General features: G+C 53.0%; 107 protein-coding genes, 1 pseudogene and 2 riboswitches (2 of these 110 cut by a window edge). Of the genes and pseudogenes, 23 read left to right on the forward strand and 85 right to left on the reverse strand.

Translation table 11 applies throughout. The features are described from left to right. The 10 genes from NST43_RS15605 to NST43_RS15650 form a co-directional block, all read right to left on the reverse strand. On the reverse strand, nt 1-1,180 hold the 5' portion of the coding sequence (locus NST43_RS15605) for a DEAD/DEAH box helicase (RefSeq protein WP_339225231.1). Its footprint begins 1,022 nt before the window's first position; only the first 1,180 of its 2,202 coding nucleotides appear in the window; it begins with the start codon at nt 1,178-1,180; its stop codon lies beyond the left edge, outside the window. Next, the gene (locus NST43_RS15610) at nt 1,177-2,496 is read right to left on the reverse strand and encodes an ATP-binding protein (protein ID WP_339225232.1); all 1,320 of its coding nucleotides are present in this window, start codon (nt 2,494-2,496) and stop codon (nt 1,177-1,179) included. The genes NST43_RS15605 and NST43_RS15610 overlap by 4 nt, the downstream gene beginning before the upstream one ends. A gap of 9 nt (nt 2,497-2,505) precedes the next feature. Further along, a complete protein-coding gene (locus tag NST43_RS15615; RefSeq protein ID WP_339225233.1) occupies nt 2,506-4,221 on the reverse strand; it encodes a TerB N-terminal domain-containing protein in 1,716 nt (571 codons plus the stop codon). A 356-nt stretch (nt 4,222-4,577) separates the two neighbouring features. Beyond that, nucleotides 4,578-6,197 carry a response regulator gene (locus NST43_RS15620; RefSeq protein WP_209990036.1) on the reverse strand — a complete coding sequence of 540 codons (1,620 nt, stop codon included), beginning with the start codon at nt 6,195-6,197 and terminating at the stop codon, nt 4,578-4,580. Beyond that, entirely contained in the window at nt 6,194-8,008 is a 1,815-nt protein-coding gene (locus NST43_RS15625) for a histidine kinase (protein WP_209990033.1), read from the reverse strand. The genes NST43_RS15620 and NST43_RS15625 overlap by 4 nt, the downstream gene beginning before the upstream one ends. A 30-nt stretch (nt 8,009-8,038) precedes the next feature. Next, a complete protein-coding gene (locus tag NST43_RS15630) occupies nt 8,039-8,854 on the reverse strand; it encodes a carbohydrate ABC transporter permease (RefSeq protein ID WP_339225431.1) in 816 nt (271 codons plus the stop codon). A gap of 36 nt (nt 8,855-8,890) precedes the next feature. Next, nucleotides 8,891-9,799 (reverse strand): sugar ABC transporter permease, encoded by a 909-nt coding sequence (locus NST43_RS15635; protein WP_339225432.1) that lies wholly within the window; start codon nt 9,797-9,799, stop codon nt 8,891-8,893. Between the two features lie 62 nt (nt 9,800-9,861). Beyond that, complete coding sequence (locus NST43_RS15640; protein WP_209990027.1) at nt 9,862-11,205, reverse strand: sugar ABC transporter substrate-binding protein; 1,344 nt, start codon at nt 11,203-11,205, stop codon at nt 9,862-9,864. Nucleotides 11,206-11,392: 187 nt separating this feature from the next. Continuing rightward, nucleotides 11,393-12,610 carry an MFS transporter gene (locus NST43_RS15645; RefSeq protein ID WP_339225234.1) on the reverse strand — a complete coding sequence of 406 codons (1,218 nt, stop codon included), beginning with the start codon at nt 12,608-12,610 and terminating at the stop codon, nt 11,393-11,395. A 79-nt stretch (nt 12,611-12,689) separates the two neighbouring features. Beyond that, complete coding sequence (locus NST43_RS15650; protein WP_209990024.1) at nt 12,690-13,457, reverse strand: DUF1836 domain-containing protein; 768 nt, start codon at nt 13,455-13,457, stop codon at nt 12,690-12,692. Nucleotides 13,458-13,572: 115 nt separating this feature from the next. On the opposite strand from NST43_RS15650, the gene NST43_RS15655 reads away from it, so the two are divergent. After that, nucleotides 13,573-14,895, forward strand: a complete 1,323-nt coding sequence (locus NST43_RS15655; protein ID WP_339225235.1) for a hemolysin family protein — start codon at nt 13,573-13,575, stop codon at nt 14,893-14,895. 117 nt (nt 14,896-15,012) lie between these two features. Here NST43_RS15655 and NST43_RS15660 read toward each other — a convergent pair whose 3' ends face one another. Beyond that, the gene (locus NST43_RS15660; protein ID WP_209990018.1) at nt 15,013-15,372 is read right to left on the reverse strand and encodes a VOC family protein; all 360 of its coding nucleotides are present in this window, start codon (nt 15,370-15,372) and stop codon (nt 15,013-15,015) included. 148 nt (nt 15,373-15,520) lie between these two features. Between NST43_RS15660 and NST43_RS15665 the strand changes: the two genes are divergently transcribed. Beyond that, nucleotides 15,521-16,873 carry a TrkH family potassium uptake protein gene (locus tag NST43_RS15665; RefSeq protein WP_339225236.1) on the forward strand — a complete coding sequence of 451 codons (1,353 nt, stop codon included), beginning with the start codon at nt 15,521-15,523 and terminating at the stop codon, nt 16,871-16,873. 85 nt (nt 16,874-16,958) lie between these two features. Here NST43_RS15665 and NST43_RS15670 read toward each other — a convergent pair whose 3' ends face one another. After that, nucleotides 16,959-17,240, reverse strand: coding sequence for a hypothetical protein (locus NST43_RS15670; RefSeq protein WP_173137010.1), 282 nt, complete (start codon nt 17,238-17,240; stop codon nt 16,959-16,961). A 162-nt stretch (nt 17,241-17,402) separates the two neighbouring features. On the opposite strand from NST43_RS15670, the gene NST43_RS15675 reads away from it, so the two are divergent. From NST43_RS15675 to NST43_RS15685, 3 genes are all read left to right on the forward strand, one after another. Then, on the forward strand, nt 17,403-18,647 hold the full coding sequence (locus NST43_RS15675; RefSeq protein ID WP_209990013.1) for an aminopeptidase: 1,245 nt from the start codon (nt 17,403-17,405) through the stop codon (nt 18,645-18,647). Nucleotides 18,648-18,698: 51 nt separating this feature from the next. After that, on the forward strand, nt 18,699-19,928 hold the full coding sequence (locus NST43_RS15680) for an aminopeptidase (protein WP_339225433.1): 1,230 nt from the start codon (nt 18,699-18,701) through the stop codon (nt 19,926-19,928). Between the two features lie 238 nt (nt 19,929-20,166). Further along, nucleotides 20,167-20,343, forward strand: coding sequence for a hypothetical protein (locus tag NST43_RS15685; protein WP_209990267.1), 177 nt, complete (start codon nt 20,167-20,169; stop codon nt 20,341-20,343). Nucleotides 20,344-20,531: 188 nt separating this feature from the next. Here NST43_RS15685 and NST43_RS15690 read toward each other — a convergent pair whose 3' ends face one another. The 3 genes from NST43_RS15690 to NST43_RS15700 all read right to left on the reverse strand — a co-directional run bounded on the left by NST43_RS15690 (nt 20,532) and on the right by NST43_RS15700 (nt 23,376). Further along, nucleotides 20,532-21,224 (reverse strand): hypothetical protein, encoded by a 693-nt coding sequence (locus tag NST43_RS15690; protein WP_339225237.1) that lies wholly within the window; start codon nt 21,222-21,224, stop codon nt 20,532-20,534. Between the two features lie 82 nt (nt 21,225-21,306). Beyond that, a complete protein-coding gene (locus tag NST43_RS15695) occupies nt 21,307-21,666 on the reverse strand; it encodes an iron-sulfur cluster assembly accessory protein (RefSeq protein WP_209990011.1) in 360 nt (119 codons plus the stop codon). Nucleotides 21,667-21,981: 315 nt separating this feature from the next. After that, entirely contained in the window at nt 21,982-23,376 is a 1,395-nt protein-coding gene (locus NST43_RS15700; RefSeq protein ID WP_339225238.1) for an MFS transporter, read from the reverse strand. Nucleotides 23,377-23,544: 168 nt separating this feature from the next. Here NST43_RS15700 and NST43_RS15705 point away from each other — a divergent pair, with 168 nt between their 5' ends. Continuing rightward, nucleotides 23,545-24,204: an ArsR family transcriptional regulator gene (locus NST43_RS15705; protein ID WP_339225239.1), complete on the forward strand. Its 660-nt coding sequence runs from the start codon at nt 23,545-23,547 to the stop codon at nt 24,202-24,204. 38 nt (nt 24,205-24,242) lie between these two features. Here NST43_RS15705 and NST43_RS15710 read toward each other — a convergent pair whose 3' ends face one another. The 6 genes from NST43_RS15710 to NST43_RS15735 all read right to left on the reverse strand — a co-directional run bounded on the left by NST43_RS15710 (nt 24,243) and on the right by NST43_RS15735 (nt 29,457). After that, a complete protein-coding gene (locus NST43_RS15710) occupies nt 24,243-24,827 on the reverse strand; it encodes a WHG domain-containing protein (protein WP_339225240.1) in 585 nt (194 codons plus the stop codon). Continuing rightward, the gene (locus tag NST43_RS15715; protein WP_339225241.1) at nt 24,820-25,548 is read right to left on the reverse strand and encodes an MBL fold metallo-hydrolase; all 729 of its coding nucleotides are present in this window, start codon (nt 25,546-25,548) and stop codon (nt 24,820-24,822) included. The genes NST43_RS15710 and NST43_RS15715 overlap by 8 nt, the downstream gene beginning before the upstream one ends. Before the next feature lie 194 nt (nt 25,549-25,742). After that, entirely contained in the window at nt 25,743-26,519 is a 777-nt protein-coding gene (gene pstB / locus NST43_RS15720; protein ID WP_209990000.1) for a phosphate ABC transporter ATP-binding protein PstB, read from the reverse strand. Between the two features lie 97 nt (nt 26,520-26,616). Further along, nucleotides 26,617-27,513 carry a phosphate ABC transporter permease PstA gene (gene pstA, locus NST43_RS15725; protein ID WP_339225242.1) on the reverse strand — a complete coding sequence of 299 codons (897 nt, stop codon included), beginning with the start codon at nt 27,511-27,513 and terminating at the stop codon, nt 26,617-26,619. After that, nucleotides 27,510-28,412: a phosphate ABC transporter permease subunit PstC gene (pstC, locus tag NST43_RS15730; RefSeq protein ID WP_339225243.1), complete on the reverse strand. Its 903-nt coding sequence runs from the start codon at nt 28,410-28,412 to the stop codon at nt 27,510-27,512. Before pstC ends, pstA begins: the two co-directional genes overlap by 4 nt. A gap of 97 nt (nt 28,413-28,509) precedes the next feature. Further along, nucleotides 28,510-29,457, reverse strand: coding sequence for a phosphate ABC transporter substrate-binding protein PstS family protein (locus NST43_RS15735; protein ID WP_209989994.1), 948 nt, complete (start codon nt 29,455-29,457; stop codon nt 28,510-28,512). A gap of 259 nt (nt 29,458-29,716) precedes the next feature. Between NST43_RS15735 and NST43_RS15740 the strand changes: the two genes are divergently transcribed. After that, nucleotides 29,717-30,634 (forward strand): LysR family transcriptional regulator, encoded by a 918-nt coding sequence (locus tag NST43_RS15740; RefSeq protein ID WP_339225244.1) that lies wholly within the window; start codon nt 29,717-29,719, stop codon nt 30,632-30,634. 37 nt (nt 30,635-30,671) lie between these two features. Here NST43_RS15740 and NST43_RS15745 read toward each other — a convergent pair whose 3' ends face one another. The 9 genes from NST43_RS15745 to NST43_RS15785 form a co-directional block, all read right to left on the reverse strand. Further along, complete coding sequence (locus NST43_RS15745) at nt 30,672-31,508, reverse strand: class I SAM-dependent methyltransferase (RefSeq protein ID WP_339225245.1); 837 nt, start codon at nt 31,506-31,508, stop codon at nt 30,672-30,674. Between the two features lie 73 nt (nt 31,509-31,581). Then, nucleotides 31,582-32,457, reverse strand: coding sequence for a DMT family transporter (locus NST43_RS15750; protein ID WP_339225246.1), 876 nt, complete (start codon nt 32,455-32,457; stop codon nt 31,582-31,584). Nucleotides 32,458-32,677: 220 nt separating this feature from the next. Next, nucleotides 32,678-33,814 carry a zinc-dependent alcohol dehydrogenase gene (locus NST43_RS15755; protein WP_339225247.1) on the reverse strand — a complete coding sequence of 379 codons (1,137 nt, stop codon included), beginning with the start codon at nt 33,812-33,814 and terminating at the stop codon, nt 32,678-32,680. A 91-nt stretch (nt 33,815-33,905) separates the two neighbouring features. After that, the gene (locus tag NST43_RS15760; RefSeq protein WP_339225248.1) at nt 33,906-34,724 is read right to left on the reverse strand and encodes a VanW family protein; all 819 of its coding nucleotides are present in this window, start codon (nt 34,722-34,724) and stop codon (nt 33,906-33,908) included. 164 nt (nt 34,725-34,888) lie between these two features. After that, complete coding sequence (gene queE / locus NST43_RS15765) at nt 34,889-35,611, reverse strand: 7-carboxy-7-deazaguanine synthase QueE (RefSeq protein ID WP_339225434.1); 723 nt, start codon at nt 35,609-35,611, stop codon at nt 34,889-34,891. Beyond that, complete coding sequence (locus tag NST43_RS15770) at nt 35,604-36,086, reverse strand: 6-pyruvoyl tetrahydropterin synthase family protein (RefSeq protein WP_209989980.1); 483 nt, start codon at nt 36,084-36,086, stop codon at nt 35,604-35,606. The genes queE and NST43_RS15770 overlap by 8 nt, the downstream gene beginning before the upstream one ends. Continuing rightward, nucleotides 36,071-36,751, reverse strand: coding sequence for a 7-cyano-7-deazaguanine synthase QueC (gene queC, locus NST43_RS15775; protein ID WP_339225249.1), 681 nt, complete (start codon nt 36,749-36,751; stop codon nt 36,071-36,073). Before queC ends, NST43_RS15770 begins: the two co-directional genes overlap by 16 nt. Nucleotides 36,752-36,796: 45 nt before the next feature. After that, nucleotides 36,797-37,297, reverse strand: a complete 501-nt coding sequence (queF, locus tag NST43_RS15780; protein ID WP_209989975.1) for a preQ(1) synthase — start codon at nt 37,295-37,297, stop codon at nt 36,797-36,799. Nucleotides 37,298-37,379: 82 nt separating this feature from the next. Further along, nucleotides 37,380-37,423, reverse strand: a riboswitch (PreQ1 riboswitch). A gap of 72 nt (nt 37,424-37,495) precedes the next feature. Continuing rightward, nucleotides 37,496-38,236 (reverse strand): ZIP family metal transporter, encoded by a 741-nt coding sequence (locus NST43_RS15785; protein ID WP_339225250.1) that lies wholly within the window; start codon nt 38,234-38,236, stop codon nt 37,496-37,498. Between the two features lie 164 nt (nt 38,237-38,400). Between NST43_RS15785 and NST43_RS15790 the strand changes: the two genes are divergently transcribed. Continuing rightward, nucleotides 38,401-38,736 carry a hypothetical protein gene (locus NST43_RS15790; protein ID WP_339225251.1) on the forward strand — a complete coding sequence of 112 codons (336 nt, stop codon included), beginning with the start codon at nt 38,401-38,403 and terminating at the stop codon, nt 38,734-38,736. 197 nt (nt 38,737-38,933) lie between these two features. Here the strand turns inward: NST43_RS15790 and murB are convergent, their stop codons facing one another. From murB to NST43_RS15870, 16 genes are all read right to left on the reverse strand, one after another. After that, the gene (gene murB, locus NST43_RS15795) at nt 38,934-39,848 is read right to left on the reverse strand and encodes a UDP-N-acetylmuramate dehydrogenase (protein ID WP_339225252.1); all 915 of its coding nucleotides are present in this window, start codon (nt 39,846-39,848) and stop codon (nt 38,934-38,936) included. Nucleotides 39,849-40,039: 191 nt separating this feature from the next. Next, complete coding sequence (locus tag NST43_RS15800) at nt 40,040-40,846, reverse strand: ABC transporter ATP-binding protein (RefSeq protein WP_209989963.1); 807 nt, start codon at nt 40,844-40,846, stop codon at nt 40,040-40,042. A gap of 41 nt (nt 40,847-40,887) precedes the next feature. Next, nucleotides 40,888-41,922: an iron ABC transporter permease gene (locus tag NST43_RS15805; RefSeq protein ID WP_209989960.1), complete on the reverse strand. Its 1,035-nt coding sequence runs from the start codon at nt 41,920-41,922 to the stop codon at nt 40,888-40,890. Further along, nucleotides 41,919-42,980, reverse strand: a complete 1,062-nt coding sequence (locus NST43_RS15810; RefSeq protein ID WP_209989957.1) for an iron ABC transporter permease — start codon at nt 42,978-42,980, stop codon at nt 41,919-41,921. The genes NST43_RS15805 and NST43_RS15810 overlap by 4 nt, the downstream gene beginning before the upstream one ends. A 152-nt stretch (nt 42,981-43,132) precedes the next feature. Next, entirely contained in the window at nt 43,133-44,167 is a 1,035-nt protein-coding gene (locus NST43_RS15815) for an ABC transporter substrate-binding protein (protein WP_339225253.1), read from the reverse strand. A gap of 174 nt (nt 44,168-44,341) precedes the next feature. Next, the gene (locus NST43_RS15820) at nt 44,342-46,159 is read right to left on the reverse strand and encodes an APC family permease (RefSeq protein WP_339225254.1); all 1,818 of its coding nucleotides are present in this window, start codon (nt 46,157-46,159) and stop codon (nt 44,342-44,344) included. A gap of 128 nt (nt 46,160-46,287) precedes the next feature. Continuing rightward, a riboswitch (cyclic di-AMP (ydaO/yuaA leader) is annotated at nt 46,288-46,448 on the reverse strand. Nucleotides 46,449-46,674: 226 nt separating this feature from the next. After that, nucleotides 46,675-47,109 carry a disulfide oxidoreductase gene (locus NST43_RS15825; protein ID WP_209989949.1) on the reverse strand — a complete coding sequence of 145 codons (435 nt, stop codon included), beginning with the start codon at nt 47,107-47,109 and terminating at the stop codon, nt 46,675-46,677. Next, complete coding sequence (locus NST43_RS15830) at nt 47,106-47,867, reverse strand: DsbA family protein (RefSeq protein WP_209989946.1); 762 nt, start codon at nt 47,865-47,867, stop codon at nt 47,106-47,108. The genes NST43_RS15825 and NST43_RS15830 overlap by 4 nt, the downstream gene beginning before the upstream one ends. A gap of 93 nt (nt 47,868-47,960) precedes the next feature. After that, the gene (locus tag NST43_RS15835) at nt 47,961-49,880 is read right to left on the reverse strand and encodes an ATP-binding protein (protein ID WP_339225255.1); all 1,920 of its coding nucleotides are present in this window, start codon (nt 49,878-49,880) and stop codon (nt 47,961-47,963) included. A gap of 161 nt (nt 49,881-50,041) precedes the next feature. Beyond that, complete coding sequence (locus NST43_RS15840) at nt 50,042-51,358, reverse strand: hemolysin family protein (protein WP_209989941.1); 1,317 nt, start codon at nt 51,356-51,358, stop codon at nt 50,042-50,044. Nucleotides 51,359-51,674: 316 nt separating this feature from the next. Next, nucleotides 51,675-52,076 (reverse strand): spore coat protein GerQ, encoded by a 402-nt coding sequence (gene gerQ, locus NST43_RS15845; protein WP_339225435.1) that lies wholly within the window; start codon nt 52,074-52,076, stop codon nt 51,675-51,677. A 165-nt stretch (nt 52,077-52,241) separates the two neighbouring features. Continuing rightward, complete coding sequence (locus tag NST43_RS15850; RefSeq protein ID WP_209989938.1) at nt 52,242-52,664, reverse strand: cell wall hydrolase; 423 nt, start codon at nt 52,662-52,664, stop codon at nt 52,242-52,244. A 239-nt stretch (nt 52,665-52,903) separates the two neighbouring features. Then, nucleotides 52,904-53,302, reverse strand: a complete 399-nt coding sequence (locus NST43_RS15855; RefSeq protein WP_209989937.1) for a DUF2500 family protein — start codon at nt 53,300-53,302, stop codon at nt 52,904-52,906. A gap of 174 nt (nt 53,303-53,476) precedes the next feature. Further along, complete coding sequence (locus tag NST43_RS15860; protein WP_209989933.1) at nt 53,477-53,653, reverse strand: hypothetical protein; 177 nt, start codon at nt 53,651-53,653, stop codon at nt 53,477-53,479. Between the two features lie 229 nt (nt 53,654-53,882). Continuing rightward, the gene (locus NST43_RS15865; RefSeq protein ID WP_209989929.1) at nt 53,883-55,175 is read right to left on the reverse strand and encodes a YCF48-related protein; all 1,293 of its coding nucleotides are present in this window, start codon (nt 55,173-55,175) and stop codon (nt 53,883-53,885) included. A gap of 40 nt (nt 55,176-55,215) precedes the next feature. Further along, the gene (locus NST43_RS15870) at nt 55,216-56,601 is read right to left on the reverse strand and encodes an amino acid permease (protein ID WP_209989927.1); all 1,386 of its coding nucleotides are present in this window, start codon (nt 56,599-56,601) and stop codon (nt 55,216-55,218) included. Between the two features lie 200 nt (nt 56,602-56,801). Here NST43_RS15870 and NST43_RS15875 point away from each other — a divergent pair, with 200 nt between their 5' ends. Next, nucleotides 56,802-57,725, forward strand: a complete 924-nt coding sequence (locus NST43_RS15875) for an L-lactate dehydrogenase (protein ID WP_209989924.1) — start codon at nt 56,802-56,804, stop codon at nt 57,723-57,725. Nucleotides 57,726-58,004: 279 nt separating this feature from the next. On the opposite strand, the gene NST43_RS15880 is transcribed toward NST43_RS15875, so the two are convergent. Next, the gene (locus NST43_RS15880) at nt 58,005-58,934 is read right to left on the reverse strand and encodes a tyrosine-type recombinase/integrase (protein WP_209989921.1); all 930 of its coding nucleotides are present in this window, start codon (nt 58,932-58,934) and stop codon (nt 58,005-58,007) included. A 35-nt stretch (nt 58,935-58,969) separates the two neighbouring features. Beyond that, nucleotides 58,970-59,881 carry a LysR family transcriptional regulator gene (locus NST43_RS15885; RefSeq protein ID WP_339225256.1) on the reverse strand — a complete coding sequence of 304 codons (912 nt, stop codon included), beginning with the start codon at nt 59,879-59,881 and terminating at the stop codon, nt 58,970-58,972. Nucleotides 59,882-60,001: 120 nt separating this feature from the next. On the opposite strand from NST43_RS15885, the gene NST43_RS15890 reads away from it, so the two are divergent. Then, entirely contained in the window at nt 60,002-61,276 is a 1,275-nt protein-coding gene (locus NST43_RS15890) for an amino acid permease (RefSeq protein ID WP_339225257.1), read from the forward strand. A gap of 604 nt (nt 61,277-61,880) precedes the next feature. Here the strand turns inward: NST43_RS15890 and NST43_RS15895 are convergent. The 4 genes from NST43_RS15895 to NST43_RS15910 all read right to left on the reverse strand — a co-directional run bounded on the left by NST43_RS15895 (nt 61,881) and on the right by NST43_RS15910 (nt 65,290). Beyond that, complete coding sequence (locus NST43_RS15895; protein ID WP_339225258.1) at nt 61,881-62,273, reverse strand: IS110 family transposase; 393 nt, start codon at nt 62,271-62,273, stop codon at nt 61,881-61,883. Continuing rightward, nucleotides 62,254-62,964 (reverse strand): transposase, encoded by a 711-nt coding sequence (locus NST43_RS15900; RefSeq protein ID WP_339225259.1) that lies wholly within the window; start codon nt 62,962-62,964, stop codon nt 62,254-62,256. Before NST43_RS15900 ends, NST43_RS15895 begins: the two co-directional genes overlap by 20 nt. A gap of 416 nt (nt 62,965-63,380) precedes the next feature. Beyond that, nucleotides 63,381-64,757 carry a DUF4179 domain-containing protein gene (locus tag NST43_RS15905; protein ID WP_339225260.1) on the reverse strand — a complete coding sequence of 459 codons (1,377 nt, stop codon included), beginning with the start codon at nt 64,755-64,757 and terminating at the stop codon, nt 63,381-63,383. Then, nucleotides 64,754-65,290, reverse strand: a complete 537-nt coding sequence (locus NST43_RS15910) for a sigma-70 family RNA polymerase sigma factor (protein ID WP_209989915.1) — start codon at nt 65,288-65,290, stop codon at nt 64,754-64,756. The genes NST43_RS15905 and NST43_RS15910 overlap by 4 nt, the downstream gene beginning before the upstream one ends. A gap of 137 nt (nt 65,291-65,427) precedes the next feature. On the opposite strand from NST43_RS15910, the gene NST43_RS15915 reads away from it, so the two are divergent. Continuing rightward, on the forward strand, nt 65,428-66,378 hold the full coding sequence (locus NST43_RS15915; RefSeq protein ID WP_339225261.1) for an alpha/beta hydrolase: 951 nt from the start codon (nt 65,428-65,430) through the stop codon (nt 66,376-66,378). Nucleotides 66,379-66,460: 82 nt separating this feature from the next. Here the strand turns inward: NST43_RS15915 and NST43_RS15920 are convergent, their stop codons facing one another. The 3 genes from NST43_RS15920 to NST43_RS15930 form a co-directional block, all read right to left on the reverse strand. Then, nucleotides 66,461-66,817, reverse strand: a complete 357-nt coding sequence (locus NST43_RS15920; protein ID WP_339225262.1) for a hypothetical protein — start codon at nt 66,815-66,817, stop codon at nt 66,461-66,463. Nucleotides 66,818-66,929: 112 nt separating this feature from the next. Then, the gene (locus NST43_RS15925; RefSeq protein WP_339225263.1) at nt 66,930-68,150 is read right to left on the reverse strand and encodes an aminotransferase class I/II-fold pyridoxal phosphate-dependent enzyme; all 1,221 of its coding nucleotides are present in this window, start codon (nt 68,148-68,150) and stop codon (nt 66,930-66,932) included. Between the two features lie 209 nt (nt 68,151-68,359). Further along, nucleotides 68,360-68,905: an AAA family ATPase gene (locus NST43_RS15930; protein WP_339225264.1), complete on the reverse strand. Its 546-nt coding sequence runs from the start codon at nt 68,903-68,905 to the stop codon at nt 68,360-68,362. Between the two features lie 75 nt (nt 68,906-68,980). On the opposite strand from NST43_RS15930, the gene NST43_RS15935 reads away from it, so the two are divergent. Further along, nucleotides 68,981-69,154 (forward strand): hypothetical protein, encoded by a 174-nt coding sequence (locus tag NST43_RS15935; protein WP_200869554.1) that lies wholly within the window; start codon nt 68,981-68,983, stop codon nt 69,152-69,154. Between the two features lie 79 nt (nt 69,155-69,233). Here NST43_RS15935 and NST43_RS15940 read toward each other — a convergent pair whose 3' ends face one another. Beyond that, complete coding sequence (locus NST43_RS15940; protein ID WP_339225265.1) at nt 69,234-71,018, reverse strand: ABC transporter substrate-binding protein; 1,785 nt, start codon at nt 71,016-71,018, stop codon at nt 69,234-69,236. A 144-nt stretch (nt 71,019-71,162) separates the two neighbouring features. On the opposite strand from NST43_RS15940, the gene NST43_RS15945 reads away from it, so the two are divergent. Further along, nucleotides 71,163-72,404, forward strand: a complete 1,242-nt coding sequence (locus NST43_RS15945) for an MFS transporter (protein WP_339225266.1) — start codon at nt 71,163-71,165, stop codon at nt 72,402-72,404. A gap of 565 nt (nt 72,405-72,969) precedes the next feature. Here the strand turns inward: NST43_RS15945 and NST43_RS15950 are convergent. From NST43_RS15950 to NST43_RS15985, 8 genes and pseudogenes are all read right to left on the reverse strand, one after another. Continuing rightward, nucleotides 72,970-74,313: pseudogene (locus NST43_RS15950) on the reverse strand (FAD-dependent oxidoreductase); the annotation flags it as partial. A gap of 22 nt (nt 74,314-74,335) precedes the next feature. Next, entirely contained in the window at nt 74,336-75,184 is an 849-nt protein-coding gene (locus tag NST43_RS15955; protein WP_339225267.1) for a carbohydrate ABC transporter permease, read from the reverse strand. Beyond that, nucleotides 75,168-76,082, reverse strand: coding sequence for a sugar ABC transporter permease (locus tag NST43_RS15960; RefSeq protein ID WP_209989895.1), 915 nt, complete (start codon nt 76,080-76,082; stop codon nt 75,168-75,170). Before NST43_RS15960 ends, NST43_RS15955 begins: the two co-directional genes overlap by 17 nt. An 18-nt stretch (nt 76,083-76,100) precedes the next feature. Then, on the reverse strand, nt 76,101-76,793 hold the full coding sequence (locus tag NST43_RS15965; RefSeq protein ID WP_339225268.1) for a hypothetical protein: 693 nt from the start codon (nt 76,791-76,793) through the stop codon (nt 76,101-76,103). Nucleotides 76,794-76,878: 85 nt separating this feature from the next. Continuing rightward, the gene (locus NST43_RS15970; protein WP_209989890.1) at nt 76,879-78,168 is read right to left on the reverse strand and encodes a sugar ABC transporter substrate-binding protein; all 1,290 of its coding nucleotides are present in this window, start codon (nt 78,166-78,168) and stop codon (nt 76,879-76,881) included. Nucleotides 78,169-78,304: 136 nt separating this feature from the next. Continuing rightward, complete coding sequence (locus NST43_RS15975; RefSeq protein WP_339225269.1) at nt 78,305-79,066, reverse strand: response regulator; 762 nt, start codon at nt 79,064-79,066, stop codon at nt 78,305-78,307. Further along, entirely contained in the window at nt 79,059-80,849 is a 1,791-nt protein-coding gene (locus NST43_RS15980) for a sensor histidine kinase (protein WP_339225270.1), read from the reverse strand. Before NST43_RS15980 ends, NST43_RS15975 begins: the two co-directional genes overlap by 8 nt. A gap of 242 nt (nt 80,850-81,091) precedes the next feature. Beyond that, nucleotides 81,092-82,063, reverse strand: a complete 972-nt coding sequence (locus NST43_RS15985) for a YafY family protein (protein ID WP_339225271.1) — start codon at nt 82,061-82,063, stop codon at nt 81,092-81,094. 101 nt (nt 82,064-82,164) lie between these two features. Between NST43_RS15985 and NST43_RS15990 the strand changes: the two genes are divergently transcribed. Then, complete coding sequence (locus tag NST43_RS15990; protein WP_339225272.1) at nt 82,165-83,118, forward strand: Gfo/Idh/MocA family oxidoreductase; 954 nt, start codon at nt 82,165-82,167, stop codon at nt 83,116-83,118. Nucleotides 83,119-83,484: 366 nt separating this feature from the next. On the opposite strand, the gene NST43_RS15995 is transcribed toward NST43_RS15990, so the two are convergent. The 5 genes from NST43_RS15995 to NST43_RS16015 form a co-directional block, all read right to left on the reverse strand. Next, nucleotides 83,485-83,973, reverse strand: coding sequence for a flavodoxin domain-containing protein (locus NST43_RS15995; protein WP_339225273.1), 489 nt, complete (start codon nt 83,971-83,973; stop codon nt 83,485-83,487). Nucleotides 83,974-83,985: 12 nt separating this feature from the next. Then, the gene (locus NST43_RS16000) at nt 83,986-84,885 is read right to left on the reverse strand and encodes a hypothetical protein (protein WP_339225274.1); all 900 of its coding nucleotides are present in this window, start codon (nt 84,883-84,885) and stop codon (nt 83,986-83,988) included. Nucleotide 84,886: 1 nt separating this feature from the next. After that, a complete protein-coding gene (locus NST43_RS16005; RefSeq protein WP_339225275.1) occupies nt 84,887-85,519 on the reverse strand; it encodes a TetR/AcrR family transcriptional regulator in 633 nt (210 codons plus the stop codon). Between the two features lie 184 nt (nt 85,520-85,703). Further along, the gene (locus tag NST43_RS16010; protein ID WP_339225276.1) at nt 85,704-86,726 is read right to left on the reverse strand and encodes a hypothetical protein; all 1,023 of its coding nucleotides are present in this window, start codon (nt 86,724-86,726) and stop codon (nt 85,704-85,706) included. Between the two features lie 72 nt (nt 86,727-86,798). Continuing rightward, nucleotides 86,799-87,308: a GNAT family N-acetyltransferase gene (locus NST43_RS16015; RefSeq protein WP_339225277.1), complete on the reverse strand. Its 510-nt coding sequence runs from the start codon at nt 87,306-87,308 to the stop codon at nt 86,799-86,801. Nucleotides 87,309-87,477: 169 nt separating this feature from the next. Between NST43_RS16015 and xerS the strand changes: the two genes are divergently transcribed. From xerS to map, 4 genes are all read left to right on the forward strand, one after another. After that, a complete protein-coding gene (gene xerS / locus NST43_RS16020) occupies nt 87,478-88,572 on the forward strand; it encodes a tyrosine recombinase XerS (RefSeq protein ID WP_339225436.1) in 1,095 nt (364 codons plus the stop codon). 48 nt (nt 88,573-88,620) lie between these two features. Beyond that, nucleotides 88,621-89,487 carry a pentapeptide repeat-containing protein gene (locus tag NST43_RS16025; RefSeq protein WP_339225278.1) on the forward strand — a complete coding sequence of 289 codons (867 nt, stop codon included), beginning with the start codon at nt 88,621-88,623 and terminating at the stop codon, nt 89,485-89,487. Between the two features lie 141 nt (nt 89,488-89,628). Continuing rightward, entirely contained in the window at nt 89,629-90,255 is a 627-nt protein-coding gene (locus NST43_RS16030) for a helix-turn-helix domain-containing protein (RefSeq protein ID WP_339225279.1), read from the forward strand. Nucleotides 90,256-90,298: 43 nt separating this feature from the next. Then, the gene (gene map, locus NST43_RS16035) at nt 90,299-91,048 is read left to right on the forward strand and encodes a type I methionyl aminopeptidase (protein WP_339225280.1); all 750 of its coding nucleotides are present in this window, start codon (nt 90,299-90,301) and stop codon (nt 91,046-91,048) included. Nucleotides 91,049-91,489: 441 nt separating this feature from the next. Here map and glp read toward each other — a convergent pair whose 3' ends face one another. The 8 genes from glp to NST43_RS16075 all read right to left on the reverse strand — a co-directional run bounded on the left by glp (nt 91,490) and on the right by NST43_RS16075 (nt 97,989). After that, the gene (glp, locus tag NST43_RS16040; protein ID WP_339225281.1) at nt 91,490-92,794 is read right to left on the reverse strand and encodes a gephyrin-like molybdotransferase Glp; all 1,305 of its coding nucleotides are present in this window, start codon (nt 92,792-92,794) and stop codon (nt 91,490-91,492) included. A 177-nt stretch (nt 92,795-92,971) separates the two neighbouring features. Beyond that, on the reverse strand, nt 92,972-93,478 hold the full coding sequence (locus NST43_RS16045; RefSeq protein WP_209989849.1) for a DUF4178 domain-containing protein: 507 nt from the start codon (nt 93,476-93,478) through the stop codon (nt 92,972-92,974). A 41-nt stretch (nt 93,479-93,519) separates the two neighbouring features. Beyond that, on the reverse strand, nt 93,520-93,930 hold the full coding sequence (locus NST43_RS16050) for a DUF350 domain-containing protein (protein WP_036695415.1): 411 nt from the start codon (nt 93,928-93,930) through the stop codon (nt 93,520-93,522). Nucleotides 93,931-94,056: 126 nt separating this feature from the next. Beyond that, nucleotides 94,057-94,725, reverse strand: coding sequence for a PspA/IM30 family protein (locus tag NST43_RS16055; RefSeq protein ID WP_209989847.1), 669 nt, complete (start codon nt 94,723-94,725; stop codon nt 94,057-94,059). Between the two features lie 68 nt (nt 94,726-94,793). After that, entirely contained in the window at nt 94,794-95,138 is a 345-nt protein-coding gene (locus tag NST43_RS16060) for a hypothetical protein (RefSeq protein ID WP_209990232.1), read from the reverse strand. A 94-nt stretch (nt 95,139-95,232) separates the two neighbouring features. After that, nucleotides 95,233-96,165: a dihydroorotate dehydrogenase gene (locus NST43_RS16065; protein WP_339225282.1), complete on the reverse strand. Its 933-nt coding sequence runs from the start codon at nt 96,163-96,165 to the stop codon at nt 95,233-95,235. After that, complete coding sequence (locus tag NST43_RS16070; protein ID WP_209989842.1) at nt 96,158-96,862, reverse strand: dihydroorotate dehydrogenase electron transfer subunit; 705 nt, start codon at nt 96,860-96,862, stop codon at nt 96,158-96,160. The genes NST43_RS16065 and NST43_RS16070 overlap by 8 nt, the downstream gene beginning before the upstream one ends. An 86-nt stretch (nt 96,863-96,948) precedes the next feature. Further along, nucleotides 96,949-97,989, reverse strand: a complete 1,041-nt coding sequence (locus NST43_RS16075) for an NADH:flavin oxidoreductase/NADH oxidase (protein WP_339225283.1) — start codon at nt 97,987-97,989, stop codon at nt 96,949-96,951. Between the two features lie 174 nt (nt 97,990-98,163). On the opposite strand from NST43_RS16075, the gene NST43_RS16080 reads away from it, so the two are divergent. Further along, nucleotides 98,164-99,075 (forward strand): polysaccharide deacetylase family protein, encoded by a 912-nt coding sequence (locus NST43_RS16080; RefSeq protein ID WP_339225284.1) that lies wholly within the window; start codon nt 98,164-98,166, stop codon nt 99,073-99,075. Between the two features lie 122 nt (nt 99,076-99,197). Here the strand turns inward: NST43_RS16080 and NST43_RS16085 are convergent, their stop codons facing one another. Then, nucleotides 99,198-99,881 (reverse strand): 3D domain-containing protein, encoded by a 684-nt coding sequence (locus NST43_RS16085; RefSeq protein WP_209989836.1) that lies wholly within the window; start codon nt 99,879-99,881, stop codon nt 99,198-99,200. A 299-nt stretch (nt 99,882-100,180) separates the two neighbouring features. Between NST43_RS16085 and ppk1 the strand changes: the two genes are divergently transcribed. Then, on the forward strand, nt 100,181-102,301 hold the full coding sequence (gene ppk1 / locus NST43_RS16090; protein WP_209989833.1) for a polyphosphate kinase 1: 2,121 nt from the start codon (nt 100,181-100,183) through the stop codon (nt 102,299-102,301). Here the strand turns inward: ppk1 and NST43_RS16095 are convergent. From NST43_RS16095 to NST43_RS16110, 4 genes are all read right to left on the reverse strand, one after another. After that, a complete protein-coding gene (locus NST43_RS16095) occupies nt 102,249-103,775 on the reverse strand; it encodes a Ppx/GppA phosphatase family protein (protein ID WP_209989830.1) in 1,527 nt (508 codons plus the stop codon). The genes ppk1 and NST43_RS16095 overlap by 53 nt on opposite strands. Before the next feature lie 108 nt (nt 103,776-103,883). Next, on the reverse strand, nt 103,884-104,606 hold the full coding sequence (locus NST43_RS16100) for an amino acid ABC transporter ATP-binding protein (protein ID WP_209989828.1): 723 nt from the start codon (nt 104,604-104,606) through the stop codon (nt 103,884-103,886). Further along, nucleotides 104,593-105,252, reverse strand: coding sequence for an amino acid ABC transporter permease (locus NST43_RS16105; protein WP_339225285.1), 660 nt, complete (start codon nt 105,250-105,252; stop codon nt 104,593-104,595). The genes NST43_RS16100 and NST43_RS16105 overlap by 14 nt, the downstream gene beginning before the upstream one ends. Before the next feature lie 137 nt (nt 105,253-105,389). Continuing rightward, nucleotides 105,390-106,214: a transporter substrate-binding domain-containing protein gene (locus NST43_RS16110; RefSeq protein WP_209989823.1), complete on the reverse strand. Its 825-nt coding sequence runs from the start codon at nt 106,212-106,214 to the stop codon at nt 105,390-105,392. Between the two features lie 234 nt (nt 106,215-106,448). Here NST43_RS16110 and NST43_RS16115 point away from each other — a divergent pair, with 234 nt between their 5' ends. After that, on the forward strand, nt 106,449-108,203 hold the full coding sequence (locus NST43_RS16115) for an alpha-glycosidase (RefSeq protein WP_339225286.1): 1,755 nt from the start codon (nt 106,449-106,451) through the stop codon (nt 108,201-108,203). Between the two features lie 240 nt (nt 108,204-108,443). Beyond that, complete coding sequence (locus tag NST43_RS16120) at nt 108,444-109,706, forward strand: IS110 family transposase (RefSeq protein WP_339220483.1); 1,263 nt, start codon at nt 108,444-108,446, stop codon at nt 109,704-109,706. Between the two features lie 528 nt (nt 109,707-110,234). Here NST43_RS16120 and glgA read toward each other — a convergent pair. Both glgA and glgB read right to left on the reverse strand, forming a co-directional pair. Further along, on the reverse strand, nt 110,235-111,671 hold the full coding sequence (glgA, locus tag NST43_RS16125; protein ID WP_339225287.1) for a glycogen synthase GlgA: 1,437 nt from the start codon (nt 111,669-111,671) through the stop codon (nt 110,235-110,237). Nucleotides 111,672-111,718: 47 nt separating this feature from the next. After that, nucleotides 111,719-113,635: a 1,4-alpha-glucan branching protein GlgB gene (glgB, locus tag NST43_RS16130; RefSeq protein ID WP_339225288.1), complete on the reverse strand. Its 1,917-nt coding sequence runs from the start codon at nt 113,633-113,635 to the stop codon at nt 111,719-111,721. 215 nt (nt 113,636-113,850) lie between these two features. Here glgB and NST43_RS16135 point away from each other — a divergent pair, with 215 nt between their 5' ends. Beyond that, nucleotides 113,851-115,074 (forward strand): glucose-1-phosphate adenylyltransferase, encoded by a 1,224-nt coding sequence (locus tag NST43_RS16135; RefSeq protein ID WP_339225289.1) that lies wholly within the window; start codon nt 113,851-113,853, stop codon nt 115,072-115,074. Nucleotides 115,075-115,263: 189 nt separating this feature from the next. On the opposite strand, the gene NST43_RS16140 is transcribed toward NST43_RS16135, so the two are convergent. Further along, a protein-coding gene (locus NST43_RS16140; protein ID WP_339225437.1) for a HAMP domain-containing sensor histidine kinase crosses the window boundary here: on the reverse strand, nt 115,264-115,343 show its final stretch. The gene runs 1,351 nt beyond the window's last position; the window shows 80 of its 1,431 coding nt (coding positions 1,352-1,431); its start codon lies off the right edge, out of view — the gene reads right to left on this strand; its stop codon occupies nt 115,264-115,266.

Genomic DNA, 115,343 nt, shown 5'->3' on the forward strand with positions numbered 1-115,343 from the left:
GCAGCAGCGTCCACGGCATGCGCGCCGGGAGCTGCGCCTCCTCGTCCTCCTCCTCGGGCGTGACGAAGATCATCTCGGAGGCGGCGTCCCCGCGCCTGCCCGAGCGGCCCAGCCGCTGCACGAAGCTCGCGCAGCTATAAGGCGCGCCGAGCTGCAGCACCCGCTCCAGCTCGCCCAGATCAATTCCCAGCTCCAGCGTCAGCGTCGCTGCAGCAACCGCCGGCCCCGCACCCTCACGGAGCGTGGCCTCCGTCTCTTCGCGCAGCATCGCGGAGATGCTTCCATGATGCACATGGAAGACATCCCGCTCGCCGCGCTTGGCGGCAATGCGCCGCATCTCCAGGATGGCCTCTTCGGCATCGGTGCGGCTGTTCGTGAAGATCAACGCTTTCTTGACATGCGTGTGATCATAGATGAAGCCATAATAAGCCTGGCGCGCCCGCTCCAGGTGTTCGGCCTCCACCTCGTCCCGCGCATCCGGGAACGAATAATGCTCCACGCTCAGCCGCAGCTTGCGCCCGCCCTGCGGCGCACTGACCTCCACGCTCTCGCGCGTGCCCGCTGCCAGCCACTCCGTGACGGAGGCGTAGTCGCTTAAGGTCGCAGAGAGGCCAACCCGCCGCGGATGACAGCCCGCCATCCGCGAGATCCGCGCCAGCTGGCTCAGCACCTGAATGCCGCGGTCCGCACCCATGAAGGCATGAACTTCATCGATGACGATGAAGCGCAGATCATGGAACAGGGCCGGGATCGCATTCGGGCGGTTCATCAGCAGGCCCTCCAGCGATTCGGGGGTAATCTGCAGCACCCCCGAAGGGTTCTGCATCAGCTTGGTCTTGTCCGCCTGCGGCACATCGCCATGCCAGTGCCAGACCGGAATGTTCCCTTCACGCAGCAGATCGTTCAGCCGCGTGAACTGGTCATTAATCAGCGCCTTCAGCGGCGCGATATACAGAATGCCTACAGATGCAGACGGACGCTCATATAGCTCCGTGAGCGCCGGGAAGAAGGCCGCTTCTGTCTTGCCTGAGGCCGTCCCTGAGGCGATCAGCAGATGATGAGGCGTGTCAAACAGCACCCGGCAGGCATCAACCTGCGCCTCGCGCAGCGTATCCCAGCGGTTCTTGTAGATGAATTCCTTGATGAACGGGGCCAGCCGGTAGAACGGGTTATCACTCATAGGTCGAACTCCGCCAGGAAGCCGTCCAACTCATTCTGCTCCGTCTCGGCAGGCCGCGAAGTCCGCTCTCCGACCAGCTTCTCGAATGAAATCTCCGGGTGCTGGTGCAGGGTATGCAGCAGATCCATGAAGTCCCGCACCACCTCACGTGCGGTGAGCAGTTCATCAGCCCCCAGCCGGTTGACCGCCTCTTCCATGAAATGCACCAGCTGCTCCTGCGTCAGTCTTGCTTCATATCCGTAATGCAGCGCATGAATGTCCCGCAGCTTCTGGAGCAGGATCAGAATCTCTTCGTGGGAGAGCATATCCAGTGCAATAATCGGTCCTGTGTAATTGTTCAGCCCGCTGCCTGCATACCGTCCGGCCACCAGCCGGGAGCGCAAGGCCTCATAGCTGAACAGTCCGCGCCGGTGGTCCTCCACGAATTGTGGCGTACCGCCAACGAAGATGCCCAGCCGCTCTGCTTTGCCTTGCATCGTATCATTGAACATGGTCAGCAGCTTCTCGTAATTGCTCTGCCGCGAGATGCTGTTCGTAATCTTGTAGAGGTTCACCCCTTCATCGATGAACAGCAGCAAACCCTTATAACCGATGGCTCCGGTGAATTCCGCCCACAGCTTCATGTAATCATACCAGTTGTCATCATCGATGATGACACCAACGCCGAGCGCCTTCCGCGCTTCCGTACGGGTCGGGAATTCTCCCCGCAACCAGCGCAAGGAATCCTGCTTCAGTCCGTCATCCGCCAGCTTGTGCCCGTTCCAGTAGGAGGCCAGCACCTTGGCGAAGTCGAAGCCATGCACCAGCCCGCGCATCTCGGAAGCTACCGAATAGATACGCTGCCCGACCTCATCGCCCAGCTCCGGCGCGTCAGGGCCGTAGCCCTTCTCCTGCATCACCGCCTGCTGCAGCGTCATGATCCACTTCTGCAGCATGATCTCCAGCGCCCCTCCATCCGGGCGGGTACGGGTCGAGAGATGGCTCATCAGCTCGCGGTAGGTGGCGAGCCCCTGGCCCTTCGTGCCGACCAGCCGCCGCTCCGGCGACAGATCAGCATCGGCAACCACAAAGTCGCGGTCCATCGCATAGTTGCGGATGATCTGGAGCAGGAAGCTTTTACCGCTGCCGAACTTGCCTGTAATCAGCTTGAAGGCGGCTCCGCCATCGGCGATGTTCTCCATATCGCGGAGAATCGCCTCCACCTCCGGCCGGCGGCCGACGGCGATATGTTCAAGACCGATACGCGGTACAACTCCCGCTGTCAGCGAATTGACGAGCGCGGTGGTCATCCGCTTCGGTATTTTGAGTGGGTTCATTTACGAATTTCACCTCTTTATATAGTCCAGCATGGTTAGACATTCTTCGGTCAGCTCTTCCCCGTCAATGATGAGGTCTCCCAGACTGTCCATTGCCAGCTCATTAATCTCATCGTACAGCAGCTCTGCCATCGTTCCTGCTCCCGCAGCCAGCCGCTGCACCTTCGCAGAACCGTCCTCCTCTGCCAGCGCCAGCACGGTCTCCCGTTGCAGCGGAGTCAGCTCCGAAGCAAACAGTGTCCAGCGGTCCGCTTCGCTATCAGAGGTTGGCGGATGGGAAGCGGTAAGCTTCTGTCCGGCGGACAGGGAATCACCGGGAGGCTCTTCGCGGTGCACTACTACGTGCTCACCACCGGTGATCTGGCCCGCTTGCTCTTCAGGTTTTGAAGAGCAAGCGGAAACACTTTCCTCGCCCGCTGATTCAGCTCTCCCAAACGCATCCACAGCATTTCCGATACCAGCCAATCCGGCTTCTCCATGTGCTTCTTCAGACTCAATTCCCCAATCCGCATCATCTTCATGACCCGGCTCCCCTGTGTCTTCCACCGTAAGCAGGGAACGCACCACCTCGGAGTCGCTTGCCAGCTGCTCCAGCTTCTGCTGGTCAATGACCACCGCCGGTCCCTTCTCTTCCTGCTCCGCCTTGCGGAATTCACGCTCCAGAAAACGGGTGACGAGATCATCCATATCGGCATCGACCCGTACATCCTTCAGTCTTCCCCGGTAGCCCATCAGCGCCCGCAGCTTATTCTCGGTCAGCCGGAAGAGGCGGGTAATCAGGCTGCGCAGCGGTGGGGACTTGCTAACACGGATAACAGGCACAAGAACAGAATAACCATACAGGGAGATATCGTATACCGCACTGCGGAACAAATACCGTTCACGGACGATTGGCGGGCTAGGCGGGAACATCGTGATCAGATTCGAGCCGTGCTTCCGCGCGACATAAGCATCAATTAGGGCTACTACCTGGGGGATGTAACGATCCGCAGCGATTTTACCCTCGCCGGTATAAAATTTCGACTTGCTGATATCATAGTCCGACATCACACTAAGCACCTCAATGCTAAGCTGCTCCGGGGCAGCCGACAGGCAGCGGACCAGCTCAAGCTCAGCCAGATCCCCCGCCAGCCCACGCGAACGGGCCACGATCTCCGAGAGCGGAATATCCAGCTTATGGACAAAAGAGAAATCCGCAATCCACCCGCCAAGGTACTGATCCAGACGTTTGTAATTATCGCGGTAGGCCTCCCACAGCAGGCTGAGCTGACGGCAGCCCTCCTGAGGCTCATCCCAGCCCACGCCGTTAATCAGCTCATAGATATGCAGGAAGATATATGAAAGATCGGTCTTCGGGTATCTCCCCTGCCGGACTTCATCCCGCCAGAAAAAATACCATCTGCTCTGTGCGCCGGTCATATGCCCGTAGGTAGGCCAGTAGCTTTTGAACGGGACGAAAAGCGCCGCAGGCTCCTTGTGCTCTACAAGCTCACGGGCACGCTGAACGAACTCACTCTCTGTAGTGGTTACCGGCTCCGCACTCTCTTCCATATCCCATAACTGGAGCTGGACTGTATCGTAACCGGACGTTGTTTTCTTAACCGGCGCTGACTTAGGCTTCCGGCTGCCTTCATCTACAACACCGCGCGGCGGAATCGCCACATTCTGCTCCGTACTCTCCCAGACCAGCTCCGAGAAATGCAGCCCCTGCCTGTCTTTAGCCATGCTTCATCGCCCCACCCGTATGTCTTGGTAATTCTCACATTATATCATATAGCCTATGCAGCAGATGCAGCCGTTCCAGTCATGTATTGGAGTAGTCCGCATCACCGCTAAAATATTCGAGATACCCGTCTATGTAGTCGCACATTCGCACAGCAGGAATACGCCCGCCCTCCAGCATCCCGCCATAAATCAATAAAAAGACCTTGAGAGACTAACTTCTCAAGATCTTGGATGAGAGCGTCTGTCACCGCACCGCAACTTGATGTAACCTGCCGGGCAATGAGAACGTTCGTTTGTGTCTCCATAAGAATATACTATACTCACCCTGCGGGCTGCAATAGCGGAGATCGGGAAAATCACCCCTTCAAATAATCACTAGGGCTGCGCCCGGTAATCATCTTGAACACCTGGCTGAAATAGGCAGGGTTGTTGAAGCCGACCATTTCACTGATCTCATACACCATATGCTGGCCGGATTGCAGGAATTCGATGGCCCGGTCCACCCGGTACTGGTTCAGGTAGCTGACGAAATTCTCACCGCTGATCCGTTTGAACAGCTGGCTTAGATATTTCGGATGCACATGCAGCTCCTGCGCGAGGCCCATGAAGCTGATCTCCTGGGTATAGTGGGCTTCCACATAGCTTTTGACGCTCTCCACCAGCCGGTTCTTCTTGACGTTCATCTCGGTAAAAGCTGCGGTCAGGAAGGCCGGGATCATCTGGCCCATCCACTCCGTCAAGCTTCTCCAGGTATAGTAGCCCGTCACCGCCTGCAGGAATTCGGACATGCTCATAGGAGGAGTGCGGCCTGGGCAGCAGGCATTCCAATAGTACATCAGCGTAGTGAACAGCCCGACACACACAGTCTGAATATCCTGAATGTTATTCTGGTCATCCTGCCGGAGCCTGCCGAAGATGATCTCCCAGGTCTCCCATACTTTTGAGGAATCCCGGCACAGCAGCACCTCATTCCACTCTTGAAGCAGCCGGGAATAGTCCTCCAGCGTCCAGGGGTTGGTGCTTCCGCACGGCTCATAGGCGTAGATGGGACTGGTCTCCTGAAACTCTGCGGAAGCAAGCGCCTCTCTGCTCTCCAGATACGAATCGATCAGTTCATGGATAGCAGATTTGACCGAACCAATGCCGGCATAGGCCTGAAGCTGAATGTAATTCCGGATTTTATCCATCGTCTCCTGAACCACTTCCTTCAGAACGGGAATCGGCTCTCCCGCCTCACGGTCCAGCAGCAGCACCACCAGCAGATCGTCGGAATAGTCGAGCACATGTCCCTGCACAGAGGGATGTCCGGCAAGCTTGTGCTGCAGCGTCTCCCGGCAGATATTACCGGCTCCGAAGCGAAGCAGCTGCCATTCGCGCTCCTTCAGCTTGTGCAGCGGCGAAGGGCGGTTCAGCTGGATACTGGCCGCCGCCAGCCGCTGCGGACGGGTAATCTGCAGATATCCAAGCCGTTCCTCAGAGCATTCCTCCGCGCTGTAGCGGGTAGTCAGCAGTTCCATAAGCAGGCGTTCCCGCAAAAAAGGAAGCGTGCGGCCGAATTCCTGCTGATAACGCTCCTCCAGCCGCTTCTTCTGCTCTCCGGCATTCAGAGCCAGCAGCACAACGCGGAGCACAGCTTCGATCTCATCTACCCGGGCCGGCTTCAGCAGGAAATGGCTGACGCCCCAGCGCATCGCCTGCCGGGCATTCTCGAATTCCTCGTAGCCGCTCAGGATAATAACCGGCAGCTCCGGGGCCAGCTCCCTCAGGGCCTCTGTAAGTTCCAACCCGCCCATGCCCGGCATATAGACATCGGTCATCACCAGATCGGGGGAGAGCCTGCGGAACAGCTCCAGCGCTTCATGGCCGTTGACCGCTGTTCCAGCCAGGGTCAGGCCCAGCTTCTCCCAGTCCACATGTCTCGTAAGGGCTTTCAGAATATGCGGGTCGTCATCCACCAGCAGGATAGAGCGGCTCATAGCTGATCGCGCAGCAGCCGCTCCAGCTGCTCCTCCGTCTCAATGACTGGCAGCGTAATCATAGCCGCAACCCCTTTCTCCGGCCGGTTGGCCAAGTATAGTCCGTACGGTTCCCCGCAATACAGCTGAATCCGGCTCATCACATTCCGGGTGCCGATGCCGCTCACCTGCTCCATCGACCAGCCTTCCGCCAAGCCCCGGCCGTTATCCAGCAGTGTGATTTGCAAGTAAGGCTGGCTTCCCGGCGTTTTGACCTCCCTGACCTCCAGGTGAATTTGCAAAGGGCCGGAGCCAGGCTCCCGGCTGCCATGAATAATTGAATTCTCAATCAGCGGCTGGATTATGACCTTTGGAATGAAATAACTCCTCACCGCCGGGTCCGCAATCGACTCCGTATACTCGATGGCAATCGGCAGCCGTTCCTGCTGGATGCTCACATAACACCGCGCATGCTCCAGCTCGTCGCGCAGACGAATGAGCATTCTGCCGCCGCTGAGGCCGATGCGCAGCATTTTCCCAAGCTGGGTGATCATGTAGCTGATATCCTGGGCGTCGTAATCCATAGCCTTCCAGTGAATCATATCCAGTGTGTTGTACAGGAAATGCGGCTTGATCTGGGCCTCCAGCAGCCCTGCCTGAGCCTCCCGCTTCGCGGCGCTTGCTTCCCGCTCGCTCTGCACCAGCTCCTGCAGCCGGTTCACCATGTGGTTGAAGCCGTAAGACATCTGCGTGTATTCCTCCGTCAGCGACTCACTCATACTGGCCCGGAAATCTCCGCGCTCCAGCTTCCGCATCTCCTGAATCAGCCTGCGCACCGGACGGATCATATTACGGATGAAGAAATACGCCAGCAGCGCCGACAGGAGCAGACAGAGCAGTCCGATCCCGATCACCTGCCTGTCCGCCTTACGAACCTCCTGCAGCAGCTCACGCGTCGGGATCACCTGGACCAGCCGCCAGGAGATGGTGCTCGGTCTGGAGAACAGGACGAGATAGGACTGCCCGTCTTTTTTCAGCAGCTCATAGCCTTCATTGCCTTCATACGTATGCTGGTAGAGCCAGTCTGCCTCCAGTACAGCCTTACCGGCAGAGCCATTCTCCTTGTTCACGAGCAGCAGGAGATTGCCGCTTGTATCCACCAGATGAATCTGGCCGTCCAGCACAGCAGGAATATCCTTGAACTGCTTGAGGATATCGTCTGCGGACAGCCGGATATAGAGGTAGCCAATCGTTTTGCCTTCATTTCCGAACAGATGCTGGATATGGCCGATCAGATAAGGCTCGTCTTCGCCGCCGCTGCCCTCCAGGGGAACCCAGAGCGAATCCGCCTGCTTCAGCTTGGGGTACCAGCTCTCGTTCCTAATTGAAGAGACCGGAAAGACAAGATCCGTCGAGCTTTGCGGCACCCCGCTGAACAAATCGCTGTAAATCTCAATCGAGCTTACCCCTTCGTTCAGCACCAGCGAATGCTGGAGTATCTCCGTAATCTCCCGCCTTCTGGAGATCATCTGATACTTGGAGGCAGGCGTAGTCTCCAGCCCCTCAATAACGTTCTTGTTCGCTGCAATGGAGTAGGCGGTGCCCGACACATTGGTCATGAAGTCGAAGCCACGCTTCGTGCTCTCATTCAGCAGGGCAAGCCTGGTGGTACTGATCTCACTGAAGGTTACGTCCGAGAAAGTCCGGTACGCCAGCAGAACAATGAACCCGAGAAAGATCAGATTGAACGTAATAATACTGGCCGCCATCAGCGTGGAGAGCTTGCTCCGCCTGATCCGCAGCAGCCAGGTGCCGAGCATTCTTTTTTGCATCTGCCCCATCCCTATGCTTTTCCCCAGATTCTATCCTTTCAGGCCGGATGTCGCAATTCCTTCCACGAAATACTTTTGCAGCGTGATGAAGAGAATGAAGCACGGCACCAGCGACAATACCGACATGGCGAACATCGGGCCCCAATCCGACTGTGAGCTGGAGTCCAGGAACAGCCTTAGCCCGAGCGGTACTGTGTATTTCCCGATATCGCTAAGGAAGATGAGCTGGCTGAAGAAATCATCCCAGGTCCACATAAAGGTGAAAATCATCGTCGTGATCAGCGCAGGCAGCGCCAGCGGAATAATAATCCGGCTGAAGATTTGAACCGGCCCGCAGCCGTCGATCGTTGCCGCTTCGTCCAGCTCCTTCGGCAAGCCGCGGATGAACTGTACCGTCAGGAAGATAAAGAAGCCGTCCGTCGCCATCCACTTGGGCAGAATCAGCGGCGCGAAGGTGTTCACCCAGCCCAGGCTGTTAAAAAGGATGTAACGCGGGATAAGGGTCACATGCAGCGGCAGCATAATCGTCATCAGCATCAGTGCAAAGCCCAGTGCCTTGAACCGGAAATTCAGCCGCGCGAACGCATAAGCCGCCATGGAGCAGGTGATCACATTGCCGAGCACGGCCCCCAGAGAGACCAGTGCCGAGTTTTGCAGGAACCGGGCGAAGGAGCTGCCCTGGAAGCCGAACCAGCCGCTGACATAATTATGGAAATTCCACTGCCGGGGCCAGAACCAGATTTCCGAGAAAATCATATTCGCCGGCTTAAACGAGCTGCCCACCAGCCACAGCACCGGGTACAGCATGACAAAGGCGATCAGACAGATGATAAAGTGTTTAAGCATAGCGGCACTTTTCGATGCACTGCCTGTATTCATAGCTTATTTCCCCCCATCTTCATAATGCACCCACAGCTTGCTGCTGCCGAATAGCAGGAGTGTGAATATCCCGATCAGCAGCACCAGCACCCAGGCCATCGCCGAGGCGTAGCCCATCTGGAAGAAGGAGAAGCCCTTCTTGTACAGGTAGAGGGAATACATCAGGGTGGAGTTCACGGGTCCCCCGCTGCCGTTACTGATAATGAACGCTTGGGTGAATGACTGGAAGGCGGTGATCGTCTGCATGATAACATTGAAAAAGATAACCGGAGACAGCACCGGCAGCGTAATATGCAGGAATTGCCCCACCTTGCCTGCACCGTCCACTGAAGAGGCGTCATAATATTCCGGCGGCACCTGCTTCAGCCCGGACAGGAAGATGATCATCGACGAGCCGAATTGCCATACTGACAGCAGGATAAGCGAATACAACGAGTATTTGGGATTCGATACCCAGTCAGGCGCCTGTATCCCCACCATGGCCAATAGCTGATTCACAAGGCCTCCGCCGCCCAGCATCTTGCGCCACAGCATGGCAATAGCGACACTGCCTCCAAGCAGTGTAGGGATGTAGTAGACCGTCCGGTAGATGCCCAGGCCCCGTATTCCTTTGTTAAGGAGCAGGGCGACCGCCAGGGCGAACATCAGCTTCAGCGGCACCGACACGAATACGAAGATAAACGTCACCTTAAGCGATTGGATAAATAACGGATCTGCGGTGAGCATTGTGGTGAAATTATCCAATCCGATCCATCTGGAGCTCTCCAGAATACTGTAATCTGTAAAAGAAAAATAGAGCGAGGCCGCCATCGGCCCCAGGGTCAGGCACACCAGCCCCAGCAGCCAGGGCGACAGGAACAGGAGGGCGATCCCGTTCTGGTTGTAGCGCAGCTTTGGTTTACGCCGCTTCATGCCTGCTGGTCTATCTACTGTAATCAGATCTGCACTCAATGGCTCTCTTCCCTCCTCTATATTTATTTGGCCTTGTCCAGTATGGCGTTAGCACCGGAGATGAACTGTTCGCTTACCTGCGGAATGCCGGCCTGACCGAAGGAGATCTGCTCGCTGGCGCTCTTGAAGTTCTTATCAATCTCCGAGAAGCCCTGCGGGTAAGGCGGGTCAATATCACTGGAATGCTTGGAGACCACATCGATAAAATCAAAGATTAACTGCTCCTCGGCGGTAAGCGACGGCTTCAGCTGCTCCCGCACTGCGGAATTGACCGGCACTCCCCGTTCAGCCCCCAGAATAGCGGTGCCTTCCGGGTCATTGACCATGAAGTCGATCAGCTTCGCCACCTCCTTGGGATGCTTGGTCTTGGCATTCCCGGAGACGAACTGGCCGGGCTTCAGATATTCGCCGATCTTCTGCTCCCCTTCCATATGAGGGATTACCTGCATCTTCAGCTTCTGGCTCTGATCCTTCAGCACATTCTGATAGGTAATCAACTGGTTGGACCAGGCAAAATCAAGGGCGGACTGGCCAACGGACAGCGGCCGGGTCTCCAGAGCATTCGTCATCGCGGCAGTCACCTCTGCCGTTGTAGCGCCGCCGCTGTCCCGCAGGCCCTGCCAGTAATTGAACCATTCATCGATGACCTCCTGGGAGACACCGAGCTTGTTCCCGGCGAACAGGCCGCTCCCGTTCTGGCGCACGAATACCTCGAAGATGTTCGTCGTGCCCGAAATATCCGGCGTCCCATAGTAGCCGTCACCTTTCTTCTTAGCAATCGCATTCGCCATCTCCGCAAAGTCCTTCCAGGTCCACGACTCCTGCGGCTCCGCAATCCCCAGCTCCTGAAGCACGGAAGCATTATAGACCACGCCGGGAGCGTTCACTCCAAGAGTAACGGCGTACAATTTGCCGTCAATACTTCCTGCCGAGAGCATGCTGCTGTCATGGTCCTCCGTCCGCAGCGATCCATCCTGGGTATAAGGCGTCAGGTCAAGCAAGGTGCCGCGCTTGGCATAATCGGACAGGAACGCATAGTCCATCTGAATGATATCTGGAGCATTCGAGCCTGCTACCTGAGTAGACAGCTTATCGAAATAACCGTCCCAGCCGGAATATTCCGGCTTAATCGTGATCCCCGGATTCTTCTCCTCGAAGCGCTTGATCATCTTGGTGGTCAGATCGTGGCGTGTCTGCGAGCCCCACCAGGTCATGCGCAGCTCAATTGCAGGCGCCGAACCCTCTGTCTTGGAAGAAGCCTTGGCTTCGTCCGGTGCATTCGATCCGCCGGATGAGCACGCAGCCGTAGTCATCAGCAATATGGAGCTTAGAAGCAGTACAAGTCCTTTGGTCCCCTTGATTGTCATCTGTTGCCTCCTCAAATTTGTGAAGTAAGCGGTTACATAAATGATTATACGGAACGCCCTGCATAGGGTAAATCCAGAAAAGTAAGGGGTTATATCAAATAAGTAAGACAAAAGCCAGCCGGAATCTTCCGGCTGGCCTGTTAGTCCTGTTAAGTTCTGCTAAGTATGAATCTATTCCACCAGAAGTCTACTCAAGCTCCAGTCCCTTCGTTTCTTTCCCCAGGAACAGCACCGCCAGGGCGCCGATTACAATCGTAACGAAGAAGATCATGAAGATGGAGCCGATCCCGACCGCCTTGCCGACCATCAGGCCAACCAATGTTGGGGCAATAATGCCGCCAATCCGTCCAAAGGAGGTGGCGAGTCCCACACCTGTGGAACGGATCTTAGTCGGATACAACTCAGGCGTGTACGCGTACATCCCGCCCCAGGCCCCCAGGTTGAAGAACGACAGACAGATCCCGGCAGCCATCAGCATGCCCTCGGTCGTTGAGTTCCCGAACCAGGCAGCGCTGACGGCTGTCAGCAGCAGATAGATGACCAGTACGAATTTGCGGCCGTATTTCTCGATGAAATAGGCGGCGGTGAAGTATCCCGGCAACTGGGCGAGTGTCATGATCAGCACATACTCGAAGCTTTTGACCAGACTGAAGCCCTTAAGCACCATCACCGTCGGCAGCCACAGGAACATTCCATAATAAGAGAAGACCACGGTGAACCACAGAATCCACAGCATGATGGTCGAGCGGCGGTACTCTGCCGACCAGACTGCCGCCACACGCTTACGCAGGGGCACTGGAGGAGCTTTCTTGATCTCCGCGAACTTCGGTGAGTCATCGATTGCCCTGCGCAGATAGAGCGCATATAACGCCGGTACCGCCCCGATGGCGAAGGCGATCCGCCAGCCGTAATCCGGAATGACGAAATAAGCGATCAGCGCCGACAGAATCCAGCCTAACGCCCAGAAGCTCTCGAGCAGCACAACAGCACGGCCTCTTTCCTTAACCGGCATGCTCTCGGATACCAGAGTCGAAGCCACCGGCAGCTCTCCGCCCAGCCCGAAGCCGGCAATGAAGCGCAGCACACATAATACTGCATAACCTGCGGCGAAGGCCGACAGTCCGCTTGCAATTGAGAAGATCAGCAGCGTCCAGAGCAGCACCGATTTGCGGCCGAAGCGGTCCGCCAGAATTCCGGCGGCAGCTGCACCGACCGCCATCCCCACCGAGTTAATGCTGGTTAAATAGCCGATCTTTTCCGGTCCCAGCGACCATTCCTTGGCTAGTGCAGCCACGACGAACGAGATCATCCCTACATCCATCGCGTCGAACATCCAGCTTAGACCTGCACTGAAGAGCAGCTTCCGCTGCTTCGGATTTTGCAGCAGCGACATTTGATTCCACATGACTTAAGGCCCCTCTCCCCTGATTCCCGTTACAATAATTCCTGACTAGTATCACTTACACATTCTAGAAGCGGATGATTCAAAAATCAAGGAATAACACCGCATTGAAATATTGCCGGGCCATCGCCTGAAAATAACAGGTCTGCACCGAGATCGCAGCGATCAGCAGCATATTCTGCACCGCATCCCGCTGCCCTCTGCTCAGATGGCTGAGCCGCTTCATCATTCCGTCCATGGCCGACTTGATTCCGCTGTCCGATTTCCACGGATATTCCTTGGGATTACCGGTTAGAGCCTGCCCCCCAGCCGGCACCGGGGAACGGGTCTTAATCTCCTCGAACAGCTCGGCATACCCATGATACAGCTGTGCCGGTTCCACCAGATCATCGTCATCACGTTCAGGCGCCAGGAACAGCATACGAAAGAGCTGCCTGATGCTCTCGAAATCAAGCGCAGCCTTAAGATCATCTATTATAAATAGAATGGCCGCCTGATTAATGGAGTACTTCTTCCCTTCACGCGGGGACCCGAGATATTCCTTGAAATCGCGCTTCACCCAGTTCTGCATAGCAGAGACGGATAACGTGGAATACTCAATCAGACCGCCAAGCGAAGCAATTTCACCCAGGGACAGCCCTTTGACGCCGCCGCCTTTGATCAGCTTTTGCAGAATCGGGGGGATATCCGTAGACAGAAAAGCGGGCAGGCTTGTCCCCTCCCGCACCTCGTCACGGTGGAATTTGGTCCAGGCTTCCTGCAGAATATGGAGCGGCTTCCGCTCCGAGTTAGGCCCTAGAGACAGTAATAGTCCGGACATCTCTATCCGGCTAAGTGTAAAAGCTTCCATAGCTGGCAACCCTCCACCATTTGATATTTCATCGAAAAGTTCGTACAATAGGTTCTTAAGAACTCATAATATGAGTATAACCTATTTTAGGGACGAAAGGGATGGTAAAGATTATATGGGTATAGGACTTAGTTTGACGCTCGTGGCAATTTTGATTATTTTAACCGCATTTTTTGTAGCGACGGAGTTTGCAGTAGTGAGATTACGGGGAAGCCAGGTCAGCCAAATGGTGCTGGACGGCAAGAAGAACGCACTGGCAGTACAGCGGGTAGCCGCTAACCTGGACGGATATTTGTCCGCCTGCCAGCTCGGTATCACGATTACTGCACTCGGGATCGGGGCATTGGCAGAGCCTGCTTTTGAGCAGCTGCTTATTCCACTGTTTGATCTGGCTGGTGTGAGTCACAACGTTAGTAAGCCCATTGCGTTTGCATTGGCCTTCATTATCGCCACCTTCCTCCATGTCGTGGTCGGAGAGCTTGCACCGAAGACCGCCGCTATTAATATTCCGGAGAAAATTGGTCAGATTACCGCACCGCTGATTATTTGGTTCTACAGAATATTGTACCCTTTGATTTGGATCATGAACGGTTCCGCCAACCTGCTCGTCCGTATGTTCGGTATGAAGCCTGCCAGTGAACACGGCGATGCGCACAGTGAAGACGAGATCCGCCTGATCCTGTCCGAGAGCTATGAGAGCGGAAAAATCAACAAAGCGGAATATGGTTATGTTAACCGGATTTTCACCTTTGATGAGATGCTCGCCAAAGAAATTATGGTTCCCCGGACAGATATGGTATGCCTGTTCACCGATCATTCGCTGCAAGAGAACTTTGATATTATCCGCAAGGAGCAGTACACCCGCTTCCCTGTAGCTGACGGCAGCAAAGACAATATCATTGGTATGATCAATACCAAGCAGCTCTACCTGCAATATGACAATAATCCTGATTTCGATTTCAAAAGCCTGATCCTGCCGCTGGTGACCGTATCGGAAGTTACGCCAGTGAAGACTCTGCTGACCCGTATGCAGAAGGAGCGCGTGCATATCGCCCTGCTGCTGGATGAATACGGCGGCACCTCCGGCCTGATTACAATTGAGGACATCCTGGAAGAGATTGTCGGCGAGATCCGTGATGAGTTCGACGGGGATGAACGCAGAAATGTGGAGAAGCTGAGCGAGACCCATTATCTGTTCGACGGCAATGTCTCCCTGCTGGAGGTCAAGGATCTTACCGGACTTGATTTCCACGATGAGGAAGTCACCACCATCGGCGGATGGCTCTACAGTCACCTGGAAGAGCCGGTGGTCGGCAAAAGCCATCAATACGAGCATGTCACCTTGACCGTCCGTGAGATGAACCGCCACCGTATCCGCAGTGTCGAGATCCTGATCGATCTGTCGGTCACCGAGGATTCTGCTCCAGGCAACGAATAAGGCGTATAGATAAGCCGCAACGAATAAGGCGCTCCCCTTGAGTTACTGGGGAGCGCCTTATTTATGTTTTATTCTTGTATAATTAATGTAATTAACAAATATAATTAACCCGATTAACTAACTGACGAATCGGCAGATCATTAACACGTTTCCGTCCGGGTCCTTGAAGTTAAACCAGTGGTCATTCTCAATATCGGTAAGGATCTCAGCTCCGCTGGCTTTGACATAATCATAAGCGGCATCAATATCGTCGGTAAGCAGATGGAAGGACGGCACCTTCAGCACGGCTTCGGCTGTGAATATTTTGCTGTCCAGTACGATCCCCGGCCCCTGCATCGGCACCTCATACAGATGCCCGAATAATACTTCGCCATCAAGCGGCAGTCCGAGCAGACTGCAATACCAGCTCTTGGACCTTTCGATATCACTAACCGGGATGAAGACAGCGCCAATCTGATTGCGTATCGGACTTGTCACAGCAGTATAGCCTCCTCATAGAGTGTAAGTTATTGAATCCTACAGCCTTTAATGATTTCGATAAAATATGTCAATTTCCTGCCTGTTTAGGGATGAGAATATAAGTTATGCTATAATCTTGTCAGATCCTATCCCTATTGTCAGGAGAATGAACTTGGCTAACCTTTTCTTTGGGCATTTGAAGCTAACGCCGCCCAAAATATTATCCCTCGGCTTCGTGATCCTGATCGCTGCCGGAACCCTGCTGTTATCGCTGCCCGCTGCTTCTACCGGCGGAAGAATCTCATTCATTGATGCGCTGTTCATGGCAACCTCGGCGACCTGCGTAACCGGTCTTGCCGTTATCGACACCGGAACAGAGCTATCGACCTTCGGACAAGTTGTACTGCTGGTGCTCTTCCAGTTCGGTGGTCTCGGCTTCGTAACGATGGCTACGCTGATCACCCTGGTGCTGAACAAACGGATCTCGTTGAAGGAGCGCCTCTTGCTGCAGGAATCTATGAACCAGAATTCCATGCAGGGGATCGTGAAGCTGATCCGCCGGGTGCTTATCTATTCACTGGTGATCCAGTTGACCGGGGCCATTCTGCTGGCTGCCAGATTTATAGTAGATATGCCGATAGGCAAAGCAGCCTATTATGGATTATTCCATAGCATCTCGATCTTCAACAATGCGGGCTTCGACTTGTTCGGCGATGTTCACGGGCCCTTCAGCGGATTAACCCGGTACGTGGAAGATCCCGTTGTGAATATTACCTCCATGCTGCTGATCTTCCTTGGCGGTATCGGCTTCATCGTCTTATCCGATTTAATCGATTATCCCAAGCGCAAGCGGCTCATGCTGCACTCGAAGGTCGTGCTGGCGACTTCAGCTGTGCTGATTCTGGTCGGTGCGATTATCTTCTTCTGGCTTGAATGGAACGCTACACTGAAGCCGCTGCATGCCGGAGGCAAGATTATGGCCTCCTTCCTGCAAGCTATTACGCCGCGTTCCGGCGGCGTGACTACTATTGAGATTCCGCTGCTGCGGGAATCCACCCAATTCCTGATGATTCTGCTGATGTTCATCGGGGCGGCTCCCGGCTCCACCGGCGGCGGAATCAAGATTACCACCTTTGCCATTCTGGCCAGCACCGCTTACGCCAAGCTCCGGGGCAAAGAGGATATCGTGATGTTCCGCCACCGGATCTCGAAGGAGAATGTCTACAGGGCCATTACCATGACACTGCTCTCACTGATGCTGGTAGTCATCTCTACCATGCTCTTGTCCATAACAGAACGCGCAGATTTCCTCAGTGTATTATTCGAAGCGGTGTCCGCCTTCGGCACCTCAGGCATCACCATGGGACTGACCACAGAGCTGACCACGATCGGCAAGGTGCTGGTGATCATTCTCATGTTCGTGGGCCGGACCGGACCGCTTACCCTGGCCTATGCGCTCAAGCCGAAGAACAGCAAGGAGCTGTACCGTTACCCGGAAGGCAATATTACTATCGGCTAAGGGCCGGTAACTATTAAAAATGCGACCCTGCTCGTCCAAGGCAATCAGACGGGTCGGGGTCGCATTGTTATATCCGGAATAAGCCTTAAGCTTCCTCTTCCGGGATCTCCTGGGTATCCAGCGCTGCATCCAGCAGCTGATTGTACAGATCATCATCATTCTCCAGCAGCGCATCCACTTCCAGGAACTGCTCCTCACTCCCCGGCTCACCGGCGAAGCTCAGGCTGTAATCCCATTCGGTTCCACGGGAGCTGAAGAATGTAATCTCATACGGGGAATGGTGATTCTCTAATGTAAATACCGTTCTCCCCACAAAACTTCTATCCTCTACGCGTTTCATTTCTGCTTTGGTGATTTCCAGGTTCATTCTCTTTCCTTCCTTTCATCTGATCATACCCACGATATTCAGTATAACATTGATATGTCAGCATTTCTCTTTCCTTTTGCGCTGTAATTGACTTTTTTCATCCGGCGGTTAATAATTTAGTACAATGCTTATACAGAGCTAAAAATTATGGTAATGGAGGAAATGTCAATGACTGAAACAGAGCTTCAGGACAAGCTAAGTAAATATGCTGATTTAGCAGTACAAATCGGTGTGAATGTTCAGCCGGGACAAATCCTGGTCGTGAACGCCCCGATCACTGCGGCCGAGTTCGTCCGCCTGATAACGGCCAAGGCGTATGCCATCGGCGCCAGCCAAGTGAAGGTGAACTGGAGTGACGAGTTCATCACCCGCCAGCAGTTCGAGCATGCGTCGCCCGAAGTATTTACCAAGGCCCCAACCTGGTTTGCCGGTGAAATGACTGAGCTTGCCGAGAACGGTGCCGCCTTCCTGTCGGTCATTGCCGAGAACCCGGATGCCCTCAAAGGCATTGATCCTGAGCGGATTGCGAACTTCCAGAAGACACGGGGCGCAGCGCTTACGAAATACCGTGAATTGCAGATGTCCGACAAGGTTAGCTGGAGCATTGTAGCGATTCCTTCCCAGCCTTGGGCAGACAAAGTCTTCCCTGAGGTCCCTGCTGACCAGCGTGTAGACAAGCTGTGGGAGGCTATCTTCCATACCGTCCGTCTGGACCGTGAGGACCCTGTTGCCGCCTGGCAGGAGCATCTCGACACCCTTGAGTCGAAGGCTAATGTTCTTAACGCAAAAAAGTACGCCAGCCTGCATTACATAGCACCTGGAACTGACCTTAGCATCGAGCTGCCTGAAGGCCATTTATGGGCGCAGGGGGATAGCATCAATGCCAAAGGTCATTCTTTTGTCGCCAACATGCCAACCGAAGAAGTATTCACAGCTCCGCTGAAAACCGGTGTTAACGGTACAGTCCGCAGCACGAAGCCACTCAGCTACGGCGGGAATGTGATTGACGGCTTCTCGATCACTTTTGAACAGGGCCGGATTACCAATGTGAGCGCCGAGCAGGGTCAAGAAGCCCTCGAATATCTGATTAGCCTGGATGAAGGCGCCAAGTATCTGGGTGAAGTCGCACTTGTGCCGCATAAGTCGCCGATCTCGGAATCAGGGATTCTGTACTTCAATACTTTGTTCGACGAGAATGCCTCCAACCATCTGGCGATTGGTACTGCCTATGCCTTCTGTCTGGAAGGCGGCAAAGAAATGAACCAGGATGAACTGACCGCCCGCGGCCTCAACAACAGTGTGACCCACGTTGACTTCATGATCGGCTCCGCCGAGATGGATATCTACGGAATTACCGCTGACGGTACGCGCGAGCCGGTCTTCCAGAAGGGCAACTGGGCCTTCTAAAACCCTTATATGCTATTGCATTTCATTAGATAATGAATGGAGCTGAAGCTATTGCTGGATTTCAACCAAAAGCTGGAGAACTACGCACTGCTCGCTGTAAAGATCGGCGTTAATATTCAACCCGGCCAGACCCTTGTCGTGAATGCGGATATCGTATCGGCTGAGCTGGTCCGCCTGATTGTACGCCAGGCCTATGAAGCAGGTGCGAAGCTCGTCAAAGTTAACTATTCCGATGAATTCGTCACCCGTACCCGTTATGATCTCGCACCGTCCGAGAGCTTCCTGGAGCCGCCGAAGTGGCAGGCCGATGAGCTGGAGGATCTGGCACGGGGCGGCGCGGCGTTCCTGACGATCATCTCCGCGAATCCGGACTTGCTGAACGGTGTAGAGGCAAGCCGGATTGCAGACCATCAGAAGACCGCCGGTCAAGCTATGGCTCCTTACCGCGAGATGCTGATGGCTAACCAGGTCAGCTGGACCGGCCTCGCCTTCCCATCCGCCTCTTGGGCCGCGAAGGTGTTCCCGGACGCTGCACCTGAGCAGCAGATTGACCTGCTCTGGGACGCCATCTTCAAGGCTGTGCGTGCAGACCAGGAGAATCCGGTGCAGGCCTGGAGTGTCCATCTGGCCGGCCTGAAGCAGCGCTGTGAGCTGCTGAACGCGAAGAAATACCGCAAGCTGCACTACACGGCTCCGGGCACTGATCTGACGATCGAATTGCCTGAAGGCCATCTCTGGTGTCAGGCCGGTGCGGTGAACAGCCGCGGAATGTCCTTCCTGGCCAACATTCCGACCGAGGAAGTGTTCACCGCTCCGCTGAAGACCGGTGCGAACGGCATGGTCCGCAGCACGAAGCCGCTCAGCTATGGCGGCAACATCATCGACCGATTCAGTCTGACCCTGGAGAATGGTAAGGTTACTGACTTTACTGCTGAAGTGGGCCAGGAAGCCTTGGCTTCTCTACTGGCCATGGATGAAGGTGCCGCCTACTTCGGTGAAGTGGCGCTTGTGCCTTTCCACTCTCCGATCTCGGAGAGCGGCATTCTCTACTACACCACCCTGTATGACGAGAATGCTTCCTGCCATCTGGCACTTGGCGCTTCCTACGCCTTTACCCTGCAGGACGGCATTAACATGACCAAGGAACAACTGGTGGACAAGGGCATGAACCAAAGTCTCACCCATGTTGACTTCATGATGGGCTCCCCGGAGATGAACATCGACGGAATTGCCGATGACGGCTCCACCGATCCGATTTTCCGTAATGGAGACTGGGCTTAAGCTTAATCTTTGTACTATGAATCAGACCCCGCTATTTCCTCTTGAGGAATGGCGGGGTCTTTGTGTTGAACTGAGGTAAAAGCAAGACAAATAGCCCAAATGTGAACATTCAGTCAAAGAATTTTCACAATATTGTTGAAATTAGTTCACAAATATGTCACAATACAATTATAGATAGTGTTTACAGTGCCAAAAGAGGAATGTTTTAGTCCATGAATAATCTAAGGAGGGAATTCTGATGAAAGAATCTTTCACTCATGACAACACAGATTCTACGGAAACAGAACGTCTGGAAGTCCAGGCTCCCAAAGACTTAAGTATCGTTGCCTCCGACGCCATCAAGTACACCGCCTACATCATGCTGCTGTTCGGATTCCTGTACTTCCTGGTTGCCTACCTTGGCCCTATGCTGTAAGGCTGCTTCAATATACACAAGATACGCAGGACAATCACATATTCGTAAGCGCTTACGGCCGGTCTGCTCCTGCGGGAATGAGATTAGCCGTTTTTATTTGTCCCCCTGGCAAAATGCCAAAAGCGGCAGCCCTCTTCAGCTAGAGGACTACCGTTTTTTAAAAGGACGGCAAAGCCGTTTATGCTTACTTATTTCCAGCCCAGCGCCTTGTTGATCCAGGTAACCGCCTCAGGCGCCCACGCTGCTTCCATACCTGAACGCAGCCAGGCTATCGCCTCATCTCTCGATCCCTCAAAGGGCGGAATGCCCGCTTCCTGCATCCAGTGCTCCGAGGTTTCAAAAGAGGTGCTGTTCCAGCCATTCGGCTCTCCATCTGCATTCACCCGCTGCTTCACACCGGAGATTACGATATCCAGAGACCCTTGCAGCTCTGTTACCGCATTGTCAAAAGCCGTCTTCTTCTCCTTGGCCTTCATATCCGCCATAGAGCGCAGCTGGCGTGTCTCAATTCCCTCGTTCGCCCGGATAATCTCCAGCAGAGTCAGCGCTTCTCTCGTGGCCAAGCCGCTCTGATACCGCTCTTCCAGAGACTGCTGAGGCCCGGCCGCTGCCAAGTAAGCCGGAAGCCACTCGCGGGATACGAGCACGGCTTTTTTCTTGATGAATTTTCCGTAGCCGGCTAAGCCTTCTCCGGGAAATCTGACCCGCCAGCGCCAGGGGTCGTGTTCTGTATCGGTATGCCAATTCTCCGCCAGCGTCAGCCCGTTCACGGACGGATGCTCCGGGATCAGAGGGGCCAGCGGCACAATCCCCAGCCTGGCAACTACCTCAGCCATCTCTTCAAAGGTGGTTACATTCTCTTGCTTACCTGCTTCGCCCACGTCATTCAGCCTCCTAAATCAATCTGGCTTGTACACCAAATTAAGCTTATCACTATAGACGGGAAAATTCACTTCCCGCAGGTTAATCACATTTTTTAACTTCCCCCCGATAGTTAGCCATCCGAAAACTGGCCCCGCATCCACATGAGGCTTTGGCATTAGGGTTATTCATGGTGAATCCGCCTATCATTCCGCTTTGTTCATAGTCAATTTCAAGACCATCAATATATGAAATACTCTTCGTGTGAACTAATATACGGAATTTATCTTTATTGAATACCATATCCTCCTCCGTTTGCTGCTCATCCAAGACAAGGGTATAAGATAATCCGCTGCATCCCCCTTCTTCAACGCCTACTCTAAGAAAAGAGTGCCGGGTATCCGCGTTTAACAAGATTTCGGCGATTTTCTCTGCTGCGATCTCACTGACCTCAATGTTCATCTTCATTCCTCCTATACAAGCTTAATTTAGTTTTGGGTACCCCAGTCCATTAAACAAGGTATGAACGTAGCGAGAGCCGCTCCTTTTGGTGTAAGTTCATACATGGTTTTTGTAGGGCGCTGCGGACTGGTTCTCTTGACCAGATTATGATGTTGAAGCTCCTTTAGACGCTGGGAAAGGATTCTTTGCGTAATGGAAGGGATACTCCGGGTCATTTCACTAAATTTCTTCGGACCGTAAGAAAGAGTGAATAAGATATGGATCGTCCATTTAGACCCGATGATGTCAAAGGCTATAAGAAGTTTCTCCGTATCCTCAGTGGACAATGACCGGTACACCCTCTTTCTTAGGATCAGCATTTCCGATGGATTGCTGCGAGATCCTAGTGCTGGCAATGATACTTATGACGATCAACAAGAGATGGAAGCCCATGGCTACAATTAAGCCGGATTGCAGTGACATTCCAGCAGCCTGACAAACGACAAGGATGGAACCCCCAATCCCGATAACTACACCGGGTGTAAAAGAATCCGCAAATTGCAGATTTGCCGAGGTTTGGCCCGCGCCGCCTTCCCCGGCTTGGGAAAAGGCTACAACACCGCTAACCGGATGCGCCAATCCAATGCCGACCCCGGCGATGATCTGACCCATAACTGCAACGGCAACAGACACAACCGGTATCCAAAAGACGATGGCAAGCAGAAATACCCCCAGAATAATTCTCATATGACGTCCACGGCCCTGATCTGCCGCATCCCAACGTCCTTGCACATACGCAATGATACACCAGCTTAACGCAGCACTCGCTACAATTAAACCAGCCTGAGAAGGTGTAATTCCCTTCACATCAATTAGAGCCAATACCAGGAAATTCTGTGTGCTGGCATAGGCCGCGAAGAACAACCCGCGTGTTGCCAGAATCGCCGGCATCCCTCTTCGCAGCGTAAGCGTTCCCTTCGGCAGCAATTGACGGAGCGGGATTATCATACCTACGAGGCCAATCATGACGAACACAAATCCAATCATACTCGGAAGCATACTTAGACCAACCAGGAAAAGGCCAGTACCCATCGTTAAGAGTAACGCCATCCAAGTGGATGAAGATCCGCTAGCCTCTCCCGTCTGCTGCACTTTCAATTTCCTGAACGCAGGTAAACTAAGCACTGCTGAAACAAACAGCACAGGTAAGATCCCCCAGAAAACAAACCGCCAGGACCACTGATCTGCTATAAGACCTGCCACATATGGACCGAGCATGGACGGAAGAACATAGGCTGTACCAAATGCTCCAAGTATCTTGGCACGTAACTCATCCGGGTAACTTAAGGATATGGCTGTATACACACAAGTCATCATAGCTCCGGCACCCAAACCTTGCAGGGCCCGTGATCCAATCATGATATACATATCGCCTGCGGTTGCGGCAGCGACCAGTCCTGCGATAAACAACAGAAGCGCATATGTGAATGGTGCAGCAGGTCCTCTTTTATCTATAATTCGACCGACGACCAGCGTTCCGATAATCTGTGCAAGCAGATACGTACTGAATATCCAGCCGAACAAGCTAAGACCGTTCAAGTCTCCGGCAATCGAAGGAGCAATGGTGGTTACGGATAGACCTTCGAATCCAACGGCCATCACCGACAAGATAATTCCTATGGATAGTGCAAAATAACGCGGGCTGAAAATACTTTGATGATTAGACGACATGAATGGTGACCTCCAAGAAAGTTTGGTATGTATACATCGTATCCGGATACTTAGTAAACATTTTTGTTTATAATGTCTAAGCTACAGTCCGCCTTTGACTTTGTCAACATTTTTATTTAAAATGTAGGGAGTGATGTAGCTTCAATAGCTGCAAAAAGGAGGTGCACCATGAGCCGGAATGAAATCAAAAAAGATGTATCCACCAGTACCCGAAGAGCGATCATTAATCTGTTAAAGGAACGCGGGGGCATGGATGTTGTGGCACTCTCCTCTCAATTTTCGCTGTCTGGAATGGCTATTCGCCAACATTTGAATGCGCTGAAGGAAGAAGGATTGGTTACAAATGTGGAAGAGGCGCGTCCCATGGGCCGGCCCGCCAAGCTATGGATATTAACGCCCGCGGCTAATCGTTTTTTCCCAACCGGATATTCGGATTTATCCATCAGTCTCATTCAGTCGATGAAGGAAGCTTTTGGTAACGAAGGGCTGGACAAGCTGCTGGATGTTCGAAATAAAAAGATGCAGGCCCAATATCTCGAGCATCTTGGTGCGGCATCGGAGGTTAGAGAGAAATTAGAGAAACTGGCCGAGATTCGAACGAATGAAGGTTATATGGCCGAGGTTAAGGAGCAGGAGGATGGAAGTCTCTTATTCATCGAGAAACATTGCCCGATCTGTGAAGCGGCGGCTGTATGTACCGGGTTATGCAAGAATGAGTTGCATTTATTTAAAACAGTTCTAGGCGATGATGTTCATATTGAACGGGGGGAGTACCTTTTAAAGGGAGGCAGAAACTGCAGCTACACCGTTAGGCCAAATCAGCCGTAACAAAAAGAGCAACCTCACTTGGAGATTGCTCTTTTTTGTCATTTCAGGCTTGCTGCGTCTGATCCCATACAGCCGATTCCGGCAATATAGGTGTTAATCAGCCGGGTAAGAGTGACATTCAGGTCCAGCGGCATTGCAAATCCGCCTTGATGCTCCAGAGTGGACAATCCGTGCAGGATACTTCTTAGTCCACGGACGGCATGAAGATTGCCTTCCTCGTCCAAGCCGAACGCGGATATCATTTGGAGGATGAGCGACAGGATCTTTGCACTCGCCGCCTCCAGAGCTGTGTCCCCCTGCTCGGGTGCTTTTAACGTCGTCTGGTACAGCCCCGGGTGTGTCCTGGTGAATCCGAGGTAGGCCTGACTCATGGCATGTACCGCTGCTTCTCCGCTGAGCCCCTCCGTTGCCTGTGATATGATCTCATACAGCTGCTCCAGGCCATATACCGCCATCAGTGTACGCAGCCCCGCAAGTCCGTTAATGTGATTATAGAGTGACGGGGAACGGACACCCAGCTTCGCGGCAAGTGCAGCCAGCGTCACTTCTTCCACTCCGTATTCATCCGCCAGCTCTGCGGCAGCCAGCACCAGCGTGTGCGTGTCCAGACCTGCTCTAGCCATGTATCCTCTCTCCTCCCTTTACTTGCCCTTCAGCCTCCGCAGCCGCCCGCTTCATCGCCTCTACCGGAGCTATAAGCAGATCACCATGTCCTACCGCCAGTACAGTTGGGGCAAGATCAATCAGCCTGTAGGCACTGACCAGGGCCTGTTCGGGGCTCCAAGTTGCCATGGCCGGAAAAGGAAACCAGGCAACCTTCTTGCCGGACACCGCCATGGCCCGGAAGGTCTGGAACGCATCACCGACGATCAGCGCTCCACTGCGCCGGTCCTGAAAAGACATCGATCCCGGCGTATGCCCGGGAGTGCTGAACGCTGTCAGCGAGCCGATACTATCGCCGTCATGCAGCAGAATGTCGGGCCGGGTGACTATTTTGGCGGGTACACTGCCCTTAATAGGAGTCCGCAGCTCATCGGCTCTGAGCGAGCGGTCACCAGCCAACAATGCAGCATCCCGCTCCGAGATATAGACCTTAGCCTCCGGCACCTGCTTCTTCAAAGCATCAAGTGCCCCGACATGATCCATGTGGCCATGGGTCAGGATGATGCGGGTCAGCGGCTTACCGAGCTTGGCGGCCTGACTCAGAATGCCTTGCAGACTGTAGGACATTCCCGCGTCTATAAGTGTAAGCTCCTGTTCTTCTTCGATCAAATAGCAATTCACTGGAAAAATACGCGGCAGCCACGTCAGCTGATGCAAATGGCCTTCTCTTGTTACTCTCATTGTAACTTCCTCCTCAAAACTAATCTAATTAGTTAAAATATAAACTAAGATGGTTAGTTTTGCAAGAGTTAATTAAAAATACCCGCTCCACCTAGGCAAAAATCAAAAACACCACCCGCAATGGATGGTGTCTGAACGACCCGTGTTATCAGTTTTATCGATTTTGTCTATACCCGTCTGTACCTGTCTCCCGATCAGCCAAACCGGCCCATAATGTACTCCTGCGTCATCTGGTTCTCGGGGTTCGTGAAGACCTTCTCGGTCTTGTCGTATTCCACAAGGGAGCCGAGATAGAAGTAGGCGGTGTAGTCCGAGATCCGCGCGGCCTGCTGCATGTTGTGGGTGACAATCACGATGCGCAGCTGCTCCTTGAGCTCTTTGATCAGCTCTTCCACCTTGCCGGTCGATACCGGGTCAAGTGCCGAAGCCGGCTCATCGAGCAGCAGGATCTGCGGGTTGACCGACAGCGCCCGGGCGATACACAGACGCTGCTGCTGTCCACCGGAGAGCGCCAGAGCGGAATCCTTCAAGCGGTCTTTGACCTCGTCCCACAAGGCTGCGCGGCGCAGGCTGCTCTCCACGATTTCATCCAGCGCCTGCTTGCCCTTGATGCCATGATATTTCGGGCCGAAGGCGATATTGTCGTAGATCGATTTATAGAACGGGTTGGGCTTCTGCCAGACCATGCCGATTTTTTGCCGCAGCTTGATTACATCTGTGCCTGTAGCATTGATATCCACACCGTCAATCCAGATGCTGCCTTTGGTTGTAGAGCCGGAAATATCGTCATTCATCCGGTTGAGCGACCGCAGGAAGGTAGATTTCCCGCAGCCCGACGGGCCGATCAGCGCGGTTACCGTATTCTGGGCAAAAGGAAGACTAATCCCCTTCACCGCCTCATACGTGCCATAATAAATACTCAGATCCTCCGTTTGAAATGATTCGCGCACCACTGGTTCCGCTATTCCCATCTCTTACTCCTCCTAAAAGTTATGATAGCATACTCGCTTCTGACTCTTCTGCGCAAAACTCGCTTCGGAAGCCTATGCCCTCTTGTATCTAACAAGCCTAGCTCATTCTCTTGGATGCAGTAAGCTTGCGGTAGATGAATCTGCCGAAGAAACGGGCAGCCAGATTGAAGATCAATACGGTCAGCACCAGGACGGCTGAAGCCCCTGCTGCGATCTGCAGCGCATCCGGCGCCAGGCCTTCACTGTTGACCTTCCAGATATGCACCGCCAGCGTCTCCGCCGGACGGAACGGGTTAAGCGGTGAGGAAGGACTCAGCGGATTCCAGTTGCTGAAGTCCAGGCGCGGGCTGCTCATTCCTGCGGTGAACATCAGCGCGGCCGCTTCACCGAACACGCGGCCGGCCGACAGGATCGTGCCGGTGATAATAGTCGGCAAGGCTACCGGGAGCAATACCGAGGTAACGATCTTCCACTTGGATAATCCGAGCGCGAAGCCTGCCTCCTTCTGCTGCTTAGGCACCGTGCGGAAGGCTTGCTCCGTAATACGCACCATCAGCGGAAGGTTGAAGAAGGTTAACGCGAGCGCACCCGAGATCAGAGAGAACCCGAGATTGAAGGTGTTGACGATCAGCAAGAGACCGAACAGACCCACGATAATCGACGGGAAGGAAGACAATACCTCCACGACCAGACGGATGAAGTTGGTCAGCTTGCCGGGACGGGCATACTCCGCCATGAAGATTCCGGCACCCAGCCCCAGCGGCACGGTGATGATCAAGGTCAGCACCAGCAGGAACAAGGAGTTGAATAGCTGCGGCCCGACGCCTCCGCCTGCGCGGATCTTTTGCGGCGCCGAGGTCAGGAAGTCCCAGCTAATATGACTCATGCCGCGGATCAGGATATACCCGAGTAAGCTAACCAGGATGGCTACAATCAGCAAGGCCAAGGTTACTATAACGGCAGTGGCTACTTTGTCAGCAGTTCTAGGCTTCAAATTCTATTTCTCCTTTCGAGCATTCTCACCAGCAGGACGAATACAAAGGTCATCAGCATCAGCACGAGCGCCATACTCCACAGCGCATTGTTCTGCGGTGAACCCATCGTTGTATTCCCCATACCCAGCGTGATGACACTGGTAAGTGTTGACGCGGACTCGAACAGGGAGTGCGGCACGAACGGCGCGTTACCGATAACCATCTGCACGGCAAGGGCCTCGCCGAAGGCGCGGGCCATACCAAGCACTACACCCGTCATAATCGCCGGGAAGGTTGTCGGGAGAATGACCCGGGAGATCGTCTGCCAGCGTGTGGCACCGAGCGCAAAGGATGATTCTTTCAAGTTTTGCGGCAATGAAGCAAGCGCGTCTGCAGCCACGCTGGTAATCGTCGGCAGAATCATGACCGACAGCACTAGCGCGCCTGCAGCCACCCCGATGCCCTGTCCGGGCAGCGTATCCCGCAGAAATGGAACAATGACGCTTAAGCCTACGAAGCCGTAGACAACGGATGGAATACCTGACAGCAGCTCGATGACCGGCTGCAGCAGTTTTTTACCCCAGCCCGGCACAATCTCTGTCATGAAGAGCGCCGCGCAGATGCTGAGCGGACTTGCGATAAGTGCAGCCAGCAGGGTGACCAGGAAGGAACCCGAGATGAACGGGAAGGCTCCATAGGATGGCGTGTCTGCTTCAGGCGACCACTTCGTGCCGAACAGGAATTCAGAGACCTTGACCTCACCGCTCACGAAGTTGGCAACGCCTTTGGAGGCTACGAAATAGACCATGGATACAATGATGACAATGAGCAGCAGCACGCAAAAGGACATATAAATACGTCCGATTAAATTTTCTATATGATGTTTTTCCAGCCGCTTGTTAGTTGGTTGTCCCCTCAAGATGCTCCCTCTTTCTAAAGTGAAAAGAGAGGCAGAAGATATCCGCCTCTAATCACATTAAAGTTTAAATCCAATCCTCACTGTGAACCGGTGAAGCTTATTTAGGTGTTACTGTACCGGCAACATCACGGGATACCTGCATTTTGGAAGCCGGGATGTAGCCAAGCTCGACCACGTCGCCAGTCTGTACTTCATCCGTCAGGAAGTAATCCAGGAACGCTTTTACAGTCTCATTAGGTTCACCGTTAGTGTACATGTGCTCGTAAGCCCAAACCGGATATTTACCGGCCACTACGTTGTCAACAGAAGGCTCAACGCCGTCATAACTTAGAGTTTTTACGGAATCATCGAGGTAGGACAGCGCCAGGTAACCGATCGCTCCCGGTGTTTCACCGATCATTTTCTTAACTGTACCGGAGGAATCCTCCTGGATCGAACCCTTCAGATCCTCGGTTTTGGTGCCAAGAGCGAAGCTCTCAAAGGTAGCACGGGTACCTGAGCTTGCCGGACGGTTGATGATCTGGATGGCCTGGTCTGCACCGCCGACCTCTTTCCAGTTCATGATTTTACCTGTGAAAATGTCCACCAGCTGTTGCTTGGTCAAGCTGTCTACGCCTGCCTTCGGGTTGCTTACTGCCGCAATCGCTACAACTGCCACCTGGTGATCTACCAGCTCAGCCGCCTTCGCTGCATCCTTCAGCTTCTCTTCCGCGAATACGTCCGAGTTCCCGATATCGACTTGCTTCTCAGAGACCTGAGTCAAGCCCGTTCCGCTGCCGCCGCCTTGAACCTGAATGTCCACGCCTGCATTCGCATCCATGAATTTCTCAGCTACCTGCTCTACGAGCGGCTGAAGTGCTGTGGAGCCTGACGCCAGGACCGAACCGCTTAGCTTCGCACCGCTGCTGGTTTCTGTGTTTGTAGCAGCCGGTGTATTCCCTCCGTTATTGGTTGTTGCCTTATTTCCCCCGTTGTTGCCGCATGCTGAAAGTGCCAGTACGCTTGTAAGAGTCAAAGCCATGATCCACGATTTTTTGAATTGCATTGTTTTTTTTCCTCCTAAAGGTTTTGTGAGTGTCTGCTGCGTTCCTTCTGCTTCGTACAAAACTCACTTGGGAAGCATTATTGTGTGTCTATCAGCTTCTCTTCTGACTCTTCTTATTCTAGGACCCGTTCGTTAGATAAAAGTACTGAGTTTGTAAACCGAAGGATAAAAGTTATAATATAAATTGAATAATTAAATAGATAATATCTATATCGAAACAACAATAGGGGTCTTTTTGCCCCATCCCGGAGGAATCTTCATGAACCTTGTAAAGCTGCAAATCTTAGTTCTCATCGAAAAATATAAAAAAGTTACGGATGTAGCCGCAGAGATGAACCTTAAGCAGCCTACTGTCTCCTTCCATATGAAAAGTCTGGAGAGTGAGCTTGGCGCTTCCCTCTTCCAATACCGGAGCGGCCGCGTCCTGCTGACGGATGCCGGACGCGCTTTGTATCAATATGCGGTCCGCATTGTCTCGCTAAGCGCGGAGGCGGAGCGGACGGTCAAGCAGTTCACCTCGCTCGCCTCGGGGAATCTGGAGCTTACCGCCAGCGATATCCCTGCCAGTTATCTTGTGCCCAAACTGCTGTCCCAATTCACACAGCATTATGACGGGATCGATGTCTATTTGTCCGTGCTGCCGGATGACGCCGTCCGGGAACGTCTGCGCAGCCGGGAAATCCAGCTCGCCGTGCTGCACAGTACAGAGGGCCAGGATGATACCTTCCATACGCAGGTGATTGCTGAAGAGGAGACCGTACTGGTCTTTGCGCCGGAGCATCCCTTTGCCGGGGAGCAGGAGCTGACAGTTGAAGCTGTAGCACGCGAGCCTTGGGTCCAGCATGAAGCCGCCTCCTTCCTGCGCGGAATCTCCGACCAGTGGGCACAGCTTAATAACGTAAGAGTATGGAATCATGCGGTGCTGGGCTCGCCGGAGGCAGTCAAGGGGATGCTCTACACAGGCAGAATGGTGGGAGTGTTCTCCCGCTCCGGGATTGAGACTGAAGTAGCGGCGGGCCGTCTGGCCTACGCCAGGCTACCGGGAATGCTTCCGGATAACGGGTCTTTTGTGCTGGCTTGGCGCAAGGATTATACACTGTCTCCGCTCCAGCAGGCTTTTGCCGGGATGGCAGCGGGTTCTATAACAAAAAACGGTATCCCCGGAGCGCCTGTATGACTGCGCTAACGGGGATACCGTGTGGTGGTGAAGCTTATTATCTTTTGACAGCAACCAGGGTGAAGGTCTTGGGAATTCCCTTATCGTACACATCCGACGACAGGTTAGGCTCCTCCACCAGCTCCTTAATCACCAGTCCGCTGGCTGCAGCAGCGGTAACCAGCTCGCCCAGCGTCCAGCGCCGCCAGTAGACGACATTCGGCTTGTCCGACTCCGCAGCTGCTCCTGAGGACGGCATGTATTTGGAATAGGACACCTGCTTCTCTTCAAGCGCCGTATCGAAATAATCCCCGCTCACCTTATGCTTGCGTACCTTGGCCGTTGAGCCCTTGGAGGAGATCAGCTTGGTCGTTACCGGATGGAAATCCCGCAGCACGAACGTCCCGCCCGTTGCCAGCAAGCGGTATGCGGTAGCCATGAACGGAGCCAAATCCGTAAAATAATGAACAATCCCCATTTCAGCAAAAACCGTATCATAAGAGCCGTTAAGGTGCGCTTCCGGCAACTCCAGGACATCCGAAACGATATAGTCAAGCTGCACCCCGGCCGCCTGCGCGAGTTCACCGGCATAGCAGGCATTGGCCTCCGAGAAATCTGCGACAGTCACCTCAGCCCCCAGCAGCCCTAGTGCCACCGCCTTCATGCCGTTAGAGCCCATCAGATTCATGATCCTCCGGCCCTTCACTTCACCGAGATAGGTATTCAGCGGATACAGCTTCCCCGCAGGGTCCCTGAGCAGCTTCTCCGCAGCCTCCGCAGGGGTTCCGAACCGGCTGGTCCAGGCCGCATAGGTATCCTCATTCCACAGCTCCTCACTGGTAGGTGCCGCCTCCTTATGGAGGCCAGCCGGTTCATTCTGATTAGGTTCATTCATTGCTTTCGTTACCCCTTTATCTATGTTCTATAAAATGTAATCAAGTTTGCCTCACAGGTCTGTCCGCGTATAGCTACGAAGCGTTCGGCAGAGACTGCCGGAGCTTCAGCGCTTTCCTGCGCCCGGCATACAGATAGACGCCAAGCCCGGCCATGACAAGTACGCCGCCCGCCCACTGCAGGCCGCTAAGCTGCTCACCCAGCAGCAGGAACGCTAGAATGCTCGCGCCGACAGGCTCTCCCAGGATATTCATCGAGACGGTAGTCGCTGACGTATATTGCAGCAGCCAGTTGAACAGGATATGGCCGAAGACGGTCGGCACCACCGCCAGCAGGACGAAGATTCCCCATTCCCGGGCCGGATAATCGAAGAACGGGGTGCCGGTCACGAGATTGTAGACAGCAAATACGGCGGCCGCCGCGATAAATACAATCAGGCTGTACAGATAGGACGGCATACGCGCCACCAGCTTTTGTCCAAGCAGCATATGTGCGGCTACCGCTACGGTTCCGCCAACCGACAGCATGTCGCCCTTCAGATTCTCAGCAGACAAGCCAATGTCTCCCCAGCCGATAAAAGTAACGCCGAAGATGGCAATCGCCATCCCCAGAATGGCAGAGATCGAGTTACGCTCTTTATACAGTATGTACGCACCGAGCATAATGAATAACGGCTCCAGCGCCATTATCATCGTCGAGCTGGCCACCGAGGTATAATTCAGCGAACCCATCCAGAGCAGAAAATGCAAGGCAAGCATGACACCGGACACTCCCAGCAGCAGCCAGTCCTTCCGCCGCAGCTGAAAGAGTGCCCCGCTATAGGGACGGGCGAACGGCAGCATCAGCAGCGAGGTGAACAGCAGACGGTACATCCCTTGGACCGATACGGGCGCGGAGGACCATTTAATAAAGATGGAAGAAAACGAGATGGCCACAATTCCGATTACCATCAAGAGAGGAACGGGAACGGGCGGTTTATGGGTACGCATGACAGAACGCCCTTTCATGGGATGTAAGACTCATTATGTTAATTTAACGTAAATCGGCGAAAAATGCAGCATTTTTTCACAATAATTATTCTATACCGAACGCATAAACAAAGGCACGGAATCCGCGGATAACGGGTCCCATGCCTTATAGAAGCTCAACTGATAGAGGCTACTCCTACTGTTACGGCTTAAGCACTACCTTGATACAGTCCTCTTCCTTCTCCTGAAACACCCTATAGCCATGCTCTGCGCGGCTGATCGGCAGCCGGTGGGTGATGATATCTGTGGGATCGAACTTCTTCTCCTTAATCATCTTGTAGAGCTCAGGCATATAATGAATCACGGGAGCCTGTCCCATCTTCAACGTGATATTGCGTTCGAACAGATGGCCCAATGGGAACATATTGTAATTCAGACCATAGACGCCGATTAACTGGATGGTGCCGAACTTGCGGACCACCTCGGAGGCGATACGGAAAGCCCCCAGTGAGCCGCCCTGCAGCATCAAGGCTGTCTCCACCTTCTCCACAACCGTCTTCTTGGCATCCAGTCCCACGCAGTCGATCACCACATCAGCTCCGCCGCGTGTAATCTCCTTAAGGTTCAGCTCTACATCCTTGGTCTGCTCAAAATTCACCGTCTCCACGTAATTTGTCAGCTTCGCATGCTGGAGCCGGTAATCGACATAGTCCACCGCGATGACACGGGATGCCCCTTTCATCCAGGCAAACTTCTGTGTCAGCAGACCTACCGGGCCACAGCCAAGCACAATGACGGTATCACCGGGCTTCACTCCGGCATTCTCGACACCCCACCAGGCAGTCGGGACAATATCCGAGAGGAACAACAGCTGCTCGTCTTCCATCTCCGCGTCCTCCGGGACGACAAACGGCCCGAAGTTGCCGTAAGGCACCCGCAGCAGCTCCGCCTGCCCTCCGGCGAATCCGCCGTATGAATCCGAATAGCCCAGGTAGCCGCCGGTATCCTTCGCTTCATTCGCATGGTCACATTGGCTCTCCATCTCATGCTGGCAGAAGAAGCATTGCCCGCATGCTACATTGAACGGGACAATGACCCGGTCGCCCTTCTTGACCCTGGTAACCTCCGGGCCCACCTCTTCCACAATCCCCATAGGCTCATGTCCGATAATGTAGTCATCATGCATTCCCGGTATTTCCCCGTTATAGATATGCAGATCCGATCCGCAAATAGCGGTTGTGGTTATGCGGACGAGGATGTCATCCTTCTTCTCCAGCCGCGCATCGGCGACCTCCTTGACCTCTACCTTCTTCTTGCCTTGATAGGTTACTGCCTTCATAAGTGTCGGTCACTCCTTCGGAAGTAAGATTATGGACATAGCAAGCTGATCGGAACAGCCTTACTATGGTATAACCCCAAATCCTGCGGATTTATCCGTGCAGCAGCGGAGAATACATCATCAGCGCATGATTCTCTGCCACCGCTTCGTCACCAGCCAGCTCTCCGCTATGTGTCAGCACTCTGCGCCGGATCGCGTTGCGCCGGATATACCCGCCCCACGGCTCCAGACTGATACGGTGGCCGTCTTCATAGACCTCATAATGGTAGAGCTGCTGTCCTTCACAGCGCCATTCTCCGTGCAGATGGGTCTCATCCAGATGCAGCTTAAGCTGATAAGCAACTTGTGTATCATTGCGAAGCTGGAGATCCAGATAATTATAAGCACAGGTCGCCCCGCTGCCAAAAGGCTGAGTCCGCTGCTCATCGGGAAAGACATCATAGCTGTGCCGGTGCCGTTCGGTAACCGTCAGCGGCGTATGCAGCGTCATCCAGTAGATGAGATTGGACAATTGGCAGAGCCCGCCGCCTGTGCCGGAACGGAACCCGCCATAATGGAGCACCATTCCGTCCAGGTAGCCCTTTCTCCTTGTAGGTTTGCCGATCCTGCGCCAATAGGAGAAGCTCTCGCCCGGTTGAATGACAAGCCCGTCCAGCTTCGCCACCGCCAGCCTCAGGTTCACGATTTTGTTGTGCTGAAGCTGCATATCCACATTGCGCAATTTGCGCAGCAGCGGTGTAGCATGGCTGGACGCTTCATACGGCAGAGCTTCACTGCGCTGTTCTGTAGCTAGGCGTCCGCTGGCTGTGATCCATTTCCAGTATCTTTTCCAGGTAAAATACCGCTTCCCTGCATACAACCTCAGCTTAGAACGCCGGATAGGCTTCATGTTGTTGATCGCCGAATTCATGGAATGATTGCCTCCCTTTCCCACATCATTGTTCAATTATATTACAACTGAATCTGCCGGAAGCTACAATTCTGTCCCATTTCTGAGTACGGAAAAAGACCGGACTCCCCTGTAACGGAAGCCCGGCCATCAGTAACTCTATTCAGATTCTGCCGGCAGCAAGGCTATTTCCCCCGCTTATTATGCCAGATCAGGGCATGCAGCTGCGGCAGCACGCGTGCGCGGTTCATCTGCGGATCGGCAATGACCTGCCCGAACAGCCATTCCAGCCGCTCCAGCAGACGGCCTGAGATGTCGCCTTCCTCGGTGACGTTATCGTTGCCCGGCTGCAGGAACAGCGGGACCTCAGGGTACCTGAAATGTACCTTGCGGGCATACTCATAGTCCTCCTGGTTAAAAACAACCACCTTCAGGCTGTGCGCAGCCTTGCCGTTACCAGCGACTTTATGCATAATCTCATCCAGCTTATCCCAGTCCGTCTGCATCCCGGAGCTGGGCGGCTTGGGGCTGATCGTCAGCACATCCACTTCATGGAACCAATCCTGCCACCGGCTGCCCTGCGTCTCAATCGCCGCCTGGATGCCGCGTTCGTGGAGGAGGGAGATGAATTCTCCCATCGCCTCCCCGATCAATGCCGGGTTCCCCCCGGAGATGGTGACACAATTGAAGTTATCCCCGGCCAGCTCCAGCAGCCCGTCGAGAATTTCCTGCGGCGCAAGCATCGTCACTTTATCCTTGGCCGAGCCGTCCCAGGTGAAGGCGGAATCGCACCAGCCGCAGCGGTAGTCGCAGCCGTAGGTGCGGACGAACATCGTTTTGACGCCAATGACCGCCCCTTCCCCCTGAATCGTCGGACCGAACATTTCAATAACAGGGATTCTACTCATCATCGCAGCCTCCGTACAGCCGGTAAGCCGGTCCCTCCTCGGGTATATCTGCTGCCAGCACTTCAGCCCAGGAGGTAGGGGTCTCCCATAGCTTGACCGAATACACCGGCAACGCCGCCCGTTTCAGCTCATAGGCAATGTAGGCAGACAGATTCTCTGCTGTAGTGCGGAAGGAGAGCAGCGCGACTTTGGAGCTTGTCGCCATCAGCGTCTCCAGCACAGGCTCATTGCCCATCGCCAGAAAAGCATGATCCAGCCGCCCAACCACCGCCTCCTGCACAGCCGCCTTAATATCGCTGAAATCGATGACGAACCCTTCATCCGATTGCCCTTCCAGCGCGGACGGCACGCCCTTCAGCACTACCTCAAGCTTGTAGGTATGCCCATGCAGATTGCTGCATTTCCCCTTGTGCCCGATAAGCTGATGGGCAGCATCGAAGGTGAATATTTTGCAGACGGCTACTTCGCCCCGCATGATAGTCCCTCCTCCTGACACTCTGCCTCATATTGCTCCAGACCCCTCTGGCGCAGAAGACATGCCGGACAGGTGCCGCAGCCGCTGCCGATGATGCCGTTATAGCAGGTCAAAGTCTGCTCCCGGATATAATCGAACTGGCCAAGTTCGTCCGCCAGCTTCCAGGTTTGCTTCTTGTCCAGCCACATCAGCGGGGTATGAATGACGAACTCCACATCCATGGACAGATTAAGCGTGACATTCAGCGACTTCACGAACACATCGCGGCAGTCCGGGTACCCGCTGAAGTCCGTCTGGCAGACCCCGGTGATAATGTTGGAGTAGCCGAGCTGCTTGGCCAGAATGGCCGCGAAGGATAAGAACAGCAGATTACGTCCATCCACGAACGTGCTGGGCAGCTCCTCTCCCTCACCTGCGGTAATCTCAATATCATCCCGGGTCAAGGCGTTCGGAGCAAGCTGGTTCAGCAGCGCGAGGTCCAGAATATGCTGCTTCACGCCGAACCTCGCGGCAATCGCCTTGGCGACTTCAATCTCGGCCGCATGGCGCTGATTATAATTGAACGTGACCACCTGAACCTCCTGGAATTCCTGCAATGCCCATGCCAGGCAGGTCGTGCTGTCTTGGCCGCCGCTGAAGACGACTAATGCTTTTCTATTTACCATACTGATCTCTCCTCCTGATTGCTCTGCGAAGCTGGTTCCTGCGGATTAACGGTTGTCCACTTTCTCGGGATACAGATCATGATTCATCAGCCGGTGCTCGGCCATCGCCTCATATTTGGTTCCCGGACGCCCCCAGTTGCAGTAAGGATCAATGGAAATGCCGCCGCGCGGCGTGAATTTGCCCCACACCTCGATATAACGCGGCTCCATCAGCGAGATCAGATCATTCATAATAATGTTGACACAGTCCTCATGGAAATCCCCATGATTGCGGAAGCTGAACAGATAGAGCTTCAGTGACTTCGATTCCACCATCCGGATATCAGGAATGTACGAGATATACATCACCCCGAAATCCGGCTGACCGGTAACAGGACACAGGCTGGTGAACTCGGGACAGTTGAATTTGACAAAATAATCACGGCCGGGATGCTTGTTATCGAACGCCTCCAGAATCCCCGGATCATAGCCGAACTTGTACTGCGTGCCTTGGTTGCCCAGCAGGGTAACCTCCTGCATTTCCGCTTGTATTCTACCTTCTGACATGACAAAAAACCCCTCTCTTTTCCCTAGGCCCCTGGCCTGAACTGGAAAGAAGAACGAGATTTCGAAAACCTGGCTCTACTAAGATAGCTTAGTTTTTTATAGAGGGAGTTCGCGAACCTCTCCTGCGCGCGGCGCAGATTCCTTCTTTATCTTGGTGCGTCTTGAACTATACCATGATTGCAGCGGGCTTGACAACCCTCACAGCTGATCCAGAATCAGCGAGCACAGCAGTCCCATCGCAGCGATGAACCCCGTGAGCGGCCCGCCTTCTTCGTAGGCTTCGGGCATCATGCTGGAGGACACCATGGCAATAATTCCTCCCCCGGCAAAAGAGGCAATCAGCGCTTCCGTATACCCGCTTGCGTGATCCATGAACGCATACCCCGCCCCTGAGGCGAGGGTGGAGACCGCCAGTACGCCGAGCCACAGCAGCATGATCTTGCCTTTGCCATAGCCGTCCTGCTTCAGTCCAGCCGTGCTGGACAAGCCTTCGGGAATGTTGCTGATGAAGATGGCAATGACCAGCAGCACGCTAACGCCCTGACCCGCAATGAGACTTGCGCCGATCATGATCGATTCAGGAATCGCATCCAGTACCGTTCCGGCAAAAATAGCCAGCCCTCCGCCCTTGGCGTCACTCTTCCCTGAAGACGCTCTGGCTGAGCGCTTGCGTCCGGCTCCCCCTTTACGCGAGATCAGCCAGTCGAACACTGTGAACACCAGTGCTCCAGCGGTGAACCCGATAATCGTCGGGGCCAGGCCGCCGTCACTGGCAGAATCCTCTAACAATTCATACGCCGCTGCGCCGATCAGCACACCGGTCCCGAATGCCATGATGAAGCCCATCAGCTTGTTCGGAATACGCAGGAATAAGGCCAAGAGAGCGCCAATCAAGACCGCCGAGCCGGAGACTGCGCCCCATAATAATGCGTTCCCCATTCGATTCACCTTCTTGTAGGATATTGGCATCAATACAATGCATAAGAATAGTTTACACACGAATGATGAAAGGCAAACACCCTGCATATTTCACGGATTCATTTGCATTGAAAGGGGTAACTTAGAATTAACAATCTCTATTAACCGAAGGATGGGATCATACTATGGAAGCAAATGTACAGAAGCTTATCAAGTGGCTGGAAGCCCGCAAGGATACAACACTGGTCATCGAAAAGCAGGAGCTGGAGGATCTGGACACCGTCCATTTCAAGCTGGAGACCGTTGACTACCGGAACGCTGAGGATGTCATTGATGATTATCTGGACAGTGCGGTCATTCTGCGCGGTACAGGCAGTACCCTGAATGCGGATGGAGAGCTGGTGCCCCTGCCGCAGCCGGGATATGAGCTGGCAGTGAGCGGACTACAGCTTCATGAAGTGTCCGAAGCCAAGGTGGATCTGCAGACGAGCCGGGCGAAATATTCGCTGGCCGTAAGCTGATCATCCGGCGGCTCCAGCCGTAAGAATCTAAAGAGGGTGCAGTGATAAGCCAACATTCCGGCTTAGAGCTGCACCCTTTTTCCAAATATAAGAATTTTATGTTTTTCACGCTATAAATTATCCTTCTATTTCTCGCCGAAACGGCACCGTCCTTTAAAAGGACGGCAAAGTCGTTTCCACTTGGCAAAAACTATCGCCTATAATTCTTCCCCGATAATCTCCACTTCCGTCTCCAGCTCCACATTGAACTTATGCTTCACCGCTGTGCGTACATGCTGGATCAATCCGATATAATCACTGGCCGTCGCATTGTCGGCGTTGATAATGAAGCCCGCATGCTTGCGTGAGACCTCTGCGCCTCCGATGCGCGTACCCTGGAGTCCGCTCTCCTGAATAAGCTGGCCCGCGAACCGGCCCGGCGGCCGCTTAAATACACTGCCGCAGGACGGATACTCCAGCGGCTGCTTCGATTCCCGCAGATAGGTTAACTCATCCATGGACGCCTTAATCGCGGCAGGATCGCCTGGCAGAAGCTTGAATCTCGCCTCCAGTACAATATATTGTCCGCTGGCGAAGATGCTGCTGCGGTATCCCCATTCCAGCTGATCGCTGTGCAGGGTGAGGAGCTGCCCGTTCTGATCGATCACGAGCGCACTGTGCAGCACATCCTTCACTTCCCCGCCGTAGGCTCCGGCGTTCATGTACAGTGCCCCGCCTACCGTGCCGGGGATGCCGCAGGCGAATTCCAGACCGGTGAGCTCCTGCTCCAGCGCATAGCCCGAGACATCGATAATCTTCGCCCCGCACTGCGCATAGAGCAGGCCGCCACGGATGCCCATCCCGGACAGATCCGAGGTCTGGAGCACGATGCCGCGGATGCCTCCGTCCCGGATAATAACATTGGAGCCGTTACCGAGAATCGTAAGCGGGATCTGATGATCATGGGCATAGGCAGAGATGCTCTGGATTTCTTCATATGTAACAGGGGCCGCCAGGACATCTGCATCGCCGCCCATGCGGGTATAGACCAGATTCTTAAGGCTCTCGCGGCGCTTCAGCGAGCCTGCTGTAACTAGCGGCTGCAAATCCTCATATATGTTGTCAATATTCATCCTTCATACTCCTAACTCTATGAACAAGATAATGGTGATGCTCATCGCCGGGCAATCACGGCTTCAGCAACCACAACTTTATCAACGAACAGGCTCCCTTGTCAATGACAGGAGCCTGTTAAGTAGCTGCATACTGCATTATTATGTTTCAAATTTCCCAATTATACCCTATTCGCCAGCCGCTCCTCCTCCTACAGCCCGGCTACTTTGTACGCAGCCAGCTCATAAGGCAGACAGAGCGGCACACCTGTACGCGGATCAGGAACAATATCCGCCTCAATGCCAAATACCTCGCGCAGCACCGCCGGTGTCATTACCTCATTCGGAGCGCCTTCGCTGATCACATTGCCGGATTTGATCGCTACCATATGCTGCGCGTAACGGGAGGCATGGTTCAAATCATGGACCACCATAATAATCGTCCGGCCTTCCTGCTCATTCAGCTTCTGCAGCAGCTGAAGCACCTCCAGCTGATGGGCCATATCCAGGAAGGTCGTTGGTTCATCAAGGAACAGGATCTCCGTCTGCTGTGCCAGCGCCATAGCAATCCAGGCCCGCTGCCGTTGTCCGCCGGAGAGCCGGTCAATCGGCCGGTCATGGAATTCATTCATGCCGGTCAGGGCAATTGCTTCGGCAATAATGCTGCGGTCTTCAGGCGTCAGACTGCCGAAGCCCTTCTGATGCGGATATCGGCCATACCCCACCAGCTCGGATACCGTCAAGCCGTCCGGCGCGGTAGGATTCTGTGGTAGAATCGCCAATTGCCGGGCCACCTCTTTGGTGGACAGATTGTGAATCGACTTCCCGTCCAGCATGACATTCCCGCTCTTCGGCTTCATGATCCGGGCCATCGTCTTCAGAATCGTGGACTTCCCCGATCCGTTCGCCCCGACGAGCGCCGTAATCTTCCCTGTCGGAAGCGACAGATTCAGCCCCTTCACAATCATAGTCTCCGCATATCCGATGCTCAGCTGCTCTGTATTTAAACGTTCCGACATGATACACACTCCTTAGATTTTTTAATATATACATCCCTGTGTTACGCTTTCGATGTGGCCAAAAGATATAAAAAGTACGGAGCTCCAATGATCGCTACCACGATACCTGCAGGTACCTCTGCAGGCTGCAGGATCCAGCGCCCGATCGTATCTGCCGTAAGCAGCAGCAGGGCTCCGAGCAGAGCAGCCGCAGGCAGCAGGATCTGATGGCGCGGACCGACCAGCCTGCGGGCCAGATGCGGCGCAATTAGCCCGACAAAGCCAATGCTGCCGCTTACCGATACACAGGCTCCTGCCAGCGCAACAGCCGCAGCCAGCAGCCACCGCCGTTCCCGTTCGAGCGGCAGGCCCAGTCCCTTGGAGAGCTCATCGCCGAGATTCAGTACGTTGAGCACCCGGGCTTTGTAGAATGCGAAGGGCAGCAGGATCAATATCCAGGGCAGCAGGGCTAGCACAAACCGCCAGTCTCCGCCCCAGATTTTACCGGCCAGCCAGATGGCTACGAACTGATAATTCTGCGGGTCGAGTCTTAATGACAAAATAAGCTGAAAAGCATATATCCCGGCACCCACAGCAATCCCGATCAGGATCAGCCGTGTCGGCGAGAGCCCATCCTCCCGCCTGTAAGACAGGAAGTAGACCAGTGTTGCAGTAAGCGAGGCTCCTGCCAGTGCCAGCAGCGGAAGCACGAGGATCGGAGCTGCTGTAGTAGCCGGTACAAAGGATATAAAGATCAGTACGGCGAATCCGGCTCCGGCATTAATCCCCAAGGTGGAAGGCTCAGCGAGAGCATTACGCGACAAGCCTTGCAGAATTGCACCGGCTACCGCGAAGCCGGCACCAATCAGCAAGGAGATCACGATCCGCGGCAACCGGAAATCAAACAGAATCAGCTGCTGCTGCTTGGTGCCGTTGCCGGATAGGGTATGTAGAACCTCGAGCGGTGAGAGACGCATAAAGCCGGTATTCATACTGACCAGAAACAGAATGACGATAAGTACAGCAAGCAGTGTCAGAATACCAGCCTCTCTGGAACGGCGCGGTTTGGCCGGGGGGAATGAGGTGTAACGGTTCATTTGAGCTCCCCCTTGCGTTTGCTGGCCAGATAGATGAAGAACGGTACACCAAATACGGCAATCAAGGCACCTATCGGTGTTTCGTATGGCGCATTAATCATCCTGGCCGCAATATCGGCCACCAGGACCAGAATGCTTCCAAGGACTGCGGAGCAGGGAATAATCCAGCGGTAGTCAACCCCCACGAGGTAACGCGTAATATGCGGAATGATTAATCCGACAAAAGCGATCGGGCCCACCGTGGAGACTGCCGCTCCGGCGAGGAGGACGACAATAATCATCCCTGCGGTCTGTACCAGACCGGTGCGCTGTCCGAGACCCGCTGCAACATCCCTGCCCAGGCTCAGAAGCGTAATCGAACGCGACAGCATCAGCGCACCGATCAGGGCCGTCGCGACCCAAGGAGATATTACCTGCAGCTGCTTCCAGCTCGCTCCGCCAATCCCCCCGGCCATCCAGAAGGCGATATCCTGAGAGAGGCTGAACAGGATAGCAATGCCCTGGCTGACCGCCAGCAGCATGGCACTTACTGCCGCACCGGCGAGGGTCAGCCGAAGCGGGGTCAATCCGCTATGGGAGAGTGAACCGATCCCGAATACCAGCAGTGAGGCCACAGCCGCTCCAAGGAAGCAATACAGCATGATATACGCGAAGGATAATGTTGGCGCGAAAGCAAAAGCCAGGGCCAGGCCAACACCCGCTCCTGCATTAAGCCCGAGCAGCCCGGAATCCGCCAGCGGGTTGCGGGTCATACCCTGCAGAATCGCACCGGCAACGGCAAAACATGCGCCGACCAGCGCCCCTGCGGCAGCCCGGGGAATCCGCAGCTCCCGGATGACCTGATGCTGGGGCAGCTCCGGATTGAACCGGAACACCGCCTCCCATACGGTAGCCAGCCGGATATCCGCTGCACCAACCGATACAGATACCATCAGGCCGAAGACAATCGCTGCTATTCCCAGCACCAGAATAACAGCAGCGGCAAGCGGCCGCGACCGAACAGGAGTGTTCCCTTCATCAGAAGGAGCTTGTAGAGCAGAATCTGTGGATGAAGCCATATGCCGTCTCCTTATCAGGATTATTAGGGAAATATAAATGATTATGATTCTCATTATCGCAAATATATGAATATTGTTCAACTTAAAAAAGAGGCAGGCTTCTATATCCTGAGGATATAAAAGCCTGCACAATTCTCCGGCCGGTAAAGAACCTATTTTACAAAACTGCTCAGAATATCATCGATGGTCTTGGAATTGGCTATAGGACCGCTGTACAGCCAGCTGGTATCTTTGCCGAATTCGTGAACATTCCCTGCCTTAACGGCCGGAATTCCCTTCCAGACTGCGCCTTCTGTAATCTCAGCTCCGCTTGCCTTGTCACTGTTCACCAGAATGATATGCTCTGCAGTCAGCTCAGATAATTTCTCCAGTGAAATGGGATTCCAAGGTGCTCTGGATTCTGCAGGAATGTCGGTCACGAGATTCGGGAGCTTCACTCCAAGATCGCCATACAATACCGCACCGCTGCTGCGGGTCTCATCTACAATGAAGAAATTCTTTGACACCAGCCACAGAACAGCTACTGAATCATCGCCGATTGCCGCTGTTACAGCCGCTTTGGCTGAAGCCGCTTTCTGATCATAGTCTGCAATAGCCTTCTCCGCTTCCGGTGTCTTATTGAGCAGCTCACCGACCTTGAGCAAGGCTGCGCGCCAATCACTGCTGACCTCGTCGCCGAGTACATAGGTTGGTGCAATCTTGTTCAGCTGGTCATAAAGACCGTTCTGAACCGACCCCTCCGACTGGACAATGTGGAAATCCGGCGTGAAGCTGGTAACCGCTTCAAGCGGCAGGTCATAGCTGATCGGCGGAACATCCTTAAGCTCAGCAGCGAGGTAAGCCTGGGTACCGTTCTTCGTAGACCACTGGGCAACCGGAGTCACGCCGAGTGCCACCAGATAATCCTCCAGATAAGAAGCAATTACACGCTGCGGATTAGCGGGGACGGTCACCTGATGTCCCATTGCATCCGTTACGGTCTTCTCCACAGCGGGTGCAGCGGGTGCAGCAGTTGCTGCAGGTACCGCAGTGGCTCCCACGGTTGCCGAAGGTGCGGTGCTTGCTCCACCGTTACTGCCTGCATTGCTATTATTATTTCCGCAAGCGGACAGCAGCAGTGTTGTAGTCATAAGTCCGGCCACCGCCAGCTTCCCGCTTCTGGATCCTTGCAGGTTGAACGAAAACATTGAATACCCCTCCTGTATGTTACCCTCTTGATTGGCAAAAGCCCTGTTACCTTCACCTTGTCTATACTGATGATATTGATTCTCATTCTCTATGTCAACCAATAACTTATAATAACGTAAAAACGGCCGCCTCCGCATCAAGCAGAAACAGCCGTCTTCTTATAATCTTCTATATTATTTATGCAGGTGGAACGGAACCGTAGCGATGACAATGTCCTTCTGATTCATCAGATAAGAGCGGATGAACAGGCTGGTCTGATTATGCAGCACGGCCTGCCACCAGTGCTTGGTAACGAATTGCGGAATCAGGACGGTAATATGGTCCGTTGAAGCCGTCTTCCACTCCACCGTATCAATGAATTTCACCAGCGGGCGGATAATGCTGCGGTAACGGGAGCGCAGGACAATCAGGCGCACTCCAGGGTTCCACTCTTCCCACTTCTGCTCCATCTTGTGAATCTCCTCTTCATCGAACCCTACATAGACCGCCACAACATTATTGGTCAGTGACTTCGCATAGCTGATCGAATGCAGTACAGCGCGGGTTACACCAGCGACTGGAACGACTACGGTGCTTCCTTTGATACAAGGCTTATCAGTAGCCGGACAGATCCGTAGCTGATCAGCAATATTCATATAATGGCGGTGAATCCGGTGGAACACAATAATGACGACCGGCAGGAAGATGAAGGCCATCCACACGCTGGAGAATTTGGTGATAATGAAGATTAGGGTAATCGTTAACGTGGTGAGCATTCCAACCGTATTCACGGCGAACTTGCTCTGCCAGCCTTTCGGCTTCGTTCTGTACCATTGCACCATCATGCCCAGCTGCGACAGCGTGAACGGAATGAATACCCCTACTGCATATAATGGAATGAGTCCTTCCGTATTCCCGTGAAAAGCCGCTACCAGCAATGCCGACATCACGCCGAGGAAAATAATCCCATTGGAGAAGCCGAGCCGGTCGCCGCGCACCATGAAGGCATGGGGCAGATATTTGTCTTTGGCGAACATGAACGCCAGCAGCGGGAAGGCTGAGTACGCCGTATTGGCTGCCAGGAACAGGATAACCGCCGTAATACCCTGAATGAAGAAGTACAGCCCGCCACGGCCGAAGGTAGACTGGGTAATCTGTGAGACCACTGTAGCCTTCTCATCGGGCATGATGCCGTACCAGTAAGCGAGCACCGTAATTCCTGTGAACATCACCCCGAGAATAAGACCCATAAGCATCAACGTTTTGGCTGCATTTTTCTCCGCCGGCGCTTTGAAGTTAGGAATGGCATTGGAGACTGCCTCAACTCCGGTCAGAGCCGAACAGCCGGAGCTGAACGCCTTCAGCAGCAGGAACATACTCACATTCGACACCGCCGAGCCAATCTCAGGAACATGGGCGTGGGCGCCGCCGGTCATATATTTGAAGACCCCCGAGATGATGAGCACGAAGATGGAGACAACGAACAGATAGACCGGGATAGCGATGAAGGAGGCCGATTCGGTCACCCCGCGCAGGTTGACAATCGTTAAGAGTACGATAACAGATACCGCTATAAGGACACTATGATTATGCAGATTTGGAAAAGCCGAGGTGATCGCATCCGTCCCCGCCGAGGCGCTTACCGCCACCGTCAGAATGTAATCCACCAGCAGCGAGCCGCCGGCCAGTAGCCCGGTATGCACCCCAAGATTGGTTTTGGCTACAATATAAGCACCTCCGCCCTGCGGATAGGCGAATATCGTCTGCCGGTAAGACAGAATCAGGATGGCCAGCAAGCCCAATACGGCTAATGCAATTGGCAAGGAGTACCAGATGGCGGTGAACCCGGCGGCCACCAGTACGATTAGAATTTGTTCTGTTCCGTAGGCTACAGACGATAGCGCATCAGAAGACAGGACAGCCAGTGCTTTCACCTTGGATAACTTTTCATGATCGAGTTCGTTCGACTTCATCGGACGCCCGATCAATAGTCGTTTTACCTTGCTTACCATTGTAATAACAGTTCCTCTCTTGGTTAAGTTGAAATGGGCTTTCCCTGCGCTGTTTTCATAAGTGGATTTCATAAATGCAGGCACCAAAATAAGCATACGGAAATGATCCGCATGCCTAATGTGCATGGTCATTATCCCACTAGTAGCTTACGAGGTTAGCTGGCGGATTCGGACTGTGGTAGCCCTACGGTTACAGGTCCTTGCGGACTGCTCCGATTCACCCCTTTTGGCCTTGGCCAAAGTGTGGTTCCCCCGTTTTTCCTTCCGGAAAATTCAGCGCATATTCAACTTCTCACAAGGACTAATATTAAGCTACAATGCGTCTTCCGTAAAGCGTGGAAACAAATGAAAAAAGAATGAAAAGAACTCAAAACAACCAAATTCATCATCCGGTATGTCTTGATCTTTCATTCTCTTTCATTATCCCTATATCACGTGATTTTACAGGGTTTTTGCATATTATTTTTTGCTAAAATTAAGGGGATTCTCTTCTCTTCCTTCTGTCCGTCAGCTTCTTACTCTACAGGCTCCTCTTTGCGTCCTGTCCATAGTAAAATGGAAATTAATGCAAACGCGATGAGTGCCAGCAAAGGGATCGTTATAAATCCGAACCAATTCAGATAATCCTTGTTGCACGGTACGCCGATTGTACAGGGAATCACTTTGCTGAGTGCCGGTATTTTCTGCTCCGCATAATGATAAATGGAGATGCTCCCGCCGATCAGGCTAAGGGGAAGCACATAAGGAATGATCCGCTTGTCCGCCCGGTAGGTGGCGATCCCCAGCAGGAACAGCTGCGGGTACATGAAGATCCGCTGGAACCAGCACAGCTTGCACGGCTCGTAATGCAGGACCTCACTGAGATATAGGCTTCCCGCTACAGCCACCACACAGACGAACCAGGCCAAGTACAGACAATTACGCCGGCAGAAGGCAGAGAAGGCGGTCATTGGGCGGTTGCAGCTGCTGCTGCTGTTGCTGCTTGAATCTGGGCGTCAATCGCCTCCATATTGAAAGGCTCCTTCACCTTGATGCCATTCACGAACAAGGACGGTGTATTCGTTACGCCCGCATCCGTGCCAAGCTGAATATCCCGGTCAAGCTCCTTTTCATAGGTACGGCCATCAATATCCTTGCGCAGCAGGTCATAATCCACCGGTAGCTCCAGCTGCTTGGCAAGACTCACCATGAAGTCAGGCGTAGCCCATTCCTTGTCTTCATTCCCCTGATTGGCATAGATCGCATCGAAATACTTCCAGAACGCTTCCTGGTTCTGATGATAGACCGACAGCGCTGCAAGAGAGGCCGTTCTCGAATCCTGGGCGATGAAGGCCAGATTCACGAAATAGAAGGCGGCTTTATTCTGATCCACATAGCCCTGAACGATCTGCGGTTTGATGACACCGGTGAACTGGGCGCAAGCCGGACATTTGAAATCGCCGAATTCCACAATTTTGACCGGAGCATCCTCCTTGCCAAGCCGCATCATTTCACTGTAATTGAAGGCAACCGGCTTACTGTCTGTGCCGGCAGGCGAAGAGTCCTTCGAAGCAAGCATGAATAAGCCTACAAAAATAATAATGACGATGGCCACCGTACTCACGATCAGAATTCTCGTTTTCTGCTTCTGCTGCTCCTGCTCTGCCCTGCGCTTCTCCTGCTTGCTCATCTGGGGAGCCATGACATTGTTCTTTTTTGTTTTGCTCAAAGAGAGTTCCTTTCCGTCCTCTGGACTGTCGTGATAAAAGAATAGTTACTTTCAAATTATATAATGTTAACTCTCTTGTTGGCAATCGCTGTCTTAGACAGCTTCGTTCTCCTCCGATGACTCCCCGCCCCCCGTATCCTGGCCGAAGAATACCTCTGGGGAATGCTCCTGTGATTGTAGCCTGATTCTGAAGAAGAACTGTGTGCCGCCCCCCTCTGCCGGCTCTGCCCAGATCTCTCCTTGCATCAGATCGACCAGCTTCTTGCAGATCGCAAGGCCCAGACCCGTGCCGGGGTATTTGCGGGTGTGCGACCCGTCCACCTGCGAGAAGGACTGGAAGAGCAGCTGCAGCTTATCCGGTGAGATGCCAATGCCAGTATCACGTACCATGAATTGCAGAGCCTGAGCGGTCTCCCTGAGGCCATAGGACTCCACCTTAACCGTTACCGTGCCGGATGGCGTGAATTTCACAGCATTGCCGATCAGGTTGATCAGAATCTGGCGGATACGCGGGGCATCCCCGGTGAACTTGTCAGGAAGCCCCTCTTGGATCTCCAGCTTCAGGGATAACGGCTTGTCTTGTGTGCTCACCATGAACAGCTCTATGCAGCCCTGAAGCAGCGCCTTCAGCCCGAAACTATCCTTATTCAGTGCCAGCCCATCCGCCTCCAGCCGGGAGATATCGAGAATATCGCTCATCACATGCAGCAGAGCGTGGCTGCTTGTACTCTGAAGCCGTAGGAGCTCCAGATGTTCGGGATTACTGATCTCCTCGGCCAGCAGCTGGTTGACACCGATAATACCGTTCAGCGGTGTGCGGATCTCATGGCTCATGGTAGCCAGGAACTCGCTTTTCATCTTCACCGCACTCTCTGCGGCATCCCTGGCCTCCAGCAGCTCATACTGATACTTCATCAAGGCAGTCACATCCTCGGCCACGATATAGACCCACTGCTCCGTATGATGCAGCAAAGGAAAGACGGTGACACTACAGATCAGTTGCTCCCCGCCTTTGCTTCGGACCTTCAGCTCCAGCTTGGAGGACTGCCCCCTTGAAGCGCGCGTTATGGCATCCCGTACGGCCGCTTCATCCCGTTCGCTGTATAGTATCGCCTTATAATTCCCCAGTTCTTGACTGCTATATCCGGTAATGTCCCGCAGAGCAGGATTAGCACTGATAATCTTCTTGCGTGCAGGATCAATACAGATCACCATGTCAGGGTTATGCTCGAAAAGGGCAGTATACCGCTGCTCGTTAAAGGCCGCTGACTCGAGTATCCGCTGCCGGTCCCTGTACAGCAGAGCCAGGACGATCGACACAATGAACAGGAAGGAGCCGCAGAGGATCATTCCCAGAATGGAATCCTTCAGATAGAGCACTTGCCCGGCTGCACTGGACGATTCTCCTACAGGGAATGAAGCGCCCGCCATGGCAGCGTAGTGAATGCCTGTGAACGCGCCGGTCAGGGTCAGGACAAGCAGCAGCTTTTTGAAGCTGAACATATTGTAGGTATGCTCCAGCCACTTCGGGTCGTAGGATGCGGTCACCACCGGGACGATCAGAGCGAACAATACCGCCAGTATAATGGAAAAGGCGCCTTGATCATACGTTGCTGTAAGCCTCATCGACAGAATCCCGCTGAAATGCATAATCAGGATGCCGCTGCTGAACAAGAGTCCGCCTAAGGCCAGGTAGATCCTGCTGCGGGTGTGCGGGTTATTCAACATCACTAACAGCATATATGAAGCTGCCACGGGAATGATTAGAGAGAACGCCAGTAATGGCAGGTTATACGATACCGGAACGCCCATATCCATTGCGCGCATCCCGATGAAATGCATGCTCCACAGGCCTGTGCCAAGCACCAGGGAGATGAGTAGGATATACCGGGAGCTCCGCTTCCCGCGAAGCAGCCGTTCCGTCAGATCCAGCGCCGTGAAACAGGAGAGAAAGGCTATAGCAACCGATAAGAGGACAAGCAGATCATTGTGTGTGTTAAAATGATGTTCCAACGCTCCCGCCCCCTTTTTGAATCGGATATACTGCATGTATTTACACTTCCTTACCCGCCTTAAATCCACCCGAATCGGAGAAACGCCAGAACAATTCATCCGTATAATGACAAAAAAGCACAGCGCTATAGTAGCGCCATGCTTATAGTGTATGCAGCAGCTTATGCTCCGGCTTCTTCTGTCAATAACTGCAGCTTCAGCAGCTTGATCCGGGAAATCCGCTTATTGTCGGTTTCTTCGACCACGAATAAATGATTGTCAAACTCGATGGACTGGCCCTTTTGCGGCGGATTGACCTCCAGCTTGGAGTATAGCCACCCGCCGATCGTGTCGTAATCATGGGTATCCATATGAATTCCGAGCTTGTCGTTGATCTCTTCAATCAGCATCAGTCCATCTATGGAGAACTCATCCTCTCCCAGCTTCTCAATGCCGGCCCGCTCCTCGTCGAACTCATCCTGAATCTCGCCAACAATCTCTTCCATGATATCCTCCAGCGTAACCATACCCGAGGTACCGCCGTATTCATCAATAAGAATGGCGATTTGGGTCTTGGCACGTTGCATGACCTTAAGGAGACTGCTGATCTGAATCGATTCCGGCACCGTCAATATCGGACGGATCAATTCAGTATAGCTCGGCGCCTTCTCCCGGATCATATCCTTAATGTGAATGAAGCCGAGGATATGGTCCTTGTCTCCGTCACAGACCGGATAACGGGTTCTCATGCCATCGAAGGCAATCTCCAGATTCTCTTCCGTCTCCAAATGCGTGTTCAGACAGATCATTTCCGTGCGCGGAATCATAATCTCTCTGGCCATCGTGTCGGCGAATCCAAAAATATTATCCACCAGCGTCATTTCTGTATTGTCGATCAATCCGCTTTTGTTACTCTCCTGCATCAGAATGCGGATTTCTTCCTCCGTATGCGCAGTTGCCAGCTCGGAAGCCGGTGTGAGACGGAAGATCCGCAGCAGGGCCCGGGCCAGCCCGTTAACCACCCAGATGAACGGAAACATGATCCGGTAGAAAACGTTCATCGGTCCCGCAGTTAACAGAAGCACCGCCTCAGCCTTGTTCACAGCTATGGTCTTCGGTGCAAGCTCGCCGAGTACGATATGGAGAACCGTGATGAACATGAAGGCAATAATCAGGGAAGTGACAAATACCGTGGTCTCGTCAAAGCCCAGCCCTCTGATCAGCGGCCCCACAATCGTGGCCACGGCCGGTTCTCCGAGCCAGCCCAGTGCAAGCGAAGCAAGGGTCACCCCAAGCTGGCACGCCGACAGAAAGCCATCCAGATTATGGACGATCTTCCTGGCGGCCAGCGCCCTCTTGCTGCCTTCCTCAATCAGCGATTCAATGCGCCCGCTGCGCACCTTCACCATCGCATACTCCACCGAAACGAAAAAACCGTTAAGCAGCACAAGCAAAATAATAAGTCCTACATGTAATATACCAGGTAAAGGGTCGCTCAATTTATACTCCTATCCACCGTAATCTGTACGGATGGATAGGCCCACCTCCTTCGTTTGCTCAAAATGTCAGATCTGATAACGCCAGTAATGCCCTTGCGTATCAATTCCCCAATGCCCTCATCTCCTATACAAAATCACGGATTATAAATAATACTTTCATTATATAAATATATTAGGTGAAACAGCAAGCATGCGTGTCCCCTTGAAAAATACAGCATATGCGCGTACGGGAGCATAAGTAACGGCTGACCCCCTTCAAACAAAGGTGGACAACCGTTTTTGGGTTATTCTATGGATAAATGGCCGGAAAAGCGGATTAACAGTTGCGCACTCCCAGCGGATTCCCGATAACGCCCGGATATTGATAGACAAGCGGCTCTTCAAAAGTAGCATAATCGAAGTTTACCATCAGCAGCACGACCCGCTGTCCGGTAGCACGGTCACTGATAATCAGGTGGTCACGGCCCGCAGCTTCCAGCACCCCGGTATAGACCTTGGCATTCCAGTCTTTGTTGTTCTCATACGTGAAATAGAAGGTGCCTACCTTGCCAAGGTTCAGGCGGAAAATGTTCTCCACGTAGGACTGTTCAAACACAGGTGCGGCTGTTGAGACCACCGTGCCGCCCGGCATCATGGGACTGCCGCTGCTCACCTGCGGGGGCATGGCGACCATGGTGCCCATGTTTCCCATTTTACCCATATTCCCGATGTGTCCCATGTTATTCATGTTATTCATGTTATTCATATTGTTCATGTTGTTCATGTTATCCATATTGTTCATGCTGCCTGCGGGATTGCTGCCCATCATATAAGGAACTGGGCGGTACGGTTGAACGATCATGTACGGATTACCTCCTAAAGTGTAATAATTGCTTTGTCTTGCCTAGTATACTGCCGGACAATCTCCCTGTGTCGGAGTGAAGAAGCAGTGAGCCTTGTAGCGTCCGGTATTCTGCTGATTGTACCAGTTCGCCGGACAGTCGCCGACAGGGCGGAAGAACCAGAGCGCATTCGAGGCAGGCCAGGTTCTCTCCCCGTTAATCGCACGTTTCGCCAGCCGGATATCGGCTTCCCGCGCCCGTTGATAGAAATATCCCTTCTGCGGGGCTTCAAAGCCGCCTGGGCTCTGGTACACCATGTCGTTCACACTGCGGATGTTGTTGAAATCCAGACAATTGCCAAGAATCCGGTTCACGCCGACATTGCCGACCATCAGCATGCCTGACTCCCCATCCTCTTCAGCCTCTGCCCGCATCAGCCGTGCAAGCACCCTTACGTCCTCCGAGTTTGTTTTGATGACAGCCACGCGTTCTCCTCCTTGCCTTCATTTCATTGATGGTGAAGCCATACAGACTTCGATAGTCTCCGTTGTTCTTTTACTGCTCGCTGTATTGTATGTGCATTCGCCCAAGAGGTGACAGTCTGCGCCCAATTTCCTGCCCTGCTTCATCCCATCCCCTTACTGACGATATGCCAAAAAAACCCTTGCTCCACAACGGGAACCAGGGGGTTACAATCACCATCTATATTACATTGCCATCTTAGCTACTCCGCCGTGGAGTAATGAGGACGCCGCTGAAAGCCATGATACCGCGTACCCTGATAGGTCAGTATGCCTTGATCCCCCTCAGCGCTCATTCCGTATTCCTGGCCCTCCACCTTGAACTCCCTGCGCATCCCATCCTCAGCTTCGTAGGTCAGATAGTAGGTGGTGCTGGTCCGGCTGGAGAGACTGTCCTCCTGAGACTGCTGCTGGCGCACTTCGGTCCGCTTACTCACGATACGGGCGGGAATGGACTGCAGGGGGGCATTATTATTCCGGCTCCACTGAAGCAATCCCCGGCCCGCTGACACAGCGATGATCCCCACGACCAGAGCGAGAAAGACCGGCAATACCGTTCCTGTAAAATCGAACAGCCAGGATGGATCACTCCCCGTTCCCATTGTCTCTTCCCCCTTATTCCCAGGTAGTTAGCTTGCCTGCCCCTATAGGCTTCTCTACATGTATATGCCTCTTGTCTGCAAGACAGCACCGGAAGGAACAGCAAATAGACCATTCAGGCTCCGGTGCTGCCGGGAACTTAAATGGTCTAGGGTAATACCCGAGTGGCGGTTACATTAAGCATGTACAAGGTCTAACAGTTGTCTGGTTTCGTTCGTTTCTTCCGGCATCATACCGTTCTCTGCCCAGCAAGCCTTGCATTGTTCTTCCGTCTGGCACAGGTGAGCGTCATCGCAGTGGTAGCATAATTGCATCAGGTTTCTAGTCATATAATCCGTTTCAAAAGTTGTCATTGTAATCTCTCCTATTCGGGTTGAAGGTTTGTTTGAAAGTTTGTGAAAAAATGAACTTGCTTTCTATGTGTTAAATATATCACAGGATTCAAAGTTTGTCATGTGATTTATTTCACATTTTTAAAGAAAATTTTAAATAAGATTTTTCCTTATATTGTAGGGGCCTTTAAAGGGAGCTGTTGGGAAAAAAAGAGGCTATCCGTCAGAACGGACAACCTCCTCTATAGTATTACATTACCCGCCAGCTCTCGCCGCCGTTGGTGGTCTGAAGCAGGATCGACCGGCGGTCCTCCTCCTTGGAGATCAGCAGCCAGCCGACATCGCTTGAGATGAATTGCAGCTTCACGACCTCCGGATACTCCAGCAGCTTGGACTGTAGCACAGTGCTAGCCGGAAGGGCCGTCCAGGTCACTCCCTGGTCCACTGTCTTATAGAGCAGATTACCCTCCAGCGACCAGCCTGTCATGGAATTCAGGAAGTCGGGTGCCAGATTGCGGTTCATGCCGGACAGCGGCGGCCGCCCGAACGTGGTGAACTTCCAATTCTCTCCCCCGTTGGCGGTAAAATAGCCGTTAAAGGTCATGCTGCCTTCCTTTTCCTTCTGACAGCCGACCGGCATCCAGCCTCCCGCCGCATTCGCTCCGAAGAATTCAGGTACACCCGTAACGACCCGGTCACATCCGGCAAAGCTGTCATTCACCAGGAATTCAGAACCGGATACCCAGGTGGACCCTCCGTCCTTGGTCATATAAATCTTGGGCAGAGCGCCGGTCTGCAGCATAACAAACCCGCGGCTCTCGTCATTAAAGATCATCCCGGTTGTTACCCCGGCATGCGGGATGGAACTAGTCGGCAGATTCGGATTATACTGCTCATTCTGCATCACCAGATTCCAGGTCGCTCCGCCATCCTTGGTAGCATACAAGGCTTTGCTCTCTTTGGTGGCACTCGCATCCCACTTGGTCATCAGCCAGCCCTTCGAGGGTGAGCTGAAATAGATGGAGGACAGTTTATTGGAATCAGGAAACGCAGAGATCTGCCAGCTATGTCCCCCGTCAGTGGTACGCAGCACCACAGTCTCGGTGGAGCCGAACGAGCTGCGGATAATCCAGCCGTGCTCGGGGTCGGTGAAGAAAATCTCTTTGCCATACACCGGATTGTTCAGAAACTGCACATTCGTGGCTGGAGAAATATTCGCCCAAGTCTTGCCGTTATTCAGTGTCATGTACATTCGCAGCTCGTTGCGGGTCACTCCCCAGGCCAGTCCCGCTGAAGCGTTCAGCAGCCGGAAATCGGTCAGCCGGGTCTGAATCTGATATTTCGGTGCGCTGTCGGCATCGATATTCTTGTTATCGGGGGTGATGACCGTGATCATCTGCCCTTCTTCCGGCGCTTCAGTCGGCTGAGGAGGCCGGGTCGGCTCTGGCGAAGGCGCGGACGAGCAAGCCGAGAGAACAAGCAGAGTCATAAGAAGCATCAACACCACTCTTAGAACCTTGGAATCTGAAGCTTTGGCTGACAATGCTCTCTCTCCTTTTCTTCATGAATGATGATTTCAAAGATTATTTCTTCGTATTCAGATTACTGCGTTTATAGCCGTACAGCGCGTAGATGACCAGCCCGATTGCAACCCAGATTATGAAGCCAATCCAGGTCTCTCTGCCGAGATTATACATTAAGTAGCCGCAGGCAGCCGCACTTAAGAGTGGAACCAGCGGAACCCAGGGAACCCGGAAGCCTCTTTGGAGATCTGTCTTCGTCCGGCGGAGCATAATTACACCCAGAGACACAACCAGGAAGGCAAATAAGGTGCCGATGCTCGTCAAATTCGCCAGCCGGTCCAGAGGAACGAAGCCGGTAAGCACAGCGATAAGACTGCCCACCATCCACGTGCTGCGTACCGGGGTATGCGTCTTAGCACTAACCTTGGATAAGCTCTTCGGCAGCAGCCCGTCCCGCGAGATGGCGAACAGCAGCCGGGTCTGACCGAACAGCATAACCAGCAAGACGGTGGTCATCCCGGCAATAGCGCCGACAGAGATCAGTCCGGCAATCATATTCTGACCCACGAACCGCAGGGCGAAGGATACCGGATCACTGACATTCAGGCTCTGATAAGGCACAATGCCCGTCAGGACCAAGGATACGGCGATATATAAGACTGTACAGATAGCAAGGGAGGAAATAATCCCGATCGGAAGATCGCGCTGCGGGCGCTTTACTTCTTCTGCGGCGGTTGAAATGGCATCAAAGCCAATGTAGGCAAAAAATACAGTGGCCGCGCCATTCATCACGCCATGAATCCCAAACGGCAGGAAGGGCGTCCAGTTCTCCGGCTTCACATAGAAAATACCGGTGACGATGAACAGCAGCACCACCGAAATCTTAATTGCGACCATCACTGCGTTAAAACGGGCGGTTTCCTTAACTCCCCGCGTGAGCAGATAGGAGATCAGCAGGATAATGATGACGGCAGGCAGATTAATGAAGGTTCCCTTATCCGCATTATACGCTCCAGACAAAGCTGTGGGCAAATGTATCCCGAAGCCCTCCAGCAGACCCTGGAAATACCCGGACCATCCGCTGCTTACCGCTGCGGCGGCAACCCCGTATTCCAGTACAAGGTCCCAGCCGAGCACCCAGGCCAGTAATTCGCCGAAGGCTACATAGCTGTAGGCATAAGCGCTGCCGGATACCGGCAGGGTGGACGCAAATTCAGAATAGCACAGGGCGGAGAGCACACAGGCAATTCCCGCGATGATGAAGGAGAGCACCAGTCCCGGGCCGGCATGCTCCGCAGCAGCCACTCCCGTCATTACAAAGATCCCGGTGCCGATAATGGCCCCCACCCCAAGCATCGTCAAATCCATGGCGCCCAGTGTCTTGCTAAGCTTCTCCGCTCCGGCATTCTGGGGAATGGCCAGCGGTTTTTTGCGGAATAAATCCATACTTCAGTTCGCTCCTGTCAAGTGGTTGAGTGGATAATAGAAAAACCTTTGTTAGCTTACCCTATTTCGGGTAATGGATGAAAAACGGACAGCTTGAAAACACTATCCCTAGCGATTATGATGGATAAGATTGGACCGCATGTGGAATGGCTCAGCCTTCCTTATACTACCAAAATACAAATGCTGGAGGAGATTTAACCATGGCCCCATTTAAGCCCAATCGTGTTGTAGTCATCGGTACCGGTGCAGTCGGAACCACTACAGCCTACACGCTGCTGCTGCGTAAGCGTATGCCCGAGCTTGTACTGATCGATGTGAACCACCAGAAGGCGCTTGGTGAAGCGCTGGATATGAACCATGGCATGCCTTTTGTTGGAGGTGTGAAGCTATGGGCCGGTACCTATGAGGATTGCCGTGAAGCCGACATTATTATCGTCACAGCCGGAGCCTCCCAGAAGCCTGGTGAAACCCGGATCGACCTGCTCCGCAAGAACATCTCGATCTTCAAAGATATCATCCAGAAAATCACGAAATACAACCAGCACGCCATCCTGCTGATTGCGACCAATCCGGTCGATATCCTGGCGTACGCCACCCTGAAGATCAGCGGCTTCGATCGCAGACGGGTTATCGGCTCAGGAACTGTATTGGACAGCGCCCGCTTCCGTTACCTGATTGGAAAGCACAAGGAGATTGACCCGCGCAGCATCCATGGGCAGATCATCGGGGAGCATGGCGATTCCGAGCTGCCGGTCTGGAGTCTCGCCAATGTCGCGGGGATTGATCTAGGCTTCGATGAAGCCGAACGCAAAGAAATCTTCGAGGATACGAAGAACGCCGCTTACGAGATCATTGATGCCAAAGGATCAACATCCTATGCCATCGCTCTGGCCCTGGACCGCATTGTTTCCTCTATCCTGAACAATGAAGGTTCCGTGCTTAATGTATCCACCTTGCTGAACAACTACAACGGTGTCTCCGATGTGTTCCTCGGCGCGCCATGTGTTGTGGACCGCTCGGGTGTACGTGAAGTACTGGATCTTCCGCTCAGCGAAGAAGAACAGAGCTTGTTCCAGCAGTCCGCTGACAAGCTCAAGGGTGAAATTTCCAAGCTGGAGCTATAATTCCAGCCGGAACAAGCCGGCCGCCAATCCGCAGGGATTGGCGGCCTTTTTTTGAAATCCAAGCATTGAAATCTAGAATCCAAGCATTTACAAGCCGCGAAGACGCGTTAAGCGACTAAAGTAAATTATGCGGTTGATTTCACAATCCGTTTTTCCCTTTCTCATGGTAGCAATTCATAGACAAGTTGTCATCCTCAAAATGCACATTTCATGTAATTTATGCGTTAGGGTATGAACAAAAGTTCATAGTTCAATGGATAATAATGCTGGACAGGCCGATTACAGGCTGCCGCTCAGCTTATCAGCACTGCTGATTTGCAGTCGGGACATGGCCTCTTCCTTCTCACGGCTCGTAATATGCGTATATACTGTAGTCGTCTGAATGGAAGAATGACCCAGCAGCTCCTGCACGGTCCGCAGATCCGTGCCCTTGCGCAGCAGCATGGTGGCGAACGAGTGCCTCAGCTTATGGCTCGAATAGGCGCGCTGCTGGGAGGAAGGCAGCTCACTCTGGTAACGGCTGAAGGTATCCGCAGCAATGCCTTGAATCCCCCGGATCGACAGCCTGCGGCCCTTCTGCGAGATGAACATAGCTTCTTCTTTGCTGCGCCAAGGGACCAGCCGGTCCGCAATCGCCTGATCGAGATACGGGGCCACATCCTCCGGAACCGGAATGCCCCGCCATTTGCGCCCTTTGCCGAAGACCCGCAGAGTACGTCGGTCTACATTATAATCACTCAGATTCAGCGTATGTACTTCCCCTACCCGCAGCCCCATATAGGACATGAGCAGAAAGACGGCCAGATTACGGCTTCTATACTTGCCGTCTACCGCCGAGAGGAAACGCTCCAGCTCTTGCTCCTCCAGATAGACCGGCTCACGGTTTTTGTCAGTCTTGGATTTCTTGATTCCTGCCGCCGGGTTGATGGATAACAGCTCCAGCTCCGACAGTGCCTTGAACAGACAATTTACCGAAGCGTGCTTACGGTTACGGGTGGCATCGCTGACTCCCCGCTCACGGACCGAGGTCAGGTAGGACACCACATGCAGCTTCTTGACCGTTCCCAGCTCCCTGCCGTTCAGGCTGTTCAGGAACTCCCGCACATCGGCAAGGTAGGATTTCTGGGTATGTGCTGTATAACCGGCATCCTTCATCCAGATCAGGAAGGCCTCCAGCTCTTCTTCGTATGTTAATTCCAGCTCATTCATGATCTGTCCCCTCCCTCTTAAGTACAACTATTATATCATTCCTCCGCAGCAGCTTCTCTCCATCCGCCAGCATGCTTCTCTACGACTCTAAGGAACTCGCTGAGCACAGGAGACTTCCATTTCTTGTTATGGTAAGCGGTCTGGGTGGCTACCCGCTGCGACTGGTCATTCCAGTTCAGCCGGCCCAGCTTGCCTTCGGCCAGCTCGCGCTGCACTGTAACCTGCGGCAGAAAAGAAAGGCCGAGTCCGGCCATCACGCACTGCTTGATCGCTTCAATGCTCCAGAACTCCAGATTCGGATCAGGAAAGACGCCGTGGCTGTTCAGATGACGTTCAAACAAGGTGCGGTAGGTGCAGCCCGCTTCGGTATGCAGAATGGTTACGTTCTTCAGCTGATGCGGCTCCACTTCAGCAAGCTCCAGCAATGGATGATCCAGCGGAGCCACCAGAGCCATGGCTTCATGGATCAGCGTCTCACAGTACATATCCTTATACTCTGTTTCCGGCTGTAGCAGGAAGGCCAGATCCAGCTCCCCGGAGCGGATGAATTCGGTCAGCTCCCAGCAGGCCCCCGGCTTCAGGGTAATCTGCACCTGCGGGTAACGGCTGCGGAAATCCTTGATAATTCCGGGAAGCCGGAAGGCTGCCAGGGATTCCGGTGCGCCAATCCGCAGCGAACCGGATATTTCGGTCTCAGACCGGAGGGCATTCTCAGCCATCGTGTGCATTTTGGAGATTTCCTGGGCATAAGGCAGCAGACGGCGGCCTGCATCGGTAAGCATAATCTTTTTGCTGATCCGGTCGAACAATGGCTGCTCCAGCTCTGCTTCCAGAGCCTGAATCTGTGCGGTAATACTGGACTGGGCGTAGTCCAGCTTCTGCGCAGCGCGGGTGAAGCTGCCTGTCTCTACAACCACAAGAAAGGTAAACAGATGCTTCGATTCCATAGCGGACCTTCCTTTGATCCATCGGTTTTTTGAATGGATGTTATTTGATAATTCCGTTTTTCCAATGGACCTATTATCTGATACTCTATAACTAAATACAAGGAAAGCGGGATTATACATATGAAGAAACACACCCCGTTACAACGTACTATCGGCATGCCTCAGGCCATTGCCTTATACATCGGGGCTGTCCTCGGCTCGGGGGTATTAATTGTACCCGGACTGGCCGCCGAGATAGCTGGCCCTGCTTCGCTGCTGGCCTGGGGCTTCATGACCCTACTCATTCTTCCCCTTGCCTTATCCATGGGCCTGCTCTCCGCCAAGTTCCCTAACGCCGGGGGCGTCTCCCACTTTGTTACGCTAGCTTTTGGGCCGAAGACCGGGGCCCTGGTCGGCTGGTTCTTCCTGATGTCCGTTCCGATCGGCGCGCCAGTCGCCGCATTGACCGGTGCAGGATACATGACCGCAGCGATGGGCTGGGGCGATTCGGCAAGAATCGCCCTTGCCGCCGGGATGCTGGTGATTGGACTCCTAACGAACTGGATGGGTATGCAGGTCGCCGGTAAAGTGCAAATTGCTGTGGTGATCGCTATAGTTGCTGTACTGGTCTTCTCTTTTGCCGCTGCGCTTCCGGGGATGGAGCGTGCCCACTTCACTCCATTTGCGCCGCATGGCTGGACGAGTGTCGGGCAGGCGGCGGCGATCCTCTTCTGGTGCTTCATCGGCTGGGAAGCCGTTTCGCATCTGTCCGAAGAGTTCAAGGAACCGGAGCGGGCTGCGGTCAAGGGTGTGACCATCGCGGCCATCATTGTCGGTGTCCTGTATTTCCTCTCGGCACTTGCTACCGTAGGTACGCAGAGCTATCTGTACGGCGGAGCCGACGCTTCCCTGCTCTGGATCATCAGCCAGCCGCTGGGGGCCTGGGGCGGCTTCATCGCCGGACTCACAGGTCTCTTCATCTGCACGGCGACGATCATTGCCTATGCAGGCGCGGCTTCACGCGTGGCTTATGCCTTGTCGCGGCAAGGCTATGCTCCGGGCTGGATGGGCCTTTTATCCAATCGTTATCAGACGCCTGTGGGGGCAATCGGCTTCCTGACGCTCTGCTTCACCCTGATATTATCGCTCTACGGCAGCGGAGCGCTATCGATAACCACACTGATCACTTTCCCCAACGCCACCTTCATTCTTACCTATATTGGAGGTTGTGCTGCTGGAATCCGCCTCTTGCGGGGCAGCCGTGCAGGCGTAACGATTAGCGTCATTTCCTTCGCCGCCACACTGGCCGTGTTCCCGTTCACTGGCTGGGCAATTCTGTACCCGCTGCTGATTACGGTGGTGTTTGCCGGGGTGGACTATTTGAGAGCAGGGGTAAGGCGTGTGGGGAAGCGGTGAGGGGTAATTTACTGCTACTTTACTACTGAACACTTTGGAGTTGGACTCGAAGCTTGGTCGTCACTGCGGTGAACATTTGGCCCTCCGGCCGCTGTTGTATTTGGATTTCTTTATTTAAACCACTCTTCGTGGTAGAAATCCAAATACAAAGGCGGACGCTACCGCTCCTACAGTTCCAAATTTCCCCTCCGCTTCTTTTTGCTTTTTGTTAATTTCTTAAGTGCTTAAAACAAAATGACCTGCGGCTGCGCATCCATCCCGTGTACCTGCATGCCTGCACTTTGTATTCGGCTTTTGATATACATTCGGTTCGCAGTCTTCATGCCTGCATATTGTATTCGGTTTAATACGAAAATAAAAGTATCGGAAAATGCGCCGCAGACTGGATTTTGACAAAAAAAGACCCACCGCCCCAAAATAACGTTTCGTTTTTTTTGAAAAAGGGGAGACTATTGGATAGGATTTAATTGCACGCTATATCCTAACTGCTGGATATATTTCACGTACCTATCCAACGGGTTTTTCTTGGACGTCTCATCGCCTAGTGAGACGTCTATTTCTTGGTATGACCTTTTCTCCCGCATCAGGGCATGGAGGATTCGAATCAGCAAATGCGCGGTGGCGACGTTTGCTTTTTTATCTCCCCGTCTCTTACGAATTCGTCGAAAGAATTGCCCGATCCGATCCGGTTCGATGAGCGAGAGTTCGCCCAAGCCGCCTGACACAAGGCCCCTTTCAGATGCTTGTTCCCTTGCATCGTTTTTGACTTTTTTCGCTTTCCTGCGCTTTCGTTGTTACCCGGACACACCCCCGCCCATGAAGCAAACTGCGCATCACTCGGGAACATTTCCGCGACATGCGGCCCCACTTCTGCAAAGATGGTCACGGCAGACGTCCGCTCAATTCCTGGAATGGAGTCAATTTGTTCGATCATCTCCAGGTAGGGTTCTGCATTCGCCTCGATTCGAGCTTCCAGTTCAGTGATCCGTTTCTCCAAATAGACCAAGTGGTCTGAGTGGTCTCGAATCATCTCGCGATGATGACGGCGCAACTTGCCATTGAGCGCGCCCTAGCAACTGCGGAACTTTCTTTTTTAAATGGGTTTTGACCAGGTTTTTAACGGTCACTTCGTCTACTACCTCGCCGTCCATGATCTTCTGGAGCAGGCCCCGTCCTGAAACCCCATATAAATCGGACATAAAGGTGGTTAGCTTGATGTTGGCATCCTGCAGGATTTTGTGGATGCGGTTTTTCTCCGCCGTCACCGCCTGCACCATCTTACTCCGGTAACGGGTCAAGTCTCGCAAATCCCGGATGTCTTGTTCTGGCACCATACTGCCTTCAATGAGCCCGCAACGGTGCAATTGCGCTAACCAGCGCGCGTCTTGGATGTCACTTTTTCGACCCGGCATATTCTTTACCCGCCTGGCGTTGGCCAGGACGAGGTCACAACTGCCCTCTAATATGTTCCATACCGGTTTCCATAACACGCCGGTACTCTCCATCACCACCTCCCGACAGCCGTGTTCATTCAGCCAATCTTGCAGGCCTAGCAATTCTCTGGTTGTCGTCCCAAAGGTTTTCAGGTGACATTGTGGTTTCTGTTTGATCGGTCCTTTCAACACGCAGGCCACAACGCTTTCCTGGTGCACGTCTAGACCCGCGCAACACATACGTACAGCATCCATTCCAACCATCCTCCATCGTCAGCTTACAAATCATGCGCTCGAGTGAGTGTAATTTAATACACGTACTTTTTGGGGGTTACAATAGGCGATGCTCGAAAAGCGCAATAGAACGGTTTTTCGCACGGGGGTATCCCAGTAAATCGTCCGCCCTTTGATTTGTATATGTAGTGTTGACGACTACAGCATCTTTTAAAATGGATGCGACTGATGCCACCCACTTATTTTCATTCCTGGGGGTGACAAGGCCTCTGTCTTGTCATGCCTGTTTTTCGCATACATCCTGCTCGCTGTCTTCATATCAGCATATTGTATTTCGTTTTTCGCATACATTTGGTCCAGGCTATCCTCAAACAGGCCACGCCCATCCATGACAGGACAGGCGCGGCCTTTCTTTTATATGCGATGAATTTCAGAAGCTATTTGGCCCACTGAACCGGAATCCGCAGACGGAATTGTTGTATATCCTCCGGATATGAGAAGGACCGGGCCATAATCTCAAGCTTATCAGAGGGCTGCACGGGCGGAAAAATCAGTTTAAATGCCAGTTTATCCCGGCTAATCCGCACCGGCTGTCCTTTGGGGAAGATCGGATCATCCTCTTCCTCCATTAAGCTAAGCGGAGTATTCTGGCTCATCACCTGACTTGCCTCATAATATACAACCGTCTGCTTCTCCTCATAATCAACGGCCGTAACCTTAACGGTTCCTCCCTCATTCCCCTTTAGATTCAGCGGGAGTGAACCATTTAAGCGCTGACGATCTTCATGTGATTTAATCTGCGCATTTTCTAGTGTCTCATAGACGATCAGTGTCATATATTGCGGTTTGGGATTAAACTCTGTAAGCGGTGAGAAGTTGAAATAATAATACTCATCAGTAGCTCCATCTCCTCCTTTATTCATATACAAGGTTCCAATATCATCTTCAAGCATTACATTAAGCCAATCATGAGGATAACTTTTCATCACAATAACTTGCGAAGTTAGAGGCCCCAATGTCAGTTTGTCTACAGTATATAATGAGTTATCATACATGAAATCCAAATTCTTGGGATAGACGGTTGTGCTCAGCGCGTTACTCTTAGCCCTATCTAGCAGAACAGATACATCCCAGTTTCCCCTCGTTGTCCCAATACAGTCAATACTCATATTTAATCTTAGCCGATCAGGCAGATCCTTATCCCCGAAGCTTAGACGGGTTGTACCTACGAAGGTATGGTCCCCTGTAATTGTGAAGTCATGGGTTGATATCCTTTGTGGATGATGCCCTTCGAAATTAAGCTTATAGAAGACTGCCGCTTCCTTGCCGGTAATAGGCGCTGACGATGACGGATAGGTTACCTCATAATTTAGTACCAATGAAATACCATCGTAATATTCCTCTACCAGATTGAAGGTTATTCCTTTATCTGCAATGACCGCACCTGCCGGACTGCTTAGATGCTTCTCTTCAATGGGCTTCAATTCTTCTCGATCCGCACCTTTGGCATACAGATAATCGAAGAAAGGAATGACGCGTAGCGCCTCTGCTACCGGGGGCGAGATGAATCCGATCCCTATAATGGATCCGGCTGTAACCGCCAGCGCAGCTGTGGCGCCGATGATCCGCTTCCTGTACGGTGATAACCGGTGTCTGCCCCTTGGAGCTTCCTTTACTCTTCCTATATGTAGCTGCCATAACTCATCAAAATCAACAGAAGAAGGCATACTGTGTATCATGTGTTCAGCTTCCTTTTGTAATTGTGCGGTTACTGCTTCGGATTCAACATCCAGCCTGTCCTTAGCTGTCGTCATTTAAGCCCCTCCTTCATCATCAGCACACCGGGGTCAAGTTCGCCGCATTCTCTCAGCTTGCGCAGTGCCGCATGAAGCCTGGATTTGCAGGTTCCCAGCGGAATACTTAGTACCTCTGCGGTTTCGGGAAGCGATAATCCGGCATAATAGTGCAAGGTGATCACTTCCCGCAGCTTCGCGGACAGATGGCTGACCGCTTGCCATAACTCCAGCTGACTCTCACTATGCAGAGCGAAGCTCTCGGCGGAGTGCTCTTTTCCCTCTATAGGAACGCCCGCCAGCAGTTGTATCCAGGTCTTCCTGCGTAACAGATTACGGGACGTATTTACGGCAATCCGGTACAGCCAAGGCCGAAGCGGCCTGGAGGGATCATACAAATGATATTTTGCAAAAGCACGCAGAAAAGTCTCCTGGGTAATATCATCGGCCAGCACCCGCTGCTTGGTCATCATAAGGGCAATCCCATAAATATAAGAGGAGTGTACTTCAAACATGTCCTTGGCCTGCTGTTCTGTGATGGGATAATCCTTCACGCTCGCTTCCTCCCCTTTCTTACTGGATATACGCTTTGACCCGGCTCTTCCGTTCGCTTTACGTTTCAGAAAGTTGTCAGGCGGTTATGGATGAGGAGAGCTTGACCTAATCTGCTAGAAGAAGGAGACTGTAACCTATGTCTGATTATAAAAGAGTGATTCTTGAACCAGCAGCTCAGAAATTCGCCGATGATAATGCCAAGCCTCCCTTCCTGCCCGATCTGGGTCCGGAAAAAGGCCGCGAAACGGTCAACACTGTTCAGGCTGACGATATCGAAAAACCCGAGGCAGATCTTCAGGATCTGACCGTAGCCGGCGGCCCCGGCGGTGAAGTGAAGGTCCGCATTGTTCGTCCGGTAGGCACCTCCGGCACTTCCCTGCCGGTCATTCTCTATATTCATGGCGCAGGCTGGGTATTCGGCAACAGCCATACGCATGACCGGCTCATCCGCGAGCTGACTGTGGGTACGGGCGCTGCCGTGGTATTCCCGGAATACAGCCTGTCCCCGGAAGCCAAGTATCCTACAGCCATTGAAGAAATCTATACGGTCCTGGAATGGATTGCCCGTGAAGGCTCCATGTACGGACTGGATGCTACCAGACTGAGTGTGGCTGGAGACAGTGTCGGCGGTAACATGACTGCTGCCATCACCCTGATGGCCAAAGAACGCAGCGGTCCGGTCATCTCTAAGCAATTGCTTTTCTATCCGGTTACAGACGCTTCCTTCGATACCGAATCGTATCACCAGTTCGCGGAAGGCTATTTCCTCCAGCGCGATGGTATGAAGTGGTTCTGGGATCAATATACCACCGATCCTGAGCAGCGGGCACAGATTACGGCCTCTCCGCTGCGGGCCAGTCTGGACCAGCTTAGCGGTCTGCCGGAAGCCTTGATTATCACCGGTGAAGCCGATGTGCTTCGTGATGAAGGGGAGGCCTATGCGAATAAGCTTCGTGAAGCAGGCGTTCCCGTTACGGCCGTACGCTTCCAGGGCATTATTCACGATTTCGTGATGCTGAACGCGCTGGCAGATACTAAGGCTAACCAGGGAGCTTTGCTGCTGGCAACGGCTTGGTTGAAGCACTAGCTCCCGCATCATAAGAAAGCCCGTAACGGAACATCACTCCGCTGCGGGCTTCTTTTCGTGTATATCTGCTTGTCGGTATCCTCTATTTGCGCTGGGAATAGAACTCCGCTGCTTTGATCAGCATTTCCTTCAGTGAACCGAAGGAGGTGGTCTTTGATACATGCTCATCGAGCTGATCCTGCGGGAGCGATTGTATCTCCTCTGCCGAGCCGGCAGAGAATCCTCCTTTTTGCAGCAGCTCCTTCAAGGACTCGAAGGGAGTGAACTTTTGCAGAAAAGAACTCGATAGCAGCTGCTCCAGCGGCAGCTTCTGTAGCAGTTGCTCGACAGGCAGCTTATCCAGCGGCAATTTCTGCAGCAGCTCTCCTACCCGTCCTTCTTTGAGGGAACCGACTACTCCTTGTAGTTTATCGCCTAATCCTCCAATGTTAAATCCCATAAGGTCAACCTCCTGAATAATTGTAGTTGATCCTTATTACCCTGAATTCAGATTAGCGAATTATATAGGTTAACATAATATTGATTATGTTACTCAATGGCACTTCTCAACTTTATCTCTCCGAACGCAGAAACTCCCCAATTCTCCGGGCGGCTTCCAGCAGACGTTCTTCCTCCTCTACCAGCGCAATCCGCACATACCCTTCCCCCTGGCTGCCAAAAGCATCTCCCGGTATGACCGCTACTCCGGTTCTCAGCAGCAGGTCATGCGCAAAGCGGCGCGAACTTCCGGCTTCACCCCTACTCCCATAGGCATCCGGCAGCTTCGCCCAAATAAACATAGTAGCTTCCGGCGAGGGCACCGCCCACCCTTCAAGATGCAGCGCCTCTACCACAAGATTCCGCCGCCGTTCATACAGCGCAGACACTCCTTGATCCGGCCCGGAGGCCATCGCTTGCTCCAGCGCGACAACCGCCGCTTCCTGGATTGGCTCGAAGACGCCGTAATCCACATTGCTTTTCAGTTCCCGCAGCGCCCCGACGGCTTGCGCATTGCCCGTCATGAAGCCGATGCGGCAGCCGGCCATGTTGAAGCTTTTGGAGAAGGAATGAAATTCAACGGCGGCATCCCTCGCCCCAGGCACCTGGAGGATGCTGATCGGCCGGTATCCATCGAACCCCATCTCTGAATACGCCAGATCATGCACGACTAGCACATCCCACTTACGGGCAAGCGCCACAACCCGCTCCATGTATGCCAAGTCCACAGTAACCGAAATCGGGTTGCCGGGAAAACTAAGCAGGATAAAAGAGGCTTCGCGCCAGACCTCCTCAGGAATACTGTCCAGATCCGGCCGGAACGCATTCTCCTCTAAGAGCGGCAGCGGCCAAGCCCTAACCCCTGCTATTGCGAGCGCGCCTGAATAAATGGGATAACCGGGGTCCGGCACAATCGCCAGATCACCGGGATTGCAGATGGCCAGGGCCAGATGCGCCAGCCCATCCTGCGAGCCCATCAGGGACACAACTTCCTCCTCCGGATCTACCTCTGCGCCAAATCGCCACTGCATCCATCTCGCCGCCTGATTACGGAACGCTGCACTCCCCTTGGATGACGGATAAGCATAGCTATCCTCCCGAAGCACCGCATCACTTAACGTCTGACGAATCTCGGGCAGAGGCGCCCGGTCGGGACTGCCAATTCCAAGATCGATGATGTCCAATCCAGACTGCCGGGCCTCGGCCTTCCAGGCAGCCACCTCGGCAAAGATCGATGATCCCAGATGAGCCAGCTTGGCTGATCTCCATTTATGCTGCTTGCTGCTATGAATCAATGGACTCCCTCCAGCGTATGTTTTTTCAATAGTTTTAGTATAGCATGGGTCAAGAACCTTGAAGCGGAGAAAGCATAGACGAATCCTCATTGTGGGTATTAATTCCATTATTATTATATTATTCTAGAAAAATCACTCTATTTAAGGTGACAACTAGTGCGAGAAGTCATATAAAAGTTGATCTGAAGTGAAACAGCGTATAATTTATGTTATACGCTGTTTTTTTCGATGTAAATATCCGCCTTCATAGCTCTCTTTTTTAATTCGCTTTCAATCATATGTAGGAGCTCTTTTATGATGACATCAATCTCCTTGCCGTTCGTATTCAGCTTTTGTGTATTCATTTCTTTGTAATTTGCTAACCTGTTAATGCTATTTTCAATTTCACTCTCGCTCCTCTCATCCTGACGCATACGCTTTATCAATTCTTCCTCAGAGCACATTAACGTAACTTTTATTAGCTCATATTCCTTTCCTTTTATGCCTGCAAGAATTTCATCGAATATACTTTCCTTATGCAGCACCCAAGAGAAGAAGACATACTCGAACATGGAATTGTCAAGGTACTGATTGAGCATATAATGGATGTTATTCATTACCATCGTTTTGTTCTCTTCGGTAACCTTCCAGGGGTTCATTAGCCAGCACCAATCTCCATCAAGCCATACTGAATGTTGTAATTCTTTATACAGCTTACTGACAATCGTACTTTTTCCGACTCCCATGGTTCCGTTTACGATCACAAGCTTTTTCATAATGCCCTCCTTCGAATGATTTTTTAGCTGAATAAGGCATAGGATAGAGTATTACAGACGAAAGTGGGAATACACATGTCCAAGAATAAGCGCGGCAAAGCACTTTACACTACCCCCTCGCGGGCCAGGGGCACCTGTCCGATCTGCGGGAGCACCCGGATCAAGCTTTTGTATTTCGGCAAAGGCCCGGAGGGTGAGAAGCTGACGGTCTGCAAAAAATGTGACGGTAAGCAGCAGCAAGCGGTCTGAATTACGGTGTAACTTTAAATGTACCATACAAAAAAAACGGCCTACCTCCTCCTTCAGGAGAACAGCCGTTTCTTTGTGTCTACTGAAACCCCGATTTCACCCACAGCTTGGAGATATCCAGAAATCCGAAGGAGCCGGCCTGTAGGCCGAATAGATTCTGACTTAATTGCGCCTTTTTATTCATATGACAGCCATACAGTACCCAGCCGTTATCCCGCAGCTTGCCTTCGGCCAGCTCCAGTACCTCCGCCCTCTCCCCGGCGGCCAGCCGGGCGAAAGGCTTCAGCACCTCTGTCAGCTCAGATTTCTGGCTGTCCAGCAGCAGGTTATGCAGATAATTGGACTCATTGCGAAAATAATTGATCATCCCCCACTGCCAGTCATCCTCCAGCACTTCTTCGCAAATCACAAGATCCGCATGGTTCACCAAGTCCGGCAGATCATAATCTGCTAAGGGATGCAGCTCAAGCTGTAATCCAATCTTCCTGCAGCGCTCCTGCAGCCAAATCGCCTCATCCTGATCCTCTTTACAGGGCCGGTAGGCCAGCTTCACTACCTCTCCTCTGTATCCGCCTTCCTCAAGCAGCGCCCGCGCTTCCTCCAACTGCGGCTCAGCAAACTCATACTTACTGCTCTGCCAGGGAAGGAAGCTGTCTGCCGGCATAATCCGGTTACCTCCCAGCTCACGGATCAGTGCAAGCTGATTATAGAGGATACGCATAGCCTGCCGGACAGCGGGACGATGGTGAACGCCTTCTTTTCGAAAATTAAACAGCATGTACCTGCACCCGACAGCCGGATAATCGATACTGTGGCTCCTCCCCTCTTCTGCTGCGGCCACACTACTCAGACTGGTACTGGCACCCGTCAGCTGATATTGACGTACCCCCGAGGCTAGATGCGGCAGGTACCATATCTCGACCCGGTCCAGCAGAGGGCGGATTCCGTAATAGAGATCGTAAGCGCTGAGTACAAGCACATCCTGGCTCAGATCCAGTACCTGATAGGGCCCCGTGCCGACCGGATGCGCTGCGAAATCCACATCATACGGAACAATCGACATATAGATCGAGCTGAACAGATGCAGGAAGAACAAATTAGGCTGCACCAGATCAAACCGGATAACGTAATCTCCCTCCAGCTCCACATGCTTGATATCCTCAAAATGACAGATCGCCGGACTTTTAAGTCCGATCAGACGCTGGAGGGTTTCTTTTACATCCCGTGAAGTCATCATACGGCCGTGGTGGAATCGCACCCCCTTGCGCAGGTAGAACAGGTAACTCGTACTGCTCTCGTTAGCCTCCCACGTGTGGGCCAGCCCCGGCAGGAAAACCCCGTTCTGTGCATCATAGGTTATCAATGTACTGCAAATATGCCCCAGCAAATAAGTCTCAAAAGCGGTGTATACGCTAGCCGGGTCCAGCTTCTCCATCGCACGGTTACGGGAGATTCGCAGCACCTCCTGCCCGAATGTGGAGCCGGTTTCGCTCCAGAAGCCCATTTGCTTATCGAGAACCGCCAGCAGGCGCTCTTTGAGCGGCTCGTTAACCGGGTATTGACCAATTAATTCGATGGCAGACTTAATCCGGCCTTTGCTGACGAGCTCCTGAAATCTCTCCTCCAGCACCTCATCTATATGACGCAAAAAAGTCATCTGCGAGCGGTTCCCTCTCCCTCTTCCGGGTATCCAGGCAATTAGCTGCTGCTCCTCCAGCTTCCGCAGAATAAACTTCACATTACGCGGTGTGCAGCATAGGATACCGGTCAACTGCTCAATCGTCACCGGAATCGGCTGCTGAAGGCTATATGCGGGAGACAGAGCTGCGGCCAGACAGAGATAATGCATGCTGCTGGTGTCCATATGATTAACCTCCCTTTAAAAGGTGAAAAGTTACATGTAATCCTTACACTTTTATTTCCCCCTTTGTTCTATACAATTATACTTAATCATTCGATAAGAAGCATGCTTCAAATTCAAAACATGGACTAGGAGACAGGGATTCAAATGAAACAACATCTGCGCCACATTCACCCGCTGGCCTGGACCATCATCATCGGAACGATGTTCGGCCGGCTGGTTACTTCAATGAGCATTCCTTTTCTCTCTATCTATCTCACGCAGGTGCTTGGCGCTTCCGCTACCCAGACGGGGTTGACGGTGGCCGTCAGCTCGCTGGCAGGGGTAATGATCAGCTTTTACGGCGGTTATATCTCGGATGTGATCGGGCGCCGGATCGTCATGCTGGTCTCGGTATTCGGCTGGGCCTGCGTATTCTTCGGCTTCGCCGCAGCGCAGCATTTATGGGTGTTTTTCTTGGTGAACACGCTCAACGGACTGTGCCGCGCCGTATTTGAACCGACTTCACGGGCATTATTGTCGGATATCACCCCTCCAGATCAAAAATTACTGGTCTACAACCTGCGGTATGCGGCAGTGAATCTGGGTGTGGTCTTCGGCCCTATTATCGGCCTCCAGCTCGGCTCCGCCAAGTCCACCTTCCCGTTCATGATCGCCGGGATCGTCTATATCGCCTATGGCCTTGTTCTGTTCCTGCAATTCTCTGTGCACCGTGCCAGCCTGCCTGTTCATGGAGAAGCCAAGACGCCGAAGCTGCTCGATGCGCTCGCCGTCACCGGAAGAGACAAGGTGTTTCTGCCCGTGCTGCTGGGAACCATCTTCTGCGTCCTCGGGTATGGACACTTCAGCTCTACACTGGCGCAATTTCTGGCGATGAACACCCATTTCAGCAATGGCAGCCAAGTTTTCTCTTATATGCTGTCGCTTAATGCAGTCACGGTGCTGGTCGTACAGTATCCCATCGTGCGTACAGCCAGCAAGTTCGCGCCGATTATCCCGCTCATTCTGGGCAATGTCTGCGTAGCGCTTAGTCTGCTGCTGTTCGGGATGCCCGGAGGGGTTCCCCTGCTGATGTTCAGCGTGGTCCTGTTCACTGTCGGGGAGGTCCTGCTCTTCACGATGATGGATATGCTGATCGACCGGATTGCCAAGCCGGAGTGGAAAGGTACCTATTTCGGCACGATTGGCTTCAATAATATAGGCAGCGTCATGGCGCCTATTCTTGGAGGATTGCTGCTGGATCAGTTCGGCGCTCTGAATGGGCCTGCCGTGTTCGTACCGCTTGCGCTGACCACGGCGCTCGGCCTTCCTTTCCTGATTACCGCGCATAAAAGACTCCGCATCCGCGAGCTTGCCGAAGCAAGTGCGCAGCGTGAGCTTGGTGTGTGAGTTATTTGAGACGAAAATAAACCCCAGACCTGCTGTAAAGCGGGTTTGGGGTTTATTAATATATACTTATCATTGTTTTTAACTCTTGTGATCGTCAAAAAGTTAACATAATAATTATTATGTCGTAAATAATGATTATACTGCAACTAAACGCCGCTGCACTAGCCCAATGTAATCGGTTTTTCGATTACATTCCGCCTACGAACCTCCCAGTGTCAAATCTGGTCGGTTTTTCGACTACATTCCGCCTACGAACCATCCCAGTGCCCAATGTGGTCGGTTTTCCGACTACATTCCGCCTACGAACCATCCCAGTGCCCAATGTAATCGGTTTTCCGACTACATTCCGCCTACGAACCATCCCAGTGTCAAATGTAATCGGTTTTCCGATTACATTCCGCCTACGAACCCTCCCAGTGTCAAGTGTAATCGGTTTTCCGATTACATTCCGCCTACGAACCCTCCCAGTGTCAAATATAATCGGTTTTCCGACTACATTCCGCCTACGGGACCCTCCTAGTGCCCAATGTAATCGGTTTTTCGATTACATTCCCGCTCCGCAGCTCTATAATACAACCCCATCCCGCTTCAGCTGCTCCTGCAGCTGCGGGATGTCAAGCGCCTGTGGCTTCACCCCCGCAGCCGCAGCGAGCGCCGCAGCTGTTCCGGCCGCCTGGCCCGTGGCCATGCAGCTTGGCGTCAGCCGGGTCGTGGCCAGCGCTTCGTGCGAGGTCGAGATGCATCTGCCTGCGGCCAGCAGATTGGACACATTGGCGGATAGCAGGCAGCCATACGGAATATCGTATGCGCCGTCTCCGGCGATGAAGGAGGCTGTTACCCCCTTGCCTGACGGATCGTGAATGTCGATCGGGTAGCCGCTGCGGGCAATGACATCACTGAACTTCCGGCCTTCTACGACATCTTCTTGGGTCAGCTGGTAATAGCCTTTGATCCGCCGCGATTCGCGGATGCCGATCTGCGGCGCAACCGCTGAGATTGAGGCCCGTTCGAAGCCCGGAACGTCGCGCTTTAGAAACTCGGCCATGAGCAGCACCTGCTTCCGGCCTTCCTGCTCCGCCAAGGTCAGATCCTCCGCATTCGTTGCGTCCAGCCCCTGGACGCGGGTACAGTTGATCAGCACCTCGTCGTCTGCAGGACCGGTAAAGAACAAAACCTGATCACGGTTGATCGGCACCTCAGCCCGTTTCCATTGCGAGTAGAATCCGCTTACCCCGGTGAGCGGCAGGTCCGGCAGCTCGGCAATCGGCGTTTTGCTGTAGAATTCTTCGGGATGGCTGATCATATACGCTTTGACCTTGTGCAAATCAACGCCGCGCATTCTGAACTTCATCGTCATCGGCTGGGAACGGTTATCCCCCTCCCGGCCCTGCAGCGTTTCGGCCCCGGACAGCTTGGCTACGTCGGCATCTCCGCTGCAATCCACGAAGATGCGCCCTTTTATAGGCGTACGCCCGGATTTATTAGTCACTACCACATGTTCGATCACGCCGTCACTGACCATCACCTCATCCACAAAGCTATGCAGAAGCAGCTTCACTCCCGCTTCGCGCAGCATATCTGTAGCTACAACTTGATAAATCTCAGGATGGTACGGCGTCAACGTGTGCACGAAGCCGACCGTATCCCGCAGGTGGCCCGGTGAACCGCCGTTTGCCTGCAGCCGGTCTACAATTTCCTGGGCGATGCCCTTGATAACCTGCTCGCCGCTATCCGTATGAAAGGTCATCCACGGATAGACCATAGCAGCGGTGGACATCCCGCCCACGAACCCGTAACGTTCAATGAGCACGGTCTGTGCCCCCAGCCGTCCGGCGGCGATGGCCGCCGTGATTCCTGCCGGGCCTCCCCCCACGACAACGACATCTGCCTCTATTGCAGGATTCATATCATCTACTCCTTTTCGGTGTGTGCTATTCCTTCAGCCCCGTCATAGCTACGCCCTCGATGAACCGCTTCTGTGCCATGAAGAAGACGATCAGCAGCGGCACGGTTGCCATAACGGTGGCGCTCATCAGATAATGCCAGGAAGTGCCCACTTCATCTGTAAACAACGATAATCCCAGCGGCAAGGTCATCAGCTCACGCGTATTGATGAAAATAAGCGGGTCGAAGAATTCATTCCAGATGGACACGAACGTGAAGATCGTCAGTGTTGCCATGCCTGGACGGGCAATCGGCAGCATGATTTTCCAGTAAATGCGGAACCTGCTGCAGCCGTCGATCATCGCCGCCTCCTCAAGCTCCGTGGGTACAGTGATGAAAAATTGGCGCATGACGAATATCCCGAACACGCCGCTTGCGCCGAAGATTGGCAACAGAATCAGCGGCAGATGCGTGTCAATCCAGCCCAGGTCGCGCATGAACAGGAACATCGGGATCGCCGTCACTTCATGCGGGATCATCATCGCACTGAGCAGCACCAGGAACACGGCGTTTCTTCCGGTGAAGGGAATTTTGGCAAAAGCATAACCGGCCAGCGAAGCGAAAAACACCGTTCCCGCCACGACGACAAACGAGATATAGACGCTGTTAAAATAGAAGCGGTGAAACGGGATCAGTGTAAAGACATCCACATAATTCTGAAACTGGAAGACCGGCGGAATCAGCTGTGGCGGGTAGGTGAAAATATCCTGCGGCCGTTTGAAGGAGGTGGACAGCATCCACAGAAACGGAATAAGCATAATCAGCGATACCGCCGTTAATGCGGTATACACTCCTGCTACAGACCACTTTCGGCTGGGCTTAAGCGTCGCTCTCATTGAATACCCACCTCTTTCGCAGCTGCCACTGCAGCAGAGTCAAGATCAACACGACAAAGAACAACACAAATGCCAGCGCCGAAGCGTAGCCCATCTGGAACAGCTTGAACGCTTTTTCCCAGATGTAATAGACCAGTACCTTGGTGCTGTTACTCGGCCCGCCCTGGGTCATGACATAGATCTGGCCGAACACCTTCAGCGAGCCGATTACGGTCATCACCACGGTCAGAAATACGGTTGGCGTAATCATAGGCAGGGTCACGTTAAAAAAGGTTTTGGTCTTGCCTGCCCCGTCCAGCTCAGCCGCCTCGTACAATGAACGCGATACCTGCTGGATTGCAGCGATGAATAACACCATATTTAGGCCCACGTTCTTCAGTACACTTGTCACGATAACGGCCGGCATCGCCAGTCTCTCATCATACAGCCAGGCTGCCCCTTTAATGTTGAACAGCATCAGCAGCTGATTAATCAGCCCGGAATCGGTGGCGAACATGTACTTCCAGACGATGGACCAGACGATCAGCGAAGTCATTACGGGAACGAAGATCGCAGTACGGAAGATACCTATGCCCTTTAAGCTCCGGGATAACAGCAACGCCAGCATCAGAGCCAGCACAATGTTAAACGGCACCAGACCCAGTGTGAAATAAGCTGTGTTCCCGAAGACCTTCCAGAACAGCGGGTCCACCGCAATATCCTTGTAATTATCCAGACCGACGAACCGGTGCTCGCCAAGCAGCGGCCAGTCATTTAGGCTCATATAGAGCGCTTTCCCCATCGGAAATAACAATAATAACGTGAAACCAAGCAGCATTGGCGATATAAAAAGCCATCCGGTCACCTGTGCCTCGCGGGCAAGCGGACCCTTGTTTCGTCTCTTGACCTTTCTGTTCATGCCGGAATTCACCGCCCCCTAGCTCAAATTGTCTATTGCACCACGGAACGAGCTAACCGCACGCCGCAGCTCATCTTCTGTCTTGCCCGTCACCACCGCACCTAACATGATCGCTTTCACCCCTGCACGCTGCAAAGACGGTACGTCTCCCGTAACCAGCTTACGCTGGGAAGGGACCAGCACGGGAAGACCGGAATGGTCGGCCAAATACCGGTATTTCAGCAGATCTGCGAAGCTAAGACCCGTACCGTATTCGCTGCCAGGCACAATTGAAGCTTCAAGCGCCGTGATCCCGAACTGCGCCCCCTCCCGAACCTGACTGAGATCATAGGTTTCATTAATGGCAAAGGTCCGGTCCAAGCCGTGATCCTCCAGCATATAGGACGGCAGATGATGGGCATATATCGAATAGAAATCGAACCCGAGCGGAGCAAGCCGCCTAATCTCTTCTTCCGACACACCCTCTAAGCTGCCTGAGGGCACTACCCCAAAGGGACCGTCAAAGGTAGAGCGGATCTCGCTAAAAATGTCTTCATAGCTGTCAAGCGGACCGAAGTGCGTACCGCTGGCCCGGTGGCCGACATTAAAATGAACCTTCAGAGCATCGGCGCCTTCCTCAAGCGCTGCCTTTGCCAGTCTTACATCATTGGCAGGAAGGCTGATGATCAAGGACAGGCCGCTTTGCTCCAATCTGCGCTGCAATTTACCCATCGTATTTCTCTCCCCATCTCGGGCGGTCCGTCAGCCGGACGCTGCACTCTGCTGCTCGCCGGTTGACGGACCCTTGCCCGGAATCTTATTTCAAAATAGCCTCGACATCGGTCTGCATCTGCTTCATGTTGTCCTTGGCGGACGCTGATCTGCCGAACAGGCGGTCAAAGCCTTGCAGCACCGCATTATCGATATCCTGCCAGCGGATGTGGCCCGGAATGATACGCGCTTTAGGCATTTCATCGATAACAGCTTGCACGATGTGCTCGGCTGGCGGGTTGTTCGGCTGATTCAGGAACGCATCAGAATTGAGCACAGATGTGCGCGGAGGTACGAAATATGTGGATGTCGCCTCAATGCCTGACTGACTGGCGAACAGTTTGAGCAGCTTTTTGGCTTCCTCCGGATGCTTGCTGTCCTTGAACAGAGTATAGCCTGCTTGGCCCAGCATCGGAACACTGCCGGCGGAGCCGGACGGCATCGGCGCAATGCTCCATTCAAACCCTGTAATGTCACGCGCTTTCGAGACATAGCTATAGTTGTCGAAGAACATTCCCAGATTCCCTGCGTCGAAGCTGATCTGTTCGCCTGCCTTCGGGTGGGATTCGTCCTCGTACATCATCCGCTCCAGCAGTTCCATGGTCTCCACGCCGTACTGGTCATTCCAGGTGAACGCGGTCAGATCCTCATTGAACGGGCCGCTTCCGTAAGACCAGGCGTACGAAGACAGAATGGCCCAGGTCTTCCAGTCACGAAAGAAGTTCGCGCCATATACCCGGCCTTGCGCGTCTTTGACAGCAATCGCTTTGGCGGATTCCTCAAAGGTCTTCCAGGTCCATTTCCCTTCGGAAGCCAGCGTGTTCGGGTCCGTCAGATTCGCCTTATCGAACAGCGTCTTGTTGTAGAACATGACCACCGGCGGGGTCGAGAATGGCAGGCCAAGTAATTGATCCCCGTCCCGGAACAAATCGAGCGTGCTCGGAATATAATCGTCCAGATTAAAGGACGCATCGTCTTTGAAGGAGGAGACGTCCGCCAGAATGCCGTTGGCCTTGAACTGCGGGATCATCCGCTCCGATACCCAGGCGATATCCGGAAGGGATTTCCCTGCGGCCAGCACGGATATTTTCTGCTGATAATCCGTGAATGGCACCGAATCCATAGTCACCTTAATGCCCGGATTGTCTGCTTCAAATTGGCTGATCAGCTTGTTGTACACATCCATATGCCCTTGATTGCCCCACATTAGAAACTTTAACTCCACATCTTCCTGTTTCCCGGGACTCTCGGCATTTCCGCTTGCTGCCGGCTTGGCACAACCTGCCATCAAGCCCAGCAGCATGGCTGAAAGAAGCACTACTCCTGCTTTTTTCATGAATATCCCCCTTTGATATGTTAGTTTTAATGACTCTTTTAGTATAAAGGAGACTAATCTGAAGGATAAATCACCCAGAATACAGGAAAGGTTCGTTTTGTTTATGATTTATGTTAGATTAATTAACGTTTCATTCCTAATGATTAAATTGATTGCGGTACTCTCCCGCCGTCACCCCTGTCTGCTGCTTGAACACCAGCATGAAATGCTTCGGGCTTTGATGGCCGGAGAGCCGGGCGACATCATAAATTTTGAGCTGGGTATGGCTGAGCAGCCATTTCGCACGTTCCATCCGGGAATCGGTTACATAGTCTGAATAATTGCAGCCCGCCTCCCCCTTGAACAGCTGGCTCAGATACGTAGCGTTCAGATTGACATGGGAAGCTACCGTCTGCAGCCGCAGATCACCGTCAATATGCAGTCTGACATACTCCTTAACATCCCGTATGATCTTGCGTGTATCCCCTCCGCTCTCCACCCGCAGCGGGCCTGGCGTCTGTTCCAGGGAAGATATGCCATGACGCTTATCGAGCAGCAGACGAGCTTTTTCCATCACGCTAACCAGCTCGTGACGTTCTACCGGCTTTAACAGGTAATGGAGAACGCCGTATTCTATGGCTTTTTGGGCATATTCAAATTCGCCGTATCCACTCACAATGATGACGAGCAACCCGGGGTACATCGACTTCACCTTTTCGGCCAGCGCCAGTCCGTCCATTTCCTTCATGCGGATATCGGTAATCATCACGTCCGGCAGCTCGGATTTTAAGTACAGGAGCGCCTCCCGTCCACCCGGCATTTCAGCCGTCACCTCGAAAAAGGGCGCCGACCGGCTAATCAGCTCGCGCATCCCTTGTCTAATCACGATTTCGTCCTCTACGAGCAGCACTTTATACATCCTCTTCTCCCCCTGATTCCGGTATCGTTATCGTAATGGTCACGGCCAGCCCTTGCCCCGGACTTCCGTCAACCGTGAGGCTCCCGCCGTCCCCGTACAGCAGCTTGATCCGCTGGCCGATATTGCGCAGCCCCAGACTCTCCTCCTCGCTGCGTCTGAGCGAATCCATGGAAGGATCTTGTTCGATCTCCCGGTTCAGCGCCGTGAGTTCCTCCTCCTCTAAGCCGTTCCCGTCGTCGCGCACGGTAATCAATAGCTCGTTGTCAAAACGCAGCGCTGACACCCAGATCGTCCCTTCTTCGCGCCCGGCGATCCCGTGATCAATAGCATTCTCCACCAGCGGCTGAATGGTGAGCTTCGGAATGCGCAAATGCAGTACTTCTTCTTCAATCTCGTTATGCACCGTCAGCTTACCGCCGAAACGAATCTGCTGGATACGCACATAGGAGTCTACGAACGCAATTTCCTCTCCCAGCGATACAAGCCGGCCGGCCTTGTCAATCGTATAGCGAAGCAGCTTGCCCAGTGCGGATACCATATCCGATACCTCATCATGCCTGCGCTGGACGGCCATCATATTGATCGATTCCAGCGTATTATAGATAAAATGCGGGTTGATCTGACTCTGCAGGGCAGACAGCTCAGCCTCCTTTTCCCGGAGTCCAATCACAAGCACCTCATGGAACAGGCGGTTGATTTCGTCCATCATCTTATTAAATCCGCGTCCGAGCTGCCCGAATTCATCTCCCCCCAGCGGACTGACCCGCATGTTGAAATCGCCCCGCTCCACCCTGGACATATTGCTCTTGAGCTCCACCAGAGGGAGGGTGATCCGGTACGATACCGCATAAGCCAGCAGCAGCACCGTCACCAGGCAAAAGAGGGCAAGCCATAACGTGAAAATCATCATCGCGCGTGATTCCTTCAGCATGACTCCAATGGGGGTCAGGCCGATGACGGACAAGCCCGAATACGGGGACTTATGGCTGATAAACAAATAATCTGTGCCTCCCAGCCTCTCCCGCTCCCCGCCATGCAGCTCCTTGATCCGCCCGGAGCCCATAAGCTCGCCGTAGGCCGACTGCCCATTATCCGGCTTTTGCTCATACAGCAGCCGCTGGTCTCCGTCCAAGATCATCAGGTTGGTAGACTCTTCAATCTTCAGCTTAGAGAAGACGGAGCCGAAGGCTGACTGCTTAGCGTCGATAAGGATGTAGCCCAGACGCCTCAGCGTTCTGGGTTCCTTGATCACCCTGGCTACCGAAATATAGGATGAGGGGTCGGTTCCGGCATAATAAGACGGATGATGCGGAGGAAGAATGATCCACTCGCCGTCCGATTGCTCTAGGGCGCTGAACCATTCGTCATGCCTGCCATCCCACGAGGTGTTGACCGCCAGCGGTTCCACGTTGGAGAACAGGGTTCCGCTGTTGCTCAGCAGGTGAATGCCCCGGATTTCCGGACGGTCGTAGGCCTGTGCTGAGGTATATAGCTTCATTTTCTGATAATCGTCAGACAGCGCCCATGTGCCTGAGCCCATAGGACCATCGTATTTAGCCAGAATAGATAACACCTGTTCATCATACAGAGGCATCAGCGACAACCGCTCCAAATCCTTGAGCAGTCTGTCCAGATTAGCGTTGGCCTGTCCGGCGACACCCACCGTATATTGCTTTGTCTTCTCGTTCAGGGTGGAGGAGAAATGACGGTACGTCACCAGCCCCTGCACACTTAACGGCAGCAGCGTCAGCATGGTGAACAAGAGCAGCAGTCTGGTGCGCATTTTACTTCTTCTCAACCGTAGGATCAGCCCCTGCAGCATCTCAAGCCCTCCTTTTGTTAAGTAATCTGACATCTAAACCTCTATACAGCTTATCGTATATTGTTCCGTAATTGAATTCTATCCTCTTGTGTTTGGAAAAGGTACGGTTCAACAAAGTCAATAAACCCCAAACCTGCTGACAAGCAAGGTCTGGGGTTTATTATTTCACTCTTCGATTGTAGAATAAGTTAACATAATAATGATTATGTCACCTTAAAGCAGTTATACATTTTATCCCACATTCGTACTTGATTGCTGACGTACTCTCTTAGCTCCGGCGGTCCTACAATTTCAGCATGAACCAATAGCGGCAGCACCCTCGCACAGGCCGAGCTATAATCATACATATTTACCGTTACCAGCACTGCTTCTCCATCAGATTCGGTATTCATGACCTCAAGCCCCTGCAATATCTGCTCATTGTTAACACGAGTACGGATGTCCACCGGATAGAACTCCCGCGCTCTGCTGGTCTGAACGAAGGCTTGCTCTGCTTGTTGCCAGTATGCCTGGAGGGAGAACTGCTCAGGGATGGCATAGGTCTCGTCCAACAAAGTAACGGCAGTAAACCGTTCGCATTTGAATGTTCGGACCCCACCTGCTCGCTCACAATAGGCGGCAAGATACCACTCCCCCTGCTTCACGATCAGTCCATAGGGCTGCAGCTTCCGCAGCGAGCTCTCTCCATTCACCTTAAGATAATCTGCCGTAATCTTCCGCCCCCGCCACACCGCCGTGCGCAGAGTCTCAAGATATGGCACCGCTACCTGACCGCTCCACCACGGCGTATCATCGAACAGAAACCGGCGCTGCGCGGTACGGATATCCTCCTGGTAGGGTGCGGGTAAGCTTGCTTCCAGCTTCAGGAGCGCACTTTTGAGCAGCAGACTGGTCTCTCCTGAACCGCCCGCCGGCATTCCCATCCCGGTCAAAAACAGCTGGACCACCTCTTCCCCCTGCAGCCTCCGCAGATTCACCGTATAGCCTTCCATGAGCGAAATCCCGCCGTTCGGCCCGGTGGTGCTGACCAGCGGGATTCCAGACTCCGCCAAAACATCGATATCTCTGTAAATGGAGCGGACGGACGTTTCGAGAGCGATAGACAGCTCGTTCGCCTTCATTTTGCCCCGGGATTCAAGTAGTAGAAGTATAGCAATCAGTCGGTGCAGCCGCATGCGTCTCCCCCAAGTCTTATTATTCGTTATTTATTCTTGCCACTCTGTTGTCAACAATACTGCGTTAAGATGAATGTATCAAATGTAAGGAGCTGCTGCAAATGAATATTGGCATATTGGGAACTGGATTCGGGGCGTATCACGCCTCTCTGCTGAAGCAAATGGAGTTCGTGAACCGGATTGTGGTCTTCGGGAGAAATGAGGCCAAGCTGCTGAAGCTGAAGGAAGAGCTGGGGGTAGAGATCACAACGTCCATCGAGGACCTACTGTCTGATCCCGAAGTGGATGTCATTGATCTCTGTTTGCCTTCTGCGCTACATAAGACTTATGCGGTAGAGGCGCTGAGACGGGGAAAACATGTATTTTGCGAGACGCCGGTTGTTCTGGAGCCTGAAGAAGGACAGGAGCTACTGGACGCCGAGCAGCGGTATGGCCGCAGAATCCTCGTCAATCAATTCATCAAATTCGATTATGCCTATGAATATCTGGAACAGGCTACCCGTGAATCAACCTATGGCCAACTGCTGCATGTCAGCTTCCGCAGGGAGACCGCACCGGTGTGGGGAGATCTGGGCCTGTCCGCCATCGCTGCCAATCTGATGATTCATGACCTGGATGCTATCGCGTGGCTGCTGGACACCCCTGTACCCACTTCCGTCTGGGGGACCTCTGGAGGTGTGGACGGTCAGGCGCTGGTTCATGCTTCTTTCGCTAACGCCGGTGTTAGTGCGCAGTTAACCGTCTCTTCACAGATGCCTGAAGCGTACCCGTTCACGGTTGGTTACGAAGCGTATTTCGAGCGCGGCAAGCTGGTATTTCACGAGACCAATGCTGCGGACGGAGAGGTTGAAGCCAACCTGACCAGCTATACTTCTGAGGGTAAGACGGCGATCCCGGTAATGCCCAACAATCCTTATGAGAAAAGCCTGCGCCATGCCCTGCTCTCTTTGCAGAACGGGACCATCTCCCAGCTATCATTGCAATCTTCGCTGAAGTCCTTGGACATGGCCTCTAAGCTGACGAATCAGCTTACAGCGGGCACAGTAGCTTTGTGATTATGCCGCCCGGATGAGTTGACAGCGAAGACCTGATTTGGCAGGGGTTAACCTCTCTTTTTCCGTCTGTTAGTTGCTAAGTTAAGATAAAGGTTTGGGTTTAGGTGTAGTAATGAGGGGGAGCTGGTATTTTCGTTCCTCCTATTATGAATTTTTCATATGTTGAAATGTTGTAATTAGTAAATGCAAAGTTGGTGTGTTTTCGTTTCGCGGCACGTTTTCGTTGTCGTTTTTGTATATAAGGTAACATAATATTGATTATGTTACCTTGTCACCTGCTTATCCCTTCGACTTAACGCGTTGCTGCTTCAAAGCACTCCTGCTCCACTTCGTTTTATCACCGCTAGCCCTCACTACTCCTCTCCCCTACTCGCCTGCCGACATCGTATGCGCGAAGCGCTCCAGCTTAACCATGGACAGCCCGCCTCCTGTCTTGTGCTCCTTGCCTTTTACCATACGTATAACCCACTTATCCAGCGCAGATATCCGGTCCGGATAGATCTCATCGCCCATTATCTCCCTGGCAAGCGCCTTGTTGTATATGATCTCAGGATAAGCCTGCTTAAGCTCCTGCTCTCCCTTCTCCCCTGTCATTCCTGCACAGATGAACAATCCCAGCCGTTTGGTTAAAAGCTCCTGCTTGTGCTGGGCTGTGAATGCAGCCATCTCCTTACGGATTCTGCCATAGTAGATGGAGCCGCCTAGGATTACTGTGTCGTAGCCAGTTAGATCCGGCAACTGGCCAGAGCTCAGATTCACAACTTCGGCCGCGTTCAGCCTGGCTTGCAGCAGTAATGCGGCTTTTTCGGTACATCCGTATTTGCTTGCATACACGATCAAGATCCGATTGCTCACTTAAGTCCGCCTCTATTCTATAGGTAATGGGCTTGCAGGTGGTGCGGGTTCCTGCGCGTTGCGCAGTACAAGAATGAGACACCAGATGACTGCCAAATTGAACATTGGAAACAGGATCAACTCTACCATGGAGACATGAACTCCTGCCCTCAGCATCCCAATCATCATGGAGGATATGGAGGTCAGCAGGGTTGCGGCTTTTACCAGAACAACAGGAGCCAGAAGGTAACCGTAAGACTGTCTGCGGACGAGCAATGCCCCTGTTAGCACCATGAGCGGAAGCAATACTGCTAAATCCAGCGCCTGAATCACCAGCGTGGTGTAATGCTCAAGCAGAGCAGGTACGGTTCCATCCCGCCAGCCGCCGGCAATCCGGCCCAACCACAGCATGATAATCAGGAAGGCGATCAGCAGCAGGATGAAGCCAATGCTTTTACCCGGAAGCTGCGTCTTCATCAACACCCCCTCCCGCTCCACCGAGCGAAAGACCAAAATAAATGCAAATAAGCTGCCCGAGAAAAGCAAGACGTAGACCAGAAACAGATTATTATACATGGCCAGAAAACAATATGAAGCATAGGTATAGGTGAAGTATCCGAGCGCTCCAGCAAGCAGCAGCCGACCCCGGATCGTTCCTCTGAGACTCAGCAGCAGGGATACGAGCAGCAAAGGAATGCCCACCACTAAAGTAACGCCATCCTGAGCGATGGCCTGGGCTGCTGCGGACAAAGAATCATCCTTGTAGATGCCGGTACCGTACAATTCAATCTGTTCCCCCCTGATGGAGGTGAAGATGGGATGGCTCCCCTCATTCTCAGATCCTTCACCTGAAAATAGCCCGATGCCTGTTGCAACAACACCGAGCACTATCACCATCCACGTTAAAAAGCTAATGGTTCGTCTATGTCTCACCTTAATCCTCCGATCCTTGTGCAATACGCACCATGGCTTCTATGTGCCGGTTAATCAGAGCCTCCTTCTGCCCCTCAGGCAGATTCTCCTCCACCATCAGTCTCATAATCAGCCCGAAGGCTGCGCTCCAGATGATTTGGGCGGTGAGTTCAAGCTCCCTTTGCTCGCAGGAGGCCATCCCGCTGAACTGACGGAGCGTATCACATAGACCCGCGATCCCGCTGCGTTCCAGGGCTGCTCCCTGATGCAAAACCCCGGTGTGGCTAAGCACGGACGGCGAATCATTCAGCATCATACTCCGGTACTGTGAGCCTTCTGCGGTTGTGACCTTAATGAACTGTCTCAGCGTTCGTCTTAAGCACTCTTCTGGAGATGTTTCATCCGGTGAAGCTTCCGATCCGGCAATCAGTCCGCCCATTAGCTCCCGGTAGCCCCGCTGAAGAAGCTGCTCCACAATGTCCTCTTTTCCCTGAAAATAGTGATAAATAATACCGGCCGAATACTCCATCCGTTCAGCGATTCTGCGGATCGACAGCTGCCTGATCCCCTTTTCTGCCACTAGCTCGCCAGCCGTAGTCAGAATCAGATTACGCATCGCTTCGCGCTCCTGCTCTTGTCTCTCTGCTTTCCCCATGATCGTTAGACTCCTTCTGTTAGGGTGTTGCTGTTCCGCTGGATTGAACACTGTAATGTTTTTGAACATCGTTCAACTTAGATTATAGACGCCGGGACTTGGAAAGGTTGTGATTATTTATACAGCAAAAAAGCCTGAAACCCCGCAGGTGTCTCAAGCTTTCGAGCTTCGGCAGGTGCTCTGCCTAATCAATACTAGCGATCTTCCACTCCCCTTGCTTATTAGGCAGCAGGGAGATCTCATTGTTTCTCTCAGTAATATAGCCCTCAGAGGTCATCTGCGTAAACTCCACATAGAAGGCCGCACGTTTGGCTCCCTCGACAGGAATTCCGACTACGGTCAGTTTATGGAAACGGTAAACACTCTTATGATCCAGTAAGTACTGTAAGTTGTCATTAAGTAGCGGTGAATACATCGTGGCAGCGAACTTCTCTTTGTCTCCGGCGGCCCAGGCTGCAATACAGTCCAGTGTCTCCTGGAGCGCTTGCTTGTTGCCCGGACTGGAACCTACATCAGGGACCTTGAAGAAGACTCCGGGCTTAATAGGCGGTTGCTTCTCCATATATTCAATACTACTCAGCATGGATGTGAAGAGTGGAAGCAGCGCATCCCGTTGCTCATCTTGAATATGAATTTCGGCCCGGTAAGAATCCTTGTGGGCTGTGAAAATAAATGCCTCAACCCTCCGGTCCCCCTCCACCCTGCTCCCTTCATATTCCTTGAACTTCAACAGTTCCCGATCTGTGCCCGGTTCAAGCTTCCCGCCAGTTGCATCCTTCTCAGAGCTTAGCTTAATTAACGTAATATAGTTATGCTTGTCCGCAGTTCCCCACGCCGTTCTGCCATCCTGTTCAAAACGGATCATCGTCTCCGGCAGAAACACCCCGAGCGGTAAAGTCTTGTCTGCGGAGTAATCCGCTTGAACATTGACGCCATCCAGCTCGTAGCCACTGCCGCTTCCTGTATACTCCCGTACTTCGGGAATCAGCGACACGGACTTAACAGCAGGTACGGCAGTTGCCGACGGAGTCGGAACTGCGGTGGCAGGAGCAGCTATTGTAGCCGCAGCGGCTGCGGGCGATGCTGACGGCTGATCCGTACGCCCTCCATCCGAAGAACCCTGATCCGCAGCATTGCTGCAGCCTGTGCTGATTGCTATTGCAACTGCTATACAGCCCGCTCCCCATATGCTAATTCGCTTGGACAATCTAATCACCTCAGTTACCAGACGCCGGATACGATCCAAAGTTGCGCTGAAGTCTGCCTGGAATAGGTAAATTTATTTCTTAACTCTGTTAGAATTTAATGTACTGAAGTATTGACTGGGATTGCCTTGGCGGGAGTTGAACCGCTCCTGGAAATCACCGCCGGTGTAAGCTCCAATGACCCGGTGCCAGAAGTCCCGCGCAGGGGTGTTGGCACGAATCTGTGACACCTTCCAGCTGCCGGGGAACATGTCGAACAGCCGGTGTGCCGCCCAGGTTCCTACGCCACTACGCCGGTAGCGCTGCATCACAAAGAACTCCGTCATATAGAACTCGCCCTCCGGGTCGCGCAGCAGACGGTCGATCAGGGCAAAGCCTGCGACATTGCCGTCTACGGTGAACAGGTAGACAAATTTATTTTTACCGCTGTTCCAGTAAGCCTCCAGACCGGGATAAGAAGGGAACAATCCTTCACGGTCCACCTGTAGCTCCAGATAGCGGGTAAAGTCATAAAAATAGAACTGCATCAATCTGCTTATCATCTGCTTCTGCTCTTTAGGAACCAGCTCGATTCCAAGTTCCATTAAGGTTCACCTCTGCCGTTTTCGTTTACTACCCATCATATAACTTTGTCTCATCAGGAGCAAGGCTAGTCCATTTCCCGCAGCAATTCCAAGCCATTCCCCGCCAAAAACATGGTAATATAAAAGGACAGCCCTCCCCCTTGGGGAAACTATAAAGAAGGTGAAGAACATCAGTATTCAAAAAGCGACCGACCGGGCAAACCTGGATCAGCGGCTGCCGCAGATGCCCTGGTTTGTCCAGCAGTTTATCGATTATAAACGGCCGGATTTGTCCCCTTCCTCGCTGCTGGAGTATATCCGGGACTATGAATCCTTTTTCGGCTGGCTGCGGGGTGAAAGTCTGTCTGTAGCGTCCAGCAATGCTGACATCACTCTGCTTGAGCTGGAGACCCTGCATATGGACAGCATTGTCGGCTACCGTCTGCACTTAACCACCCGGGCTGAGAATGCCAATTCGCGGGTGACCGTATCCCGTAAACTGTCTGCGCTGCGCTCCCTGTTCCATTATCTGAGCCAGATTGCTGAGGATGAGAATTTCTACCCGCTGCTGAAGCGTAACATTATGGCCAAGGTTGAGATCAAGCGTATTCACAAACCGAAGGACACCGCCGCCAAGCTCAAAGGTAAAATTCTGGAGGACGAGGAGCTGCTGGAGTTCGTAGGCTACATCTATGAAGGCTATGGCACAGATGTGGAAGCCAATAAGCAGGCTTATTATTCTTGGCAGCTTAACCGGGAACGGGATGCCTGTATTGCCAGTCTGATCCTCAATTCCGGCCTGCGCGTCTCCGAGGTGGTTAACCTGAGCGTGGATGATGTGGATGTCAACAATAAGCTGCTCTATGTATTCCGCAAGGGTCATAACGACGAGACCTTCAAGACCCCGGTCTATTTCCGGGAACAGTCGAAGGATGATCTCAGCTTGTATCTAAGCCTCCGCCAGAGCAGGTACAAGACGCCGAAACGGGAAAAAGCCCTCTTCATTGCCCTGCCCAACGGCAGCAAAGAAGGCAAACGGATGACCAAACGAGCGATCCAGGAGATGATCATCAAATACGCCAAACGGTTCGGCAAGCCTTATCTGACGGTGCATAAGCTGCGGCACTCTTTTGCCACCGATTATTATCTGCAGAACGATATTTACCGGACGAAGGAACAATTGGGCCATGCCTCTACGGAGACTACCGAGATTTATGCCCATCTTACAGATAAAACGATGTCTGATGCGATTGAACGCCGTCTCGACAACGAGCCGCCGCAGTAAGCTGCATGGACTACTAAATTAATGACATTAATTTTTGGAGGAATACGTTTGTTAGACAATCATTCATCTACTGAATTTCCTGCGAATCCCGGACTGCCGGAGCTGCAAGCGGATTGCCTGAACTGCTTCGGGCTATGCTGTGCAGCGCTTCATTTCTCTGCTTCCTCAGACTTCGCCATAGACAAGCCTGCCGGACAGCCCTGTCCCAATCTGCGGGAGGACTTCCTCTGCGGCATTCATACTGAGCTAAGAGTAAGCGGCTTCCGGGGATGTACGGTGTACGACTGCTTCGGGGCCGGGCAGAAAATCTCCAATCTGACCTATAGCGGACGCGACTGGCGTCAGGCTCCCGAGACTGCTGGACAGATGTTCGAGATTCTTCCTGTAATGCGTCAGCTGCATGAGCTGTTATGGTATCTGCACGAGGCACTGACACTGCGCGCGGCCGATACCCTGCATGATTCGCTTATCAAAATGCTGGAGCAGACGCAGGCCCTCACCCTGCTCAGCCCGGAAAAGCTGCTTCAGCTCGAAATACCTGCGCACCGCGCTGAAGTCAACGAGCTGCTGCTGCGTGCCAGCGAGCTAGCGCGCACCGCTGCCCGCAAGCAGCTCTCTCCGGCTCCGAAGCGCCAGAAGAACTATGGCCGCGGGGCCGATCTGATTGGGGCCAAGCTGCGCGGGGCCGACCTCCGCTGCCTCAGCTTACGGGGCGCGTATCTGATCGCTGCGGATCTCAGCGATGCTGACCTACGGTTCGCCGACTTGATTGGCGCGGACTTCCGCGACACAAATCTAAGCGGAGCCGATCTGCGTGACAGCCTCTTCCTGACTCAGGCGCAGCTGCAAGCCGCTCAAGGCAGCCCGTCCACCAAGCTGCCGGAATCCTTAAGGCATCCGGAGCACTGGGCTTGAGAGAATAAACCGGATGATGTTCTATCCGGTTTTTTTGTTATGTTCAGATGGTTGGTTCAACGTTTTCCCCTTGCCATTTGCCTGCCGATGTTTTATATTGACATGACAGCAGGTCAAAAATAAATGAGGTGAACGGATAAGATGACTCCCCGCACGAAGGAACAGAACGAAGATATCCGGCTGCGGCGGCTGGTGCAGATCCGAAAAGCAGCCGCGGACGTATTTTTGAATAAAGGGCCTTTATTAGAAATCCGGGATGTGGCTGCGGCCGCCGGTCTCGGTTATGGTACGGTCTATCATTATTACAGCAACAAGGGTGATTTGCTTCACGACCTGTTATGGGATGCGCTCGACCGGGCCGGGGAATCGCTGAAGTCCTCTCCTATGGCAGAGCCGGAGCTGCCGTTAAAGATCCCGCTGGGGGGATCTACCGCCGGGGTGCGGCTGTTGCAGCTATGGGCGGAAGATCACGCCATCTATCTGCTGTGTAAGCAGGCTGGTGAGGGATTTCCTTCCCTGCCTGACGCCCGCTCTGCCCCGCTCACTGCCGAGTTCCGCCTGGAGGTGCTGACCCCGTTGTCTACGATGCTAGGTACCGGACTTACAGCGAACTCTTTATCTGCTGGCGGGGCAGCAGCCGATCCGCAGCATGGATTGCAGCACACGGAGATGCTGTTAGCTGCTCTGGTCGGCTGTGCTGCATTGTCCCTCCGCCGAGGGCAGCTGAATGAAGACGCAACGGAGATCGTCAGAGTTCTGAAACTATAAAAGACAGACACTATTGAAAGATTAAGGAGCGAATGCACATATCATGATTATTCTTAAATCCCCCAGAGAAATCGAAGAGATGAAGCAAGCCAGCCAAATTGTTGCCGACTGCTACCGTGAGGTGTCCAAACACATTGTACCCGGAATCACCACGCTTGAAATTAATGATTTTGTGGCAAAACATATCACCAAGCTCGGCGGCAAGCAGTTCACCAAAGGCTACAACGGATTCCCTGCCGAGACCTGCATATCTATTAATGATGTGGTGGCTCATGGCATTCCAACCAGCAGACGGGTCGTGAAGGAAGGCGACTTGCTGAAGCTAGACATCGTTGCTGAATATGGGGGTTGGTTCGGAGATTCGTGCGTAAGCTACGCTGTCGGTGAGATTGGGCCGGAGGCGCAAAGATTAATGCAGGTAACGAAGGAATGCCTGGATCTGGGAATCGCCCGGGCTGTTCCGGGAGGACGGCTGGGTGACATCACATCTGCCATTCAGCAGCATGCCGAAGCACAAGGTTATTCGGTCGTGCGCGATCTGCTGGCGCATGGCATCGGACGAAGCCTGCATGAGGAGCCGAGCTACGTGCACATCGGCACCGCAGGCAAAGGCATCCGTCTCAAAGAAGGCATGGTATTTACGATTGAGCCCATGATTAACGAAGGCACGTACCAGATCACCATAGACGATGATGAATGGACAGCAAGAACGGCTGACGGCAAGCTATCCGCGCAGTATGAGCACACGATTGCCATCACCGCAGATGGACCGCTGATTTTAACTGCCCAGTAATCATTGTAGTAGACGTTAACACACATGGGTTAGATCTTGTTGTGCTCTTAAGAACCCTAAAACCCTCCCTTCTCTGTCTATCAGAGAACTGGAGGGTTTTGTTTGTTACCTTTGTGACCGGGTTTTGCGGATACGGCATTGGATGCTGTCGCACGATTGGATGGTACTGCTTGTTGGCTGCTGGTTAGTGTTTTGAGTTTTCTATTGTGAATTTTTCATATGTTGAAATTTCGGAATTCAACTGATACTATTGGATAATTGGTCCTACGGTCCCAATATTCCTTGATCTTCTACTTAATTTTCTAATAGTTGATTTTTATCAATTGTTGTTGTGAATTTTTCATATGTTGAAATTTAATAATTAATATTAATTAGTTGTACAGGCTACAATTAGATGATGAAATCCATCCATCCATTGTCGCATCTCACTTTTAACTGAATTCACCCTCTGATCTCACCCGGCAGCTTCAGCACGGTTACCTTGTCCCCGGCAGACAATTGTCCGCTGTCCGGCGGGATGACGATCAGACAGTCGCTGTCTTTGATCGTAACCGTAACGGATGACTCGTCCACAGCGGCTGGATAAGCATAGAGCACTGCTTGGCGGATCTCCAAGCGGGCGCGGACATAACGGGTGAAGCTGTTCGCCCGCTTATAATCCACACCCAGCACCGCTGTCCACTCCGGCAGATACGGCTGGGCCGCACCCTGCATCAGCCCGATGACCGGACGGGCAAACAGTTGGAATCCTACGAAGCAGGCGCCCGGATTGCCGGATAAGGCAAGCAGGATGCTCCCGCCGCGAACGGCTGCCGTAGTGACGCTGCCTGGGCGCATGGCTATTTTATTGAACAGCATCTCTCCGCTCTGCTCACGGACCAGATCCCCCATAATATCATAATCCCCGACCGATACGCCGCCGGTAGTAATCACCAGATCATAGCTCTCCAGTGCCATCTGTACCTTACTGCGGGCCAGCTCCAGATCATCGATGATCGCACCCAGCATCACCGGCTCTCCGCCTGCCTCCCGGATAAGCGCCTCCAGCATGGGAGAGTTGCTGTTACGGATTTTGCCCGGAACTAATGGCTCGTCCACCTCCAGCAGTTCAGTCCCGGTAGCGAAGACCGCCACCTTCGGTCTGCGGCGGACAGGAACCTCCGGCACCCCGAGCGCTGCCAGAACAGCAATTTCGCCAGCGCCGATTAGAGCCCCTTCAGGAAGCACTGGATCACCTGTACTAAGCTCCAGCCCGCAAGGGGTAATATGTTGACCCGTCTCTTGCGGCTTGCGGATACCGACATAAGTGACTCCGCCCTCCATCCGGCTCTCCGTAGCCTCCATCATAATTACGGTGTCTGCGCCGCTCGGAATCTGTGCTCCCGTCATAATGCGCGCAGCGGTGCCAGCCGTAATCTCTCTTGAGGCTACTGCGCCGCAGGGTATGACATCGACGACTTCAAGCCACACTGTGTAAGGGTCTCCTGCCGCTAAAGTATCTGCCGCAATCACGGCGAAGCCGTCCATACTGGAGCGGTCAAATGCCGGAAAGGGATGTGGTGCATGGGCAGACTCAGCCAGATAACGCCCGCTGCTGAGATGCAGAGGTACAGCTTCCTGCGCAAGCAGCGCAGCATAAGGCATTAGCCTGCCTTGAGCCTCTGTAACTTGAAGCGCTGCGCGCTGAAATTTATCATTACTGTATTCGTTGTTATATTCCTTGTTATGATGCTCTCGGTTAGTCACTGTTGAATTCACTCCTTCTGCTTCTCCGGTAGATTGCTGCTCATTAAACCAATTACGCCCTATTCTAACATGAAGGCATAACAAAAGGGATGCACAGGCCTGTAACAAGCGCATGCATCCCTTATTCAATCCCGATTCTATTCAGCTGTCAGCAACTCCGCCCTGCTCCAGCTCAGCTTAAGACGCGCGGATCACTCTCACATCAGCTGAAAGGATGCTTTCACCCTCATAGAGCATGAACCGTCCATTCTGCCATTCCACACGCAGGAGCCGCGAATCATCCGACTGGTATTGCCAGACATGCTGCTCCCCGCCGTTCATATAAGGCGTCTGCCCGGTAACGGCGGCATACCCTTCATATTCTTCCTCCAGATAAAAGGTCCGGTCATCCAGCTCCAGGGTAGCCGGGACCTCGGAGGGACTATCCAGACGCCCGTCTATCGGGTGATACAATCTGTATTGCAGCTCTTCCCGCTCTTCTATATATAGATAGGCGATCCGGCTCCCGTCTCGCAGCGTCAGTACAACAGCATTACGGCCGCTCGTCTTCGTCCGGCCCGTCACTTCATAGGTGACCAGGGAGACCTCACAGATATCCCCGGGAGACAGGGTCAGCATGCTTGCGGGCGCTTTAGGCGCCTCCGGCTTCGAGAACAGATTGCCGATTCTTTTCCAAAGACCCAAAGCCATCATCCTCCTACAGATTGGTAAGCTAATCCTTCTTCTTATCCGCGAATAAAGGCGGCAATAATCAATGCTCCCGTCACATGCAGCGAGCCTGCCATCAGGCCGTAGCCGACCTTGCCAAGCTGGGTGCCATGATCCAGTTCAAGGTTCCCCCACCGGCTCAGAAGCTGCTCTACCGTCTTCTCCAGCACAAATAACAAGACAAAAGATACTATAGAGACGATAAGGGCGGTCCCGAGCCGGTTCGCCGCAGCAATGGATGCCGATAAAATATAGCCTTGTGACAGCAGCTTCAACACCAGCCGGGTAGTCACGGCCATATTCCCTGCCTTCAGCTCTTCCATATCATTATAACGGGTAAACAGCGAATCCACGAGCATCAGCACACACAGCAGTACTGCGCCGCTGACCGTCCATACTACCATGGACACCAGGGTATCGAAATCCATTACTCCAGCCCCCGCTTGTTCATATTTCCTAACAGGTAAGACAAACATAAAGCGAAGGAGAAACCGCTGGTTCTGTCTCCCCTTCGCCTGTGGACAATTGCCTGAAGTCCGGCTTATGCCAATATGTTATTGTTTCTCGTATTGCTTCATCAGCGCAGCCAGCTCATCTTCAACCGCCTGGTCTTTGCCCAGCTTCTCGAACTCATCATCCAGCGATTTGTTGCCCGAGCTCATCTCGTTGCTGGCTTCTGCCTGTGCTTCGGCCTGCAGCATCTTGTCTTCCATCCGTTTGAGTCCGGCAGAAGCAGAGTCGGAGCTGAAGCCGCTCATTGCTTTGTTGATTTCGGTCTGCGCCTTCGCAGCATTGTAACGGGCAACGAGTGTCTCCCGCTTGTTTTTCATCTGGGTAAGCTGTTTGCGCATTTCGTCAAGCTTGCCGCGCAGGTTGTCTGCGGAAGCCTTGTTCTGGTCGAAGCTGGCCTTGTACTCCACAAGCTTGGCTTCTGCTGATTTCTTCTCTTCTAGAGCACGGCGGGCCAAATCAACATTACCTGCCCCGGCAGCCGCATGGGCTTGCTGATTACGCTTATTCACTAACGCTTCCTGTTCTTCGTACAACTGTTTGAATTTCTTCTCAATAGCGATCTGGGCAGCTACCGCTTTCTCAGCATCCTCCAGATCCTCCGTCATGTCACGAATGTACTGGTCGGTCATTTTAACCGGATCTTCTGCTTTATCAATAATCGCATTCACATTGGACATGGTCAGATCACGCAATCTTTTAAATATAGACATCGTTCATTCCTCCAAAATATAAGTTAGTGGTTCAATGGTATCTATTACGCAGGGAGAAGGGGATCGTTTCAAAAATTTGTTTCAGCCTTCTGTACTAAATATTGCTCCACCTTATCATTCACAATGTTCACGACCGCAAGGATGCCCTCTGTGCTCAGATCGTCATAGTGAATGCCCATCACAACCGTGACTGTCCGGTTCAATGCGGCAGCGGCCTTCAGCGCAATGGCTTCACTGATCGTATGCTCCTTATGATGGGGAACGGCAGAGGTCATCACCCGCGCGAGGTCTCCGTCCATGTACGCCGTGCTTGCCGCACCGATATGGCGCACTCCCCCGGTAATCAGCAGCAGCAGATCACGGCCCACCTCTGTCTCGGACAGCACAATATCGTCAGGATGCACCGGATTCATTGTCAAGCAGAACTCCCCCTCCCTTTATATTAACCATAGGCTGTAGAGATCTCTCACTCTGCGGCAAAAAGATCATTGTAAACCGGCTTGCTGCCTATACAATACCACGGATCTCATCCAGTGAGGAAATATTCTCTTCCTTCATAAATTGCTGCAATTCTAGAGCAAGCGTGCTGCCCGCCCGCAAATTCATGAAGTTATAGGTTCCAACCTGTATTACAGTCGCTCCGGCCATAATAAATTCAATAATATCTGTAGCCGAAGTGATGCCGCCCATACCGATCACCGGAATAGTTACCCTGCGGGATACCTGATGCACCATACGCAGAGCCACCGGCTTAATCGCTGGTCCCGACAGTCCCGCATAGAGGTTATTGAACACACTGCGGCGGCGGCGGACATCAATCTTCATCCCTGAGATCGTGTTGATCAGAGATACGGCGTCCGCGCCCTCTGCTTCGCACATCACAGCCATTTCTGCGATATCCTCGGCATTCGGCGACAGCTTCACGGCCAGCGGCAGACTTGTAGCCGCCCGTACCGCACGGACCACTTCCTGGGCTGCCGGAGTCTTCACGCCAAAAGCGATCCCGCCCTCCTTCACGTTCGGGCAGGAGATATTCAGCTCAATCATATCCACGGCCGGATTTCCGGCCAGTTGCCGGGCATCCGCATCCCGCTGGATCAGCTCCGCACCCAGTACGTAATCCGCCAGCGTGTTGCCGCCCAGATTCACAATACGTGCAGTATCCAGCGTCTCCCAATAGGGCAGCTCCTTGGCCAGAAAAGCCTCTACTCCCGGATTCTCAAGCCCTACGCTGTTCAGCATGCCGGAAGGCGTCTCATAGACGCGGATTCCGGGATTACCGGCTTTGGCGTGAAGCGTAAGCCCCTTGCCGGAGATACCGCCCAGCAGGGACACATCATATAACCGGCCATACTCACGGCCGAAGCCGAAGGTGCCGGAAGCCATCACAATCGGGTTCTTGAAGGATACACCGGCAATCGTTGCAGTTGTATTAATCATGGAACAATACCTCCTCAGCCAGGAAAACAGGACCGTCTGCGCAGGCTTTGCGTTGCCCGTCCTTGCAGGAGACGCTGCAGACCAGACAGGCTCCGATTCCGCAGGCCATCCGGTTCTCCAGTGACAGATAGACGTCGGGGCGCTTACCCGCAGTGTCTGCGGCTATGCCCTTGAGCTGTGCCGCCTTCAGCATCGGATGCGGGCCGCAGACGAAGATATGGTCATACGCAGAGAAATCCACGCTGTCCAGAATCAGTCCGCCTACATCAACGGTCAGCTCAGCAGCCAGAGGACGGAAGGCTTCGGTACGGAAAGACTCGCGGCTGAAGCCGAGATAGATATCGCTTCCCGGAAGCTTCTGCGCACAATAATAAAGCGGAGCAATTCCGATCCCCCCGCCCACTAACGCTACCTTTCCTTCTACCTGCGGGAAGCCGGTACCGAACGGTCCCTCCAGCTCCAGCGGATCGCCCGGATTCAGTCCGGCAAGGATCTCTGTACCTTCGCCCACTACGTGATACAAGAATTCAACACCGTTATCATTCACCTGATGTATGCTAAGGGGTCTTGACAGCAGCGGATAGGCTCCCCATGCCCGTAGCATGTAGAACTGACCCATCTCCCCGCTGTTCCCCCCTTCAACTACCAGGTGGTATACTCCTTCAGCCAGCCGCTCATTACTAATCACCGTCGCCACGTTATCAAGCTCCTTCAAATTTAATCTTATTAACCATGCCTTAGAAGGAACTTAAAATCTGTGACATTATTCACAATTACAGCCCTCTATTTCTTGTTCCAGATTCCGCGCACATAAGGTGCAGGCAGATCAGACGAATCAATCCCACCCAGCGCCTCAGCAGCATGAAGTGCCCAGTACGGATCACTTAGCAGGCCTCTGCCTACAGCTACAAGCTCTGCCTTCGCTTCCGTAATTACCGCCTGCGCTTCTTCATATGACTCCAGACGCCCTACAGCGATAACAGGGACCTGTAATCCACTGCGTATGTATTCGGCAAGCCCCACCTGATAAGCCGGTCCTGCATTCGGGCCGCCATTCGAGCCTATCGGCCCCTCTCCGCCCGAGGATACATGGAACAGGTCTACGCCTGCCTCCTTGTAGCGACGGCAGAATTCCAGCGCATAAGCTTCATCATAACCGTCCTCCACATATTCCTTGGCGGAGACCCGCATGATTAGCGGCATCTCAGCCGGGAGCACCTCACGCACTGCCTTCACTACCTGTTCCCCGAACAGGATGGGGTCTTGGCCATATTCATCATCCCGGACATTGGAGAGCGGGGAATGAAACTGGTGAATGAGGTATCCATGGGCTCCATGCAGCTCTACGGTATCGAATCCCGCTTCAATTGCGCGCCGCGCCGCTTCCCGGAAGGCGATAATCAGTTCCGCAATCTCTTCACGGCTAAGCGCCTTAGGCACTGCATAGGTGTCATCGAACGGGATGGCCGAAGGTGCAACCGGCGGAGCGGCATCGACGGCCTTGCGGCCGGCATGTCCGAGCTGGATGGCAACCTTAGCTCCATGGGCATGAACGGCATCCGTCAGCCGCTTGAACACCGGAATCTGCCCGTCCTCCCAGATCCCGGTGTCCCGGTTCGTAATCCGTCCATCGGGGTGAACTCCGCTCATCTCTACAATAATGAAGCCTGTCCCTCCGACAGCCCGGCTGACATAATGCACATAATGCCAGTCTGTGGGAATCCCGTCCTGCTTCTCAACTGCATACTGGCACATGGGCGGCATGACCACCCGGTTCTTCAGGGTCAGAGCCTTCAATTCATAAGGTGCAAACAAATCAGTCATTCTTGTCGCCATCCTTCCCGTATCTAACATCTATTTCAGTATACAACGATTTGTAGATGTGATAAATCTTTGAATGCTCTGCTGCCTGTACGGCATAAATTCACGGCTGCTTGGAAATAACAATCCTTATATTCTAAAATAACCGGACCCGTGGTTGGAGGAGGCATCGTTCCGATGAAACTGGCAACATTCCGCCGCATTGTGCTGCTCATATCCGTTATTGTCCTGGGTCTGCCCGTCACTTCACCGGCTGCAGAGCTTGTGTCAGCCGCCTCCGCTGCACCAGCAGGAGCGCCTGCGCCAATGCCAGTGCCCGTACAAGAGATCCTGACACCTTCCCTGACACAAGCTTCTATTGAAGAGGAAACGGCGGTGCCTGCCGGATCAGCAGCCTCCCAGTCTTCAGTAAGGCGCCATAAAAAGAACAAAGGCCTCTCCCTCAGCCAATTGCTGCGCAAATACCCGGAGACCCTCAAGACGCAGGGTCCCCGCCGTAAAATGATCGCTCTCACCTTCGATGATGTGCCTGATCCGCGATTCACACCGCAGCTCCTGGATGTGTTGCGCAAATATAAAGTCAAAGCCACCTTCTTCGTGGTCGGCAGCCGTGCGGAGAAGCACCCTGCCCTGGTGGCGCGGATGATCCGCGAAGGCCATGCCATCGGCAACCACTCCTATAATCACCCCCAGTTCAGCAAGCTGAGTATGAATGCCTTCCGCATCCAGATTATCCGGACGGAGAATATTCTGCAGCTGCTTGCCGGCTACAAGCCGAAGCTGATTCGTCCGCCGTATGGCGACATCAACGAGCCGCAGCTGAAGTGGGCGAAAGCGCATGGCTATAAGCTGGTGAACTGGAACGTCGACTCGCTCGACTGGAGAGGACTGTCCAAAAATCAAGTCAAGCATAACATCCTCTCCCGGGCCGGCAGAGGGGCCATCATCCTTCAGCACGGGGGCGGCGGCAGGGGCAGTAACCTGCAGGGTACGCTGCAGGCGCTTCCCGAGATCATCGGGAGTCTGCGTAAGCGCGGGTACAGCTTCGTGACGGTTCCCCAGATGCTCCAGGTCAGCAAGAGCAAATAATCGCTTGGTAAGCAGGGGCATTCTACAAAAAAAGGAAACAAAACCGGCGGAAGCAGCCTGGTCTTGTTTCCTTTTCATTAATACCTGTTACGCTTGCAGTGGTGCAACTTATCATTATCGGTTTATTCAATAATATATAGATGTACATACTGATAACCAAAATCGGCCACAAAGCTCTGGCTGCCCGGAATGAAGATATCTATCCGGTTACCCTTGATTGCACTCCCCTTATCAGTTGCGGTAGCCACGAAGGCTTCCTTCGGCAGGCCCGGATGGGTATAGCCGGTTACGAGTACCTTCGTGCCCAGCGGAATCACGCTAGGATCAACGGCGATCGTCCCCAGCTTAAGCGTATTGCCGAAATAATCGACCGCGCCCCACTTGCCATTCTCGCTGGCTGCGGAGGAATACGCGGAAGCCTTGACCTGCAGCACTTTGGCATAATTGAATTCTTTGCCCCAGGCTTGAACGGTGTTGGTTGCCTGCTGTACATTTAGAGCTGGAGCTTCTGCAGCCTCTACAGCTTCAACCGCTGCTGCCGTAGTATTGGCTACTGCGACAGTCTTGGCTTGAACATTGCCAGGAACGGTGAACTTCAGCCCGGGATAGATATTAAGCGCAGAAATCTGCGGATTTGCATTCATAAGCTCTTCAACGCTTATGCCATAATGATTGGATAGCGTATAATAGGTAGTAGCCTCTCCAGCAATATGTACGCTGTCGGCTTGAGCGGGAGCTGCGTGAAGCAAGGTGCCGAGTCCCAGTACAGCCGCCAGGGCGGTGATGGCTCTGATCTTGAATTTCATGAATAGCCTCCTTCATTGGTGATGCCCGTTTGTAAACTAACAGTAATGAATATATCACAACTTTGTAACCATTGGCTATGTTTTTGTGGCAATTGGAAATAATTATCCCTAATACAGCGTTATCAGGGATGTAATTATTACATATTCTTAATCATTATGAAGGGCTTCAGCAGAAATATGCCATGTTTCCTGAATATTCGCAAAAATTTTACACAGTTTTAACATTTCTCGCTTAAGCAAATAGTAGAATGAAAGAATATGATTATCTTAAGTAGACATGAAGCAACCTTGGAGGGTCCATGAACGTGAATACAGATGAGAAAAAAATCAACACCATTAGTCCTGCAACAGCCTATCTTAACCGTGACTTAAGCTGGATCGAATTCAACCGCCGGGTGCTCAGCGAGGCACAGGACCCGGAGAATCCGCTGATTGAGCGGGCTAAATTCTTGGCCATTGTGTCCAGTAACCTGGATGAGTTCATCAGTGTGCGGGTAGCGGGCATCCAGGATCAGATCCGGGCGGGGTATACCAAAAAAGATTTCACCGGCTACACCCCCTCCGGTCTCTACAAACGCCTCAGCAAACGGGTCAGCAAAATTGTCGCCGACCAATACCGCGCATTCAAGGATATTTCACGCAGTCTTCATAAAGAGGGCATTGTTTTTGTTGATTATGAGGACTTAACGCCTGCCCAGGAGCTGTCAATAGAGGAATACTACCGTGATATTATTTTCCCTGTGCTGACCCCGATGGCAGTAGACCAGAGCCGTCCGTTTCCGCTGGTTCACAGCCAGTTCATCTATCTTGCAGTGGTGCTGACACGCAAGAACAGCCAGGAGGAAGATCCGTATTTCGCTATTCTGCAAATACCGTCCAATCTGCCGCGCTGCATTCCCTTGCCGCACCGCTCTAACAGCAAGAAACGGCAATTCGTCTTCATTGAAGATGTGATCCGCCATCATATTCAGACCTTATTCAGCGGTTATGATCCTGTAGCCGTCAATGAATTCCGCCTGACCCGCAACTCCGACCTGACGATTGATGAAGAAGGCGCGGAGGATCTGCTGGAGGAGATTGAGAAGGAGCTCCGCAAACGCCGCCGCGGCATCCCTGCCCGTCTGGAAGTGCAGAAAGGCATTCATCCCTATGCGCTGGAGCAGCTTCAGGCTGAATTCGAGCTGGAGGACTTCATGTTTGAGATTGAAGGCCCGCTCGATCTCGGCTTCCTGCGCAGCTTCGCCAGCAGCCTGAAGGGCTTCTCCTATCTGAATTATCCACCTGTCGAGCCGCTGTATCCGGCGGAATTCGAGGAGAATGAAGATTTCTTCGAGGTGCTCAGTGAACGCGATGTGCTGGTCTATCATCCTTATGAATCCTTCGATGCCATGGCGGATTTCATTATCCAGGCCTCCGAGGATGAGCAGGTAATGGCCATTAAGATGACGCTATACCGGGTCAGCGGGAAGTCTCCGCTCATTGCGGCCCTCGCCAATGCTGCCGAATCCGGCAAGCAGGTTACGGTGGTCGTGGAGCTGAAGGCCCGCTTCGACGAGGAACGTAACATCGCCTGGGCGCGTAAGCTGGAGCAATCCGGCTGCCATGTCGTCTACGGCTTGGTCGGTCTCAAAACCCATGCCAAGGTAACGCTGATCGTCCGCCAGGAAGGCTCTGAGCTGCGCCGGTATGTTCATGTGGGAACAGGCAATTATAATGACAGCACGGCCAAAGCCTATACTGACCTCAGCCTGTTCACCGCTAATCATGAGATCGGGCTGGATGCCTCAGAGCTGTTCAATCAGATGACGGGCTACTCCGCCAACTACAACTGGAACTCCTTCATCGTTGCACCGACCAATATGAGTCTGTCGCTGCAGAAGCTGATTCTGCGCGAAGCTGATCATGCCGCCGCAGGCCGGCCTGCACGGATTATCGCCAAGATGAACTCCCTGTCGAACCAGGAGGTTATAGATTATCTCTACAGCGCGGCTCAGGCAGGAGTATCCATCGACCTGATCGTCCGGGGAGTCTGCTGCCTGCGTCCGGGAATTGAAGGCCTCAGTGAACGCATTACGGTGCGCAGCATTGTGGACCGCTTCCTGGAGCATTCACGCATCTATTACTTCGAGAACGGCGGCGATCCCGAGGTCTACTTGTCCAGTGCCGACTGGATGACACGTAACCTGACCCGGCGGATCGAGCTGATGTGTCCGGTGAAGGATAGCGGTATCCGCGATCAGATTGTCAAGATTCTGGATCTGTCGCTGATGGATAATGTCAAATCCAGCTTCCTTCAGCCGAACGGATATTATGAACGGATCGACGACAAAAAGGCCCCGCTCCGGAGCCAGTTCGCCGCTATGGATGTTACCCGCTGGAAGGGAAGCCGAGCTTTACCTTCACCGACCAAGCATTCCTGAAGGCTTTGAGCGCATTCTCAATGTCCTCCAGGCCGATAAGCACCTGTCCGCCCTGAAGCTCCAGATCCAGCGTATGATTATGCAGACGGGACTTCAGCCCGCTGACAATGCCGATCTCGGTGCTGTCCAGCGCGATGCTTAACTGCACTAATGTACCCAGCTTATGAATCCATTCCTCGTCGGAAGGCAGCAAAATGTCCTTATGTATCAGGGACAATTTCTGCTTCCGGCTTTTTGTGCTGTAGGAAGCAATGTACGCGCTAAGAATCAGCTGGCGGTGGGTCAGTCCGCGGATGGGTGAATTCATGAGCCAGTAATGCGTGTGCCGCTTGGATTGATAGTAGTTAATGTTAGAGCCTGTCCGGTGCAGCATAATCGCTACATAGACCAGCATCTCATGCTCCGCCCGGTCCCCTTCCCGCTCAAAGGCTCCCAGCAGGCTCAGCGCCAGCTTGTTGATATGATCCAGGTGACGCTTCGAGGTGCGGATATCAAAGCGGATAATGGTGTCCAGGCTGTATTCCAGCGCGCTGTCACGCACCGGCTGCTCCGGCTCCAGCAGATCATGCAGCATGCCTTCACGCAGGCCTTCTCCGCTGATCAGTGCCCGGCTGGCCCCAATGTAATGATAGACGGTATGGAAAATAATCAGCCCGGACACGATGATATCCGCCCGGCTTTTGGACAGCCCGTCCAGGTCCTTGCGCTTCTCAAACGGAGTAGCGGGCAAAACCTCCATGAACCGTTCGATCGCCTCATTCTCCAGGACATAGCCATGGGAATTAGGCAGCGAATAATCCCGGTTCCTCTGATCCAGCTTAGCCATTGACCGCAGTGTTCCCCCCAGCCCGTACAGCGGAAGCCCTGTGCCCGTCGTAAGCCAGTCATGCTCTACCAGCCTGCCGGTTACATATAATTGCAGCTTGCGGATCTGCTCCGCATTCCAGTTGCCGCCCTGGCTGAACATCTGATTCGTATTGACCGCACCGAACGGGAACGAGATGCTCTGCTGATAACGCCGTCCGCGGAATAAGGTGACCTCGGTACTGCCCCCTCCAATATCAATCACGAAGCCATCCTGAACGTCAAAAGCATTGATCACCCCAAGGAAGCCGAAATACGCCTCCTGATATCCGCTGACCACTTCAATCTGGATGGATGAAGCCTCCGACAGATAGCTGATGATCTCCGCTGAGTTCGCTGCATTACGGATGGCGGCGGTGGCGCCTGCGCGGATTTTATCCACCTCAAAATCTTCACAAATCTCCTTAAATTGCTGAAGAACAGGTATGATCGTATTCATATCCTTCTTCTCCAGCCTGCCTTCCTTCGTAATCTTCTCGCTCAATCGGGCAGAGTACTTACATTCCTTGATGATTTTGTAGCCGCCTGCCTGTGTTGTATCATAAATTACAAGTCGTATGGAGTTGGAACCAATATCAATAATGCCGATCCGGCAAAGATCATCTCTCATCTGTATGTACTCCTTTTCATGTAGATTGATCATTTGTATACTATATCACCCATTGTGCACTCCGCCAAAATAAAATAACCCCATATGATGGGGTTATTAGCCAGCCTTCTATAATACTTTGCTGAGAAAATCGCGCGTGCGGGCATGCTTGGGCTTGCCGAACACCTCTGCCGGTGTCCCCTGCTCCACAATCACTCCGCCGTCCATGAATAGGATACGGTCCCCCACTTCACGGGCGAAGCCCATCTCGTGCGTTACAATCACCATGGTCATGCCATTCACGGCCAGCTGCTTCATAACCTCCAGCACTTCACCGACCATCTCCGGGTCCAGCGCCGAGGTCGGCTCGTCGAACAGCATGACATGCGGCTGCATAGCCAGCGCCCGGGCAATCGCAATCCGCTGCTTCTGTCCGCCGGAGAGCTGGGCCGGATAAGCATTGCGTTTATCTTCAAGGCCTACAGTACGCAGCAGCTCCATCGCGAACTTCTCCGCCTCAGCAGCCTGCTGCTTCTTCACCTTGAGCGGGGCGAGCATAATGTTCTGCAGCACGGATTTATGCGGGAACAGGTTGAATTGCTGGAACACCATGCCCATTTTCTCGCGGGTCACGTTGATGTCATGCCGCTTCGCGGTAATGGATTGACCCTCGAAGCTGATCTCGCCGCCTGTAGGCTGCTCCAGCAGGTTCAGACAGCGTAAAAAGGTGCTTTTGCCCGATCCGCTGGGGCCGATGACGACAACGACCTCGCCCTTGTGAATATTCAGATCAATGCCCTTCAGGATCTCCAGCTTCCCAAAGCTCTTCCGCAGATTCTTAACCTCGATCATCCGTGTTCAGCCTCCGTTCCAATATACCCAGCAGCTTGGATAGTGTGAATGTCAGTACGAAATACATGATTGCAATGATAACATAGGGAGTTAGACCCTCATACGTAATCGTTGTAATGGTCTTAGCCTGAAAGAACAGGTCTGCAACCCCGATCATAGACACGATTGAAGATTCTTTGATGATGGTAATAAATTCGTTACCGATGGCCGGCAGCACGTTCTTAATTGCCTGTGGCAGCACAATGTAGCGCAGCGTCATCCCCTGCTTCATGCCGAGTGAACGCGCCGCTTCAACCTGACCGCGGTCCACACCCTGAATGCCTGCGCGGAAAATCTCCGCCAGATAAGCAGAACTGTTGATGGTTAATGTAATCGCACCGGATTGAATGGGCGTAAACTCAAGTCCAAGCTCCGTCAACCCGTAGTGAATCAGAAACAATTGCACCAGCATCGGCGTTCCGCGTAAGAATTCCACCCATGCGGTAGCGATAAAGCGCAGAATTCTCCATTTGGACATCCGCAGGAGCGAAACCAGGATGCCTAGTACGAAACCGAAGAATACCCCCAGCACCGCCAGCAACAGTGTGTACTTCAGACCGGATAAGAATAAATTGCGGTACTCATAAGCCATATCGAATCCATTCATTGCTCTCAAACCCTCCTCTTCTCAAAAAAATAGAAAACGGCGGATCACCGCCATTTTCTGCATGGTAGAGCATGATCCCGCAGCCAGCTGCGGGTCTATACTTGATCTCTGCTAACCGTTATACACGGGTTCGCGTGTTATTTGCTCTCAGCAAGCTCGCTGGCTGCCGCTACAAATTCATCAATCTTGCCTTCGGAGTTCAGGCGGCCGAGTGTCTTATTCACTTGATCGAGCAGCTCGGTGTTACCCTTCTTCACACCGATGACATAGCCGTCATCTTCAACCTCCGGCTTGGCATCGGTGATCACGAGGCCCTTGACGTTCTTCACAAAGGACTTGGCAACCGGTCCTTCCATGATGGAAGCATCCACCCGGTTCGACTGCAGCTGCAGGACGATTTCGGAGATTTTGCTAAGGGAAGTCAGCTGTGCGCCTTCGATGCCCTTGGCGATATCCTCCTGGATGGAACCGGTCTGAATTCCGATCTTGGCGCCCTTCAGTGCGTCCATGTTAGCGAATTTGTCCTTGTCGGCTTCACGCACTACGACAGCCTGCTCCGCCTTGTAGTAGATGTCCGAGAGACCTACAGCCTCAGCGCGTTCCGGTGTCGGGCTAAGTCCCGAGATCACCATATCGATCCGGCCGCTTGCCAGCTCATTCAGCAAAGAGTCGAACGGAAGATCCTTAACCTCCAGCTCCTGGCCCAAATCAGCGGCGATCTCCTTGGCAATCTCGATATCGAAACCAACAATCGTATCCGTACCTTCAACCATCTTGTGGAATTCATATGGAGGAAAGTCTGCGCTTGTACCCATAATCAGCTTCTTGGCCGGCGCCTCCGTGCTTGCAGCACCGCCATTTCCGCTTGCTGCGGTATTGTTCTTATCGTTATTGGAGCCGCATCCGGCCAAGAGTCCTGCTGCCAGCAGCAGTCCCATAGAAAGTTTACCCCATTTGTTCATTTGTCCCGTCTCCCCTGTTCTATTTAGTTTCTCTCTACGATTCCGTCCCATTGACCGATTTATTATAAATCACTTCGCATGAATATGCAAAGACAATTTTGTGACAAAAACCTGTTACGGCGACAAAAAAATGCACATCCTAAGAAGGTGGTATATAATACTATCTACTATAGATTATCTCCAATTGCCGCACGAATCATTACAGCTTCCACCCAACTTACAGGAGGTGCTACTATGCTGCTTGAAGCGATGTACCATGTTCCCCGTGACAAATGGGCCTATGCCTATGATACTGAAACGATTCATCTGCGTGTGCGCACCAAACGTGATGATGTGGACTACGTAGTCGCCCTTACCTGCGACAAGTATGATTGGCAGCATACCTCTTATGACATTATCATGGAGAAGGCCGCCTCCGATGACAAATTCGACTACTGGGAAGCGGCAGTCCGGCCCAAATATAAGCGGCTTAGCTATACTTTTCGCGTGAGTAAGGGTATGGAGACGGTCTATCTGCTTGATAACGGTATTCGCTCTGAGTGTCCTCCGCCGCCGAATCACTTCTACGAATTTCCCTATATCCACGGGATCGACTTGTTTCGGGTTCCTCCCTGGGCAAAGGATGCCGTGTTCTACCAGATCATGACCGAGCGTTTCGCGAATGGCAATCCCCTGATTAATCCGGAAGGCACGCAGCCCTGGGGCGGCAAGCCCGAGCTGAATAATTTCTTCGGCGGCGACCTTCAGGGCGTGCTGGACCATCTGGATGATCTGCAGGAGCTGGGCGTCAACGCCCTCTACTTCACGCCGCTGTTCGTCTCCCCTTCCAACCATAAATATGACATTGTGGATTACCGGAGAGTCGACCCGCATTTCGGCGATAATGAGCTGCTGAAGCAGGTCATCGAGGAATGCCACAGACGGGGCCTGCGCGTCATGCTTGACGCGGTGTTTAACCATTGCAGCGACCAGTTCCCGCCCTTCCAGGATGTTCTGGCCAAAGGGGAGTATTCAGTCTACCGGGACTGGTTCCATGTGAACTCTTTTCCGGCTGAGATTGTGGACGGTATTCCCACCTATGACACGTTCGGCTTCTACAGCAATATGCCGAAATTCAACACCGCCAATCATGAAGTAAAATCTTATCTGCTGGAGGTGGCCGAATACTGGATCAAGGAGATCAAGGTGGACGGCTGGCGGCTGGATGTGGCCAATGAAGTGGACCATCACTTCTGGCGTGATTTCCGCAAGGTGGTCAAAGCCGCGAACCCGGATGCCTACATTGTCGGTGAGGTGTGGAGCGACTCCTTAACCTGGCTGCTCGGCGACCAGTTCGATTCGGTGATGAACTATCCCTTCTCGGGGACAGTGCTCGAATTCTTCAATGGCGGGATGGACGGCATCACCTTCGGCCACCGGATCGGCAGCCTGCTTATGCGTTATCCGCAGCAAACGAACGAAGTGGTCTTCAATCTGCTGGGCAGCCACGACACCCCCCGCCTGCTCACCGTGCTTGGTGAAGACAAAAGGAAGCTGAAGCTGACGGTCGTGTTCCTGTTCACCTTCATGGGCACTCCCTGCATCTATTACGGCGATGAGATTGGCCTGACGGGCTACGAGGACCCGGATTGCCGCAAATGTATGGAATGGGATCAGGGCAAGCAGGACCGCGAGCTGTATGACTTTTACCGGATGATGATTAATCTGCGCAAGGAGAATAAGGCGCTTCGTGAAGGCCGCTTCCGGATTCTTCAGGCCTATGAGCATGACCCGTGCATCGTCTATGAGCGTGCAGATGAGCTGATCCACTTCACGGTCTGGATGAACAATTCTCCGCAGCCCCGCACGCTCAGCCACCCGATGGAGACCAGTGACTGGCTGGATGCGCTCACCGGTGAAGCGGTAGTCCCCGAACGCGGAATGATGAACGTGACGCTGGAGCCGTACGGGTACCGGATTCTGTTCCGGCATATTGTGGAGGAGGGATGAATAAGACACATTTAAGTTTTGAACACGATGCATGGTCGTCACTGCGGTGAACATTTGGACTTCCGGCCGCTGTTGTCTGCAGATTTCTTTGATTTTAGACCGCTGTTGGCGGGTGGAAATCCGGAGACAAAGCATTCCTGTATCCCCTTAAATTTGGGCTTTGAAATTTAACGAGCACCTCCTTATGATAAATGGTGTCCACGACGACAACCAATCATCTATAAGGAAGGTGCTCTTACTATGAAGTTTAAACAATCGGCCCAACAAAATCAACGCATTGAACGTATTACCCCTCATCATCTTATTGTGGGGATCGACATCGCCAAATTCACTCATGTCGCTCGTGCCACCGACTACCGAGGCATCGAACGTGGAGCCTATCTTTCCTTTTCCAATGATCAGGAGGGGTTTGAAAAGCTGTTTCAGTGGATGCAGGCGCTCCAGATCCAATTTCACAAAACCGATGTCATTTTCGGTGTGGAGCCCACCGGTCACTACTGGTTCAATCTGGCGCTCTGGCTTCAAGAGAAGCAGCTCGAACTCGTTCTCGTCAACCCTTTTCAGGTGAAACGCAATAAAGAAAACCGGGACAACTCCCCAACGAAAAATGACGTCAAGGATGCCTTAGTGATTGCCGACATGGTCAAGAATGGCTACTACAGCGACCTATACCTGCACACGGGACCGTTTCAGGCGCTTCGGCAACTGGTCAACACCAGAGACTACATTTCCAAACAAGCTTCCAGTATAGTCAACCAAATCTACCGCTGGACTGACATCTACTTCCCTGAGTTCCAGCAGGTCTTTAAAGACATCACTTCGAAGACCGCTCTGGCAACGTTAGCCGAATTTGCTCACCCTTCCGATCTTTGCACCTTGTCGGTTCAAGAGGTCATTGTAGGGTGGAAGAAGCGTTTAAAACGTGCCGGTAGCCACAAAGTCGCCGTCGCTCTCCTCCACGCGGCACAACGAACGGTAGGCAGCCCAGAGTCCGTCGAAGAAGCTAAATTGAGTCTATCGATGCTTTTACAGCAACTACAGTTATTTCACGACCAAATGGAGCTACTGAAGGAGAAGATTCATCACATCCTTCAAACCATTCCCGCGACGAAGAGCTTGCGATCGATTAAAGGGATCCATGACATTACCTTGGCGGCGTTATACAGTGAAGCAGGTGACTTCAGCCGCTTTGCCCACGGCAACCAATTACTTCGTTTAGCTGGTTTACATCTGTCGGAGAACAGCTCAGGCATCTACAAAGGCCAAGTGAAAATTACGAAGCGAGGGCGACCTGGACTGCGAAAAATTCTCTTTATCGCCGTATTTCAGATGGTCTCCGTCAATCCGGAATTTCGGGCACTTCATCAGCATAACAAACGAGTGAAACACATGACTGGCATGAAGTCCATCATGAAGCTGTGCGGGAAGCTCGCACGCATGCTTGTAGCGATGTCCAAGAAGGGTTCCGACTATGATGTGTGCAAGGTAAACTCTGCAGCCTAAGACCGAAAGTATTCACTTGCCAACTGGCTCATTCGCAGGATTCATCATGAAGCATGAGTACCGTTACGACCGCCTAAAGGGCTCAGACCCGTGGACAAAGCACTGACGGACTCCATCTCCTTGATAGGTGTAACGAAGGAATGTAAGGGCATCGACCCGTTGAGACATGGGAGGGTAAACCACAAGGTTAAAGATGGAGCATGCAAATAAAGGGATTTAATGGGAATTGTCTTGTGTCCCCTTATTTGGTTATGCCCGTACCGCCACCTTAACCCCCACCCGCTCTGCTTCGTTACTGCATTTGTATTCATAACGAATGAAATCCTGCGAATTAGCGAGCTAGCGTAAGAAAACTGAATCATAAGGAGGGAGGCGGTCGCTACCGCTCCTCCAGTTCCAAATTTCCCCTCCGCTCCTTTTGCTTTTTGTTATTTAATGCTTCTTATTTAGTTGAAAAAACGTCAAAAAGGCATCCCTTAGTTCATGATGAACTGAGGGGTGCCTTTTAACCTCTAAACCCTATTGTATCTATTCCTCAGCAGCAACAGTAATCTGGTTATAAATATCAATATACTGCTGAGCGGATACGTTCCAGCTGTAGTCGCCGGAGAATGCGTTTTTGGTTACTTTTTTCCAGTGCTCGGGCTTGTGGTAGAACGAAACTGCACGGCGGAGCGTATACATCATATCATGGGCGTTATAGTCCTTGAACGTGAAGCCGTTGCCTTCTCCGGTCTCCTCTTTGTATGCCTGCACGGTATCGTTAAGCCCGCCTGTCTCACGGACCACCGGAATGCTGCCGTAACGCAGCGCCAGAAGCTGGCTGATGCCGCAAGGCTCGAATTTGGACGGCATCAGGAACATGTCGCTGGCAGCATAGATTTTGCGGGACAAGGCATCACTGAAGGTAATCTGTGACGACAGCTTGGTCGGATAACGCCACTGTGCCTCACGGAACCAGCGTTCGTAGACCTCATCCCCCGTCCCGAGCAGCACGAACTGAATGTCATCGTAGTACAGCAGCTCATCCATCACGCGGGTCAATAAATCCAGTCCTTTGGAATCCACCAGACGCGTAACCATAGCTACCATAGGAATATACGGTGCCACCGGCAGTCCAAGCTCTTGCTGGAGTCCCAGCTTGTTCTCGGCTTTTTTGGCCAGGTTGGAGCGGTACTTGGTGAAGATTGCATTGTCACTGGACGGATTATAGCTCTTGGTATCAATGCCGTTAACAATACCGCTCAGCGCGTCAGAGCGCGCAGTAAGGAGACCATCGAGACCATACCCGTAATACGGGGTCCGAATCTCATCGGCATAGGTTGGGCTGACGGTGGTGACATGGTCACTGTAGACAATTCCGCCCTTCATATAATTCACATTCCCGAAATACTCGACGCCCAGGAAATAGCTGTCATCCAGACCAAGCAGCTCACCGAGTACCGTATACGGGAAGACTCCCTGGTACAGGAGATTATGTATGGTGAATACCGTACGCATCTCACTGTAGAACGGATTATGCCGGTAATGCGCCTGCAGCAGCAGCGGAACAACCGCAGCATGCCAGTCATGGCAATGGATCACATCCGGCTGGAAGCTAATGGCCGGCAGGCATTCCAGCACCGCCCGGTTGAAGTAAGCGAACCGCTCCCCGTCATCCATGTAGCCATAAATCCCGTCACGGCCGAAGTAATACTCATTGTCAACGAAATAGACGGGAATCCCTTCAAACACGACCTTTTCGATCCCGCAATACTGATTGCGCCAGCCAATCGGGACCTCCAGTGTAGCGACATGCTCCATCTGTGCGGAATACTTCTCAGGAATCCCTTTGTATTTAGGCAAAATCACCCGGACATCGACTCCAGCTGCTTTGAGGGCCTTCGGCAAGGCGCCGATGACATCGGCCAGCCCGCCTGTTTTGATAAATGGATGGGCTTCCGCCGCGGCAAATAGTACTTTCATTCCATTCTCCCCCTTAGGATAGTAGCTTATTCGGACATTTCCTGCCCTTAAACGGTCTTGCGGCCTGTCTTCTTAAGCACCAGGAAGCCAAGCGGCGGCAGGGTCAGCTCCACACTATTCACCTGATTATGCCACTCGGTCTTGGTGCTCTTCAGCGGCTCATTATGGAAGCCTGATCCGCCGTATTCGAGGGTCTCCGAGCTGAATAATTCCTCATATACGCCCGGACGCGGCACGCCGATACGGTAATGACGGCGCTCTACCGGCTGGAAGTTGATGATAATCAGCAGCGTGTCCACCGGACGTTTGCCTCTACGGATATAGGATACGATACTCTGACCGCTGTCATCCGCATCGATCCACTGGTAGCCCTCCAGGTCATGATCCAGCTCCCACAACGCTTTCTCAGCAAGGTATAGCTTATTGAGCGCAGCCGTATAGGCCAGCATCCGCTGGTGGCTCTCATAATCCAGCAGCAGCCAGTCGAGCTGCTCCTGATCCTTCCATTCAATGAATTGTCCGAACTCTCCGCCCATGAACAGCAGCTTCTTGCCCGGATGGCTCATCTGATACCCGAGAAGCTGGCGCAGACCGGCGAATTTCTGCTCATAGGACCCGGGCATTTTGTCCAGCAGTGATTTCTTGCCGTGCACCACCTCGTCATGTGACAGCGGCAACGCATAGTTCTCGGCATAAGCATAGCATATCGGGAAGGTCAACAAATTATGATGATAAGGGCGCGAATCGAAATCACGTTCTATGTAGCCCAAGGTGTCATTCATCCAGCCCATATTCCATTTGTAGTTGAAGCCCAGGCCCCCTTCATGCACCGGCGAAGTTACGCCCGGCCAGGCACTGGATTCTTCCGCCATCATGAGCGCCTTCGGATAATACTGGAAGATCGTCTGGTTGAGCTGCTGAATGAACCGGATGGCTTCCAGATTCTCCAGCCCGCCATGCTCATTCGTCCGGTACTGATGGTGTTCCTTCTCGAAATCAAGCCGCAGCATACTCGTAACCGCATCCACACGCATGCCGTCAATATGATACTTCTCGAACCAAAACAGCGCATTAGAGATCAGGTACGACGAGATTTCCGGCTTGCTGAAGTCAAAGGACAAGGTACCCCAGCCCGGCTTCTCCGCCAGCATCGGATCGGCATACTCATACAGCGGCGAACCGTCGAACAAGCGCAGACCATGGGCATCCTTGGCAAAATGAGCCGGAACCCAGTCCAGAATGACCCCGATGCCTGCCTGATGCAGCTGATCGATCAGATACATTAGATCCTGCGGTTCCCCGAAACGGCTGGTAGCCGCAAAATAACCGGTTCCCTGGTAGCCCCAGGATAAATCATAAGGATGTTCCGCAAGCGGCATAAACTCCACATGGGTATAGCTCATTTCGCTCAGGTAAGGAATCAGCAGACTGCTGATCTCTCTATAAGTATAGAGCTCGCCGTCCTCCTTCTGCCGCCAGGTGCCCAGATGCATCTCATAGATGTTCATCGGTGCCTGATAAGGTCCCTTGCTCTTCCGGCGCCAGGCGGCATCCCCCCATTTGTAGCCGTCCAGGTCAGCCACGACAGATGCTGTTGCCGGACGGACTTCTGCCTTGAAGGCGTAGGGGTCTGCCTTGAGGAAGCTTGTCCCATCCGCCCCTATAATCCTGTATTTGTAAAAAGTTCCCGGCTCTATACCCGGGAAAAAACGACTCCAAAATCCTGAATCGGGTATCTTATATAACGTATCAAGTTCGGTATTTCCATCCCAGCTGTTATGATCACCAGCCAGTCCTACATATGCCGCATGAGGAGCCCACACGGTAAAGCGAACACCGGCTTGCCCTTCTTGGACGGCAATGTGCGCGCCAAGCATCGTATAGCTGCGATAATTCGTGCCTTCATGGAACAGATAAATATCTTCAGATGACGGGAGGTTTACTGTCTTTGATAAATCGGCCAAATCATCACCACCTTTGTATATAGGATGCACCTTTTACATTACCCGAATATGCAGCATTTGAAAATGATTTTGCGAGTGAATCCGCCGATTTCTGAATAAAGAAAATGTTTATGTAATTTTTCTTGATACACAGCAATATAATTCCCCTATGCCGTTTCAAGAGCCCAAAGCGCGTGTATATTACAAGCATTGACAAAAAAATGGGAGGGATACAAATGAGTAAAAAAGAATGTATTGCCATGCTTCTGGCAGGCGGAGAAGGCCGCAGACTGGCCCCCTTGACTACCAGCATGGCTAAGCCTGCAGTCCCTTTCGGCGGACAGTACAGAATTATTGATTTTCCCCTCAGCAATTGTGTGAATTCCAAGATTGATACCATCGGAGTACTTACTCAGTACGAAGCAGAGTCTTTGCATCAGCATATCGGTGAAGGCGAGCCCTGGGGGCTGCACAGCCACAGTGACCGGGGTGTGAAGCTGCTCCCTTCAGGAGTTGAAGGCAGAGACAGCTATACAGGCACCGCCGATGCTATTTATAAGAATATAGAATATATTGACAGTCAAAATCCGGAGCATGTTCTTATCCTGTCGGGAGACCATATCTATCACATGGATTACCGCAAAATGCTCGATTATCACATCGCCAAGTCCGCGAAAGCCACCATTTCGGTCATGGAGGTCCCTTGGGAGGAAGCTAGCCGCTTCGGTGTGATGAACGTGGATGAGGATTTCAAAATCTCCGAGTTTGCCGAGAAACCAAAGGCTCCGAAGAGCAACCTGGCCTCCATGGGCATCTATCTGTTCGAGTGGGCATACCTCAAGGCTCATTTGGTGCGCGATGCGGCAAATCCGGACTCCGGTCATGATTTCGGTAAAGATGTGATTCCGTCCATGCTGGATGCAAGCGATGAGCTGTTCGCTTACCGCTTCAAGGGCTATTGGAGAGATGTGGGTACGGTCAGCAGCCTCTGGGAAGCACATATGGATCTTCTGCAGACAGAGGATGCCTTCAAGCTCGACAACTCCCGCTGGCCGATGTACAGCCGTGCACAGCGCACCAAGCTGGCCGCGATCAGACCCCGGGTTCAGGCTGCTTCGGCGGATTGCCTGATACACGAGAGCTGCCAGCTCGAAGGCAGCCCGCAGCGCTCTGTCATCTTCGGCGGTGTGGAGATCGGCAAGCAGAGCAGAATCAAGCAGAGCGTGATTATGCCGGGTGCCCGCATTGGGCGCGGTGTGCTGATTGAACATGCCATTATCGGTGAAGGTGCTGTGATCAAGGATGGTGTTGTAATCAAAGGCAGTGCAGATAACATTGTCGTTGTCGGCCCGCATGAGATTGTCGCAGCCAAACCGCTGGTCCGTACCCAGCCTGCCCGCCTGCTTCAGGAGGTCTATGAGAAGGCCGGCCGTCTGCGTGCGGAAGGAATGCCTTCATAACAATAGTTCAGCCCTAAGGGCTGCTACATACAAAGGGATACAGCTCCGGTTCTCCGGACGAAAGCTGTATCCCTTTTGTATAAATATAAGAAATTATAGGTTTCACACGATAACTTATCCTTCTATTTCTCGCTGAAACGGGTGCCGTCCCTGAAAGGACGGCAAGGCCGTTTCCACTTGGCTTACTTATCAAGTTATTGGTGAATTGCTTACGTGAGCATTCCCCTGCTGGCTATCGTCAAGCGGCAGAATGACAGTAACCTGAGTGC

This window comes from Paenibacillus sp. FSL H8-0332, assembly GCF_037963835.1.
GTDB classification, from domain to species: domain Bacteria; phylum Bacillota; class Bacilli; order Paenibacillales; family Paenibacillaceae; genus Paenibacillus_AQ; species Paenibacillus_AQ rhizoplanae.

What these genes read in the sequence shown, in the direction of transcription:
- NST43_RS15610 (WP_339225232.1), bottom strand. Translation starts at nt 2,496, where the DNA reads ATGAACCCACTCAAAATACCGAAGCGGATGACCACCGCGCTCGTCAAT.
- NST43_RS15615 (WP_339225233.1), bottom strand. Translation starts at nt 4,221, where the DNA reads ATGGCTAAAGACAGGCAGGGGCTGCATTTCTCGGAGCTGGTCTGGGAG.
- NST43_RS15620 (WP_209990036.1), bottom strand. Translation starts at nt 6,197, where the DNA reads ATGAGCCGCTCTATCCTGCTGGTGGATGACGACCCGCATATTCTGAAA.
- NST43_RS15625 (WP_209990033.1), bottom strand. Translation starts at nt 8,008, where the DNA reads ATGCAAAAAAGAATGCTCGGCACCTGGCTGCTGCGGATCAGGCGGAGC.
- NST43_RS15630 (WP_339225431.1), bottom strand. Translation starts at nt 8,854, where the DNA reads ATGCTTAAACACTTTATCATCTGTCTGATCGCCTTTGTCATGCTGTAC.
- NST43_RS15635 (WP_339225432.1), bottom strand. Translation starts at nt 9,799, where the DNA reads ATGAAGCGGCGTAAACCAAAGCTGCGCTACAACCAGAACGGGATCGCC.
- NST43_RS15640 (WP_209990027.1), bottom strand. Translation starts at nt 11,205, where the DNA reads ATGACAATCAAGGGGACCAAAGGACTTGTACTGCTTCTAAGCTCCATA.
- NST43_RS15645 (WP_339225234.1), bottom strand. Translation starts at nt 12,610, where the DNA reads ATGTGGAATCAAATGTCGCTGCTGCAAAATCCGAAGCAGCGGAAGCTG.
- NST43_RS15650 (WP_209990024.1), bottom strand. Translation starts at nt 13,457, where the DNA reads ATGGAAGCTTTTACACTTAGCCGGATAGAGATGTCCGGACTATTACTG.
- NST43_RS15655 (WP_339225235.1), top strand. Translation starts at nt 13,573, where the DNA reads ATGGGTATAGGACTTAGTTTGACGCTCGTGGCAATTTTGATTATTTTA.
- NST43_RS15665 (WP_339225236.1), top strand. Translation starts at nt 15,521, where the DNA reads ATGAACTTGGCTAACCTTTTCTTTGGGCATTTGAAGCTAACGCCGCCC.
- NST43_RS15670 (WP_173137010.1), bottom strand. Translation starts at nt 17,240, where the DNA reads ATGAACCTGGAAATCACCAAAGCAGAAATGAAACGCGTAGAGGATAGA.
- NST43_RS15675 (WP_209990013.1), top strand. Translation starts at nt 17,403, where the DNA reads ATGTCAATGACTGAAACAGAGCTTCAGGACAAGCTAAGTAAATATGCT.
- NST43_RS15685 (WP_209990267.1), top strand. Translation starts at nt 20,167, where the DNA reads ATGAAAGAATCTTTCACTCATGACAACACAGATTCTACGGAAACAGAA.
- NST43_RS15695 (WP_209990011.1), bottom strand. Translation starts at nt 21,666, where the DNA reads ATGAACATTGAGGTCAGTGAGATCGCAGCAGAGAAAATCGCCGAAATC.
- NST43_RS15700 (WP_339225238.1), bottom strand. Translation starts at nt 23,376, where the DNA reads ATGTCGTCTAATCATCAAAGTATTTTCAGCCCGCGTTATTTTGCACTA.
- NST43_RS15705 (WP_339225239.1), top strand. Translation starts at nt 23,545, where the DNA reads ATGAGCCGGAATGAAATCAAAAAAGATGTATCCACCAGTACCCGAAGA.
- NST43_RS15710 (WP_339225240.1), bottom strand. Translation starts at nt 24,827, where the DNA reads ATGGCTAGAGCAGGTCTGGACACGCACACGCTGGTGCTGGCTGCCGCA.
- NST43_RS15715 (WP_339225241.1), bottom strand. Translation starts at nt 25,548, where the DNA reads ATGAGAGTAACAAGAGAAGGCCATTTGCATCAGCTGACGTGGCTGCCG.
- pstB (WP_209990000.1), bottom strand. Translation starts at nt 26,519, where the DNA reads ATGGGAATAGCGGAACCAGTGGTGCGCGAATCATTTCAAACGGAGGAT.
- NST43_RS15735 (WP_209989994.1), bottom strand. Translation starts at nt 29,457, where the DNA reads ATGCAATTCAAAAAATCGTGGATCATGGCTTTGACTCTTACAAGCGTA.
- NST43_RS15740 (WP_339225244.1), top strand. Translation starts at nt 29,717, where the DNA reads ATGAACCTTGTAAAGCTGCAAATCTTAGTTCTCATCGAAAAATATAAA.
- NST43_RS15745 (WP_339225245.1), bottom strand. Translation starts at nt 31,508, where the DNA reads ATGAATGAACCTAATCAGAATGAACCGGCTGGCCTCCATAAGGAGGCG.
- NST43_RS15750 (WP_339225246.1), bottom strand. Translation starts at nt 32,457, where the DNA reads ATGGTAATCGGAATTGTGGCCATCTCGTTTTCTTCCATCTTTATTAAA.
- NST43_RS15755 (WP_339225247.1), bottom strand. Translation starts at nt 33,814, where the DNA reads ATGAAGGCAGTAACCTATCAAGGCAAGAAGAAGGTAGAGGTCAAGGAG.
- NST43_RS15760 (WP_339225248.1), bottom strand. Translation starts at nt 34,724, where the DNA reads ATGAATTCGGCGATCAACAACATGAAGCCTATCCGGCGTTCTAAGCTG.
- queE (WP_339225434.1), bottom strand. Translation starts at nt 35,611, where the DNA reads ATGAGTAGAATCCCTGTTATTGAAATGTTCGGTCCGACGATTCAGGGG.
- NST43_RS15770 (WP_209989980.1), bottom strand. Translation starts at nt 36,086, where the DNA reads ATGCGGGGCGAAGTAGCCGTCTGCAAAATATTCACCTTCGATGCTGCC.
- queC (WP_339225249.1), bottom strand. Translation starts at nt 36,751, where the DNA reads ATGGTAAATAGAAAAGCATTAGTCGTCTTCAGCGGCGGCCAAGACAGC.
- queF (WP_209989975.1), bottom strand. Translation starts at nt 37,297, where the DNA reads ATGTCAGAAGGTAGAATACAAGCGGAAATGCAGGAGGTTACCCTGCTG.
- NST43_RS15785 (WP_339225250.1), bottom strand. Translation starts at nt 38,236, where the DNA reads ATGGGGAACGCATTATTATGGGGCGCAGTCTCCGGCTCGGCGGTCTTG.
- NST43_RS15790 (WP_339225251.1), top strand. Translation starts at nt 38,401, where the DNA reads ATGGAAGCAAATGTACAGAAGCTTATCAAGTGGCTGGAAGCCCGCAAG.
- murB (WP_339225252.1), bottom strand. Translation starts at nt 39,848, where the DNA reads ATGAATATTGACAACATATATGAGGATTTGCAGCCGCTAGTTACAGCA.
- NST43_RS15800 (WP_209989963.1), bottom strand. Translation starts at nt 40,846, where the DNA reads ATGTCGGAACGTTTAAATACAGAGCAGCTGAGCATCGGATATGCGGAG.
- NST43_RS15805 (WP_209989960.1), bottom strand. Translation starts at nt 41,922, where the DNA reads ATGAACCGTTACACCTCATTCCCCCCGGCCAAACCGCGCCGTTCCAGA.
- NST43_RS15810 (WP_209989957.1), bottom strand. Translation starts at nt 42,980, where the DNA reads ATGGCTTCATCCACAGATTCTGCTCTACAAGCTCCTTCTGATGAAGGG.
- NST43_RS15815 (WP_339225253.1), bottom strand. Translation starts at nt 44,167, where the DNA reads ATGTTTTCGTTCAACCTGCAAGGATCCAGAAGCGGGAAGCTGGCGGTG.
- NST43_RS15820 (WP_339225254.1), bottom strand. Translation starts at nt 46,159, where the DNA reads ATGGTAAGCAAGGTAAAACGACTATTGATCGGGCGTCCGATGAAGTCG.
- NST43_RS15825 (WP_209989949.1), bottom strand. Translation starts at nt 47,109, where the DNA reads ATGACCGCCTTCTCTGCCTTCTGCCGGCGTAATTGTCTGTACTTGGCC.
- gerQ (WP_339225435.1), bottom strand. Translation starts at nt 52,076, where the DNA reads ATGGGACACATCGGGAATATGGGTAAAATGGGAAACATGGGCACCATG.
- NST43_RS15855 (WP_209989937.1), bottom strand. Translation starts at nt 53,302, where the DNA reads ATGGGAACGGGGAGTGATCCATCCTGGCTGTTCGATTTTACAGGAACG.
- NST43_RS15860 (WP_209989933.1), bottom strand. Translation starts at nt 53,653, where the DNA reads ATGACAACTTTTGAAACGGATTATATGACTAGAAACCTGATGCAATTA.
- NST43_RS15870 (WP_209989927.1), bottom strand. Translation starts at nt 56,601, where the DNA reads ATGGATTTATTCCGCAAAAAACCGCTGGCCATTCCCCAGAATGCCGGA.
- NST43_RS15875 (WP_209989924.1), top strand. Translation starts at nt 56,802, where the DNA reads ATGGCCCCATTTAAGCCCAATCGTGTTGTAGTCATCGGTACCGGTGCA.
- NST43_RS15880 (WP_209989921.1), bottom strand. Translation starts at nt 58,934, where the DNA reads ATGAATGAGCTGGAATTAACATACGAAGAAGAGCTGGAGGCCTTCCTG.
- NST43_RS15885 (WP_339225256.1), bottom strand. Translation starts at nt 59,881, where the DNA reads ATGGAATCGAAGCATCTGTTTACCTTTCTTGTGGTTGTAGAGACAGGC.
- NST43_RS15890 (WP_339225257.1), top strand. Translation starts at nt 60,002, where the DNA reads ATGAAGAAACACACCCCGTTACAACGTACTATCGGCATGCCTCAGGCC.
- NST43_RS15900 (WP_339225259.1), bottom strand. Translation starts at nt 62,964, where the DNA reads ATGGATGCTGTACGTATGTGTTGCGCGGGTCTAGACGTGCACCAGGAA.
- NST43_RS15905 (WP_339225260.1), bottom strand. Translation starts at nt 64,757, where the DNA reads ATGACGACAGCTAAGGACAGGCTGGATGTTGAATCCGAAGCAGTAACC.
- NST43_RS15915 (WP_339225261.1), top strand. Translation starts at nt 65,428, where the DNA reads ATGTCTGATTATAAAAGAGTGATTCTTGAACCAGCAGCTCAGAAATTC.
- NST43_RS15920 (WP_339225262.1), bottom strand. Translation starts at nt 66,817, where the DNA reads ATGGGATTTAACATTGGAGGATTAGGCGATAAACTACAAGGAGTAGTC.
- NST43_RS15930 (WP_339225264.1), bottom strand. Translation starts at nt 68,905, where the DNA reads ATGAAAAAGCTTGTGATCGTAAACGGAACCATGGGAGTCGGAAAAAGT.
- NST43_RS15935 (WP_200869554.1), top strand. Translation starts at nt 68,981, where the DNA reads ATGTCCAAGAATAAGCGCGGCAAAGCACTTTACACTACCCCCTCGCGG.
- NST43_RS15940 (WP_339225265.1), bottom strand. Translation starts at nt 71,018, where the DNA reads ATGGACACCAGCAGCATGCATTATCTCTGTCTGGCCGCAGCTCTGTCT.
- NST43_RS15945 (WP_339225266.1), top strand. Translation starts at nt 71,163, where the DNA reads ATGAAACAACATCTGCGCCACATTCACCCGCTGGCCTGGACCATCATC.
- NST43_RS15955 (WP_339225267.1), bottom strand. Translation starts at nt 75,184, where the DNA reads ATGAGAGCGACGCTTAAGCCCAGCCGAAAGTGGTCTGTAGCAGGAGTG.
- NST43_RS15960 (WP_209989895.1), bottom strand. Translation starts at nt 76,082, where the DNA reads ATGAACAGAAAGGTCAAGAGACGAAACAAGGGTCCGCTTGCCCGCGAG.
- NST43_RS15965 (WP_339225268.1), bottom strand. Translation starts at nt 76,793, where the DNA reads ATGGGTAAATTGCAGCGCAGATTGGAGCAAAGCGGCCTGTCCTTGATC.
- NST43_RS15970 (WP_209989890.1), bottom strand. Translation starts at nt 78,168, where the DNA reads ATGAAAAAAGCAGGAGTAGTGCTTCTTTCAGCCATGCTGCTGGGCTTG.
- NST43_RS15975 (WP_339225269.1), bottom strand. Translation starts at nt 79,066, where the DNA reads ATGTATAAAGTGCTGCTCGTAGAGGACGAAATCGTGATTAGACAAGGG.
- NST43_RS15980 (WP_339225270.1), bottom strand. Translation starts at nt 80,849, where the DNA reads ATGCGCACCAGACTGCTGCTCTTGTTCACCATGCTGACGCTGCTGCCG.
- NST43_RS15985 (WP_339225271.1), bottom strand. Translation starts at nt 82,063, where the DNA reads ATGCGGCTGCACCGACTGATTGCTATACTTCTACTACTTGAATCCCGG.
- NST43_RS15990 (WP_339225272.1), top strand. Translation starts at nt 82,165, where the DNA reads ATGAATATTGGCATATTGGGAACTGGATTCGGGGCGTATCACGCCTCT.
- NST43_RS16005 (WP_339225275.1), bottom strand. Translation starts at nt 85,519, where the DNA reads ATGGGGAAAGCAGAGAGACAAGAGCAGGAGCGCGAAGCGATGCGTAAT.
- NST43_RS16015 (WP_339225277.1), bottom strand. Translation starts at nt 87,308, where the DNA reads ATGGAACTTGGAATCGAGCTGGTTCCTAAAGAGCAGAAGCAGATGATA.
- NST43_RS16030 (WP_339225279.1), top strand. Translation starts at nt 89,629, where the DNA reads ATGACTCCCCGCACGAAGGAACAGAACGAAGATATCCGGCTGCGGCGG.
- map (WP_339225280.1), top strand. Translation starts at nt 90,299, where the DNA reads ATGATTATTCTTAAATCCCCCAGAGAAATCGAAGAGATGAAGCAAGCC.
- NST43_RS16050 (WP_036695415.1), bottom strand. Translation starts at nt 93,930, where the DNA reads ATGGATTTCGATACCCTGGTGTCCATGGTAGTATGGACGGTCAGCGGC.
- NST43_RS16055 (WP_209989847.1), bottom strand. Translation starts at nt 94,725, where the DNA reads ATGTCTATATTTAAAAGATTGCGTGATCTGACCATGTCCAATGTGAAT.
- NST43_RS16060 (WP_209990232.1), bottom strand. Translation starts at nt 95,138, where the DNA reads ATGAATCCGGTGCATCCTGACGATATTGTGCTGTCCGAGACAGAGGTG.
- NST43_RS16065 (WP_339225282.1), bottom strand. Translation starts at nt 96,165, where the DNA reads ATGATTAATACAACTGCAACGATTGCCGGTGTATCCTTCAAGAACCCG.
- NST43_RS16075 (WP_339225283.1), bottom strand. Translation starts at nt 97,989, where the DNA reads ATGACTGATTTGTTTGCACCTTATGAATTGAAGGCTCTGACCCTGAAG.
- NST43_RS16080 (WP_339225284.1), top strand. Translation starts at nt 98,164, where the DNA reads ATGAAACTGGCAACATTCCGCCGCATTGTGCTGCTCATATCCGTTATT.
- NST43_RS16085 (WP_209989836.1), bottom strand. Translation starts at nt 99,881, where the DNA reads ATGAAATTCAAGATCAGAGCCATCACCGCCCTGGCGGCTGTACTGGGA.
- ppk1 (WP_209989833.1), top strand. Translation starts at nt 100,181, where the DNA reads ATGAACGTGAATACAGATGAGAAAAAAATCAACACCATTAGTCCTGCA.
- NST43_RS16095 (WP_209989830.1), bottom strand. Translation starts at nt 103,775, where the DNA reads ATGAGAGATGATCTTTGCCGGATCGGCATTATTGATATTGGTTCCAAC.
- NST43_RS16100 (WP_209989828.1), bottom strand. Translation starts at nt 104,606, where the DNA reads ATGATCGAGGTTAAGAATCTGCGGAAGAGCTTTGGGAAGCTGGAGATC.
- NST43_RS16105 (WP_339225285.1), bottom strand. Translation starts at nt 105,252, where the DNA reads ATGAATGGATTCGATATGGCTTATGAGTACCGCAATTTATTCTTATCC.
- NST43_RS16110 (WP_209989823.1), bottom strand. Translation starts at nt 106,214, where the DNA reads ATGAACAAATGGGGTAAACTTTCTATGGGACTGCTGCTGGCAGCAGGA.
- NST43_RS16115 (WP_339225286.1), top strand. Translation starts at nt 106,449, where the DNA reads ATGCTGCTTGAAGCGATGTACCATGTTCCCCGTGACAAATGGGCCTAT.
- NST43_RS16120 (WP_339220483.1), top strand. Translation starts at nt 108,444, where the DNA reads ATGAAGTTTAAACAATCGGCCCAACAAAATCAACGCATTGAACGTATT.
- glgA (WP_339225287.1), bottom strand. Translation starts at nt 111,671, where the DNA reads ATGAAAGTACTATTTGCCGCGGCGGAAGCCCATCCATTTATCAAAACA.
- NST43_RS16135 (WP_339225289.1), top strand. Translation starts at nt 113,851, where the DNA reads ATGAGTAAAAAAGAATGTATTGCCATGCTTCTGGCAGGCGGAGAAGGC.